Below are 110,978 nucleotides of genomic sequence, written 5' to 3'. Positions count from 1 at the left end.
TCGACGCATCATACGATATACACAACAATTCTTCGCAGTATTGTTTCCAAAATACAGGCGGATAGAGCCGTAAAGGCGGCGGTGCTGTGTCGCTCGTTTGGCAATCGCCGTTTAGCGGGATGCCCGTTGCGCCATCTTGCGAATGTTACGTTTCGCATCCCGCACGTCGCTGTCGGGCAGCCCACTGCGATTCAGGGCGAGAAAGACGCTGTCGATCCCCATATCGGGCTGCACGTTCTCGGGCGGCAAAACAATCAGGGCGTCCCGATCCAGCCGACCGCAGTCGAGCAAATCCAGAAGCGGTGTAAGAGGGCCGTGTGACAGGCCGGCGCAGTCTTCGAGCCTGTGCGAGGACACGCAGGCAGGCGCGACATCCTGCGCGATTTCGGCCAGAATATCGCCAAGCGAACAGGCTTCGGCGAATTGATCCTTGTATTGATCCAGATCCCGCGTCAGGCGGGTGCTGCGCAGGTTTTGCCACCATGTGCTGCGCATCCATCTGTCACGCTCGCGGACGGAGAAATAGAACGTCAGGTCCGGAGCATCGAACCGGGCGCGTGCCGCATCTGCGATGGATTTCATGATGAGACTGGCGCTGTCGTAGCATTCGAGGCCGTGCCGACCGGGCATGTGACCCGAAAGATCCTCCGAACACATCAGCACCGGCCGGGGATCATCGATATTTAGAGTATTGAAGAACGCCGAAGCCGCGGTGCCGACCTGCATCAAGGTCTTTTCGTTTGGCGAGATGGAAAATGCCCGCGCCCGCGTTGTCAGCTTGGAAAAGGCGCTTTTGAGGAAAACGCGCACATGCGGGGAAAGCGCCTCGGCGTTTTTGCGAAGCATCGACTGGACGCTGGTCGTTCCGGTCTTGTGAAATCCTGCGTGAATGACGATCCGCGTCGTCACGAAAAGAGCCCCTCCGGCGGATCCGCGACGATTTTCTTCTGTGCCAGATCGACGGTCGGAACGGCCGATTTCGTGAAGGGCAGAAGCACTGATTGCTTCTGCCCCGGCGCGCTGATTTCAAGAAGATCGTCAGCGCCGTTGTTGAGCACCGCCAGAACCTTGCCCAATGGCGTGCCGCCGGTATCCGTGACCTCCAGGCCGATCAGGTCGGCGTGATAGAATTCGTCATCCGGCAGGGAAGGCAGCCTGTCGCGCGGCACGAAAAGCTGCGTTCCGCGCAGCGCGTCGGCTTCTTCCTTGGATGTGATACCGGACAGGCGCGCCGCGAGGCCGTTATTGATCTGGCGAGTGATCTTCACATCGAACCGGCGCGCACCGTCCGAGGTTTCGAGCGGCGCATAGCTGGCGATTTCCTTGGGATCGGCGGTGAAACTCTTGAGGCGCACTTCACCGCGCACCCCGAAGGCTCCCGCGATGGCTCCGACGCAGATTTTCTCGCTCACCGCTACATGCTCCCGGTCGTTTCATCCGACTGGATAAACCACCCGCCCGGCCAAGGGCAATCGGAAGCGTCAGCCTCCGATGCTGAACACGCGGGTAAGACCGATGCGCGCACCCCACTGTTCGTCGGAACCCTGCTCGACGATCGGGCTATCCAGCGCGTCGTTCTGGAAAGCATCCCATGTCACCGCGCCTTCGACGCCCCAGACATCGTTGATCTGGTAGCGCGCGCCGAATTCGACACCTGCGGAGACGAGACCGCCATCGGGGTCATAGGCCGCGAGCGCCGCGCTCGATTCGGACGGCGTTACGCCGAAATAGGTGTCGGAATATTCGTCATCCCCGAAGAGCAGCCGCGGGCCGACGGAGAGTCGCCAGCGATCCGACGGGCGTGCGATGACATCCGCGCCAATCTCGCCGACCCATCCCTCATGTCCGCCAAAGCCGCGGCGGACCGTGCCGAAGGCAGCGAAATTCTCCAGACCGTAGCGGACGGACACACCAAGTTCGACCGTCGCATCGATATCGTCGAGACCGGCGAGCTCATCGAAATCGCTGGTGTCGCGCTCCTGGATGTAGCGCAGCGAGCCGCCGAAGCTGAGCCCCTGGCTATCGGCCCAGGGATCGGGGTTGCCGAAGCTCAGCCCGTTGCGGAGCGACAGATGGTTCAGCCGGAACCCGAGATCCGCGCCGGCCTTGTAATCGTCCGACCCGAAATATTCCGGCCGTGCCAAAACGCCGCCGCGCAGGGTAAAGACGAGCCAGGGCGCAGGGGCCGCCGGGGCCGGTGCCGCGATGGCGACAGGTTCGGGCGCCTGAGAGGGATCGGCGGCAATCGCGGCCGTGCCGAAGCCTGCGGCGGCGAGGGATGCGAAGAGGATACGGGCGAACATCGGAGGCGAATCCTTCATGAGGGCAAGAGGTGTTCGCCGTCAGATGTAGCGCTTTGGACATTGCGTCAAGCGCGCAGAGGCCCGCACGACCGGTATCGGCGCCGTTTTTGCTAGGGCAGCGATCTTCGCGACACGGAAAACGCAGGTCTCGTCGCCGAATGGGTGCGGATGGCCCGGTGGGCAGGCCATCCGCATGAGGCATGCGGTTATTCCGCGGACGCCTCATCGCCAGAGTTTTCGGACGCTTCGGCGGACTTGGCGGCTTTCGCCTCGGCGCGTTCCTGGGCGGCCTTGCCGGGGACGGCTTTCTTGGGGTTGCTGCGGGTTTTCTTGTCGACGATGCCGGCGGCTTCGAGGAAGCGCGACACGCGGTCGGTGGTCTGTGCGCCCTGGCTCATCCAGTATTGGATGCGCTCGACATTCATCTTCACGCGGTCCTCGCTGTCCTTCGGCAGAAGCGGGTTGTAGGTGCCCAGCTTCTCGATGAACCGGCCGTCGCGCGGCATGCGGCTGTCGGCGGCGACGATGCTGTAATGCGGGCGCTTCTTGGAACCGCCACGGGCGAGACGAATTTTGATGGCCATTGGGTTTCTCCTTGTAAATGGCGTTTGACGGCGATGCCGTCAGGATTGGTGTTGCTTGTGGTGTCGGATGACTTCCTGAATGACGAAATTCAGGAATTTCTTGGCGAACGCAGGGTCGAGATCGGCCTGCGCCGCAAGCTCTTCGAGCCGCGCGATCTGGCTGGCTTCGCGCGCGGGGTCCGAGGGCGGAAGGTCGTGCTGCGCCTTGAGCGCGCCCACGGCCTGGGTGTGCTTGAACCGTTCGGCAAGGGTGAACACCAAAATGGCATCCAGCCGGTCGATGCTGTCGCGATGCGTCTTGAGCAGCTCGGCGGCGCGCGCCGCAGCGGTGGCGGTCGTTTCAGTCAATGGCCCAGCCTTTCGGTTTGAACAGGGGGTCGCGGTAATGGGCGATTTCCATGTCGATGCCATGCGCGAGCTGCGTGCCGCGCAACGCGTCCGGCGCGGGGTGGCGGTAGACCACATCGCTGCCATCGACGGTGAGCGCCTGGTGATCCTTCCGGCATCCAAGCCGTTCGGCCAGGCGGATACTGTCGAGGTTTTTCGGGTCGAGATAGCTCACCGCGGTTTCCCAGCCCTTCTCCTCGTAGAAATATCGGCGCACGCGGTGGGTGGCCTCCAGCGCATAGCCCTGACCGGCCTTGTCCGGCCAGATGATCCAGGCGATCTCGCGTTCGGGCCATTTCGCGGGCGCCCAGCCGCCGGCCATGCCGACGGTTTCATCGCTCTCGCGCAGGTGGATCATCCACATGCCGAATCCGCGGATTTCCCAATGTCCGATCTCGGCGGCGTAGAGCATCCATGTCTCGTATGCGTTGAGTGGCCCGCCCATGAAGCGCGATCGATAGGAGGCGAAGGTGGCCTTGAAATCGGGGTAATCCTCCGGCTCCGGCGCACGAAGCCGGAGCCGTGCGGTTTCGAGAACGGGAATGTCGCGATGTCCCATCAGAGCGCCTCCGGGCCGGGATGACGATAGAGCATGTCCTCGCCCATGGTCGGATTGCGATAGGTGCGCTCAAAGCGCGCGCCCATGCGTTCGGCGAGCCGGACGGACCGCGTATTGCCCGGAACGATGTTCGAGGTGAGCGTCGTGAACCCCAGATCGTCATAAGCCCATCGCCGCGCCCGAAGCGCCGCCTCGTAGGCGATGCCCTTGCCCTCGAACCCGTTAAACACCACCCAGCCGATTTCAGGCTCCGGCCAGCCTTCGGGGTTCCAGATACCGCTGATCCCCGCCGGTGCGCCGCTCGCCTTGTCCTGAATGGTGAAATAGCCATAGCCGTGCCAATGCCAGTGACCGACATTGAGCGCGAACCAGCGCCAGGCATCCGGGCGGGCCGTGTATCCCCCGAATCCTTTCGAGCGTTCGGGATCCATGAGGAACGCGATCATCGGCTCCGCATCGGCCTTTTCGGGGCCGCGCAGGATGAGCCGTTCGGTTTCCAGCCGGGGCGCGTCAGTCAGGGTCATGGGCAAGCCTTTTCGAAAAGGCTTGCAAGCGCCTTCGACGGCGCTTGGAGCGTTGCGCGGAAGGTCATGCATAAGCCTCCGGGCTGCCATCGGTATCGGGGCTGTGCCGGTAGACGCACGTTTCGCTTGCAGTCTCTCCCTCCGGGCGTTCGGCTCGCGGATCATGCACCGCACCCAGACGCTCGGCAAGCGCGATCGAGCGCGCGTTGCCGGGGTGGATATAGCTCACGAGGGTTTCGAAGCCGTTTTCCCACGCCCAGCCGAGCGCGGCAGAGGCGGCTTCGAACGCGTAGCCGTGGCCCTCGGCTTCGGGCAGAAGCGTCCAGCCGATCTCGACTTCCCTGAAATGCGGCGGCTTGAGCAGCCCGATCTGACCGAGAAACGCGCCGTCCGCCCCTTCGATGCCCCAGGCGCCGTGGCCCATCAGCTCCCACATCGCGACTTCGGACGCGAGAAGGCGCCACGCCTCTTTGCGGCCCAAAGGCCCGCCGATGAAGCGCGCGTGCTCGGTTGCGAACAGATCGCACAGCGTGTCGAGGTCGCTGGCGATATGCGGCCGCAGCGTCAGTCGGGACGTGTTTATGATGGGGGCATCGGCCATTCGGTCGGGCGTTCAGTCCAGGTTGCCGGCGCGGGAGCCGGTGGCAGGTGCTGCGTTCGAGTATTTTTGAAGAAGAGAGACCATCATTTCTTCTTCCCGAAACCGGACAATCCGGGCGGCAACGCGCCGCCGCCAAGGCCGGGAAGGCCGCCCTTTGCGCCCATCGCCTTGGCCGCCTGTTCCAGCGCTTTCGGGTCCATCTGGTTCATCATGTCTTCGGGGCTGCCGCCCTTGCCGAACATCCCCTTCATGGCCTGTTTGAGCATGCCGCCCTTGCCCATCTTGCCCATCTTTTTCATCACGTCGGACATCTGGCGCTGCATCTTGAGCAGCTTGTTGAGGTCGCTGACCTCCATTCCGGCACCCTTCGCGATGCGTTTCTTGCGACTGGCCTGCAACAGCGCGGGATTGGCGCGCTCGCGTTTGGTCATCGACTGGATCAGGGCGATCTGCTGGCGGATCATCTTGTCGTCGATGCCGGCGCCGTCCATCTGTTTCTGCATCTTGGCCGCGCCGGGCATCATCGCCATCATGCCTTCCATGCCGCCCATCTTCATCATCTGTTCGAGCTGCATCTTGAGGTCGTTCATGTTGAACTGACCCTTCTGGAAGCGCTTCATCATGCGCTCGGCCTGTTCGACCTCAAGCGTCTGCTGCGCCTTTTCCACCAGCGCGACGATGTCGCCCATGCCGAGGATGCGGCCGGCGATGCGGTCAGGCTCGAAGGTTTCGAGCGCGTCCATCTTTTCGCCGAGACCGACGAAGCGGATCGGTTTGCCCGTGACCGCGCGCATGGAAAGGGCCGCGCCGCCGCGCCCGTCGCCGTCCATACGGGTGAGGACGACGCCGGTGATGCCGATGCGGTCGTCGAAGTTCTCCGCTGTGAGCACGGCGTCTTGGCCGGTCAGACCATCGACCACCAGAAGCGTCTCGCGCGGGTTTGCCACGTCGCGCACCGCTTCGACCTGCGCCATCAACTCCTCGTCGATGGAGAGCCGGCCGGCGGTGTCGAGCATGTAGACATCGTAGCCGCCAAGGCTCGCCTGCGTCTTGGCGCGCTTGGCGATGGCCACCGGGTCTTCGCCCTTGACGATGGGCAGGGTATCGACACCGATCTGCGTGCCGAGGATCGCAAGCTGCTCCATCGCGGCGGGGCGGTTGACGTCCAAGGATGCCATCAGCACCTTCTTGCCCTCGCGCTCTTTCAGGCGCTTGGCGATCTTGGCCGTGGTGGTCGTCTTGCCGCCGCCCTGCAGGCCGACCATGAGGATCGGCGCAGGCGGGTTGTCGATCTTGAGCTTGCCGGGGTCCTCGTCGCCGGTCAGGACGTGTTTCAACTCATCATGCACGATCTTGACGACCTGCTGGCCCGGCGTGACGGATTTGGTAACGGCCTGACCGGTGGCCTTGGCCTGCACCGCCTTGACGAAATCACGCGCGACGGGGAGCGACACGTCGGCTTCGAGAAGTGCGACGCGCACCTCCCGCAGTGCCGTTTTCACATCGTCTTCGGAGAGGGCGCCCTGTTTCGTCAGCCGGTCGAAGACGCTGCCTAGACGGTCGGATAGATTTTCGAACATGGGCTTTCGCCTCCTTTGCCGCGGAACTGGCCCTGATGTAAGGACCGGCGGCAGATATGCCAAACGTCAACTGCCCCAATGGGCGCGGCCAAGCAGGTAGCGCCCCCACGGGCGCAACGCGCTGGTGGAGGGCGATCCCGGCGCAAAGGCCAAGGGACCGGAAAGCGACACTTTCCGGGGTTGCGGCGAGGTTTAGAAGCAAAGCGTGCGCGGAGTCAAGGCGCGCCTGTCACCCGTCAAGCGGTTTCGGATCGCCGCGTCTTGAGGTTTTGCGGGAAATAGGCGTGACTGCGGATCGGTTGTCAGATGGCGCGCGGAGGCGAGATGGAACATTGGGACGAGGTTCGCACCGCATATCAGGTGGCGCGATTGGGAACTGTCAGTGGCGCGGCAGAGGTACTGGGCGTGCATCATGCCACCGTGATCCGGCATATCGACGCGTTGGAGACACGGCTCGGTGTCAAGCTGTTTCAACGGCACCCGCGCGGATACACGCCGACCGAATCCGGGCAGGATCTGGCACGCGTCGCGCAGGCTACCGAGGATCAGCTTCAGCAGTTGGCGGGGCGAATCAAAGGGCGCGGTGCGGATGTCAGCGGGGATCTGCTCGTTACCTCGATTGTCGAGCTTTCGGATTTCGTTGTTCCTGTTCTGGTGGATTTCCAGACGCGCCATGCCGGATTGACGGTGCGCTATCTCACGGATCAGCGGCTTTTCCGGCTGGAATACGGCGAAGCGCATGTCGCGATCCGCGCCGGGGCCGCGCCGCAGGAGCCGGACAATATCGTTCAGCCGCTGATGAAGCTGGACATCGGGCTATACGCATCGAATGGCTATATCGCGCGCCACGGTCTGCCCGGGAGCCTGTCGGACTTCGCGGATCATTTTTTCGTCGGAAGCGCGAACGATGCGCCGCGTGCGCCGTTCCAGCAATGGCTTAGGCGCAATGTGCCTTTGGATCGCATCGTGTTTCGCACGACTGAAACCGGCAGCATGCTGCATGCGGTGCGCGAAGGCGCGGGGATCGGTTTCGTCGCGCGGCATCGGGGCAAGGCGGATTCGACCCTGACGGAGGTCATCCCGGCGCTTGAGGAGTGGTCGCCGCAGCTCTGGATCGTCACGCATGTCGATCTGCACCGCACCGCCAAGGTGCAGGCCTTCGTTGCGCATCTCAAGGACGCGGCGCAGCGCGCGGGCGGAAGGGGCGACTGACATGACCGAGGCGGGGCGCGGGCATCTGGCGATGCTGACATTCTCGGCTCTTGTAGCCGGATCGTTCTCGCTCGGGTCGATGGCGGCGCCGCATATCGCGCCCGAAGCGCTCAACGCTGTGCGTTTCGTGATTGCGGCCACGCTGATGTTCGCCTTGGTGATGGCGACCGGGGGCATGACCCCGGCGGCCTTCCGGGCGCCCTGGCGATACCTGCTGCTGGCGCTGTTCTTCTGCGCGTATTTCGTGCTGATGTTCGAGGGGCTCAAGACCGGTGCGCCGGTGTCGATGTCGGCGGTCTTCACGCTGACGCCGCTCATGGCGGCGGGGTTCGGTTGGCTGTTGCTGAGGCAGGTTCTCACGCGGCGCATGGCGCTTGCGCTTTGCATCGGGGCGCTTGGCGCGCTTTGGGTGATCTTTCGCGCCGATCTCGCGGCGCTGCGTGCCTTCGAGATCGGGCGCGGGGAGGCGATCTTTTTCGTCGGCTGTTTCGGCCATGCGATCTACACGCCATTGGTTGCCCGGTTGAACCGGGGCGAGCGTCCGGCGGTGTTCACCTTCGGCACGCTTGTTGCCGGTTCGGTGCTGTTGTTGCTGGCGGGCGGTCCGGCGCTTGTGGCAACCGATTGGGCGGCGCTGCCGGGGGTCGTCTGGGTCGCCATAGCCTACACAGCGGTTTTCGCCAGTGCGGCGACCTTTCTGCTGCTGCAATATGCCAGTCTGCGGATCCCGGCGGCGAAAGTGATGGCCTATACCTATCTCACGCCCAGCTGGGTCATCCTCTGGGAGGCGGCGCTGGGCCGGCCATTGCCGCCCGCGCTGAGCCTGATCGGGGTCGGTATGACCATCGTGGCGCTGGGGCTCCTTCTCAAGCAGGACAGCGCGGTTCGCGGGCGAGAACATGCGCGTTCGGCATCAGAAGGGTAGGCGTTCGAGCGTGAACCCTTCGGCTTCCAGCAGGGCTAGAACGCCGGTTTCGCCGGGCAGATGCGCGGCACCGAAGGCCGCCACGACGGTATCGTGACGGTCTGCCGCTTCGGTCAGGACGGGAATCCATGCGCGGTTGCGATCGATCAGGAGTTCCTGTTCAAGCGTGGCGAATATCGCGCGCGCGAGGTCCGGCTCGATCGGGCTGTAGCGTTCGGCCAGAACGGCGGAAACGGCCCAGCCTTCGGCGGGGCGCTCGTCGAAATAGCTGGCGAGCAGGGTGGCGAAGAGATCCTCGCTGACCTGTGGTTCGACAAGCGCCGAGAGCATCATCTCCACTTGCATCTCGCGTGGCTGATCGGCGAAAGCGGCAAAGATCGTCTCGGCGTCTTCGAGAGCGGCACGCGGAACGCCCGCGTCTTGCGCGATGTCCTCGATCCGGGCGTCCAACCCGCCCTCGGCAAGATCGGGGGATGCGGCGCAGGGTGGGATCGCCAGCAAGACCGATACATACCACGGCTGGAACCGCGATCCCATAAAGGGTGGAACGCCGCGCGCCGATAGCGCATCCGACATTTGCGCCCACTGATCCTCGTCCAGCAATTCGGGAAGGCTGGTGTCCTGCATGAGCAAAAGGCCCGGTTCGCTCGACAGTCGCTCTTGCAGCGCGTCCTCGTCTTTCTGCGGCATTTCGAGAAGGAGCAGATCGGCGCTTTCGATCACCGGGCGCAACCGCTCGAGCGGGTCAGAGAGGCGCGGATCGGCAAGATGCATCGTTCCAATGAGGTGAAGGACCGCATCATCACGGGTGGCGCGCCAATGATTGCCGGAGGCGTAAGGAGCTTCGGCGACAGCATCATCGATCCTTTCCTGCTCATCCGCGCTCAAGGTGGTGCGCAGATCCGTGCCGCTGCAGGCGGCGATGGCCGTTTGCCCGAAGGCGAGGCTCAGCACGAGCGCGAGAAGGCGGAGCGGCATTGTCGGTTTCCTTCAGATGGTCGGTATCATCAAGCTAGGCGCTGCGCTTGCCAGCGGCAACCGGCTCGCGCATTGATAGGCGATGAAGCGCGAAACCGATCTCTATCCTCCGTTAAAAGCCTTTCTCGAAGCGCAAGGCTATACCGTCAAGGGAGAGGTCGGTGCCGCCGATCTGGTTGCGCGGCGGGGGAAGGAAGATCCCCTGATCGTAGAGATGAAACTGCGGCTGAGCCTGTCGCTCTACCATCAGGCCGTCGCGCGGATGGCGGTGAGCGATCTGGTCTATATCGCGGTGCCCAAGCCCACGGGCCGGACCGGCCGGCGCGCACTTCGGGAGAATGTCGCGCTGTGCCGTCGTTTGTCGCTGGGATTCCTCACCGTGCGCTCCGATGGCGCGGTCGAGGCGCAATGCGATCCGGGGCCATATGCGCCCCGTCGCAATGTCCAAAGGCGCGCCAAGCTTTTGCGCGAGTTCGACCGCCTTGAGGGCGATCCCAACGATGGCGGCGCGACGCGGCACGGCATCGTCACCGCCTATCGTCAGGACGCGCTGCGCTGCGCGCGTCATCTGGCCGTTGCCGGCGCGCAGAAAGGCGCCGATGTCGCGCGGGCGACCGGGGTCGCCAAGGCCACCACGCTGATGCGCGATAACCACTATGGATGGTTCGACAAGGTAAAAACCGGTGTCTACGCGCTATCCGAAAAAGGTCGTCGCGGGCTTGCAGATTGGGGCGATGCGCTCGGCTGACACGGTGTGTCGAACTGAGCCTAAAAATCTTGATCGGCGGTGTTGACTCGTTTCGACAGCGTCCCTAGCTATGCGCCGTTAGCACTCTGATCGATGGAGTGATAACAGCCCTTTGAAGAGCGAGGGGCTCTGATGGAAACTTTGAGTAAGGAGACTCGAAGATGGCATTCAAACCGCTTCATGACCGCGTGCTGGTCCGTCGCGTTGAAAGCGACGAAAAAACTGCTGGTGGCCTGATCATTCCCGATAGCGCCAAGGAAAAGCCGGCAGAAGGCGTGGTTGTCGCGTGTGGCGCAGGCGCTCGTGACGAAGACGGCGATCGGATCAAGATGGATGTCGCGGAAGGCGACAAGATCCTCTTCGGCAAGTGGTCGGGCACGGAAGTGACGATCGATGGCGAGGAACTCCTCATCATGAAGGAGTCGGACATCCTTGGCATCATCACCGATGGCGCAGCGGCGAAAGCCGCCTGAACGCCTCGCGTGATCGCGAACACCAACTCTGGTTAATCAACGGAGATTTCTGAGATGTCTGCAAAAGACGTAAAATTCGATACAGATGCCCGCAATCGTATGCTCAAGGGCGTCAACGTCCTGGCCGATGCGGTCAAGGTGACGCTCGGCCCCAAGGGCCGCAACGTCGTACTCGACAAATCCTTCGGCGCACCGCGCATCACCAAGGACGGTGTGTCCGTGGCCAAGGAAATCGAACTCGAGGACAAGTTCGAGAACATGGGCGCGCAGATGGTGAAGGAAGTCGCTTCCCGCACCAATGACGAGGCCGGCGACGGCACCACCACCGCCACCGTTCTGGCACAATCCATCGTGCGCGAAGGCCTCAAGTCGGTTGCCGCCGGCATGAACCCGATGGACCTCAAGCGCGGCATCGATTTGGCGACCTCCAAGGTCGTCGAGGCGATCAAGGCCGCCGCACGTCCTGTCGAGGATAGCGACGAGGTTGCGCAGGTCGGCACCATTTCCGCCAATGGCGAAGCCGAGATCGGCCGCCAGATCGCGGATGCGATGCAGAAGGTCGGCAACGAGGGTGTCATCACCGTCGAGGAAAACAAGGGTCTGGAGACCGAAACCGACGTCGTCGAAGGCATGCAGTTCGACCGCGGCTATCTCAGCCCCTATTTCGTGACCAATTCCGACAAGATGGTCGCGGAGCTCGATGATTGCATCATCCTGCTGCACGAGAAGAAGCTGTCGAGCCTCCAGCCGATGGTTCCGCTGCTCGAGCAGGTGATCCAGTCGCAAAAGCCGCTGCTCATCATCGCCGAAGATGTCGAAGGCGAAGCGCTGGCGACCCTCGTGGTCAACAAGCTGCGCGGCGGTCTGAAGATCGCGGCGGTCAAGGCACCGGGCTTCGGCGATCGCCGCAAGGCCATGCTGCAGGACATCGCGATCCTCACCGGCGGTCAGGTCATCTCCGAAGACCTCGGCATGAAGCTCGAAAACGTCACGATGGACATGCTGGGTTCGGCCAAGAAAGTGTCGATCACCAAGGATGAGACCACCATCGTCGATGGCGCTGGCGAGAAGTCCGAGATCGAGGCGCGCGTTGCCCAGATCCGCAACCAGATCGAAGAGACGACCTCCGACTATGACCGCGAGAAGCTGCAGGAGCGTGTTGCGAAACTCGCGGGCGGCGTTGCCGTCATCCGCGTTGGCGGCATGACCGAGGTCGAAGTCAAGGAACGCAAGGACCGCGTCGATGATGCGCTGAACGCAACCCGCGCGGCCGTTCAGGAAGGGATCGTCGTCGGTGGCGGTGTCGCTCTGGTTCAGGCAGCCAAGAAGCTTGCCGATCTTCAGGGCGAGAACAGCGATCAGAACGCCGGTATCGCCATCGTGCGCAAGGCGCTGGAAGCACCGCTGCGCCAGATCGCGGAGAACGCGGGCGTCGACGGTTCCGTCGTTGCGGGCAAGATCCGCGAAAGCGAAGACCTCAAGTTCGGCTACAACGCGCAGACCGATGAATATGGCGACATGTTCAAGTTCGGCGTGATCGATCCGGCCAAAGTGGTCCGCACCGCGCTGGAGGATGCAGCCTCCATCGCCGGCCTGCTGATCACGACCGAAGCCATGGTTGCCGACAAGCCGCAGAAAGAAGGCGCAGGCGCCGGTGGCGGCATGCCCGACATGGGCGGCATGGGCGGCATGATGTAATCACGCCTCTGCCACGCAGAAGCAAACTTCGCACAAAGGCGCCCACGGGCGCCTTTGTCATGTCCGCGGCCCTTTCCTATCGCCGGCGGAGCACGTATCTCAGCCGCATGATCCGGGTCTTTACCAGTTTGCTATGCGCCCTATTCCTGACGGCCGCTGCTTCGGCGGCGCGGGCGGAATGTGTCATCCTGCTGCATGGGCTGGCGCGCACCGAAGCGTCCTTCGCGGTGATGCAATCCGTGCTGGAAGCCAAGGGATATCGCGTTTTCGCGCCCGGCTATCCTTCGACCACCGCACGCATCCAGACGCTGACCGAGCGCACCTTGCCCAGCGCTATCGCGCAATGCGGGGGGGATCGCGTGCATTTCGTCACCCATTCCATGGGCGGCATCCTGCTGCGCTACTGGCTCAAGGACCACCGTCCCGGCAATCTGGGGCGTGTGGTGATGCTCGCTCCGCCGAACCAGGGCAGCGAGCTTGTGGACGAGCTTGGCGGGCTGGAGCTTTTCGAATGGCTGAACGGGCCTGCCGGTTTGCAACTCGGCACCTCGAAGGAGAGCTTGCCGCGCTCGCTGCCCCCGGTGGATTTCGAACTGGGCGTGATCGCGGGCTCGCAATCGCTCAACCCGTTCTTTTCCAATCTCATTCCCGGCGAGGATGACGGCAAGGTTTCGGTCAAATCGACCTATGTCAAAGGCATGAAAGCGCATCTGACGGTACCGGTGACGCATACATTCATCATGCAATCCCCCACCGTGATCGCCCAGACCGTCGAATTTCTGAAACACGGCAGGTTCGTTCCGGGACTCGACTGGACGAAATCGATCAACACGGACGAGCTTCTCTGCGTCTTCGGTGTTTGCCCTGAGCCATCCGATGCCGAATGATTGCCGCCTGGCGCGGGCGCGCGTATTGCGACCGGAAGGCTGGAGCGACGCGCCGCTCGCGATGGCGGGCGGTGTGCTTTGCGACGATGGCTTCGGACGCGAGATCGATCTGTCGGGATACGATATCCTGCCGGGCATCGTCGATGCGCATGGCGACGGGTTCGAGCGGCATATGGCACCCCGGCGGGGTGCGCTGCGTGAAGCCGAACGCGGCGTTATCGCGGCGGCGGCGGAGCTTGCCGCGAACGGTATCACAACGGCTGTTCTGGCGCAGTTCTACAGCTGGGAAGGCGGGATGCGCGGACCCGATTTCGCCGAGCATGTGTTCGAAAGCGTCTGTTCGGTCAAGGAGAGCCTTCCTGTCGATTTGCGTCTGCAGCTGAGGCTTGAAACGCATCTTCTGGACGATTTCGCCCGTGCGCTGGCGGCGATTGACCGGTTCGGGATCGGGTTTGTCGTCTTCAATGACCATCTGCCGCACCAGCGCCTCTCCGAGGGGCGTAAACCGGCCAGACTCGTCGGGCAGGCGCTCAAGAGCGGACGCAATCCGGAGGCGCATCTGGCCTTGATGCAGGGTTTGCACGACCGCTCCGCGGAGGTGCCTGCGGCGCTCGATGCGCTCTGCACGGAACTCCACGCGCGCGGCGTGGTGATCGGGAGTCACGATGACCGGACGGCTGCGGATCGCGCGATCTGGGATCGGCGGGGCGCACAGGTGAGCGAGTTTCCCGAAACGCGCGAGGCGGCGGAGGCGGCCCGCGCGGCGGGCGCGCATATCGTGCTCGGCGCGCCCAATATCGTGCGCGGGGCAAGCCACGCCGGCAATATCGCCGCTGCCGAATTGGCCCATGCGGGGCTCTGCGACGCCCTGGCGTCGGATTACCATTACCCGTCGCCCCTGCGCGCGGCCTTCCGGCTCGAAGAGCTGGGCATCGCGCCGCTTCCGCAGGCCTGGGGCATGGTGTCGAGCGGTCCGGCGCGGCTCCTGGGGCTCAATGACCGCGGCGCGCTGCGCGAAGGACTGCGCGCCGATATGGTCATTCTCGACCGGGCGTCGGGGCGGGTTGCCGCGACGATCGTGGCGGGCGAGATCGCCTATATGTCCGGCGTGATCGCGCAGCGGTTTTTCGGGTGATCGAGTATTTGGGACGAGAAGAAGATCAGGACCGCTTGATGAAGTTGACGTGGCCCATCTTGCGACCGGGTTTGACTTCGGACTTGCCGTAAAGATGCAATGCGCAATCGGCGGATCGGGCCAGTTCGGGGACGCGGTTCATGTCATCCCCGATGAGGTTTTCCATGGTGACGTCGACATGGCGTTGCCCGTCCCCGAGCGGCCATCCGGCAATGGCACGGATATGCTGTTCGAATTGATCGACAGCGCAGCCGTTCTGCGTCCAGTGTCCCGAATTATGCACGCGCGGCGCGAATTCGTTCACGATGAGCGCATCGGGGGTCACGAAAAGCTCGACCCCGAGAACCCCGACATAGTTGAGCGCATTGGCGATTTTCGCGGCGATCAGGACCGCATCGGTGCGCTGCGCCTGTGACATGCGGGCCGGGACGGTCGTGGTTCTCAAAATGCCGTGCTTGTGCAGGTTCTCTCCCGGATCGAATGCCGCGATGGCGCCATCGGCGCCGCGCGCTGCGATGACGGAAACCTCGTGCGAGAAATCGACGAACCCTTCGAGGATCGCGGGCGCGCCTTCGAGGGCGTCCAGCGCGGCGCTTGCTGCATCGGGGCTGTCGATCCGGGCCTGGCCCTTGCCGTCATAGCCGAAGCGGCGCGTCTTGAGGATCGAGGGCGTGCCGATCTCGGCCAGCGCGGCCTTTAGGCTTCGGGCATCCGTGATATCGGCAAAGGGCGCGGTTCGCAGGCCGAGATCGCGCAGGAATGTCTTTTCGGTCAAGCGATCCTGGCTGGTCCGCAGCGCCTCGCGGCCCGGGTGGATCGGGGCGAATTCCTGCAGGATATCCAGCGCTTCGGTCGGTATGTTCTCGAACTCGTAGGTGATGACGTCCACAGCGTTGCCAAAAGCGCGCAGCGCCGCTTCGTCGTCATAGGACGCGGTCGTGACCTGATGGGCCACATGCCCTGCGGGTGGGGCGGCGCCGGGTTCGAAAATGTGACAGGTAAAGCCGAGCTGGCTGGCCGCGACCGAAAGCATCCGGCCCAGCTGGCCGCCGCCGATGATGCCGATGATCGAACCTTGGGAGAGCGGAGAGGTCATGGGTTATGCGTCTTCGGACGGGATTTCGGGGATCGAGGCGGACAGATCGGCGCGCCATCTGTCGAGCCGGGCGGCGAGATCGGGATCCTGCAGCGCTAGGATGCCGGCTGCCATGAGGGCGGCATTGGCCGCGCCCGGCGCGCCGATCGCCATTGTCGCGACGGGATAGCCCCGCGGCATCTGGAGGATCGAATAGAGGCTGTCCACGCCTGAAAGCGCCTGTGTGCGGATCGGAACGCCGATGACGGGCAGGCGGGTTTTCGAGGCCATCATGCCCGGCAGATGCGCCGCGCCGCCGGCGCCGGCGATGATGACCTGAAGGCCGCGCTCCACGGCGGTGCGGCCGTACTCCCAAAGCCGGTCGGGCGTGCGATGTGCCGAGACGATGCGTGCTTCATAGGACAGGCCCAGATCGTCCAGGATGGCGGCGCCTTCCTTCATGGTTGGCCAGTCCGATTGGCTGCCCATGATGATGCCGATCTTCGGGGTTTGAGTCATCGCGCGCCACCATTGCCGTTGGAGCGCGCACTATACAAGGATCGCAGCCGGGGGCAATCAGGCAATGATATCAGGCAATAGTCGGTCTTCGATCTGCGCGATCCTGTCCTTGAGGATCAGCTTCTTCTTCTTGAGACGCTGCAAGGTCAACTGGTCGGCGGTGCCGGTCTGCTGCATCGCGCGAATCGCGTCATCGAGATCGCGATGCTCACGGCGGAACACTTCCAGTTCGACCCGGAGCACTTCGTCGGTTTTCATCGAAAGGTCAGTGGGGGCGTTCATGCCGTGCAAAGCCTTGGTAATTGCAGGAAATCCAACAATAACCGTTAAGAACGATTCCGCAAAGCCCTTGCTTTGCCGCAGGCGGCTCCCCATATTTCCAGACGAGGCGGCTGCCGATAACGGGGCCGCGGAACACACAGTCGCTTTGAGTGAAGGACGTGTCGATGACGAAATTGACCTTGGGATCCTATCCCCATCTGCTTGGGTTCGAGCAGCTTGAACGCCTGCTGGAACGCACCGCGAAATCCGGCAATGATGGCTACCCTCCGTTCAATATCGAACAGACCTCCGATGCCTCTTACCGCATCACGCTCGCGGTCGCGGGGTTTCGGGAACAAGATCTGTCCATAACCGTTGAGGATAGACAGCTTGTCATCCGTGGTCGCCAGAGTGACGACAGCGACGACCGGATATTCCTGCATCGCGGGATTGCCGCACGGCAGTTCCAGCGCAGCTTCGTCCTCGCCGACGGAGTCGAGGTCGGAGAGGCCGTCATGGAAAACGGGTTGTTGCACGTCGATCTGACGTTGTCTCGTCCAGAGACTGTGGTTCAGACGATCCAGATCAGGAAGGGGTAGACCATGAACACACCATATGACTTCAAGGATGCGGATCAGTCCAACGTTGTCTACGTGCGTCCGGTCGATGTGGCCGAACTGCCCGAGGATGTGCAGGACGAGATCGGCAATCAGAAAGTGATTTACGCCGTGCACCGCGCGGATGGCGAGCGGCTGGCGCTGGTGAAGGATCGAAATCTGGCCTTCATGCTCGCGCGGCAGAATGATCTTGCGCCGGTGACGGTGCACTGATCGCCCGCAAAGCTTGTTCGGAAGGCGCGCCCGTGATGACAGGCGCGCCTTTTTCGTATCAGATGACGCCCAAGGCCCGCATCGCGGCGGCGACGCGGATGAAGCCGCCGATATTGGCACCGGCGACGTAGTTGCCCGGCATGCCGTAATCTTCCGCTGTTTCGGCGCAGCGATCATGGATCTTGTACATGATGCTTTCAAGCCGCGCCTCGGTCTGTTCGAAAGTCCAGCTGTCGCGCGAGGCGTTCTGCTGCATTTCCAGCGCGCTGGTGGCCACACCGCCGGCATTGCTGGCCTTGCCGGGTGCATAGAGCGCGTCGGCTTCGCGGAACACACGCTGTGCATCGGGCGTGCAGGGCATGTTGGCGCCTTCGGCCAATGCGATCATTCCGTTCTTCATCAACGTGCGGGCCGCTTTGCCGTCCAGCTCATTCTGCGTGGCGCAGGGAAGAGCAATGTCGCAAGGCACGTCCCAGATGCTGCCGCCCTTGACGAAGCGGGCCGTGCCGCCCCGCTTGTCGGCATAGGTCGAGATACGGTCGCGGCGGACTTCCTTGATGTCCTTGACAAGATCGAGATCGATGCCGTCATCGTCGACGACATAGCCATCGGAATCCGAGCAGGCCACGACGGTCACGCCCATCTCCCGCAACTTCTCGATCGCGTAGACCGCGACATTGCCCGAGCCGGACACGACCGCGCGGCGGCCTTCTATCGCTTTGCCTGCGGCTTCCATCATCCGCTTGAGGAAGAAGACTGTGCCATAGCCCGTGGCTTCGGTGCGCACGCGGCTGCCGCCCCAACGCAAACCCTTGCCTGTCAGAACGCCGGACTCGTAGCGGTTGGTGATGCGCTTGTATTGGCCGAACATAAAGCCGATCTCGCGCTGGCCGACGCCGATATCGCCGGCCGGAACATCGGTATATTCACCGATATGGCGGTAAAGCTCGGTCATGAAGGATTGACAGAAGCGCATGATCTCGCCTTCGGAGCGCCCGCGTGGGTCGAAATCGGAACCGCCCTTGCCGCCGCCGATGGGAAGGCCGGTGAGCGCGTTCTTGAAGATCTGCTCGAAGCCCAGGAACTTGACGATGCTGATATTGACGCTGGGGTGAAACCGCAGGCCGCCCTTATACGGGCCGAGGGCCGAGTTGAACTCGACGCGAAAGCCGCGGTTCATGCGGACCTTGCCGGTGTCATCGACCCAAGGCACGCGGAAGATGATCTGCCGCTCGGGCTCGCAGATGCGTTCGAGCAGCGAATCCTTCGCGTAATCGGGGTTTCTCGCGATGACGGGGCCGAGGCTTTCCAGAACTTCGCGTGCGGCTTGGTGAAATTCCATTTCGCCGGCATTTCGGCGTTCGATCTCGGCCAGAACAGGCTCTAGCTTTTCGTCCACAGATGGACCTCTCTTGTTATTTTCTGTCAGAAACGCGGCCTTTTAAGATGGGATACCGATGCTCGGCAAGGGTTTGCCGACAGTTGTGCGAAAAGACCGCGCCTTGCTGGGGCGCGCGGTCTTCCTGTGTGTTTGGCGCAGAGCTTACTGTGCGGCGATCAGGCCGAGCGATTCCAGCTTGAGAATGACCTGATGCGCACAATTGTCGACCTCGACATTCTCGGTCTCGACCCGCAGTTCGGGGTTTGGCGGCTCATCATAGGGGTCTGAAATCCCGGTAAATTCCTTGATCTTGCCCTCGCGCGCCAGCTTGTAGAGCCCTTTGCGGTCACGCCGCTCGCACTCTTCGAGCGACGTGGCGACATGCACTTCGATGAACGCCCCGAATTGCTCTATCTCCTCGCGCACGGCACGCCGGGTTGTCGCGTAGGGTGCGATGGGGGCGCATATGGCAATGCCCCCATTCTTTGTGATCTCGGACGCGACATAGCCGATGCGGCGAATGTTCAGATCGCGATGTTCCTTGCTGAACCCAAGCTCGGAACTGAGGTTCTTTCGCACGATATCGCCATCGAGCAGCGTCACCGGGCGCCCGCCCATCTCCATCAGCTTGACCATGAGCGCATTGGCGATCGTCGACTTTCCCGAACCTGACAGGCCGGTGAAGAACACGGTAAATCCCTGCTGCGAGCGTGGCGGTCGGGTCTTGCGCAGTTCCGCGACAACTTCGGGGAAAGAGAACCAATCCGGTATATCGAGACCTTCGGACAGGCGACGCCGCAATTCGGTGCCCGAGATGTTGAGGATCGTCACGTCGTCCTTGTCGGCGATCTCGTCCATCGGCTCGTATTGTGCGCGCTCCTGCACAAAGACCATGTGTTTGAAATCGACCATTTCGATGCCGATCTCGTCCTGATGCTCGCGGAACAGATCCTGCGCATCATACGGCCCGTAGAAATCCTCGCCTGCGCTGTTCTTGCCCGGCCCGGCATGGTCGCGCCCGACGATAAAATGGGTGCAGCCGTGGTTCTTGCGGATCAACCCGTGCCAGACCGCTTCGCGCGGGCCGCCCATGCGCATGGCGAGGTTCAGCAAACTCATCGTAGTGGTGGATTGCGGGTATTTGTCGAGCACCGCCTCATAGCAGCGCACGCGGGTGAAATGATCCACATCGCCGGGCTTGGTCATGCCGACGACCGGGTGAATGAGCAGGTTCGCCTGCGCTTCCTTGGCGGCGCGGAAGGTCAGTTCCTGATGCGCGCGGTGCAGCGGATTCCGCGTCTGGAAAGCCACGACCTTGCGCCAGCCCAGCTTGCGAAAATAGGCGCGCAACTCGTTCGGCGTATCGCGCCGCGCGCGGAAATCGTAGTGCACCGGCTGCTGGATACCCGTTACTGGCCCGCCCAGATAGACCTTGCCGGCGGTGTTGTGCAGGTAGTTCACCGCCGGATGCGCGCTGTCATCGGCTCCGAACACCTTTTCCGCCTCGCGCGCCTTGTCAGGCGTCCAGCGGTCGGTCACCGTCATCGTGCCGAGGATGACGCCTTCCTGGTCGCGCAGGGCGATGTCCTGTCCGATCTCGATGCTGCCGGCAAAGGCTTCCGACACATCCAGCGTGATCGGCATCGGCCATAGCGTGCCATCGGCCAGACGCATGTTCTCGACGACGCTGTCGTAATCCTCTTCGCTCAGGAAGCCCTTGAGAGGGTTGAACCCGCCATTCATCAGCAGTTCGAGATCGCAGATCTGCCGGGGGGTCAGATCGTGGCTGACCAGATCGGCCGCTTCCTGCTTCAGCTTCAGGGCGCTGTCGTAGGAGACGTAGAGTTCGGGGATCGGAGCGAGATTTTGCGGATACATTGGAGCGGCCTTCAATGGCGGGACTGACATGCTTTGGCGAGGTCCTACGCCCTGGGCGTCCAAAATGTCCAGCAAAGCCGCAGACGCCGCGCATAAGAAGACTGACGTTGCGCCATTTGCGTATCTGGAAAGCCACGGGTTTTCAAAAGCGCCGAATGGGCTGAACTTCATCCCGCATCGTCAATAATGTTGATCGAAATCAACGCGATCATCTCATAAATTCTATAAAATGAATATGTATGCTAAACTAATCTTAACAGGAGGCATTATGACCCGTTCCCTCAAATCACCATTACTAGCCGCATCGATCATCGCCATCGGCGGCACCGCGATGGCATCGACGGATTTGCGCGAGGAAGCGAAGGAAATATTTTCCCCGGTGCCTTCGACTGTCCCTGCGGTAAAAGACAACCCGATCACACCCGAAAAGGTGGATCTCGGAAAGGCGTTGTTCTTCGATCCGCGCATGTCCGCGTCGGGCGTGTTCTCCTGTAACTCCTGTCACAACCTTGCCACGGGCGGCGATGACAACATGCCGACATCCATTGGACATGGCTGGCAGAAAGGCCCGCGCAACTCTCCCACCGTGCTGAACTCCGTGTTCAACGACGCCCAATTCTGGGACGGGCGCGCCGCCGATCTTGCCGAACAGGCAAAAGGCCCGGTTCAGGCAGGCGTCGAGATGGCGAACACGCCCGACAATGTGCTGGCGACGCTGAACTCCATGCCGCAATATGTCGAGTGGTTCCGCGAGTCCTTCCCGGAGGAGGAAGACCCCGTCACCTTCGATAATTTCGCCAAGGCGATCGAAGCCTATGAGGCAACCCTCATCACGCCTGCGCCCTTCGATGCGTGGCTGAATGGCGACGACGCGGCCTTGAGCGATCAGGAGAAGCGCGGGCTTGAGCTTTTCGTGGATGCGGGCTGCGCAAGTTGCCACGGTGGTGTGAACCTTGGCGGTGAGGGCTATTATCCGTTCGGGCTTGTGGAAAGGCCCGGCGCAGATGTGCTGCCCGAAGGCGACAAGGGCCGTTTCGTCGTGACGGAAACCGCCGATGACGAATACGTCTTCCGGGCCGCCCCGCTGCGCAATATCGCGCTGACCGCGCCCTATTTCCACTCTGGCGCGGTCTGGGATCTGCGCACGGCGGTTGCGATCATGGCGGAATCGCAGCTCGGTGCGGAGCTGAGCGAAAGCGAGATCGACGACATCACCGCCTTTCTCGGGTCCCTGACCGGAGAGATGCCGGAGGTGATCTATCCGGTGCTGCCGGCTGAAACCGCCGCCACCCCGCAGCCGACGGGCGAAGTCGTTCAGTGATCGAAAACACAGGTCGGGCAAACTTGCCCGACCTTTCTCGTAAGATCAGACGCTTTCCTTGACTTCGGCGCCATAGCCGAGCGGCTCGGACACGTCCTTGCCGGCATCGTCGCCGACTTCCGCCAGGAACCGCTCCGCCTCGAGCGCGGCCATGCAGCCCATCCCGGCGCTGGTCACCGCCTGCCGATACTTGTGATCGGTCAGATCGCCCGCCGCAAACACGCCGGGGATCGAGGTTTCCGTGCTGTCCGGCTTGGTCACGACATAGCCGCCCATATGGGTTTCAAGCTTGTCCTTCACCAGCTCATTGGCCGGCGCGTGACCGATAGCGATGAAAACACCCTTGCAGGGAATATCGGTGATCTCGCCCGTCTTGACGTTCCGGACCTTCACTCCCTCGACGCCCTTGGGCATGTCGGAGCCATAAACCTCATCGAGCTGGTGGAACCAGAGGGGTTCGATCTTCGGGTTCTTGAACAGCCGGTCCTGCAGGATTTTCTCGGCTCGCAACTCGTCGCGCCGATGGATCAGCGTTACCTTCGAGGCGAAATTGGTCAGGAACAGCGCCTCTTCGACAGCGGTATTCCCGCCGCCGATCACGACGATTTCCTGACCGCGATAGAAGAAGCCGTCGCATGTGGCGCAGGCTGAAACGCCGAAGCCCTTGAACGCTTCTTCGGAGGGCAGGCCAAGCCATTTGGCGCGCGCGCCCGTCGCGAGGATCACCGCATCGGCGGTATAGACCGTGCCGCTGTCGGATTGCGCCGTGAACGGGCGCTTGTCGAGATCGAGCGATGTGATGATATCGCTGACGATCTCGCAACCGACCGAGCGGGCATGGGCTTCCATCCGCACCATCAGATCCGGCCCCTGGACCTCGGTATCGCCGGGCCAGTTCTCGACCTCGGTCGTGGTCGTAAGCTGTCCGCCCGGCTCCATCCCCTGGACGAGGATCGGCTCCAGCATGGCGCGGCTGGCATAGACACCAGCGGTATAGCCAGCGGGGCCGGACCCGATGATCAGGACCTTGGTGTGACGTGTGTTGGACATGGCGCAGCCTCGCAGCATATTCGAATTGAAAGTGGTTCCCGATGCATATATGCGCGGCATCTCTGCATAGCAAACGCTTGCTGCGGCTTCCGATTCACGCGGTTTTCCTTCGCAAATATTAACAATATTGCGCATTGTTGAAACTTTATTGCGTGTGTTGGAGCGGGTGCTATAAGAATGGCAAATCAGCAAGGATGCTTCGGAATGGCGTCACATCGACTGGATCCAATCGACCGTAAAATTCTCGCAGAGCTTCAGGCAGATGGTCGCATGACCAATGTCGAGCTCGCGCGCCGCGTCGGAATTTCCGCGCCCCCCTGTCTGCGCCGCGTACGCACGCTTGAGGAGCAGGGCTTCATCCGGGGCTATCACGCGGAGGTCGATGCGCGCTCGCTGGGTTTCGAGGTGCAGGTTTTCGTCATGGTCGGTCTGCAGAGCCAGGCCGAAGCTGATCTGCGCGCTTTCGAGGAGCTTTGCAACGGCTGGCCGCTCGTTCGCGAATGTCACATGCTGAACGGCGAGGTGGATTTCATCCTGAAATGCGTGGCGCCCGATCTCAGCACCTTCCAGAGTTTCCTGACCGGGGAACTTCTGACATCCGCGAATGTCGAGAGCGTGAAGACCTCGCTCGTGATCCGCAATGCCAAGGTCGAACCGGGCGTGCCGTTCGACATCCTGGAAAATCGGCTGTCGGATCCCGCCTAAGTTAGTCTGAGCGCGTCGATCGCTTCGCGCGAGGAGCGCGGGAAGGCCAGGTCCCCGAACCCATCGAGATCGCTCAGATGCGGGAACATCTCCTGCAGCAGCATGCGGTGCGCCGAGCCGAGGTCAGACTCGCGGAGGCGGCCGGGGTGATAGCTTTCAAGCTCATGCCCATTCGCCCGCAGAATTCCGTGCCGGCGCAACGCGATATGATACAGTTGTACCGCGCCGGGCGGCGTGACACGCAAGATGCGATCCCCATCGACGTAGTCGCCCGCCGGCGCCAAAACAGCGGCGCAGTTGAGAATTTCGGTGAACCTGTCCTGCCGAACTACCAGTCGTGCGGCGGGGCCGAGAACGAGATCCCCGCGCTCCAGACCTTCGGCCGGCAGGCGGAGCAGATGCGTCAGGCTGGTCGCCTCAGCCGCGAAATGAGGGAGGTAGGACGTGCTGCCTTTCCACACGATCGGCTCCGGCCCGCGATGCGTTTCGACAAGATCGCCGGGCCGCAGATCCTCTATCGCGACCGGCCCCATCACGGTGGAGATCAGCGTGCCCCGCGCAAAGGCGCTCGCGCAGGCTTCGAAAACGGGGCTCGCAGGGACGTTGACGGTCAGATCAAGAACCGAATGATCGTCCAGAAGTGCGGCAGCCTCGATGGTGCGCGTGAGAGCTACGTCGCGTCGAGGCTGCCCGTCGAACGTGGCAATGCGGTCCTTCGAGACCGCGTAGGCGTTGAAATCGTCCTTGGACGGGAACGGTGAGGGTTGAACCATGTGATCACCTTTCGGCTGGTCACATCCGCGTTGGCCCCCACCAACAACACCAGAAGGACGATGCAGACTGAATACCTATTGAATGCAGGGTATTCGCGCGATTCGTCAAAACGAAACGAAAATTGGCCGCGAGGGGCGGCCAATCGGAATAAAGCACAGTCACTGTTCACGCGTTTTCGATAAGCGTGCCACATTTGCACGATTTTACGCGCGCTTGCGCTCGGGCGTTTGGGCCTTGTTCCGGGCGAACATCGCCTTGCGCGCGGCGCCGCGTTGGAAGGGCAGGGCCGGGATGTCTTCCTTGGATGCGGCGACGACGGATGCGATGAATTTGGACTTGCGCGACATTGGACTGCTCCGAAGATTGGTTGTTGCTCTGTTAAACTTAATCAACCGTTTCAATGGGGCGGGTTTGTGACCATACGTGGACAATACAGGTGTAATCCTGTGATTGATTTTGGGCAGTGCGCTAGATCCGGATCGCGGCGATCAGCCGCCCGTAATCCGCCTCGCGCGCATGGGTCGCGCGGCGGTAGGAATAGAACCGGGTGCTATCCGAATAGGTACAGTGCCGAGTCCACTCGGCCTTAATCCCGGCGGATCGCAGCCTGTGGAGCCCGAAGCCCGGCAGGTCGAAGTGGTATCGCCCTTCGTTTCCAGTGACGAAAAAGCGGGCATATTGCGGGTCTTCGGCGAGGAACGTTTCAAGGAACTCCTCACCGACCTCATAGGCGCGCTGGCTGATGCTCGGTCCGATGACGGCGGCAATACCCTCGCGTCGCGCGCCCATGGCAATCATCGCATCGACCGTCGCTTCCAGCACACCATCGAGCGCGCCGCGCCAGCCGGCATGTGCGGCCCCGATCACCTGCGCCTCGGTATCGGCGAAAAGGACGGGTTGGCAATCGGCGGTCAGCACGCCAAGCGCGATGCCGGGCGTATGCGTCACCATCGCGTCGGCTTTCGGGCGCGGCTCATCGAGCGGGCCGGTGACGTCCCGCACAGCGGCCGAATGAACCTGATGGACCGAGACAAGGCGTTCAATCGGCACCTCCATCGCGTCCGCCACGCGAGAACGGTTGATGGACACGATCTCGCGCTGGTCGGAGGAGCCGGTTCCGCAGTTCAGCCCCGCGAACACGCCGGATGATGCGCCCCCTCTCCGGGTGAAAAACCCGTGGCGCATCGGGGCAAGGCTGTCGGAGGTGATGATCTCCAATGTCATGTCTCGAATCCAGGTGGCGGTGGGGCGTCGGCTGCATGGACGGCCAATACCTTGAACAGGGAACCCATTTCTTCGGGGTGGGTCAACCGCCGATGCGCCGCGATGTGACTGTCCAGTGACGACCCTTCAAGCGTACGGGCGAGCGTCTGCGCCCGCGCCGTGATGCCCAGATTCTCCAGAAACGCTCCCTGGGTCTGCAGCTTGGACACGGCGCAGCCGGCATGTTGTGCCGCAGTGGCGAGCGCCTCGAAGTCGACATGCGCTGTCAGATCGGCGCAACCCGGCGCGGCGAGGGGATCGACAGGACGATGCGCTTGCACCGCCTGGAACGTATCGCCGCGCGAACGCCAATCGCCGTAATCGATCACCAGCGCCGCGCCGCCATGCGCCGCGATCCGGCTGGCGAGCGTGTCCATGACAACGCCGCCCTGCGCACAGGTTTCGACCATCGCGCCGATTTCGGTATCCTCAAGCCGGTGATCGAGCGACGCGATTGGCGCGGCATCGCTTAACCCCATCTGCAATCCGCCATCTGCTCCAAGCCCGATCATCACTTCACGCCAGCCCGCCTTGTCGCGTTGGAACTGCCGAATGGGGAGCGCGTCGAAGAATTCGTTGGACACCGCGAAGAGCGGCAGGTTTTCCGGCAGGCGATCCGGCGTGTCGTGCCATTGCGGATCGACGCCGCGCAGCGCTCGGGCCTGGATCTCGCGCATCCTCGGCGATGCTTCGACCAGATGAAGGCGCATCGCGGCGTGAAACCCCGGCACCTGCCGCGTCGCGCGCAGCATATCGGCCATAAGCGTGCCGCGCCCCGGTCCGAGCTCGGCAAGCGCAAATACGGGTGGCGCGCCCTGATCGAGCCAGCTTTGCGCAAGGCACAGACCGACAAGCTCTCCGAACATCTGGCTAATTTCCGGCGCGGTGGTGAAATCGCCCTGCACGCCCAGGGGCTCGCGCGTCGTGTAATAGCCGTGTTCGGGGTGCAGCAGACAGGCCGTCATGTATTGCGCCACCGTCATCGGGCCGGTTGTCTTGATCTGCGCACGCAGGATATCGGCGAGAGCGGTCATTGGCGCCGTGCCGTGATCCAGAGATAGGCGCCGAGCGCGATCATCGGCAGCGACAGGATCTGCCCCATCGTCAGGCCGTAGCCGTCCATATGCCATGCCAGACCGAGCGGATTGCCCGGCTCGATGAATTGCGCGTCGGGCTGGCGCACGAATTCGACCAGAAAGCGCGCAGTTCCATAGCCCGCGATGAATATCCCGGCGACGCGCCCCGGTGCCTTGAGCGCTCCGCGCCGGAAGGCAAGCCACAGCAGAACCGCACCGAGCAGCGCGCCTTCGAGCAGCGCTTCGTAGAGTTGCGAGGGATGCCGGGCGCATACCATTCCACTCGCCTGACCGCAGTCCTGCGCTGCCTCGCCGGGAAAGATCACGCCCCAGGGAAGATCGGTCGGCCGGCCCCAAAGCTCTGCATTGATGAAATTCGCGATCCGCCCCAGGAACAGTCCCGGAGGCGTAGCAAGTGCCATCATGTCGAGGGCGGGTCGCAGCGGGATACTGGCGCGTGCGCAGTAGATCACGCCGGCAACGATCACGCCGATCAGCCCGCCATGAAAGGACATGCCGCCCTGCCAGATGGCAAGGATCTGCCCTGGATTGGCGAAATAGTATTCCGGTTGATAGAAAAGAACGAAGCCGAGCCGCCCGCCAAGGATGATGCCCAGAATGACCCAGGTGAGCAACTCCTCGACCTGTTCGGGCCGCATCGGCGGTTTTTCATCGCGCCACAGACCGTTGCGCCGGACCGCAGCGACGGCAATGCGCCAGCCGATCAGGATGCCCGCGATATAGGCAAGCGCATACCAGCGCAGCGCGAATTCGATCCCGAAGAGCGAGATCGAGAACAGCTCCGGTGATATGTCGGGGAAGGGAAGGCCGGTGTTCATGCGCGCTACCTGTCCTTCGTTTCGCGGTGAAGTCAACCTTGTGCGCCGACGTTCCGGCACCCATATAGGGGCGTAACTGTAACGGGAGAATTCAATGCAGACCCGCAACAAGGTTTTCGAAGATATCTCGCAGCTGATGACGAATGCGATGGGTGTGGCTCAAGGCGCGAAAGAAGAAGCCGAGACAGCCATGAAATCGATGCTCGACCGGTGGCTCGCCGACCGCGATTTCGTGACGCGCGAGGAATTCGACGCGGTGCGCGCGTTGGCGCAAAAGGCGCGCGAGGAAAACGAGGCGCTAAAAGCGCGGCTCGACAAGCTCGAGGATGGTGGCAAGGGCTGACGGCTGGCCGGTATTTTCGCTATCGCCATTCTCGGGGTTGACGCGAAGCTCTCTGGATATTGAGGTCGCTTGGTCAAGCGCTGCGATGACGCGGGGGTGATCCTTCGTTGTCTTCGTGTCTGACGCGAGGATCTTCCGACAGAAACGCTCACTCAACGAAAAGCGCGACAAACGCCATAAGCTGTGCTACCATTCGCGCTCGCCACATTTTGTGGACTTCTCCACAACTTATTGTGTTTGTCCCCCAGTTTACGCTTTACGCAGAGGCTCTGTGAAGGCACCCTATCTGGTATGGGGCCAATGAAACAACGCAGCCCCTAGAGCAGGCACCGAGCGCTTGGGGCATTCTCGCTCCACAGCTACAGGCACAAGGAGGCGGCGTCATGGCCCTATCCGAACATTATCTCGAAGACGATATTCATCCCATCGATATCGTCGAACATATCGCGGCGCATCACGATTGGGAATTCGACCGGATCGGTGACGACCAGATCGCGATGGCGGTCGAAGGGCAGTGGCGCACCTATTCGATCACGTTGGCATGGTCACAGGCAGATGAAACACTTCGGCTGATCTGCACCTTCGACATGGATCCGCCCGCCGACAAATTGCCGGCGCTCCATGAATGTCTGAACGCGGTCAACGACCAATGCTGGGCCGGGGCGTTCACCTATTGGGCGGAGGCCAAGCTGATGGTCTATCGCTACGGGCTTGTCCTCGCCGGCGGCAATGTTGCCAGCGCCGATCAGATCGACACGATGATCGCTTGCGCCGTCACCGGGGCGGAACGGTATTATCCGGCGTTCCAGCTTGTCGTCTGGGGCAACCGCACCGCGAAAGAAGCGCTTCAGGTCGCCATTGCAGAGGCTTACGGCCACGCGTAACACTTGCCCCTGACTTGAAGGAGGGGGCAAGATGAAGAATTCCGAGATCGCGCGCCGCGGGCTGGTGCTCCTTGGATGCGGCAAGATGGGGTCGGCCATGCTCGAAGGCTGGCTTGCCGGAGGATTGCCATCAGGTTCCGTCTGGATCAGCGATCCGAACCCGTCGGATTGGGTGCAGGCGCAGGGCGTTAAGGTGAACGTCGATCTGCCGAGTAATCCGGCCATTGTCCTCGTCGCCGTCAAACCGCAAGTCATGCACGACGCGCTGCCGTCCCTGTCGAAGCTGGGGAATGGCAATACGCTGTTTCTGTCAGTTGCCGCCGGGATCACGCTTTCATGGTTCGAAGATATGCTCGGTGAGCAGACTCCGATTATCCGGTCCATCCCGAACACACCGGCAGCGATCAAGCAGGGCATCACTGCGATCATCGGCAATGCGCATGTAACCGAGCCGCAGATGCGGGAGGCCGAAACGCTGCTCTCGGCGATCGGCGAGACCGTGAGGCTCGAAACCGAGGACCAGATGGACGCGGTGACGGGGCTGAGCGGTTCCGGGCCGGCCTATGTCTTTCACATGATCGAATGTCTGGCCAAGGCCGGCGAGGCGCAGGGTTTGCCGTCCGAGCTTTCCATGACACTCGCCAAGGCGACGGTTGCAGGAGCCGGCGCGCTGGCGATGCAGTCGGCCGAGCCGCCGAGCCAATTGCGAAAGAACGTGACCAGCCCCAACGGCACCACGCAAGCGGGGCTGGAAGTGCTGATGAACGAGGAAACTGGTTTGCCGCCTCTCATGGCGCGCACTGTCGATGCCGCTGCAAGGCGGTCGAAGGAGCTTGCCAATGGATGAGATCACGTTCGACGATTTCATGAAGGTCGATATCCGCGTCGGCACGGTCACACGCGCCGAGACCTTTCCGGAAGCGCGCAAGCCAGCGCTGAAACTTTGGGTCGATTACGGCGGGGAGATCGGGATACGCAAATCTTCCGCCCAGATTACTGTTCACTACGATCCGGATACGCTGATCGGGCGCAAGGTCTTGGGGGTTGTCAACTTCCCGCCGCGCCAGATCGGGCCGTTCATGTCAGAGGCGCTTGTGCTCGGCTTTCCCGATGCCAATGGCGATATCGTCCTCGCCGTGCCGGATCATCCCACGCCGAACGGAGCGCGCCTATGCTGAAACTGCTGATCACCCGCCCCTTGCCCGACCGCGTCATCGCCAAGGCACGCGAGCATTTCGATCTGACCCTGCGTGAGGAAACGCGCCCGCTGTCGCGCGATGAGCTCATTGCCAGCCTGCAAAGTTACGATATCGTCCTGCCCACGCTTGGAGATGCCTACAGCGCCGAAATCTTCGCCGCCGTTCCCGAACCGCGCGCCAAGGTGCTCGCCAATTTCGGCGTTGGATACAATCATATCGACGTGAAGGCCGCCAATGCCGCCGGGATCGCCGTCAGCAACACGCCGGGTGCCGTGACCGATGCGACCGCCGATACCGCGCTGACGCTCATGCTGATGACCTGCCGCCGGGCGGGCGAAGGCGAGCGCATGGTGCGTGCCGGAGCATGGAAAGGCTGGCATCCGACACAACTTCTTGGTCTGCATATGTCAGGCAAGACACTCGGCATCGTGGGCATGGGCCGGATCGGTCAGGCCATCGCGCGCCGCGCGCATTTCGGCTTCGGTATGACGATCAAGTATTTCAACCGCTCGAAGAAGGACGTGGATCTGCCGGCCGAACAGGTGGACGGTCTGAGCGCGCTTGCCGGACAGGTCGATATCCTCGTCGTCGCTGTCCCCGGCGGCGCGGAGACGCATCACCTGATCGATGCCGATGTGCTGCGCGCAATGAAGCCGCATGCGATCCTCGTCAATATCGCGCGGGGCGATGTGGTCAGCCAGTCCGCACTCATCGACGCGCTTGGGTCCGGGCAGATCGCCGGGGCGGGGCTCGATGTCTACGAGTTCGAACCGCAAGTTCCACAGGCGCTGATCGACATGGAAAACGTCACGCTGTTGCCGCATCTCGGAACCGCTGCGCTGGAGGTGCGCGAAGATATGGGGTTCATGGCGCTCGACAACGCGATCTCGGCCGCTGAAGGGCGGGGCTTGCCCAATCAGGTTTGACGGTCATCGGTGTTCCGGTCTTTCTGCGTTTCCCTCGGCAGTGGGCCGGTTTCCGTCAGATCGCTATGGGGCGACCATTCCGGGCTGCGTTCCTTGATCCGGCGCGCCACGATCAACGCGCTCGGCCAAGCCATCAGCCAGCCGACAATCGCGACCGCAACGAGAACCCAACCGTGATAGCCAAGGGAATACGCTGCAACGACCAGCGCGCCGGAAATCAGCGCACCGCTTAGAAGGGTAAGAATGACCGACAATCGGTTCATGGTGGCGTCCTTTCCCTGATTTAACGTCGAGGCAGCTTGGCCGGTTCCGATTTGCCGGCCGGGGCGCCCTTGACGCGGGCGGGTGCATCGCCTTTTGTCGGACGACCGATGACACATCCGAGGAGCCGCAGAATGATCCAGCCCGCCATCACCGGAAGCGGAGTCTTCACACCGGAAGAGGTCATCACCAATGCGGAACTGGTGCGTGCGTTCAATGCCTATGCCGACAAGGTGAATGCCCGAAACGCGGATGCCATCGCGGCCGGAGAGGCGCAGCCGATCGCTCACTCCAGCGAAGATTTCATCGTCAATGCATCAGGGATCGAGCAGCGGCATGTGATCGACAAATCTGGAATCCTCGATCCGGATCGCATGTATCCCGACATTGCTCCGCGCCCCGACGATGCGCCGTCCTTGATGGCGGAAATGGCGCAGAAGGCGATCGTGCAGGCGCTCGATCAGGCAGACCGCGAGGCGAGCGAAATCGATCTGGTGATCTGCGCGGCGTCCAATCTCGAACGGGCCTACCCCGCTGTCGCGGTGGAGATACAGGATTTGCTGGGGGCGGGCGGCTTTGCGTTCGACATGAATGTCGCCTGTTCCTCGGCGACCTTCGGCATACAGGCGGCCGCCGACATGATCCGCGCGGGCTCTGCCCGCTGCGCCGTCGTGGTGAGCCCCGAGATCTGCTCGGCGCATCTCGAATGGCGCGACCGCGATTGTCATTTCATCTTCGGCGATGTGGCCACCGCCGTGATCGTCGAGCCCGCTGAAGAGGCGACAGCGGAGCACTTCATCATCCAAAGCACGCGCTGCGAGACGAAGTTCTCCAACAATATCCGCAACAATAACGGCTTCCTGCGCCGCGCGCATGACCAGATGGAGGATCGGCGCGACATGCAGTTCATGCAGAACGGTCGCAAGGTCTTTAAGGAGGTGCTGCCGATGGTGTCCGCACATATCCTCGATCATCTGGAGGCGGAAGGCTGGCAGCCGGACGATTTAAGGCGGCTCTGGTTGCACCAGGCGAACAAGACGATGAACGACTTCATCGGCAAGAAGGTGTTGGGCCGCACGCCCGGCGCGGGCGAGCAGCCCAACATCCTTCAGGACTACGCCAACACATCCTCCGCCGGATCGATCATCGCCTTTTCGCTCCACTCCGGCGATCTGAAACCCGGCGCCAAGGGTGTGATCTGTTCCTTCGGCGCGGGCTATTCCGTCGGCTCGGTTCTGGTCGAGCGAGCATAAAAAAGAGGGCCGTAAAGGCCCTCTTTTCCGTGACTATCCAGTTGGATCAATCCCAGAAGCCCTCATCGACTTCAGGAAGTTCCTCAAGCTGCTCTTCGCTGAGCGGCGTGACGAACGCATATGTCTTGTCGTCAACCGGCACGAGGCTGACATCCTCGACTGCGATCATGACATGCTTGTCGGCAATATCGAGAAAGCCGCCGACTTCACCCACGATGCCGATCATCTGTCCGTCGCGCGACAGGATGATGTCCTCGATCTCGCCGATCTCGTTCCAGTTGGTGCCGACAGCGTCATATCGCATGTCCGGGTCCCAGCCTTCGTCATCGGCTTCGTTCATCGTGTAGATATTGCCGCCGGTGATGTCGCGCGTGCGGATCAGATCGCCGCGCATTTCGGACATCGCCATGCTTCTTTCGCCGATTTCCATCGCCATCGTGTCCTGGGCCCACGCTCCGGTGCTGGCAACGGTGAGGGCGAGTGCGCTAGCAAACAACTTGGTCATTTCTGTCTCCTTCGTTGGTCTTGTATACCCTCACAACGAAGATCCTGACGCGCTGTTCCCGAGAGGTGCAAATTTCTACTCGGCGCGGGTGGCTTGCCTCCAATGCCGCCGGCACAGGCTGACATAGGTTTCATTGCCGCCGATCTGCACCTGCGCGCCTTCGGTCAGCACGCGGCCCTCATCGTCCTGCCGCACCACCATCGTCGCCTTTCGCCCGCAATGGCAGATCGTGCGCACCTCGCGCAGGCTGTCGGCGAGCGCGAGCAGTGTGGCCGAGCCGGGAAAGAGCTGCCCTTGGAAGTCGACGCGCAGCCCGTAGGCCATGACCGGAACGCCCAGATCATCGGCCACGCGCGCGAGTTGCCACACTTGCGCCGGGGTCAGGAACTGGGCCTCATCGATGAAAATGCAGGCCAGTGGCTCTTGCTCCAAGTGGGTGGCGATACGCGCAAAAAGGTCGTCGGAGGGCGAAAACACATCCGCATCGCGTGCAAATCCGATGCGCGAGCCGATGCGGCCGGTCCCTGAACGGTTGTCGAAGGCCGCAGTCATCCGGTAGACGGACATGCCGCGTTCCTCGTAATTATGCGCGGCCTGCAGAAGCAGGGTCGATTTGCCCGCGTTCATGGTGGAATAATGGAAATAAAGCTTGGCCATGCCGCCATGTGCCGCAAGGCGGAAAGGCTCGCAAGCCCGCAGCGACGGAACTTGCGAAATTCATTCCGCGTCGTTTCTGGCGGTTGCGCGGGAAGGGAAGAGCGGCGTGAAGCGCTTTGAAGGGGTGATTTCCGATCGCGGCTCGAAATACGCGGTCAGCGGCGGACCGGCCCGCGACCGGGCTGAGGTGCAGGCGTTTCTGAAGGATCTGAAGCGCGTGAAGAAATACGCCAAGGCGACGCACAACACCTGGGCGGTGGTCTTCTCCGAGGGCGGTCCGGTCAAGAATGACGATGGCGAAGGCGGCGCAGGCCAGTTGATCCTTCAGATGCTGGAACGCGCGGGTCTCTGCGATCATGTCGTCGTGGTGACGCGGTGGTATGGCGGCAAGCACCTGGGCGGCGACCGGTTCCGCCACGTTCAGGATTGCGTCAGGCACTACCTAGAGCACCGGTAGGTCTTTCCGTTACGGAAAGACCACGATGCTCTGGCGCATCGTGGTTCTAGAGCCTGCCCCAGAGATCGTATTCACCGGCCTCGTCCACCTCGACCGTGACGATCTCCCCGACATTCAGCGCGTCGGTGCCCTCGTCGATAAAGAGGTTGCCGTCGATTTCCGGCGCGTCGGCTTTCGTACGGCAGGTGGCGATCCCGTCTTCGTCGATCTCGTCCACGATCACTTCGAGCCGCTGACCGAGCTTCGCGGCCAGCTTCGCCTCGGAAATCGCTTGCGCCGTTTCCATGAAGCGGTTCCAGCGATCCTGTTTGACCTCATCAGGCACATGACCCGGAAGCGCGGCGGATCGCGCACCGGCGACGTTTTCGTATTGGAAGCACCCGACCCGGTCGAGCTGCGCTTCCTCCAGCCAATCGAGAAGCGTCTGGAACTCTTCTTCGGTTTCGCCCGGATAGCCGACGATGAAGGTGGAGCGCAGCGTGATGTCCGGGCAAATTTCGCGCCAGGCGGCGATCTCGTCCAGCGTGCGGGCCGAAGCGGCGGGGCGCGCCATGCGGCGGAGCGTGTCCGGGTGCGCGTGCTGAAACGGAATGTCGAGATACGGCAGGATCAGCCCATCGGCCATGAGCGGCACCAGATCGCGCACATGAGGATAGGGGTAGACGTAATGCATCCGCACCCAAGCGCCGAGCCTGCCCAGATCGCGGGCGAGCGGCAGGATGGGAAACTTGTCCTCCCGGTCCTTCCAATCCGTGCCATAGGCCGAGGTGTCCTGAGAGATGACCAGAAGCTCCTTCACCCCGCTCTCGACCAGCTTTTCCGCCTCGCGCAGCACGGCACGGGACGGGCGCGAGGTGAGCTTGCCGCGCATGTCGGGGATGATGCAGAACTTGCAAGCGTGATTGCAGCCTTCGGAGATCTTCAGATAGCTGTAATGCCGGGGTGTCAGGCTGACGCCGGAGGCGGGAAGCAGATCGACGAACGGGTCGGGCGAGGGCGGGACCGCCTTATGCACCGCGTCCAGCACCTGTTCGTATTGGTGCGGGCCGGTCACGGCAAGAACCTTTGGATGCGCGCCTGTGATGTAGTCCGGCTCGGCTCCAAGGCAGCCGGTGACGATCACCTTGCCGTTTTCATTCAGCGCCTCGCCGATCGCGTCGAGGCTTTCGGCCTTGGCGGAATCCAGAAAGCCGCAGGTGTTCACGATCACCGCATCGGCGCCCGAATAGTCGGGGCTGATCCCGTATCCTTCGGCGCGCAGCCGCGTCAGGATACGTTCGGAATCGACAAGCGCTTTCGGGCAGCCGAGCGAGACCATGCCGATAAGCGGCTGACCGGAACGGGGCGTTTCCGCGATGCGGGCCATGGGGGCCAGATCGGGGCGCAGGGAAGGCGGGTTTTGAGACATGGGCGGCGTATAAGGCCCGCCGGGGCGATGGGGAAGAGCGAAACGCGTTTGTGAAGGTCAGGTGGGCCTGGGGATCGGCGGATCGCGCCCGAGACCCCCGAAACCGAACCGCGACCCTAGCGCCGACGATCCCGGCGCGAGCTCATGGGTTGGAACGCGACGCCGACATGCGCCTCGCAATAGGGTTTGCCCTGCTGCACCGGCAGGCCGCAGAACCAGAAATTCGGCGTTGCCGGATCGCCGACGGGCCATTTGCAGGTGCGCTCCGTCAGTTCCATCAGCGATAGTTTCTTGGCCTTCTTCTCGACCGCGTTGACCTTGGCCAGCGCTTCCGGGCTGATCTCGTTGGCCGAAGGCTGTGGCGGCAGTGGTTGGCCGGCCGGGATGATCTGCTTGCGCGGGGAAGCTTGAGGCGTGGCCGATTGCGTTTCCATCACCGTTTCGGGCGCCGCCGGTTTGGCCGGGGCAGCCTTCGGCGCGGGCTTGGCCTTGGCTTCGGGCTTTGCCGGCTTCGGTTCGGGCTTGGCCGGGGTCGGACCGGCCGCGCCGGCGCGATTGGACAGGCCGAGCCGGTGCACCTTGCCGATCACGGCATTGCGCGTCACACCGCCCAGTTCCTTGGCGATCTGGCTGGCAGACTGCCCCTCGCCCCACATCTTCTTGAGCAGTTCAACACGTTCATCGGTCCAGGACATCCGCGCCCTCCATCAAAAAGAGCGGCCCGTTTGCGTTGGCCGCCCATACGATCTAAGTCGATCCTTATTCTAATCATGCGCGGCGAAGTTACAACCCGCGCAGAGGTGCAAAGAGGCTTGGTGATGCAGGGCAGCGGGCAACAGGTAACGCAGGAACGCCGCTTCGGGCGGATCAACTGGATGGGGCTCTACACGCTGGCGGAGCGCGAGATCCTCCGCTTCATCAAGGTGTGGACGCAGACGCTTCTGGCACCGCTGGTGACGGCCGGGCTGTTCGTGGTGATCTTCACCATCGCCATCGGCCCGCGCCGGGGCGATGTGATGGGCGTGGATTTCACCACCTTCATCGGGCCGGGTATACTGATGATGACGGTGATCCAGAACGCCTTTGCCAATACGTCTTCTTCCATCGTCGTGTCGAAAGTGCAGGGCAATATCGTCGATACGCTGATGCCGCCGCTGTCGGCCGGCGAGCTGGTGCTTGGCTATCTGGCCGGCGGCATCGCGCGCGGACTCATCGTGGCTCTGGCTATCGCCGCGGCTCTCTGGCTCTTTGTCGGGATCGTGCCGCAGCATCCGTTCGTTGCGCTGTTCTTCGTCATCATCGGCGCGGCTCTGCTTTCGGCCATCGGAATGGTCGCCGGGATCTATGCCGAGAAGTTCGATCAAATGGCCGCGATCACCAATTTCATCGTCACGCCGCTCGCCTTCCTGTCCGGCACGTTCTATTCCGTCGATGCGCTGCCGCCGGTGCTCAACCAGATCACGCATCTCAACCCGATCTTCTATCTGATCGACGGGGCGCGCTGGGGGCTTCTCGATGTCTCCGACAGCAGCCCTGTTCTGGGCGCGGCGGTGTCCGTCGTCACGACCGTCGCGGTGTGCCTCGTCGCGTGGTGGCTCTTCCGCAAAGGCTATCGGCTCAAGGCGTAAGCGCTCAGCCCCGCCGCTCGGGCACGATCTGCTGCACGATGCCCACGAGGATGAGATAGACCGACGTGGCCACCAGCCCCCAATGCGCCCAGCTTTCGGGGTGGAAATCGACCCACGCGGCCCAACCGGCGAAAAACGTCCAGCCCAGGGCGATCGGCAGGGACAGCGCGCGCCAACGCTCCGTGCGCACGGGATGGATGAACTTGAGCGGCAGGAACATGGCCACCGCGAGAAGCGCGACCAGAACCAGCGAGACCCAGAAATTCGGCTCTATCGCGAAGAGGACGAGCACCAGCATGTTCCACGCGCCCGGAAATCCGTTGAAGGAATTGTCCGCCGTCTTCATCCGGCTGTCCGCGAAATAGAGCGCGGATGCGAAAGTGATGACGATGATCGCGAACCATCCGGTCCAGCCGGGCAGGAGCCCCGACTGAAAGAGCGCGAAGGCCGGGATGAACACATAGGTCAGATAGTCGATGATCAGATCGAGCAATTCGCCGTCGAACCGCGGCGCGTTCGTCTTGACGTTGTATTTTCGCGCCAAAGGGCCGTCGATCCCGTCTACGGCGAAGGCCACGACCAGCCACAGGAACATGATCGACCATTCCTCCTGCGCGGCGGCGAGCAGGGCGAGCATGGCGAACACGGCGCCAGTGGCGGTGAAAAGATGAACGAGCAGGGCGCGGGTGTGTAAAGTCATTCGGTCGTTTTGACCGAAATGCCGCGGCCGTGCAATGCACCTGCGGCGGTTTCGGGGCCACGATGCGTCGACGCATCGCGCGTTTCCGACCTTCGGAAACGCCCCGCGCCGGGGTCAGGCTTTCAGGCGCTGACCGTCATGTCCCGAAATCGTCGTCGCCACGATCTGCCCGACCGGCTGCGGAGTGGCGAAGCGGACTTCGGCGAATTGCTCGGTCCGGCCCATATCCGGCGCTTCCATCAGGACGCGATGCGCGCAGCCATGTTGCGCGATCAGGTGCCGCGTGACAGCCGCAGCGCCCGCCGCCCGAAGCCGCGCGGCGCGCTCCTTGATCGCGCGGCCGCCCACCTGCGGCATCCGCGCGGCAGGCGTGCCCTGCCGCGGCGAATAGGGAAAGACATGCAGCCACGTCAGATGACATTCCTCGACCAATTTCAGCGAATTGTCGAAATGCGCCTCGGTCTCTGTCGGAAAGCCGGCGATGATATCGGCGCCGAAGGTCATGTCTGGGCGCAGCGCGCGTGCGTCTTCCGCGAAACGGATTGCATCATCGCGCAGGTGTCGCCGTTTCATGCGTTTCAGGATCAGGTCGTCGCCATGTTGCAGGCTCAGGTGCAGATGGGGCATCAGGCGCGGCTCGGTGGCGATGGCCTGCATCAGGTTCTCGTCCACCTCGATCGAATCGATCGAACTGATCCGCAGGCGCGGCAGGTCCGGCACCAGCTTGAGGATGCGCATGACCAGATCGCCCAGCTTGGGCTGTGCGGGCAAGTCGGCACCCCAGCTCGTAAGATCCACGCCGGTCAGCACGACCTCGTTGAAGCCCTTGTCCACCAGCCGCTTGATCTGGTCCACGATCACGCCCGCAGGCACCGACCGCGAGTTGCCGCGGCCATAGGGGATGATGCAGAAGGTGCAGCGATGATCGCAGCCGTTCTGAACCTGCACATAGGCGCGGCTGCGGGTGCCGAACCCGTCGATGAGATGCTGTGCGGTTTCCGTGACGGACATGATGTCGTTGACCTGCACAGTCTCTGTGTCGCCGATAAAATCCGCGGCGAGGCCATTCCAGGTGCCCGGCGTCATCTTCTCGGTATTGCCGATCACGGCATCCACTTCGGCCATCGCGCTGAAGGTCTCGGGCTCCGTCTGCGCGGCACAGCCGGTGACGATGAGCTTCGCGTCCGGGTTCTCGCGCCGCAGTTTGCGGATTTCCTGCCGCGCCTTGCGCACCGCTTCGGACGTGACCGCGCAGGTGTTCACGATCACCGCATCGCGGACGCCCGCCTGTGCGGCAAGATCCTTCATCGCCTCGGTCTCGTATGCGTTGAGCCGGCAGCCCAGGGTGGTGAATTTCGGCGCGCTCATGAATGTGCCTCCAGCCATTCGGGCATGAGCCGGCCGGTAAACACATGCGTGGTCGGCCCTGTCATCCAGACACCGTCATCGCGCCAATCGATTTCGATCCGCCCGCCATCGAGGTCGATCGTCACCCGCCGTCCGGTCAACCCGCGCCGCGCGGCGGCAACCGCCGTCGCGCAGGAGGATGAGCCGGAGGCAAGCGTCACGCCGACACCGCGTTCCCAGACGCGCATCCGAAGATGATCCCGGCCGACGAGGCTGGCGAATTGCACATTCGTGCGCTCGGGGAAAAGCGGATGATGCTCGATCTCGGCCCCCCGCGTTTCAAGATCGACACCCTCGGCATCCTCCACGAAGAACGTGCAATGCGGGTTTCCCATGCCGGTCGCGACCGGCGTGCCTTCAATGGGAAGCTCCAGCGTGTCCAAGGCCGAGGCCAAGGGCACATCGCGCCAATCGAGCTGCGGCTGTCCCATGTTCACAGACGTCAATCCGTTCCCGGCATCGCGCGCGAAAAGCTGTCCGCGCTCTGTCGTCAGGATCGCTTCCGCAGCGCCCGATTCGTCCATCAGATGCCGGGCAATGCATCGTGTGGCGTTCCCGCAGGCTGCCGAGGTCGAACCATCCGCGTTATAGAACACCAGCCGCGCCGTCGCGCCATCGCCGCTGCGCGACAGAATGGCCAATTGGTCGAATCCGACGCCGCAATGCCGATCCCCGATGGCGCGCGCCAGACCGGGCGTCATCTGCCTGTCCGAGTCGCGCAGATCCAGCACGACAAAATCATTGCCGAGCCCGTGCATTTTCATGAAAGAAAGGCCGTTCGCCATCTGGTCCACCATCCGCGCGGATATACGCGCCCCGAGGGTATCTTTCCAGCCTGCGGAAGGGCGGAAAATTCATCTCCATGAAGGAATGTCGTTTTTTTGGGGTTGACCGCCAACCGCCCTCTTTCTAGACACCGCGCCAGTGGGCCGTTAGCTCAGTTGGTAGAGCAACTGACTTTTAATCAGTGGGTCGCAGGTTCGAATCCTGCACGGCTCACCACTGTATCCTCAAGATTCGCGATGTATCCGCAGCTTGCCGAGCGTGTGGCGCTGTGCATGTGAAAGTCTTCCCTATGTTAAACCGAACTTTCCAGTTGCGAGTCGTTCGCAAAATCATATGTTGTTGCGAGTGATTTGCATGTGCAGATCGAACCTGTCATACCGCTGCAAGGAGGATCGTCCATGACACCCCGCTCAACCGCCATCATCATCGCCGCAACGTTCGGCCTTTGCACTGGTGCGGCTTCGGCCGAAGACAGGATGAAGGTGGTCACAACCTTCACCGTGCTTGCCGACATGGCCGCGAATGTCGCTGGCGACGCGGCCGAGGTGGTCTCCATCACCAAACCCGGAGCGGAAATCCATGGCTACGAGCCGACGCCGCAGGATATAGTGCGCGCCTATGATGCCGACCTCATCCTGTGGAACGGGATGAACCTGGAGCTTTGGTTCGAACAATTCGTCTCGAATCTCGGTGATATTCCGTCCGTGACACTGACTGACGGGATCGATCCAATTTCCATCGCGTCGGGCAGCTATGAGGGGAAACCGAACCCGCACGCCTGGATGGGGCTGGATAATGCGCTGATCTATATCGACAACATCGCCAAAGCCTTTTCCGAGCACGATCCGGGCAATGCCGAGATCTATGCGGCAAACGCCGAGCGCTACAAGGACGAGCTGCGCGCGACGATCAAGCCGCTGCGCGACGCGATTGCAACCATCCCCGAGGACCAGCGTTGGCTTGTCACATGCGAAGGCGCGTTCAGCTATCTGGCGCGGGATTTCGGGATGAAGGAGCTGTATCTCTGGCCGATGAACGCCGATCAGGTCGGCACGCCGCAGGAGGTGCGGGGCGTCATCGACGGGGTCCGCGAGAACGACATCCCGGTGGTGTTCTGCGAAAGCACCGTCAACACCGCCCCGGCGCAGCAGGTCGCCCGCGAGACCGGCGCGCGCTATGGCGGAGAGCTCTACGTCGATTCGCTCAGCATGGCCGATGGGCCGGTGCCGACCTATCTGGACCTGCTGACGGTCACATCGCGCACCGTTGTCGATGGGCTGACAGACGGGCAATGAGGCACATGACAAAGGATTTCGCCATGCTCGATGAGCAGAGCCAGAATTCGAGCGCCGCCGCCGGTCATTCTGGCGGCGCTGGGCTTTCGCTGCAGGACGTGACCGTGACCTATCGCAACGGTCATACCGCGCTCTGGAATGCGAGTTTCGAGATCCCGCGCGGCACCGTGACTGCGCTTGTCGGCGTAAACGGGGCCGGGAAATCCACGATCTTCAAGGCGATCATGGGGTTCGTGCCGGCGGCAAGCGGTGAGATCCGGATCCTCGGCATGCCGGTGCGCGAGGCTGTGGCGCGGAATTTCGTCGCCTATGTGCCGCAATCCGAAGAGGTGGATTGGGCCTTTCCCGTTCTCGTGGAGGATGTGGTGATGATGGGCCGCTATGGCCATATGGGCTTCCTGCGGCGCCCGAAACAGGCCGATCACGATGCGGTCGATCAGGCGCTGCAGCGCGTGAACATGCAGGACTTCCGGCATCGCCAGATCGGCGAGCTTTCCGGCGGGCAGCGCAAACGCGTCTTCCTCGCCCGCGCGCTGGCGCAGGACGGGCAGGTGATCTTGCTCGATGAGCCGTTCACCGGGGTCGACGTCAGGACGGAGGAGCAGATCATCGCCCTGCTGCGCGAACTGCGCGACGAGGGGCGGGTGATGCTCGTGTCCACCCACAACCTCGGCTCCGTGCCGGAATTCTGTGACCGAACCGTTCTGGTGAAGGGAACCGTGCTGGGCTACGGGCCGACCGATACCACCTTCACCCGTGCCAATCTCGAAGAGGCGTTCGGTGGCGTTTTGCGGCATTTCACGCTCGGCGGCGAAGTGCTGCACGATGACGAGGACGCGCGCGAGGTGACGATCTTCACCGATGATGAACGCCCCTTCGTCCAATATGGCGACAAGACCCAGCGCACGGATGCGAAGACATGATCGGCGTGTTGCTGGAACCCTTCGCCTATAACTACATGGCGAACGCGATGTGGGTCTCCGCCCTTCTGGGCGGTGTCTGCGCGTTCCTCTCCTCCTATCTGATGCTCAAGGGCTGGTCGCTGATCGGCGACGCGCTGTCTCATTCGGTCGTTCCGGGCGTGGCGGGCGCGTATATCCTCGGCCTGCCATTCGCACTTGGCGCGTTCATCGCGGGCGGGCTGGCTGCCGGGGCAATGCTCTTCCTGTCGGAACGCTCTGGGCTCAAGGTCGATGTGATCATCGGCCTGATCTTCACGTCCTTCTTCGGGCTCGGCCTCTTCATCGTGTCGATCAATCCGATGTCGGTGTCGATCCAGACGATCACCATGGGCAATATCCTTGCCATTACGCCCGAGGACACGTTGCAACTCGCGCTGATCGGGTTCGTCACGCTCGCCATCCTGCTGGCGAAGTGGAAAGACCTGATGGTCACTTTCTTCGATGAAAACCATGCCCGCACGATCGGGCTGCACCCGCAACGGCTCAAGGCGGTGTTCTTCGTGCTGCTCTCGGCCTCTGTCGTCGCGGCGATGCAGACCGTGGGCGCGTTCCTCGTGATCGCGATGGTCGTCACGCCGGGCGCGACGGCCTATCTGATATGCGACCGGTTCCCGCGGCTGATCCTGACATCGGTGGCCATCGGCGTTTTGACGAGCTTTGCCGGAGCCTATGCCAGCTATTTCCTGAACGGCGCAACGGGCGGGATCATCGTCACGTTGCAAACGCTGGTCTTCCTTGCCGCCTTCGTCTTCGCCCCGCAGCACGGGCTTCTTGCGGCACGGCGCAAGGCGCGGGAAGCGCTGCGTCGCGGTCCGTCCTCGGACAGTCTCGTCTCGGACAGTCTCGCAAAGGAGAGCGCGTGATGGATATCGAAACGCTGCTTCTGCCGTTCCGCTTCGCGTTCATGCAGAACGCGTTCTACATTTCGATGATCGTTGCCATTCCGACGGCGCTGTTGTCGTGCTTTCTGGTGCTGAAGGGATGGGCCTTGATGGGTGACGCGGTCAGCCACGCTGTGCTGCCCGGCATCGTTCTGGCCTATATTTTCGGTATTCCGCTGCTCGTTGGTGCCTTCGCCGCCGGCATGACCTGTGCCGTTGCGACAGGATATCTGGCGTCCAACAGCCGGGTCAAACAGGATACCGTCATGGGCGTCGTGTTTTCGGGAATGTTCGCGGTCGGTATCGTGCTCTATGTCTCGATCGAAACGAACGCCCATCTCGATCATATCCTTTTCGGCAACATGCTCGGGGTGGAGGCTTACGAGCTTTGGACCGCCGGCGTCATCTCCGCGTTGGTTTCCAGTGTGCTGGTGCTCAAGTGGAAAGACCTTCTGCTGCATAGCTTCGATCCAGCGCAGGCACAGGCATCAGGGTTGAGCGTGAGCCTTCTGCATTACGGACTTCTCGCCACGCTGTCGCTCGCCATTGTCGCGACGCTCTCCGCCGCAGGTTTGATCCTCGCCATCGGTTTGCTGATCGCGCCCGGCGCGATCGCGTTCCTGCTGGTGCGCAAGTTCTCGACGATGCTCTGGCTTTCGGTCATCATCAACATGGGGGCGATGTTGCTGGGCACCTATCTGAGCTTCTATCTCGACAGCGCGCCGGCGCCGACCATCATCCTCATTCTTACCATGCTCTTCCTGATCGCCTTTATCCGGCGGCAGGCCATCACCCGCCGCGCCTCGCGATTGCGCGTTCGGCACGGATAGGGCGCAAGGTCTTTCGAAAGACCTTCGCGCGGTTTCGAAACCGCGTGGCCAGCGCGCCCGGACGCGCCAAGCCTCAGGTCGTCACATCGGGCGCGCTGCGTCCGGTGCGCTCGGCCAGCTCGCTGATCTCGGCGACGGCTTGGGCAATTCCCTTGAGCGCGGCTTGTGGGTCCGTGTTCAGATCGCCTGCCGGCGGCTCGTAGCGTTCCAGGTAGATGCGCAGCGTCGCGCCATCGGTCCCGGTGCCAGAAAGGCGCAAGACCGCGCGGCCGCCGCCGTCGAAATGGATTCGCACACCCTGGTTATGGCTCATGCTGCCATCCACCGGGTCGTGATAGGAGAATCGATCCGCCTTGGTCACGGTTTCGCCGGCAAAGCTGCGCCCCGCCAGATTGTCGAGTTCTAGTGTCAGGTCGGACAGCAAATCGTTGGCGGCGGCGGCGTCCAGCCCTTCGTAATCGTGCCGCGAATAATAATTGCGCCCATAGGTCGTCCAGTGATCCTCCATAATCTCGCGCACCGACAGACCGCGCACAGCGAGGATGTTCAGCCACAACAGAACGGCCCAAAGCCCGTCTTTCTCGCGGACATGATCGCTTCCCGTTCCGGCGCTTTCCTCGCCGCATAGCGTAACGCGCCCCGCGTCGAGCAGGTTGCCGAAGAATTTCCAGCCGGTCGGCGTTTCAAAGCACTCCACGCCGAGCGCCTCTGCCACACGGTCAGCCGCCGCGCTGGTGGGCATGGAGCGGGCTATCCCGGCGATCCCCTGTGCGTAGCCGGGCGCAAGATGCGCACTGGCAGCAAGCACGGCGAGGCTGTCCGAAGGAGTGACGTAAACCCTACGCCCGAGGATCATGTTGCGGTCCCCGTCGCCATCCGAGGCGGCGGCGAAGTCCGGCGCATCCGCTTGCATCATCAGATCGACAAGCGACTTCGCCCAGATCGGGTTGGGATCGGGATGGCCGTTGCCGAAATCGGGCGACGGGGTGCCGTTCAGCACCGTGCCATCGGGCGCGCCGAGCCGGTCCTGAAGGATCGCCTTGGCATAGGGGCCGGTCACCGCGTGCATCGCATCGAAGCGCATGGTGAAATCGCTCTCCAGCAGCCGCGCGATGGCGTCGAAATCGAAAATCCCCTCCATGAGCGCGGCATAATCAGCCACGGGATCGACGATCTCGACCGTCATGTCGCCAAGCCGCGTTTCGCCCTTCGCGCTCAGCTCGATATTCTCCGCGCGCAGCGTCTTGTATTCGCGAATTCGCTGGGTTTCCGCATAGATCGCATCCGTCACGGTTTCCAGTGCCGGGCCGCCATTCGGCGTGTTGAACTTCATTCCGAAATCCGCGTCGATCCCGCCGGGATTGTGGCTGGCCGACAGGATGATCCCGCCATCCGCGCCGCGTTTGCGGATCAGGTTCGATGCAGCGGGCGTGGACAGCAAGCCGTCCTGACCGACAATCGCCCGCGCCGCGCCGTTCGCGGCGGCCATGCGCAGCAGCGTCTGGATCGCATCGGTGTTGAAAAAGCGCCCGTCGCCGCCGATCACGAAGGTTTTGCCTTCCGCGCCGCCGATGGCGTTGAAGATCGATTGCACGAAACATTCGACATAGCCCGGCTGCATGAACACGCGGGTTTTCTTGCGAAGCCCGGACGTGCCGGGCTTCTGGTCGTCGAATGGGGTGCAGGGCTGTGTCACGATCGTCATTCGGAAACCTCCGTACGGGAACTGCATCCGCGTTGTACGGTCATTCCCGTCCGGGTGCCACAGCCCCCGCGTGCGTCAGCCGAATTCCCGCCCGAGCGCTTCATCGACCGAGGCGACGATCTGGTCAATATCGTCTTTCCCGGCGATCAGGGCCGGGCTGAAGCACAAAGTGTTGTTGTAGCCGGGAAGCGACCGGTTGGTCGCGCCGATCACCACACCCTGATCCATGCAATCGGCCACGATCTTCTGAACGCGCTTTTCGGCCATGGGCTTGCGGCTCTCGCGATCCTCCACAAGCTCCGCGCCGAGGAAGAGACCCTTGCCGCGCACCTCTCCGATGACGGGATGCTTGTCCGCCAGCGCGCGCAGCGCGTCCAGCATGTAGTCGCCCATCCGAACGGTGTTATCGAGCAGGTCCTCATCCTCGATGATGCGCATGTTCTCCAGCGCCGCGGCGGGGCCGGCGGTGCAACCGCCGAAGGTCGAGATGTCGCGGAAATAGTTCATCGGATCGCTGTGATCGTCCTTGAACATCGAGAACACGTCCTCGGTGGTGACGAGACAGGCAATCGCGGCGTAGCCCGAGGCCACGCCCTTCGCCATCGTCACCATGTCGGGTTTCACGCCATAATGCTGATAGCCGAACCATTTGCCGGTCCGGCCGACGCCGCAGACAACCTCGTCGATATGCAGCAGGATGTCATACTTGCGGCAAATCTCCTGCACGCGCTCCCAATAACCCTGCGGTGGGGTGATGACGCCGCCGCCTGCCGTCACCGGTTCGAGGCAAAGCGCGCCAACGGTGTCGGCGCCTTCGCGCAAGATCACCTCCTCGATCTGGTTCGCGGCCCATTCGCCGTAATTCTCGCTCGGCGCGCCCTGATCGCCCGCGCGGTATTCCAGGCAATGGGGCACGCGCACGAAACCGGGGGTGAAGGGGCCGTATTGCGCGCCGCGCTCGTCCTGCCCGCCGGCGCTGAGCGTGGCAATGGTGGTGCCGTGATAATCGCGGTCGCGAAAGAGGATCTTGTTCTTCTTGCCGCCATAACGCTTATGCGCGATCTGGCGGACCATCTTGAAGGCCTTTTCATTCGCCTCCGACCCGGAGTTGCAATAATAAGTCCGCGTCATTCCCGGCATCTTCTCGATCAGCCGTTCGGAGAAGAGCGCGCCGGGAATGGAACCGGCGGTTCCCGCAAAGTAGTTCAGCTTCACAAGCTGGTCATAGACCGCCTTGGCGATGCTTTCCCGCCCATAGCCCACATTGACCGTCCAGACACCACCCGACACGGCATCGAGATGCTCTTTCCCCTTCTGATCCCAGACGCGCATCCCCTTGCCTTCGACGATGATCCGGGGATCGTTCGTCTCGAACGGTTTGTGCTGGATGAGATGGTGCCAGACATGAGCGCGGTCGGCTTCGACCACATGGCTTAGATCGTTCTGGGACAGGGTGCCGTCCATGGCGGTAGCCTCCAATGCAAGATATTCGAAATTCCGCCGAGCGTGGCGCGGCTGGACGCCATTTTGCGGCGGCGGACGCCCTAGCGTCAAGGGCGCGCGGCGTCGTGCGGCGATTTGGGGCTTATCCCTCGGCCGCACCGCCGACCATCGCAACCAATTGCGCGACCTGGCGGTCGAGCCAAAGCCGGGCCTGATCGACGAATTCGACATAGCCATTGAGCCCGCCGGAGATCTGCGGAATGGCCGCGCCAAGCTGCGCCGCGAAAACGTATAGTGCGGTGCCTGCGGCGAAAAGCAGGAAGACGAGGACGAAGCCGCGCCGGAAGCTGCCCTCATCGTCATCGTCGTCATAATCGAGATTGGCCTGCACACTGCGCACCTCGCGCCGCTCGTTCGACGCACGCAGGGATTGGTTGATCTCGTCGATATCGGGCAGCATGTCGCCGCGCGATTGCGGCCGATCGGCGATCGCGGACGCCGCCGCCGCGCTGTAGGCGGCCGCCGGATCCTCGCCGCGCAGGCGTCGCATGCGATCCTGCGCCTGCCGGGCGCGTTTGGCGGCTTCGTCCTCGGGCTCCTGCAGTCCGAGATCGGGCTGCTCTTCAAGCGATTCTGCCTGTTTGGCGCGCACGCGGGATTCGCGCTCGGCTTCCTCGCGCAGAATGTCCGCGACGGCGGGATCGAGTTCGCGCCGTTTGGGGGCGGGCCCCGGCGCGGGCGGCTCGGCCGGCCCCGGCGATGGGTTGACGTTCGGACCTACGGTCGGTGCATCCTCCACCTCGGGGTGCCAGACCGCATCTTTCGGCGCGGCATCGGCGGCCGCGAGCGCCTCGGGTGACTGTTCGGCATCGGGCCGCTGAAACCAGGTATTGCCGCAGTTGGAGCACTGCACATCCCGCCCGTCCTCGGGAATGACATCGGAGGGAACCTCGTATTCGGCTCCGCAGCTTGGACATGTCAGCCGCATTCACACTTGCCCTTCTTGGACGCGCCCCTTTTAGTGGAACATCGTCGTTTCCAGCCCTCGGCGCAGCATAGGGGCGGCAGGTTGCTTGTAAAACCCCATTGTGATGAGCCGCACGGATTGAAACCGGCACGATGCTCAGGCACAACAGCGCCAATTGAGGCAGGGGCGGAACGGCCGTGATCGAGTTGGAAAATGTGGCCTACAGCTATGGCGGTGGCGAATTGCTGACCGACCTGTCGCTGACCGTGCCGCCGGGATCCTTTCATTTCCTGACCGGCCCGTCCGGATCGGGAAAGACGACCTTTCTCAAGCTCTGTTACGGCGCGCTGCAAGCGACCGCCGGACATGTGCGGCTCTTCGATCGCGACGTGCGCAGCCTCGGGCGGGACGATATCGCGCTTTTACGCCGCAGGGTCGGAGTCGTGCATCAGGATTGCCAGTTTCTCGATCATTTGCCGGTGACGGAAAATGTCGCGCTGCCGCTTGCCGTTTCGGGCCAGGACAGCGGCGGCACCGATGCGAACCTCAAGGAATTGCTGGCCTGGGTCGGTCTGACCGCGCGAGCGGACGCGTTGCCGCCGGAACTGTCGGGCGGGGAACGCCAACGCGCGGCGCTGGCCCGCGCGGTCATCATGTCGCCCGATGTGATCCTGGCCGACGAGCCGACGGGAAACATCGATTGGGAGATGTCGCAGCGCTTGCTCAAGCTGCTTGTCGAGTTGAACCGCATGGGCAAGACGGTTCTCGTGGCGACGCATGACCTGAGCCTCATCCGCGCCGCCAAGGCGCAGGTTCAGACGCGGGTTCTGCGGATCTCGAACCGGCGGCTGCAAACCGCAGGAGCGGATCTGTGAAGCTGGGCCTTGGCGCAGGGGCGCAGATGCTCCGGTTCGACGAAAAGGCCGACCGGGTCGTGCCGCCAACCGGATTCACGGCGCGGCTTACACTGTTCAGCGCCTTCGCGATGGCCTTCCTTGCGGTGTTCGCGCTGGCGCTATCGCTCGCGGCGGGCCGCGTCGCCGAACGATGGGGCGACGAACTCGCGCAATCCTCGACCGTGCGCATCTCTGCGCCAGCGGGCGAAGTTGCGCGCCAGACCGAAGCGGCGCTGCGGGTGCTGCGCACGACGCCGGGGATCGTGGATGCCCGCGCGCTCACCGATGAAGAGCAGCGCGCCTTGCTGACACCGTGGTTCGGCGCCGATCTTCCGGTCGAAGATTTGCCGCTGCCGCAGCTCATCGATATCGAGGAAACGCCGGAGGGCTATGACGCCGCGGGCCTGCGCCTGCGTCTTGCGGCCGAAGCGCCCGCCGCGGTGCTCGACGATCACGCGCGCTGGCGCAAGCCGCTGACGCGCGCCGCGTCGCGGATGCGATGGCTCGGATGGGCGGCGATCCTGCTCATCGGCGCAGCGACCGCATCGATGGTGACGCTGGCCGCCAATGCCTCTCTGGCGGCGAATGCGCAGGTGATCGCCGTTCTGCGGCTCGTCGGTGCGACCGATGCCTATATCGCGAGCGCCTTCGTCCGCCGTTTTGCCTTGCGCGCGCTGGGCGGGGCCGCTGGAGGAACGCTGATCGGGGTTGGCGCGCTCTTTCTCGTTCCCTCCGGTGGTGATGACACCGGGTTTCTGACCGATCTGTCGATCCAGGGTTGGGGATGGCTCTGGGTGCTGCTGATCCCGCCGGTTTTCGGGCTCGTTGCGTTCTTCGCCACGCGCTTTGCCGCCAAGCGTGTTCTGGAGGAGTTGGCCTGATGGCTTACGCGATCCAATGGCTGCGCTCGCTCGTTTACATGACGTCGATCTATCTCGCCATCGCGGTGGTCGGGTTGGCTTTGTTTCCGTGGGCCGTGTTTTCACGGCGCGGGGCGCGCGCGGGGTGCATGACCGTCTGCCGCTATGTTCGCTGGGCGGGGCCGTGGATGGTCGGGCTCAAAACCGAGGTGCGCGGCGCGCCGCCCGATTACGAGTGTATCGTCGCCGCCAAGCATCAGAGCTTTCTCGACGTTTTCATGGTGTTCTCCGCCCTGCCGGCGGGAAAATTCATCATGAAACGCATCCTGATGTATGCGCCCGTTGTCGGGCAATACGGGCTGCGCATCGGCTGTATCCCGGTGGATCGCGGCAAGCGCGGCAAGGCGATCAAGCAGATGGTCGAGGCGGTCGCGCGGGGCGAGGCGACGCCGGGGCAGCTCATCATCTATCCGCAAGGAACCCGCACCCCGCCCGGTGTGAAGGCACCTTACAAGATCGGCCCCGCGGTGCTTTACGAACAGCTCGGGCAACCTTGTGTGCCGGTTGCTGCCAATGTCGGGCTTTTCTGGCCCAAGCGCGGGGTTTACCGCAAGCCGGGAACCGCCGTTGTCGAGTTTCTGGAGCCGATCCCGCCGGGGCTGCCGCGCCGCGAGTTTCTGGCGGTTCTGGAAGAGCGGATCGAAACGGCGTCGGATCGGCTGAATGCCGAGGCGGGATTTCACCGCGCGCCGTGACGCAGCCTGGTTGCGCTATCCCGAGCCGATGGAACGGGTATAGCGCCCAGGTTTACATATGGATCGGTCCGTCGCCGCAAGCCAGCGCCGCCTCGCGCACCGCTTCGGAATAGGTCGGGTGAGCGTGGCAGGTGAGCGCCAGATCCTCGGCCGCAGCACCGAACTCCATGGCGACGCAAATCTCGTGAATGAGATCGCCAGCCATCGGACCGATGATATGCGCGCCAAGGATACGATCGGTTTCCTTGTCGGCAAGGATCTTCACGAACCCGTCTGCGGCGAAATTGGCCTTGGCGCGGCCGTTGCCCATGAAGGAGAATTTGCCGGTCTTGTAGGCGCGGCCCTCTTCCTTCAGCTGCTCTTCGGTCTGCCCGACCGACGCGACCTCGGGATGGGTGTAGATCACCGCCGGGATGACGCCGTAATTCACATGGCCATGCTTGCCCGCGATCACCTCGGCGGCGGCCATGCCTTCGTCCTCGGCCTTATGCGCCAACATCGGGCCGTCGATGCAATCGCCGATCGCGTAGATGCCCTTGACGCTGGTCTGCCACTCCGCGTCGGTCTTGATCTGCCCGCGCTGGGTCATCTCGATGCCAAGCGCGTTGAGGCCCAGACCGTCGGTATAGGGGCGGCGGCCGGTGGCGACGAGCACGATATCGGCCTCTGCGGTCTGTTCGCTATCATCCTTGCGCAGCTTGTAAGTGACGGTCGCCTTGTTGCCCGATGCCTTCACCGATTGCACGGCGGCGCCCATAGTGAATTTCAGCCCCTGTTTCTTGAGCAGTTTCTGGAACGCCTTTTGCACCTCCCCATCCATACCGGGGGTGATCGCGTCGAGATATTCGATCACCTGCACATCGGTCCCGAGCCGGCTGTAGACTGAACCGAGCTCCAGCCCGATGACGCCCGCGCCGATTACGATCATGGATTTCGGAATCTTCGGCAGTTCCAGCGCGCCGGTCGAGCTGACCACGGTTTTCTCGTCCACCGTCACATCAGCGCCCGGCACGGGCGAGACCTCGGAGCCGGAGGCGATGATGATGTTCTTCGCATCATGCACCTCGTCCCCGACCTTGACCTTTCCGGCCTCGGGGATCGATCCCCAGCCCTTGAGCCAGTCGATCTTGTTCTTTTTGAACAGGAACTCGATGCCCTTGGTGTTGACCTCGATCGTCTCGTTCTTGTAGGTCAGCATCTGCTTCCAGTCGACCGAAGGGCTTTTGCCCTTCAGGCCCATCTTGGCGAAGTTATGTTCGGCCTCGTGCAGTTGGTGGGAGGCATGGAGCAGCGCCTTCGAGGGGATGCAGCCCACGTTCAGGCAGGTGCCGCCGAGCGTCTCGCGGCCCTCCACGCACGCGGTTTTCAGGCCGAGCTGCGCGCAGCGGATCGCGGCCACGTAGCCGCCGGGGCCGGAGCCGATGACGATGACGTCGTATTGTGCCATTTGCGGTGTCCTTTGTTGTGGGCGGGGGAGGGGGCGCTGCCCCCGCGCGCCATGCGCGCCCCCCGGGATATTTGGAGCAAGAAGAAATCACATGAGCGCCGCGAGGAGCATCAGCGCGGTGGCGACGAAACCCGCGATCCAGATGACCGAGCGCCACGGTGTCCAACCGAAGTAATAGGCGGGAACATAGAGGATACGCGCGATCAGATAGGCGGCGGCGCAGAGGGCCGTGAAAAGCGTGCCTTGATCGGAAAAGGAGATCACCGTGCAGGCGATGCCGAAGAGGATCAGCCCCTCGAAATGGTTGTTCATCGCGCGTTGCAGGCGCGCCGTCTTGTCCGACAGGCTGCGCGATGGCGGGCGGTCGCGGGGCGACATTGTGTAACCCGGCCCGAGTTCGCGATTGGCTGGCACGGCGAAGAGCACGAATTGCAAGACCTGCAGCAGAGCGGCGAGGGTAAGGGCGGTGAGTTCGGGGGTCATGTGGCGTGCCTCGCTTTGCATTGCGCCGGCTGATGTTGAGGGCGGCGTGCGGGTGCGCCGGGCAGATCGCCCGGCGGTCCGTCAGAGATCCATCAACAACCGGCGCGGGTCTTCCAGCGCCTCTTTCACGCGGACGAGGAACGTCACCGCGCCCTTGCCGTCGACGATGCGGTGATCGTAGCTGAGCGCCAGATACATCATCGGGCGGATCTTGATCTCGCCGCCGATCACCATCGGGCGGTCCTGGATCTTGTGCATGCCGAGGATGCCCGATTGCGGCGGGTTGAGGATCGGGGAGGACATGAGCGAGCCGTAGACGCCGCCATTGGAGATGGTGAAGGTGCCGCCCTGCATCTCGGCCATGGAAAGCTTGCCGTCGCGGGCGCGGCGGCCCTTCTCGGCGATGGCCTTCTCGATCTCGGCGAAGCTCATTGCGTCGGCGTCACGGATGACCGGCACCACGAGACCCTGCGGCGTGCCTGCGGCGACGCCCATGTGGACGAAGTTCTTGTAGACGATTTCGGTGCCGTCGATCTCGGCGTTGACCTCGGGCACCTCTTTCAGCGCGTGGCAGCAGGCCTTGGTGAAGAAGGACATGAAGCCGAGGCGGACGCCGTGTTTCTTCTCGAAGAGATCCTTGTATTCGTTGCGCAGGGCCATGACCTCGGTCATGTCCACCTCGTTATAGGTGGTCAGGATCGCGGCGGTGTTCTGGGCGTCCTTGAGGCGGCGGGCGATCGTCTGGCGCAGGCGGGTCATCTTGACCCGTTCCTCGCGCGAGGCGTCATCGGCGGACACCGGCGCGCGCGGGGCGCTGGCGGGGGCGCTGCCCTGTTGCGGGGCGCTGGAGGCGGCGGCTACAGCTTTTGCCACGTCTTCCTTCATCACGCGCCCATCCTTGCCGGAGCCGTCGACCTGGTCGCGGCTGATGCCGGCTTCGGCCATTGCTTTCTTGGCAGAAGGCGCATCCTCGACATCCGCACCGCCGGTGCTGGCGGGCTGGCTGCCAGGGGCGGGTTTGGTTTCCTGCGCCTTGGCGGACGCCGCGGCACCGGCGCTGCCGCCGATCACACCGAGCTTGCCGCCGGCCTGAACGGTCGCGCCTTCTTCGGCGGTGATCTCGCTGAGCGTACCGGCGGCGGGGGCGGGCACTTCGACGGAAACCTTGTCGGTCTCGAGTTCGCACAGCATCTCGTCTTGCGCGACCGTATCACCGACCTTCTTGAACCATGTCGAAACGGTGGCTTCGCTCACGGATTCGCCGAGAGTCGGGACCATGATATCGGTGGAGCCGCCGCTTTCGCCTTGGCCGCTATCGGCCTCGGGCGCGTCGGGCGCAGCGGCCTTGGCCGGCCGTTCCTCGATCGTGGCGGAACCGGCGTCTCTGGCCTCGGCGATGGTGGCAAGCAGCGCATCGACGCCGACGGTTTCCCCCTCGGCGGCGACGATGTCGGCCAGTTTGCCGGAGGCAGGCGCAGGCACTTCGACGGTGACCTTGTCGGTCTCCAGTTCGCACAGCATCTCGTCCTGCGCGATGGTGTCGCCGGGTTTCTTGAACCAGGTGGCGACAGTCGCTTCGGTGACCGATTCTCCCAGGGTGGGCACGCGCACTTCGGTGGTCATTATTTCTTCCCTTCGATCGTCAGCGCCTCGTCAACGAGCGCCTCTTGCTGTGCTTTGTGTTGGCTGGCCAGGCCCGTGGCCGGAGAGGCCGATGTGGCACGGCCGACATAGGTCGGGCGACGGGTCTTGGCTTTGATCCGCCCGAGAACCCATTCGAGATTCGGCTCCATGAAGGTCCATGCGCCCTGGTTCTTGGGCTCTTCCTGGCACCAGATCATTTCTGCCTGCGGGAAGCGTTCCAGCTCTTTCACCGCCGAGATGGCGGGGAAGGGATAGAACTGCTCGAACCGCAGGATGTAGACATCGTCGATTCCGCGGGCATCGCGTTCTTCGAGCAGGTCGTAATAGACCTTTCCCGAACACATCACGACGCGTTTGATCTTGTCGTCCGGCGCCAGCTTCGTATCCGACTGGCCCTTTTCTGCATCGTCCCAAAGCACGCGGTGAAAGCTCGACCCATCCGTGAAATCCTCGGCGGTGGAGGTCGCGAGCTTGTGGCGGAGGAGCGATTTGGGCGTCATCAGGATGAGCGGCTTGCGGAAGCTGCGATGCAGCTGCCGGCGCAGGATGTGGAAGTAATTGGCCGGGGTCGTGCAATTCGCGACGATCCAGTTGTCCTGCCCGCACATTTGCAGGAAGCGCTCCAGCCGGGCGGAGGAATGTTCGGGCCCCTGGCCCTCGAAGCCGTGCGGCAGCAGGCAGACGAGGCCCGACATGCGAAGCCATTTGCTCTCGCCCGACGAAATGAACTGGTCGAACATGATCTGCGCGCCATTGGCGAAATCGCCGAACTGCGCTTCCCAAAGGGTGAGCGCATTCGGTTCGGCAAGGCTGTAGCCATATTCGAAGCCGAGCACGGCGTATTCGGAAAGGGCGCTGTCGATCACCTCGTAACGGCTTTGCCCCTCGCGGATGTGGTTGAGCGGGTAGTAGCGCTCTTCGGTTTCCTGATCGACCAGACCGGAGTGGCGCTGACTGAACGTGCCCCGGGTGCTGTCCTGCCCCGCCAGCCGGACAGGGTAGCCTTCGGTGAGCAGCGAGCCGAAGGACAGCGCCTCTGCCGTGGCCCAGTCAAAGCCCTTGCCGGTTTCGAACATTTCCTTTCGGGCGTCGAGAAAGCGGCTGATCGTGCGATGAAGCGGGAAACCGTCCGGGACGGTCGTCAGGGCCTTGCCGATCTCGGCGAGGGTCCCGGGCTTGATCGAGGTCTTGCCCCGCTGATATTTGCCCTGTTTCTGGCGATCGAGATGCGACCAGCGGCCATCGAGCCAATCGGCCTTGTTCGGCTTGTAGTTCTTGCCGGCCTCGAACTCCTCGTTCAGATGCGACTGAAACGCCGCTTTCATATCCTCGACTTCGCCTTCGGGGATCAATCCATCTTTCACCAGACGTTCAGTATAAAGCGACAGGGTGGTCTTCTGCTGCTTGATCTTCTTGTACATGAGGGGATTGGTGAACATCGGTTCATCCCCCTCGTTGTGGCCGAAGCGGCGATAGCAGAACATGTCGATCACCACGTCTTTGCCGAATTTCTGGCGGAACTCGGTGGCGACCTTGGCGGCGTGAACCACCGCTTCCGGGTCATCGCCATTGACGTGGAAGATCGGCGCTTCGACCACCAGCGCGTTGTCCGTGGGATAAGGGGAGGACCGGCTGAAATGCGGCGCCGTGGTGAAGCCGATCTGGTTGTTCACCACGATATGGATCGTGCCGCCGGTGCGGTGGCCGCGCAGGCCCGAAAGCGCGAAACATTCCGCCACCACCCCTTGCCCGGCAAAGGCCGCGTCACCGTGCAGCAAAAGTGGGATGACCTGTTTGCGCTCGGTATCGCCCAGCTGATCCTGCTTGGCCCGCACCTTGCCCAGAACGACAGGGTTAACGGCTTCGAGATGCGACGGGTTCGCCGTCAGCGACAGGTGGACGGTGTTGCCGTCGAATTCACGGTCGGAGGATGCGCCGAGATGGTATTTCACGTCGCCGGACCCGTCGACCTCGTCGGGCTTGAAACTGCCGCCCTGAAATTCGTTGAAGATCGCGCGGTAGGGTTTTTGCATCACATTGGCGAGCACGGACAGACGGCCGCGATGCGGCATGCCGATGGTGATCTCCTTCACCCCGAGATTGCCGCCGCGCTTGATGATCTGCTCCATTGCGGGGATCAGGCTTTCGCCGCCGTCGAGGCCGAAGCGCTTGGTGCCCATGTATTTGACATGGAGAAACTTCTCGAAACCCTCGGCCTCGACCATCTTGTTCAGAATGGCTTTGCGACCCTCGCGCGTGAACTTGACTTCCTTGCCGTAGCCTTCGATCCGCTCCTTCAGCCAGGCGGATTGTTCGGGGTCGGAAATATGCATGTATTGCAGCGCGAATGTGCCGCAATAGGTGCTTTTCACGATATCCACAATCTGCCGCATCGACGCGATCTGAAGACCCAGCACATTGTCGATGAAGATCGGGCGATCCATGTCCGCTTCGGTGAAGCCGTAGGATTTCGGATCGAGTTCGGGATGCGGGGTTTCGTCCCGCATGCCCAAAGGATCGAGATCGGCGGCAAGATGGCCGCGGATGCGATAGGCGCGGATCAGCATGAGCGCGCGGATCGAATCCAGCACGGCGCGTTGAATGGCATCGTCAGTGACCTCAACGCCTTTCTCGGCCGCTTTCGCCTTGATCTTGTCGCCTGCCGCCTTCGTCTCGATCGAGGCGGGCCATTGCCCGTCAAGCGCCGCTGTCAGATCGTCACCGGGCATCGGGGGCCAATCGGCGCGCGCCCAGCTTGGGCCGCTGGCCTCTTTCTGCACGCTCGTTCCATCATCGCCGAGCTGTCTGAAGAACGCTTGCCAAGCCTCATCGACCGCATTCGGATCGGACGCGTAGCGGGCATACATCTGTTCGAGATATTCCGCGTTATGGCCCTGCATGAAGCTGGACGCGTGGAACAATGCGTTGGGGCTTTGATCTGTCATCTTTGGCCTCCCGACCGGGTTGGATCAAGCAGCAGGAAAGCGGATCAACGGATCCGCTATCGCGCGGCTTGCTGGCAGGGTGGGGAATTTGCCCACCCTGCGCAAGTGGGGGCGTTCACCCCTTGATCGCCTCAAGCACCGCCTCACCCAGCGACGCGGGGCTTTCCGCCACCACGATGCCAGCCGATTTCATCGCCTCGATCTTGTCCTCGGCACCGCCCTTGCCGCCGGCGACGATGGCGCCTGCATGACCCATGCGCCGGCCCGGAGGAGCTGTGCGGCCCGCGATGAAGCCGGCGGTGGGCTTCCAGCGGCCCTTCTTCTTCTCATCCGCGAGAAACTGCGCGGCCTCTTCCTCTGCGCTGCCGCCGATTTCGCCGATCATGATGATGCTCTCGGTTTCGTCATCGGCAAGGAACCATTCCAGCACATCGATATGCTCGGTCCCCTTGATCGGATCGCCGCCGATGCCGACGCAGGTGGACTGGCCAAGGCCGACATCGGTGGTCTGCTTGACCGCCTCATAGGTCAGCGTGCCGGAACGGGAGACAACGCCCACCGTGCCACGCTTGTGGATATGGCCGGGCATGATGCCGATCTTGCAGGCGTCGGGTGTGATGACGCCGGGGCAGTTCGGGCCGATCAGCGTCGATTTCGAGGTCTCCAGTGCGCGCTTCACCTTCATCATGTCGAGCACAGGGATGCCCTCGGTGATGCAGACGATCACGTCCATCTCGGCGTCGATCGCCTCAAGGATCGAATCCGCCGCGAAGGGGGGCGGCACGTAGATCACCGAGGCGTTGGCACCCGTGACATGCTTGGCCTCGTGCACCGAGTTGAAGACCGGCAGGTCGAGATGCGTCTGCCCGCCCTTGCCCGGCGTCACGCCGCCGACCATCTTGGTGCCATAGGCGATGGCCTGTTCGGTGTGGAATGTGCCTTGGCTGCCGGTCAGACCCTGACAGATGACTTTGGTGTTTTCGTCGATGAGGACGGCCATGACATTGGCTCCTTCTATATGAATCTCTTCAACCGCTTGGCGGCTATTCGGTTTCAATGACGGCAAGGCGGTAATTGGCCCCGCTCGGAATGGATGCATCGCGACTGGTAAAGATGACCCGCGTGGGACTTGTCTCGACCCAGACCTGTTCGGCCCCCGCAACCAGGGACGGATTGGCGGGACGGGCGTTCGGGAAGAGTTGTGGAATGGCGTTGCGCACGCGCTGCGTCTGTCCGGTGCGCGCGACGGCAATCACCCCGCAACCCCGGCTTGCCCTGCGCTCCTGAACCAGAACGGCGGGGCGACGATCATCCACGACAAAGGTGCGGAAACCGCGCCTGTCCCGTTTGCCGGTCGGGACATAGCTGGCATTTCGAAGCGTTGTCTCGAACGGCTGCTTTGCAACCAGAGGCTTCACGCACAGTCTGTCAAATGTCTTGACGAAAGCCGTCGGGCTGCTTCTCGGGATCACGTTCCATGGACGTATGTTGGAAAGTTCTACAGCGTCGGGCGACGTATCGAGACACCCCGTCAGCGCAAGCGTCATGAGCATTGCTCCTCCACACGAAACAGCGCGCGGCCAACCGGGTCTCACCCCTTGACCGCCTTGACGATCTTCTGCGCGCCATCCTTGAGGTCGTCGGCGGCGATCACGTCGAGGCCGGAGTTCTGGATGATCTCTTTCCCCTTGTCGACATTCGTGCCTTCCAGACGGACCACCAGCGGCACCTTGAGGCCGACCTCTTTCACAGCCGCAATCACGCCTTCGGCGATCACATCGCAGCGCATGATGCCGCCGAAGATGTTGACGAGGATGCCTTTGACCTGCGGGTCGGAGGTGATGATCTTGAACGCCTCGGTGACCTTTTCCTTGGTCGCGCCGCCGCCCACGTCGAGGAAGTTGGCAGGCTCCGCGCCGTAGAGCTTGATGATGTCCATCGTCGCCATGGCAAGGCCCGCGCCGTTGACCATGCAGCCGATCTCGCCGTCCAGAGCGATGTAGTTCAGATCGTATTTCGAGGCTTCGAGTTCTTTCGGGTCTTCCTCGGTCGTGTCGCGCAATTCGGCAATATCGGGGTGGCGGTAAATCGCGTTCCCGTCAAAGCCCATCTTGGCATCGAGACATTTCAGATCGCCGCCGTCAGTGACGATCAACGGGTTGATCTCAAGCATCTCCATGTCTTTCTCGACAAAGAGCTTGTAGAGCGTTCCCATCAGCGCGACGCACTGTTTCACCTGCTTGCCGGTCAGGCCAAGGTTGAAGGCGATGCGGCGACCGTGGAACGGTTGATACCCTGTCGCGGGATCGACGCTGAATGACAGGATCTTCTCGGGGGTCTTCTCGGCAACCTCCTCGATATCCATGCCGCCCTCGGTAGAGGCGACGAAGGACACTCGGGAGGTCTGGCGATCCACGAGGAGCGCGAGATACATCTCGGTCTCGATGCCCGATCCGTCCTCGATATAGATGCGGTTGACCTGCTTGCCGGCCTCGCCGGTCTGCTTGGTCACGAGCGTGCGGCCAAGCATTTTCTTGGCTTCCTCGGCCGCTTCCTCCACCGATTTGGCAAGGCGCACACCGCCGGCGTCGCCTGCGCTATCTTCCTTGAAGGTGCCCTTGCCGCGCCCTCCGGCATGGATCTGCGCCTTGACCACCCAGAGCGGCCCGTCCATCTCACCTGCCTTGGTCTTGGCCTCTTCGGCCTTGAGGACCACGCGGCCATCGGACACCGGAGCGCCGTAGCTGCGCAGCAGGGCTTTCGCCTGATACTCGTGGATGTTCATCGGTCAACCGTCCCGTTTGTTGCTGCGATCCGGGCTGATATACGATGGTATACAGGCAAGGTTTAAGGCCTTTTTGACGCAGAGGCAGAAACCAGCCGAAAAAAGCGGTGTTTGTGATCACAGCCAATTTGGCCGTGATCACATAGGGTTTGCCGTCGCGGATGCCGCTACGTGAAACGTCAGATTCGCGTCGGGTTTCCGGCTATAACTTTACCGGACCGATCCCTTCGCCGCATATCTCACCCCGATCTGCCAAATGCAGCATCAATTGGATGATCTGCACGTCGCTTCGTTCGAAAAACGAGCGCCCCAGCAAGCGCAAGGAACGTCAGGACGTCACCGCCTGAACGGTATCCTGCCGCCCCCGAAGCCCCATGCTCCAGAATGCGGCCTCCAGCCGGGTGGCGGTGGCGAAGCGCTTTTGAAGTTCCGGCCAGCGCGGGCAGGTTTCCGGCGAGCTGCCCAGCCGCCGGGCAATGGCGCGGTCGATCATTTGGCCGAGTTCGATCATCGCACCTTGATATTCACTGCCTGCATAGGTGTCGATCCACGCGCGATAGGGCGTGTCGGACCTAGCGACGACGGAGAGCCGCGTGCCGATCTCCGCATAGCCGAAACAGCAGGGCGCGAGCGCGGCCAGAAGATCGAGGAAATCGCCCTGCAGCCCGGCATCCATCACATAGCGCGTATAGGCAAGGTTCTCGAATTCCTCGGTCGCGTTGAACAGGGTTTCCTCGTCGATCTCTTCGGCCGCGCAGGTGCGGATATGCAGGTTCATCTCGTAATTGACGAACCCGTTGACCGAACGGGCACAGGTCTTCATCTCCTCCAATGTTTCGGACTTGATGACGCCCATCGACCAGGCGCGCGAGAAGTGGATCAGAAAGACGTAATCCTGAACGAGGTAATGCAGAAACGCGGCGCGGGGCAGTGTTCCGTCCGACAACCCCTCGACAAAGGCATGGCGAGTATAGGCGGCCCATTCCGCTTCGCACCCTGCGCGCCACAATGCGACGGTGCGGCCGTAGTCATGTTCGGTGGAGTCAGGCAAGGGCGTCGTCATGGGGTCACTCCTGTTATTTCGGCAAAATGATGTGTAGGACCATGGCCCGATCCGACGGTGAGTTCATCGGCATGCGCGATCGCGCGTGCGACATAGGCCTTCGCCAACGCAGCCGCGTCGGGCAGGGCGTGCCCTTGCGCGATCCGGGCAGCGAGCGCGGCTGACAGGGTGCAGCCCGTGCCGTGCGTGTTGCGCGTCGTTGTGCGCTGCGCGTCGAACCAGGTCGTGCCACCAGGCGTGATCAGGCAGTCGGGGCTGTCCGCACCGTCGAGATGGCCGCCTTTCATGAGAATGGCACGCGGCCCGAGCGCCATCAGCGCGCGCCCCTGCCGTTCCATTTCCGCGCGCGTCTGCGCCGTTTCGACACCCAGCAACTGCGCGGCCTCCGGCAGGTTGGGGGTCAGCACGGCGGCCATCGGCAACAGCCGCTCGCGCAGCGCCGCCGCCGCATCGGGTTGCAAAAGCGGCGCGCCGCCCTTGGCGATCATCACCGGATCGAGCACGATCGGTGCGGCGCAGCCTTCCAGTGCGTCCGCGACAGCACTGGCGATTTCGGCATTCGCGATCATCCCGATCTTGACCGCATCGATGCGAATGTCGTCCCGAACGGCCTCGATCTGCTTTCGCACGAAGTCGGACGGGACTGTGTGAATCCCGCTCACGCCTTGCGTGTTCTGCGCGGTCAGCGCGGTGATTGCCGCCATCGCATAGGCGCCATTGGCCGAGATGGCCTTGAGATCGGCCTGGATGCCCGCGCCGCCGGACGGATCGGACCCGGCGATGCTCAGAACATTTGCGATCATTGGTTTGTCCCTCCTGTTCCAAAAGCCCGCGCGGCGGCGGTCACATCCGGCTGGCCGCAAATGGCCGAAACGACCGCCACACCATCGGCGCCCGCGTCGCGGGCCGCTTGCCTATGATCGGCCTTCAACCCGCCGATGGCGACCGAGGGCAGCGGCGTGAGCGCCACGAGGTGCCCAAGACCCTCCCAGCCGATGGGCGCCACGTGATCGGGTTTCGTCGCGGTGCCGAAAACCGGGCCGAGCCCGAGGTAATCCACGACCGCGGGATCAGCCGCGCGCACCGCGTCGGCAGTTTCGCAGGACAGGCCGAGAATCCTGTCCGGCCCCAGCTGCGCGCGGGCCTCCGCCGGGGTCATGTCGCCTTGCCCGATATGCGCGCCGTCCACATCCGCAGCCACGGCCGCAGCCACATCATCATTGATGACGACAGGCACGCCGCGTCCCGCCAGCGCCAGTTTCACCTCTCGCGCCACTGCGATCCTTTCTCGTGTCGTCGCGGTCTTGTCGCGCAGTTGAACCATGCTCACCCCGCCAACAACCGCGCGGCGCACCGTTTCGATGATGCCAAGCGGCGCGCAGAGCTTCGGATCGGTGACGAGGTAGAGGCGCAGTTTGCGGCGCAGATCGCTCATGACCGCACCGTCGCGCGCACATTGCCGGGCTGAACGGCGGCCAGCGCATCGAGGAAATGAACCTGGAAACTGCCCGGCCCCTGCGCCTTCTGTGCCGCGACGTTGCCGGCGGCCTTGAAATGCGCTAGCGCAGCAAGCGCCGCGTCGAACGCCGGCCCGATCGCAGCATAGGCGCCCATGAGCGCGGTTTGCGAACATCCGAGCGCGGTGATCTTGGGCATCAGCGCGGAGCCTCCCGCAACTCGCGCAGACCGCGCGGCATCGGTCACGAAATCCACCGGCCCTGTCACTGCGACGACCGCGCCGGTCTGGCGCGCCAAAGCTTGTGCGGCATCTTCGGCCGCCTCCACACTGTCGCCGCTATCGGCGCCTTTTCCCGATCCGCCTTCGCCGGCGAGTGCCAGGATTTCAGACGCGTTTCCGCGAAGGATGGCGGGGCGCAGGGAGAGGAGCTTCTGCGCGACATCTCTGCGATACCCGCTGACGAAATGCGCCACCGGGTCGAGCACCCAGGGAATGTCATGCGCGCCAGCCGTTTTCGCCGCCGCAACCATGCCGTCCACCCAAGGTGCGGAAAGCGTGCCGATGTTGATCGTCAACGCACCGCAGACAGGGGTGAAATCCTCGATCTCTTCAGTCGCATGGAGCATTGCGGGCGAGGCACCGGCTGCGAGGACCACATTCGCGGCGATATTCATCGCAACGTAATTCGTGATGCAATGAACGAGCGGATTGCTGTCGCGCAAGGCGGTAAGAAGGTCGTCGTCACCCATCTTGGTCTTCCTCGTTGGGGCGAGGAAGAGCACAGGCCGGTCTATCCAAAGCGACTGTGACCTCCCTCCGCCAGCATTATCTGGTTCAGGTTCAAAGGGTACGTCTCAGCTTTGCAGCGCCCCCGGCGAAGGTGTCGTTACGTCAGGCTCAAGCGGGTGTCAAGGCGATGATACCCAGCCGGTTCGGATGGGCCGCTGTCGGAACCTGCGGTTCGGGGGCGGCGTTTTCTTGCTTTCAAGGCCGGGCGCGCCAGTTGAGTGCGTTGCCTTTGCATCCAGCCGGATCACGCTCGACCGGTCGTTCGAAGAGTAGGGATTATGCGCGTATACCTTGTCAGTCCATTCAAATTACCGATCCTGTGTATCTTCGCGAGTGTCATGGCGAACACGGCGCTTGCGGCGGATGCTGTCGAGACGCTGGCCGCGGATGGCAGGTTCGACACGCTGTCGCGATCGATCGACGCGGCCGGTTTCGGCGATGCGCTCGGGGACGGACCGCTTACCTTCTTCGCGCCCACGGACGAGGCGTTCGAGCGCTTGCCCGAGGCGATCGCCCAGGGTTTCGAGAACCCCGAACACGCCGATGCGCTTCGCGAATTGCTGTCGTTGCATCTCGTTCCTGCAGGCCCGCATGAGGCCGATGACATTCCCGTCGAGATGCGGACACGCTCCGGGGATCGCATGGTCGTGACCTATACGCGTGGAGAGTTGACCGTACAGATCGCACCGCCTGACGGTACGGATGCGATTGAACCGCTGCTGCAGGCCCGCGCTGCCAACGAGGCGCGGATCGTGTTCGGTAATATCGCCGCCGGGCCAGGGATTCTGATCCACGGCATCGACCGCGTTCTTTTGCCGCCCGATTTCGTAGAGCGCGCCGATAGCCTCCAGCCGCAGGATCGCGAAGTCGCGGATACGGGCGGCACGCCGGACAATACCTACGTGGACGACATCGCGGCCTCCGATGACGGCGCGACCGTCCCGCTTCCAGGCGACACGAACGCAATGGAGGCATCGCCCGAAAAGAGCGCGAATGACCCCGATGCACCTGTTACCGTCACCGTCTACGATCCGAAGAGCGATCAACCGAAAGGCGACAAGGAAGGCACGCGCGAGGACACGGAGCCGAGCATCACGACCCTTCCCGCAGAGCCGGCGCGGGAGGCGGCAAACAAGTCGGAACCAGAAGCGGCCGACATGGAAGCGGAACCTATGGCGGACGAGCGATCAGCCGATTCCAGAGATGCGATAGAGTTGACGAATGATCTGGTGTCCGTGACAACCCTGATCGGCAAGCCAGTGCGCCGCAGTGACGGCACCGAGATGGGGCAGGTCGGCGATCTGGTGATTTCGCTTTCGGGTGCGCGCATCAATGCTTTGGTGGTCGAGCTGGATGGCGGGTTGTTCGAGTTCGGCGAGCCGGAAACGCGGCGGGTCGATATCCGCTCCGTGTCCATCGACCCGCTCGATGGGGGCGTTATCCTGGATGATGGCGCGGCGGAGGCGCAGGAATGATCGGCGCGGCGCGATGAAGGCCGATGAGGAACGGGAAGGCCCGCCGGAGCCGCAAGGCCCGCCCGAATTGCACCGCCCCGAACCCGGCGCGCCCGACGGCGAGAATGACGAGCCATCGCAAAAAAAGCGCGGATGGCTCTGGCTTCTGGCCGGGCTGGCGGTTCTCGCGCTCGGCGCGGCGGTGTTCTGGTTCCTGTCCCGCCCCGAGGACCGGGAGGCCAAGCCGCCCCCTCAGCCGCCGCTCGTGCGCAGCGCGCTTGCCGAGCGGGCGGACCGCCTGACCATTCGTCAGACCGGCTTCGTGCGCGCCGATGAAAGCGTGGAGGTCGCCGCCGAAATCGGCGGTCGCATCGTAGAGGTCGGCGATACGTTTCGCACGGGTGCCTTCGTGCAGGACGGCGCGCTGCTGATCCGGCTCGATACCGGGCGGATCGAGGCCGATATCGCCAGCGCCGAAGCAGGGGTCGAACAGGCAGAGGCCGCCTTGGCCGAGGCGCGTATCGCGCGTGAACGCCAGGAACAGCTCGAAGAGCGCGAGTTCGCCTCTGAAGCGCGGTTGCAACAGGCGATCGTCAAGGTCGCCATCGCCGAGGCGGATCTGACAGCCGCCGAAGCCGCGCTGACACAGGCGCGCGACCGCCGCGATCAGGCCATCGTCACGGCACCTTTCGATGCGTTCGTGACCGAACAATCCGCCGCGCCCGGCGCGCTCGTGCAGCCGGGCGTGCCGGTCGGAACACTCGTATCGGCAGGCGGAGCGGAGATCGAGATGGGCCTGACGCCGCCCGATCTCGACGTGCTTGGGCAGGCCGAGCGTGCCATCGGGGGCCAAGTGATCCTGCGCGCGCCGGATGCGCCGGACGGGGTGCTGGCCTATGGCGAGGTCACAGCCGTCGATCCCGATATCGCGCCGCAGACAAGAACGGTCGGGCTGATCGTGACCGTCCGCGATCCGTTTTCGCGCGACCGGGCCGGCTCCCGTCCGCTCCGCGTGGGCGAGTTGGTGGCACTTGAACTGCCGGTCAGTCTTGAAAACCGCAATATCGTGTCCGTGCCGCCCGAAGCGGTCAAGGGGCGCGGAACGATCTGGGTGATCGAAGACGGCGTTCTGGACCGGCGCGATGTCCGGCCCCTGCAGCGCGGCGAGACGAGGGTTCTCATCGCGGCAGAGGCGCTGCCAGCGGGCGCGCGGGTCATGCTCAGCGATCTGCCCGACGCGGTTGCCGGTCAACGGGTCCGGCTCGAAACCGTGCAGAATGAGGGCAAGCCGGAGCCGGTGCGCTGATGGCCGGGCTCATCAAATGGTTCCTCGGTAATCGCGTGGCGGCCAATTTGCTGATGCTGTCGCTTATCGCGGCGGGGGTGGCGGCGCTTTTAAACGTGACGGTGCGCACCTTTCCCGAGATCGCGACCGGCACCGTCACCGTGACCACGGTGTATCCCGGTGCCAGCCCGTCCGAAGTGGCCGACGCGGTCCTGACCCCGATCGAACAGCAGCTTCAGGGGCTTGAAGGGGTGCGCAAGCTCACCTCGACCGCCTCGCGCGGGCTCGGCACGGTGAGCGCCGAACTGACGCGCGGGGCGAATGTCGATGATGTCGAGAACGACATCGAAACCGAAATCGCGCGGATCGGAACCTTGCCCGAAGGCGCCGAAGCGCCGCGTATCGCCAAGGTCGAGCCGACGGAACTGGCGGTGCAGATCGCCCTGCACGGGCCGGTGCCACGCGCCTCGCTCAAGGCGCTTGCCGAACGGGTGCGGGATGAGTTGACCGATTTGGCCGGGATCAGCCAGGTCACGATCTCGGGCGTGCCCGAAGATCAGATCGACATCGAAATCACCCGCGAGACGCTGGAATCCTACGGCATCGGGCTTGTCGAGCTTGGCCGCCTCGTGTCTGCGCAATCGCTGGACCTGACCGGCGGGCAGATCGATACCGGCCGGACGGATTTGCAGATCCGCACCGAGGCGGAAGCTGAAGCCGCCGGCCAATACCGCGATATCGTGATCTTCACCGACGACACCGGCGCGACCGTATCGCTGGGCGACATCACCCGCGTTTCCGATGATCTGTCCGAAAGCGCCATCCGTTCGACGCTGGGCGGCGATCCGGCGGTCTATGTATCGATCAACCGGGCGGCCTCTGAACAGGTGCCGGCGATCACGGACACGGTGCTGGACTATGTCGAAACCGATCTGCGTCCCTCCCTGCCGAGCGATATCCAAGCGACGATCTGGCGCAATCAGGGCGATATCCTGCAAGGCCGGATCGACCTGCTGGTCAAGAACGGGCTCATCGGCGCGGCGCTGATCCTGCTGCTGCTGACGCTCTTTCTCGACCTGCGCATCGCGGCCTGGGTCGCCGTCGGGGTGGGCGTTGCCTTCATCGGAGCCTTCGCGCCCATGCTGATCCTGGGGCCGACCATCAACCAGCTTTCGCTTTTCGGCTTCATCCTCGCGCTCGGGATCGTTGTCGATGACGCGATCGTAGTGGGTGAGAATGTCTTTTCCCGGCTGGAGGAAAGCGGCGACGGAGCCGAGGCGGCGCGCGAAGGCACGTTGCGCGTCTGGCGTCCGATCCTCTTTTCCGTCACCACGACGATTTTCGCCTTCGTGCCGCTGCTCTTTTTGCCGGGGTCGTCGGGGTCTTTCATCTCGCCCGTGGCCGCTGTCGTGATCTACGTTCTGACCGTGTCGCTGATCGAGAGCTTCCTGATCCTGCCAACGCATCTCAGTCATATCTCGATGACCGATCCGCGCCGGTTTTCGCCACGGCGCCTGACGGAAGCGGCGCGGCGTTTCGTGGACCGGCGCTTTCGGCGTTTCCGCGAAGGGCCGCTCCGCCGCGTTGTCACGGGGGCCGTGCGGCATCCGCTGTTTACCTTCGCGACCTGCCTTTCGCTCGCCATTGCAGGTGCGGGGCTGATCGCGGGAGGTGTCGTCAAGTTCACATTCTTTCCGCAGATCGAGGGCAATTTCGTCACCGCCGAGCTGCGCTTTCCCGAAGGCACAAGCCAAGATGAGACGCTCGCGCGCGCGGATCGCTTCGTTGCCGCCGCCCGCCGGGCTGCGGAGGAGCTTGGAGCGCCCGATATCGTGCAGGCCACGGCGATCACGGTCGGGTTCTCCAATTCGGCGGGCGGGCCGGGTGGTGCCAGTGCCACCGCCACGGGCGCAACCGCGAAGATCGAGGTCAAGCTGGCCGATGCGAACGAACGGGATCTGTCGGCGGAGCGGTTCCGGCAAGCCTGGCGCGAAGCGGTGGGCGGGGTGCCCGGCGCGCGGGAGGTTCTGTTTTCCTCCTCGGTGATCGGGGTCGGTGCGCCGATCCTGCTCGAAGTGACGGCGGAGGACGAAGCCACGCGCGATGCGGCGGTGCGCCGGATGCGCGAGGCGCTGGCCGGGCGCGACGGGGTTCTGGACATCCGCGACGACCGGTTCAGCGCCGCACGCGAGATCGCCATCGATCCGCGCCCCGCCGCGCAGGCCTTCGGCGTCAGCGCGTCCGATATCGCGACCACCGTGCGCGCGGCGTTTTTTGGCACGCTGATCGACCAGTTCGCCCGTGACCGCGAGGAGGTGGATGTGCGCCTGCGCCTTGTGCCCGATCAACGCGATTCCATCGCCGATCTCCTGGCGCTGAAAATCCCCGTGGCGGGATCGGACGCGATGCTGCCGATCACGGTTCTGGCCGATCTGGCCTTCGACCGCGCGCCATTGACGATCACACGCGTTGACGGGCGCACCATCACCACCCTGTCGGCGGATGTGGACACGGCGATCACCACCGGCGGCGCCGAAACGGCATGGCTCATGCAGACCATCGTGCCGCAGCTCAAGGAGGATTATCCGGCGCTCGACGTATCGGCGGGCGGCGAGCAGGAGGAGGCGGGGCGTTTCTCGGGCGCGCTTGCGTTCAATTTCCTGCTCGCGCTTTTTGCGATCTACGCCATTCTGGCGCTCGCCTTCGGCAGCTATGGCCGGCCCGCCATCGTGCTGCTGGTCATTCCCTTCGGCGCGCTTGGTGCGGTGATCGGCCATGCGATCCTCGGGCTCGATCTGACGCTGCTGTCGATGTTCGGGATCGTCGGGCTGGCCGGGGTGATCGTCAATGACAGCTTGCTTATCGTCGATTTCATTCAGGAAGCCGAAGCAGGCGGCACGCCGCCGCAGGAGGCGATCGTGGAAGCGACGCTCAGCCGCTTCCGACCGGTCATGCTGACCACGTTGACGACTTTTCTCGGGATCACTCCGCTGGTGCTGGAAACCTCGGTGCAGGCGCAGTTCCTGATCCCCACTGCCGTCAGCCTCGGGGCAGGGGTGCTGTTCGTCTCAGTCCTGCAAATGGTGCTGGTCCCGGCCTATGCGGCGCTCTATGCGGGCGTGCGCCGCCGGATCACCGGGAGACGCGGCGCGTCCGATCCGGCCTGAGCCTTACAGCCGTTCGGCCACCAACCCGACGAAATCGCCCATCTTCACCAGCCCCGGCACATGGCGCGCGGCCAGGATGCCATCACGCCGGGCGAGGCACGGGACGGGCGCCGCGCCGGTGCGGTCGCTGCGCCAGATGCGGGCGATGGGTTGTCCCTCGCGCACTTCGTCGCCCAGGTCGGCCTGATACTCGATCAGCCCCGGCTCGAGCGCGAATTGGAAGCATCGCTCGTCGGGCATGTCGAGCTGCACCGTTTCCTCGATCTGCGGCGCGCCCGACAGGATCCCCGCATGGCGCAGCAGGTTGCGCGCTCCCTTGCGGGCAATCGCGACGCTGCGCGCCGTGGCGGTGCCCGCGCCGCCAAGCTCGGTCGTGACGAACACCTTGCCCTGCCCTTCGACCTCGGTGTCGAACATGCCGACAAGGTCGATCTCCAGCATCCGCACCGAATAGGGCGCGTTGAACGCCTGCATCGCGGCCATGCAGGCGTCTTCCTGCGTCTTGTTGTCGAGCACATGCGCCGCCGCATAGGGCAGGAAATCGAGCGTCTGCCCGCCGGAGTGGAAATCGAGAACGATATCGGCGGGCGGCACCAGCCGTGTCGCGATGTAATGCGCGATCTTTTCCGTCACGCTGCCATCGGCGCGGCCCGGGAAACAGCGGTTCATGTTCACGCCATCAATGGGCGAGCAGCGTTTCCCGGCAGCGAAGGCGGGGGTGTTCATCATCGGCAGGATGATGATCCGGCCCGTCACCTCCGAAGGTTTGAGGCTGCAGGCGAGATCCTGAAGCGCGATCGGGCCTTCGTATTCATCGCCATGATTGCCCCCGGTCAAAAGCGCCGTCGGACCCTCTCCATTGGCGATGACGGTGATCGGCACCATGACCGACCCCCAGGCGCTGTCGTCGCGGCTGAAGGGCAGTTTCAGAAACCCGTGATGCACGCCCTGCGCATCGAGCGGAATGGTCGGCGTGATCGCGCTGTCGCTCATGACTTCACCCAGAGTTTGCGTTCGGTGGTGCAAAAGCACTCATGCCCCGTGTCGGTGATGAAGATCGGCTCGGTGATCTCCAGCCCGCCATCGTCAAGCCAGAGCGCCGGCATGAAGTGGAAGGTCATCCCCGGTTCCAGAACCGTCATGTCGCCGCGCCGGAACGAGATGGTGCGCTCGCCCCAATCGGGCGGGTAGCTGATCCCGATGGCATAGCCGCAACGGCTGTCCTTTTCGAACCCGGCCTTGTTGAGCGTCGCGTTGAACGCGTTGGCGATATCCTCGGCCCGGTTGCCGGGGCGCGCCTGTTCGAGCCCCGCCTCGATGGCATCCAGCACCGCCTTGGTCGCTTCGAGATATTTCGTCGGCACTTCGCCCAGGAAAAGCGTGCGCGATTGCGGGCATTGATAGCGCCGATGCGCGCCCGCGATTTCGAAGAAGGTCGCCTCTCCGATTTCCAGCGGCCGGTCGTCCCATGTCAGATGGGGTGCGGTTGCGTCCAGCCCCGAGGGCGCCATCGGCACGATGGCCGGGTAATCGCCCCAATAGCCATCGGCACCGCGAATCCCCGTGGCGTAGATTTCCGCGATCAGGTCGTTCTTGCGCATCCCCGGCTCGGCGATCTCCACGATATGCTCGTGCATCTTTTCGACGATCCGCGCGGCGCGCTGCATGTATTCGATCTCGCGCTCCGACTTGACGGCCCGTTGCCAGTTCACCAGCCCGGTGCAATCGGCCAGGCTCGCCTTGGGCAGCGCCTGGTTCAATACGACATGCGCGGTGGCGGAATAATAGTAATTGTCCATCTCCACTCCGATCCGGGCCTTTTCCAGCCCCAGCTCGGCCAGAAGCTGCGCCATGTCGGTCATGGGATGTTTTTCGGGGTTCTGGACATAGGTGTCGTCATAGCCACGAATTTTATCGTCATCGTCCATGAACACCGTGCGCCGTGCGCCGAGCGCATCCATCGCGCGGCCCCACCAGATCGGATCGCCCTCATGCGTCAGGATGACGGCCTGAAAGACATAGAAGGACCAGCCGTCATAGCCCGAGAGCCACGACATGTTCGATGGATCGCAAACGACGATCGCGTCGAGCCCCTTCACGGACATGGCCGCGCGGGTCTTGTCGATCCGGCGCTGGTATTCCTCGGTGGTGAAGTTCTTTTCATATGTCGTCACTGCGCCCGCCCCCCTTTCGTCATCCGCGCCACGGCATGCGTGGCGATGGCCGTGTCCTGAACGCCGGTGCCCGTGAGATCGGCGATGGTGATGTCGGTGTCACGTTGCCGCCCCGTCGCAGCGCCGGTCAGCACCTCGCCGAGTTCGGCAAAGCCGCGCTCCGGCTCCATTGCGCCCGCGTCGATTGCGGCGCGCAGCTCGCCCATGATCCGGGTCTGCGACAGCCGGTCGGGGACATAGAGATCGGCGCGCGTCAGGCACGCCGGATCGAGCTCGCATTTGCCGGGCTGGTCCGATCCCATCGCGGTCACATGCTGACCGGGGCGCAGCCAGTTGGCTTGAAGGATGGGCGTGCTCGCCGGGGTCGTGGTGACGATGATATCGGCCTCCCGCGCCGCCTCGGCGCCATCGGGCACGGCGGTGACGGGAATGCCCAGAGTCTCCGCACAATCACGCGCCGCTTGCTCCGCAGCATCAATGTTGCGCGCCCAGATCACGGCGCTTTCGATGGGCCGGACAAGGGTGAGCGCCTGCAATTGCATCCGGGCCTGCGTGCCGGCTCCGAAAATCGCCGCGCGTCGGCTATCCACTCGCGACAAAACCCGCGCGGCGACGGCACCGGCGGCGGCGGTGCGCAAATCGGTCAGATAGCCATTGTCGAGCAGCACCGCCTGCACGCGGCCCGTCTCGGCGGATAAGAGCACCATCAGGCCGGAGGTCGAGGGCAAACCGCGCGCGGGATTGTCGAAGAAGCCGGGGGAGACCTTGACGGCGAAGCCCGAAAATCCCGGCAGGAACGCCGTCTTGATATCGACCTCGCCATTGACCATCGGCAAGTGCATCGACAGCACCGACGGCATGACCACGCCGTCGCCCGCCAAGGCGACAAAGGCCTGTTCCACGCAATCCACCGCCGCAAGATCGAGCGGGACAGCCGTCCGCAGGTCTGCTTCCTCCAGAACGAGGATATCGCTCATGGCGCGCCTCCGCATACAAGGGTTCGGTGATCGGTCATGTCGATGTTGCCACCGCTCAGAATCACCGCAATAGGGCCGTTCGACCGCACCTTGTTGGCCAAAAGCGCCGCGACACCGACCGAACCCGACCCTTCGACGATCTGGCCTTCGCGGTAGTAACAATGGCAGATCCCGGCGGCGATCTCCTCCTCGCTCAGCAGGATCACATCATCGACCAGCGCGCGCGTCATGGCGAAGGTGAAGCGGTTATCGAGCCCGATCCCGCCTCCGAGCGAATCCGCGAGCGTTGGTAGTTCCTCGACTTCGACGGGCTTTCCGGCGCGCAGAGAGGCGTGCATCGCCGCGCCCCGTTCCATCGTGATGCCGATGATGCGCATATCGGGCCGATGCGCCTTGATCGCGGCGGCAACGCCCGAGATCAGCCCGCCGCCGGACAGTTGCACCAGCACCGTATCGACATCCGGCACGTCATCGAGAAGTTCGAGGCCGAGCGTGCCTTGCCCGGCGATCACCTCGGGATGATCGAAGGGCGGAATGGTCGTCATGCCGTCCTCGGCGATGAGCCGGTCCACCTCGCGCTGCGCCTCGTCCTGCGAATGGCCGATGATGCGGATCTCGGCCCCGAGCGCGGCGATCCCGTCGATCTTGGCCTGCGGCACGAGGTTGGACATGCAGATCACCGCGCGCGCTCCGGCCTGCCGTGCGGCATGGGCCAGCGCGCGCCCGTGATTGCCGGTGGACACGGCCACGATCCCGCGCGCCCGCGCTGCATCGTCAAGCGCCAGAACCGCGTTCGTCGCGCCGCGCAGTTTGAAGCTGCCGGTGATCTGCTGATGTTCGAGTTTGAGCCAGACTGGCTGGCCCATCCTGTTCGACAGGCTCGGCGACAGGTCGGTAAAGGTTCGCCGGACGTGACCGTCGATCCGCTTTCGCGCGACTTCGATCTGGCCCAGGCCGAAGAAAGGCGCGGTCACGGGATGATGCCCCAGTCCGGCACGGGGCATTGGAACAGGCGGCCCACCGCATCCGCGCGCGGCGGCAGCCCGGCGATCCCGCGCATCGCCCAGAAGGTCGCCTGATTGGAGCAGAGCGCCGGTTTGTCGAGCCGCGCCTCGATCTCGTCGATCACGTCGAGCGCGGGCATCGCTGTGCAGGACAGGAAGACCGCATCGACATCGGCGCTGCCGAGCGAGACCGCTGCATCGATGATGGTTTCGGGATCGAGCCGCGCCATGTCGGTGTCATCGGCGAGGCCGAAGCAGCCGGCGCGCTTAACCTCGATATCGTTCGCTTCGAAGTAATTGACGATGGGGCCTGTCGTTTCGCGAAGGTAAGGCGTGAGGATCGCGATGCGCCGCGCGCTCAGTGCCTTGAGACCGGCCAATGCGGCAGAGGATGGCGTGACGACGGGGACGCCGGAACGCTCCTGCGCAATCGCGCCGCTGACGAAATCGTTGTGGATTGTTACCGAGGCTGACGTGCAGGCGAATGCCACCGCCGCAAGCTCCGCCCCCGGAACCAGAAGCGCCGCAGCGGCGGCAATATTCGGCCCCATCGCGCGCAGGTTCTCGGGAGTGGTCGGGTTCTCGAACGGGATACGCGCCACATGCACCACCGCTTCGTCGCGCTCGACCAGCCGGGGCGCGTCGCGCTCGATGGTCAGGTCCGTCGCCAGCGCGATGATGCCGAGACGCGGCAGGTCCGTATCCGCAGGAAGGCAGCGGGGCGCGAGCGTCTCGATCCTTGCCGGGGCGCGGGAGGCCACGGCGGGCGCTCAGACGACCATGACCGGGATCGACGAGAGCCCGGTGACCTTGTGCGACACGCTGCCGAGGAAGTAGCCGTCAACCGATCCCGCGCCGCGCGATCCCAGCACGATCAAGTCCGCCTCGTGCTTCTTGGCGAACTCGACCACGGCGCGGGCCGGCTGGCCAGACCGCACGAAGGCGCGCACATTCGTCAGCCCCGCTTCGAGCGCGATCTTGCGCGCGGCGTCCGCAATCTCCCGCGCGCTTTCCTGAAGCGCCTGATCCGGCGAGAGATGCTTCGGCCCCTGTACCATCGAAAGCGACGCCTCCCGCATCGAATGATGGCGGTAGACCGTCAAAATCAGCAATTTGGCATCGCTGAGCTTGGCGAGATCGACAGCCATCTTCACGGCGGTTTCGGATTGCGCGGAGCCGTCACAGGCGGCGAGGATCGTATTGAACATGGAAAACCTAGTTGAACGCGAGGTCACGCAGGAAAAGGGCGATCTGCGGGAAGAAGATGAGTGCGACGGAAACCGATAGCAGGATCGCGATGAACGGCGGCGTGCCGCGCACCACCTCGGCATAGGGGCGTTTGAACACTGCGATGGCGGTGAAGATATCGCAGCCGAATGGCGGTGTGGCCGACCCGATGGCGACCTGCAACGTGATGATGATGCCGACATGCACCGGATCGAGCCCGACCGACTGCACCACCGGCGCGAAGATCGGCACCAGCACGAGGATCACGACGATCGGATCGACGAACATGCAGCCGATGAAGAACGCGATGGAGATCACGAAAAGCACGCCAACCTGTCCCATGCTGTCGATCCCGACGGCACCAAGAACCGCCTGCGGAATTTGCGCAAAGGAGATCACCCAGGAAAACGCGGCCCCGGCTCCGACGAGGATAAAGACAACGGCCGTGATGAGCCCTGTGGATTTCGCGGTCTCGTAAACGCCGCGCAGGTCCAGTTCGCGGAAGATGATGACTTCGAGGATCAGCGCATAGAGCACGCAGGCCGCCGCCGCTTCGGTCGGAGAAAAGATGCCGCCGTAAATGCCGCCGATGATGATGGCCGGAAAGCCCATTGGCCAGAGCGCCTTCTGCACCGCCTTGAAGCGCGCGGACCACGGCGCCTTGGGTTCGGTCGGCACGTCATGGCGCACCGCGTAGATCACCGAGAAGATCGAAAAGCACAGCAGGATGAGCAGCCCCGGCCCGATCCCGGCGATGAAAAGCTCCGCGATCGAGGTGTTCGACACGACGCCGTAGATGATCATCCCGATGGAGGGCGGGATGAGAAAGGCGATATCGCTCGAATTGACGATGAGCGCGAGCACGAAACTGTCCTTGTAGCCCGCCTTCAGCATCCGGGGGCGCAGCGGAGAGCCGACCGCCACCACCGTCGCCTGCGTGGAGCCCGACACAGCGCCGAACATCGTGCAGGCCGTCGCGGTGGAGACCGCAAGCCCGCCCTTGAGATGGCCCACGAAGCTCATCACCATGTCGATGAGCCGCCCCGCCGATTGTCCGCGCGTCATGATGTCGGCTGCGAAGATGAACATCGGCACGGCGATAAGCGATGCCGGACGGATCCCCGCGATCATCTGTTGAACGGCCGTCTCGATCTGTCCGAAATCGCCGAAGATGAGCAGGAACCCGGTGAGCGTGCCCGCCAGGAGCGGGATCATCATCGGAAAGCCCAGCAGCAGAAGGACGATCATCACGCTGAATACGGTCCATGCCATCGCTCAGATCTCCCGCTCGTCATTGTCGTAACCTTCGAGCACATTGGTCGAAAGGTAGATATCCGGCTCGATCATATTCTTGATCGCCGTCAGCACATATTGCAGCCCCGTCAACAGAAAGCCGAGCGGCACCCAGCAGAGCGTGATCCAGACCGGGATCTGCAGCGCCGGCAAGACCCGCCCGCGCCCCATCGTCGTCAGCAGGAATTGCAGCGAATACCAGGCCAGACCCAGCATGAAGACCGCGGTGACGAGCGCGATCAGGATCGTCAGCGCCTTGCGCGGCTTGGGTGGCAATGTGTCATAGATCGCCGACATGCGGATATGCCGCCCGTGCCGCGCCGCGTAGCTGATCCCGGCAAAGGTGATCAGGATGATGAGGATCCGGTTCAGTTCCTCGGAAAAATACAGGCTTTCGAAGAAGACCCGCCCGATGACATTGGCAACCGTGTTGAGCGCCATGAGCAGCACCCCGACCGCCAGCATGATCGCTTCGAGCTTGGCGATTGCCAGATCCAGCGTTCCGAGCAGCCCCGGAAGGGCGGATGTATCATCGGTCAGCGTTTCGAGATCCGGATCCCCGGTGGGCTGCTGCATCGCGCCCGTCTTGTCGGTGTCTTCTGTCATCAGGGTGATCTTTATCCGAGCGCAATTGTGTCTACGGCCCGCCGCGTCGGGGCGGCGGGCCGTGCGAGCTTACTGGTCGGCCGATTTGGCCTCTTCGAGATCCGCTTTCATCTGATCGAGAATCTCCTTGCCGGTGTCGCCGGTCATCTCGATATAGGCGTCCTCGACGGGGCCGGATGTGGCCATGAAGGGCGCGCGCTCCTCCTCCGACAGGATGTTGATGGTGATGTCGGGCTTGGCCGCCTTGATGTTGTCGAAGCTCTCCTTGCCGAGCTCTTCCTGATAGCCGAGGATATATTCGAACGCCGCGTCGGTGGCGTTCTGGATCAGTTGCTGATCCTCCTCGCCCAGCCCGTCATAGAATTGCTTGTTCGCCATCAGGGCCGTGGTGAAGTTGTTGTGCCCGATACAGGTGATGTAATCGGTCACCTCATACATCTTCGTCGAATCGAGGAAGAACCGGGGGTTTTCCTGGCCCTGGATGATGCCGGTCTGCATCGCGCCATAAACCTCGCCCCAGGGCAGAGGGGTCGGGGTCGCGCCGAAGGCGTTGTAGCTTTCGACCAGCAGCGGGTTGGTCATGACGCGGAATTTCACGCCTTCGAGATCCTCGGGCGATCTGACCTCTTCCTTGGTGGTCATGCAGACCTCGCCCTCGGGATACATGGTCAGAAGCTCAAGGCCCTGTTCCGCGTAAAGCGGCGGGAAAAGCTCGTTGATGGCCTTGGAGTTGCGGAAGAAGTTCTGCAACTGCGTCTCGTCCTGCGGCAACAGGTAGGGCACGAAGAACACCTGCGCCTCTGGAATCAGCGCGCCGGTGAAGCCGGGCGACTGGTTGACGAATTGCAGGATGCCGGCCTGCGCCTGCTCCATGATATCGGCGCTCTCGCCCAGCGTGCCGAAGGGGAACAGCTGGACGGTGTGATCGGAATTGGCCTCGATCTCTTCCTTGAACTTCTGGGCGAAGACCCCCTGAACTTCGGTCGCCGCTTCCTCGTGTGCGTAGCGCCAGGTATCCGCGCCCGCACCGGTTGCCAGCGCCAGAAGCGCCGCGCTTGTCATGAGGGTCGTCATGCGATTGATCATCAAAACCTCCTTGTTTTTTCAGTGGTTGCGTAACGTAAGTGACGCTGTCCCCTTGGCTGGAAGGATGAAATCTCAGCCTCTGAGAGTCAACGCTTGTGAAAAAAACCTCTTTTCCGGCGGGTTTCGGGCCGTCGGCAACGGGCGCGCCGGCGCCCATTCGATTGACAAGCCGGCGGCTTGCATCGACATGATGGCGCGATGAAAACGCACCGTCTCGACCGGCTCGATCTCGAACTGCTTTCGATCCTCGCCCGCAACGGCCGCATCGCCAAGAGCGAACTTGCGCGCAAGGTCGGGCTCGGTCCGACAAGCTGTTGGGAACGCTTGCAAAGGCTCGAAGAAATCGGCGCGATCTCGGGGTATCGGGCCGACGTGTCCCTGCGCGCGCTCGGCCCGTCCGTGACGGTTTTCGTCACCGTCGAACTGGGCGAGCATCGCAGCAGCAGCTTCGACCGGTTCGAACGCGAGATTGCCCGCCATGACGAGATCATCGGATGCTGGGCGCTGGGCGGGGGCTTCGATTACCTCGTTCAGGTCGTCACCCGCGATATCGACAGCTATCAGGCCTTGATGGACACGGTTCTCGAACAGCGCGCCGGGGTCGCGCGGTATTTCAGCTATATCGTGACCAAGCCCGTCAAGGCCACGCCGCCGCCTTTGGACATCCTGTTTCAAGAGTAGCTGCCTGCGCCGAAGAATTTTCGGCCCGCCCCCGCGATTTCGCGAAAACCTCTCGGCGCGTTCTGTTTTAGCTCTGTGCCAACTCCCCCGAATCCGATGAGGTTGCCGTGAACGAAATGCTGACCCATGCCCGCCCGATCCTTGACGATATCACCGATTCAACGTTGCTTTCCGGCAAAGCGTTCCTTGACGGCGCCTGGACCGAGGCCAGCGATGGCGCATCGCGCGGGGTTTCGAACCCGGCTGACGATAGCGAACTGGGGCAGGTGGCGTGCCTGACAGCCGATGATGCTGCCCGCGCGGCCAAGGCGGCCCAAGCGGCATGGCCCGCCTGGGCGCATACCCTGCCGCAAGAGCGCACCGCGATCCTGCGCCGCTGGTTCGAGCTGATGCTGGAAAACCGCGAGGATCTCGCCCGGATCATGACCGCGGAGCAGGGCAAGCCGATCTCGGAATCGCGCGGAGAGATCGATTATGCCGCCGCGTTTCTGGAGTTCTATGCCGAGGAGGCCCGTCGCCCGAATATCGAGGGCGTTACCTCGCATCTGCCCGATGCCGAGGTCGAGATCTGGCGCGAGCCGGTCGGCGTGGCCGCGCTGATCACGCCCTGGAATTTCCCTTCTGCAATGCTGACCCGCAAGGCTGCCGCCGCGCTGGCGGCTGGCTGCACCGTGGTTGCGCATCCTTCCATCGAAACGCCCTATTCCGCGCTCGCCCTCGCCGAACTGGCTCGCCGCGCCGGGATGCCGGACGGCGTGTTCAACGTCATCACCGGCGATGCGCCCACCATCGTCGGAGCCTGGATGAACGATCCGCGCATCCGCGCCGTGTCCTTCACCGGCTCGACCGAGGTGGGCCGGCTTCTTTACCGGCAGGGCGCCGATACGATTAAGCGGCTGGTGCTTGAGCTTGGCGGCCATGCGCCGTTCGTCGTCTTCGCCGATGCCGATATGGACCGCGCCGTCGATGAGGCGATCAAGGCGAAATTCGCCACCTCCGGGCAGGACTGCCTCGGCGCCAACCGCTTCCTGATCGAACGATCGGTCTATGACGCCTTCTGCGGCGCCTTCACCGACCGCACCCGCGCGCTGAGCGTCGGTGCTGGTATCGACGATCCCGATATAGGCCCGCTGATGAACGAAAAGGCGCTGGCAAAGCAGCAGGCGCATGTCGACGACGCGCTGGAGCGCGGCGCGAAACTGCTCTGCGGCGGGGGGCGGCATGACGCGGGCGATCTTTTCTTCCAGCCGACCGTTCTGGCCGATGTGCCAGCGGACGCGAAGATCATGCACGAGGAAACCTTCGGCCCCGTGGCCGCCATCGCGCCCTTCGACAGCGAGGACGAGGCGATCCGCCGCGCCAATGACACCGAATTCGGCCTTGTCGCCTATCTGCACACGCAGGATCCGCGCCGCATCTACCGCGCCAGCCGCGCGATGCGCTTCGGCATGGTGGCGGTGAACCGCACCAAGGTCACGGGAGCGCCGATCCCCTTCGGCGGCATGAAACAATCCGGCCTTGGCCGCGAGGGCTCGCGCCTCGGGCTCGAAGCCTTTACCGAAGTCAAATATGTATGCCGCGACTGGGCCTGAGCCCTCGCCCAAGACAAGAAGGACAGAACGATGAACAAGCACTTCACCAACGACCAGTTGACCCAATGGGATCACGATCACTTCTTCCATCCCTCGACGCATCTTGGCCAGTTCGCGCGCCGCGAGATGGGAAACCGGATCATCACCGGCGCCAGCGGCGTTCACATCACCGACCGCGAGGGGCGCACATCGCTCGATGCGTTCGCGGGGCTTTATTGCGTGAATGTGGGCTATGGCCGCTCAGAAATCGCGGACGCCATCGCGGCGCAGGCGCATGAGCTGGCCTATTACCATTCCTATGTCGGCCACGGCACCGAAGCGTCGATCACCCTGTCCAAGATGATCGCCGACCGCGCGCCGGAGGGGATGAACCACGTCTATTACGGTCTGTCCGGCTCGGACGCAAACGAGACCAACATCAAGCTGGTCTGGTATTACAACAACATTCTCGGCCGCCCGGAGAAAAAGAAGATCATATCGCGCTGGCGCGGCTATCACGGCTCGGGGCTGGTGACAGGATCGCTCACCGGGCTGGAGCTTTTCCACAAGAAATTCGATCTGCCGCTAAGCCAGGTAATCCATACCGAAGCGCCGTATTACTTCCGCCGCGACGATCTGGACCAGAGCGAGGAGCAATTCACCGCGCATTGCGTCGCGGAACTGGAGGCGCTGATCGACCGCGAAGGCGCGGACACCATCGCCGCTTTCATCGGCGAGCCGGTTCTCGGCACCGGCGGTATCGTTCCCCCGCCCGCCGGCTATTGGGGCGCGATCCAGGCCGTGCTGCAAAAGCACGACATCCTGCTCATCGCAGACGAGGTCGTCACCGGGTTCGGACGGCTCGGCTCGATGATGGGCTTCGATCACTATGGGTTGAAGCCCGATCTCATCACCATCGCCAAGGGGCTGACCTCGGCCTACGCGCCGCTCTCGGGCTCCATCGTCTCGGACCGGATGTGGGAGGTGCTGGAACGCGGCACCGACGAAAACGGCCCCATTGGGCACGGCTGGACCTATTCGGCCCACCCCATCGGTGCGGCGGCGGGCGTCGCCAATCTCAAGCTGCTGGACGAGCTGAACCTTGTCAGCAACGCAGGAGAGGTCGGCGCCTACCTCAACAGCGCGATGCGCGATGCGCTGGGCGATCACGCCCATATCGGCGAAGTGCGCGGCGAGGGGATGCTCTGCGCGGTCGAACTGGTCAAGGATTGCGGGGATCGTGTGTTCTTCGACGCGGGCGAGAAGATCGCCGCGCAAGTCGTCGGCAAGATGCTCGACCGCGGCGTCATCGCGCGGGCTATGCCGCAAGGCGACATCATCGGCTTCGCGCCGCCTTTCTCGCTGACGCGAGAGGAGGCGGATACGGTCGTCGATGTGACCAAAGCGGCGGTCGCCGACATTCTGGGCTGACCGCGCGCCGGCGCCGCGTCACTTCTGCGCGGCGCCGGCCTGCAACTCCAGATCGCCCTCGAGCGAGGACCATGTATCGTCGCGCGGTGGCGGTGGGGGCGTGGTGCAATCGCGGCGGTGCAGATGCACCTTGGCGATGAAATTGGCCGAAATCGGCGCGGTCACGAACAAGAACGCCATGATCAGCGTCTCGTGAAACGACCCGTCCGCGAGCGAAAAGGAATGAAGCATCGAGCCGAGGAGCAGCATCCCGATCCCCATCGTGCCCACCTTCGTCGGCGCATGGAGCCGTGTCATGGAATCGTTGAACTTGAGAAGCCCGATCACCCCGACAAGCACGAAGCCCGCGCCGATGAGAAGGCAGATGCCGGTTGCGTATATCCCGATGATCTGAAGCGTCATTCGATGATATCCCCCCGCAGGATGAACCGCGCCAGCGCGACGGTCGACACGAAGCCGAGCATCGCCACCAGAAGCGACACCTCGAAATAGATGCGCACGCCTTCATAGATGCCCAGCACCACGATCAAGCCGAGCGCGTTGATGACCATCGTGTCGAGCGCGAGGATCCGGTCGCCCGATGTCGGCCCGATGACCAGACGGACCATCGACAGGATTTGCCCGAGCGCCAGCGACGCGAGCGCAATCATCAGCGTGATATTCATGAAGTCGAGTGCGGCGGTCATGAGAAGATCTCCGTCAGGCGCTTTTCATAGCGCTGCTTGATATCGTCGCGCACGCTGTCCGGATCCTCCGTATGGAGCACGTGCACCAGTAGGCTATGCCCCTCGTTCGACAGATCCGCCGAAACGGTTCCGGGCGTCAGCGTGATCGTGCCCGCCAGCACCGTGATCGCCTCGGGCTGTCGCAAGTCGAGCGGCACGACGATCCAGGCCGGTTTCAGCTTGGCGTTGGGAACCGTGAGAACGATCCAGGCGACCTGCAGGTTTGCGACCACGATGTCCCAAAGCACGATGAGGATATAGGGCACCATGCGGCTGACCCTGAATCCCTTGGGTGTGTCGGGCCACCAGACCGATGTGCTCCAGGGGATGATGATACCGAGGATCAGGCCGAACACAAACATGCCCGCGCTGATTTCGTTCTGCAGGATGATCCAGACCAGCGCGAGAAGCAGCGTCAGGTAGGGATGCGGCAACAGCCATTGCAAGGCGCGGGACATCTCAGCGATCCTCCTTCGGCGGGCTCAGCTTGCCCGGCGTGTCGATCACCGTGGTGATATAGGGCGCGGGCGCGAAAAGCTGCGCGGCTATGGTCGTTGTATAGCGATGCACCTGCCCGGCAAAGACCGTATGGGCGATAAGCAGCGCAATCAGCCCGCCGACTGCGACATAGGACAACGCGGCGGGGCGCGCGACGGGCGGCATCTTTTCCGGTGGGGTCACGCTATGGGACTTCCAGAAAAGCACGCTGCCGGCGCGCGAGAAGCCGACGAGGCTGATGAGGCTCGCGATCAGCACGACGGCCCAGATCCAGACACCCAGATCGGCCTCATAGGCGGCATCCAGCAGCAACAGCTTGCCAAGAAAACCCGACAGCGGCGGCAATCCCACCATCGCGATGGCACCGACGAAGAAGACCCCCGCCGTCAGCGACGTTCCCAGCATCGGCGCCTGCGCCCTCAGATCGAGGTTCGGCCGCCCCGTCCGCACCAGATCGCAGACGAGAAACAGGACCGCGCCCGCAAGCGTCGAATGGATGATGTAGTAAAGCGCGGCCGCGATGCCTTCGGGCGTGAACAGCGCGATGGCCACCATCACCATCCCCATCGAGCCGATGATGGAGAACGCGATCAGCCGGTCGAACCGCTTGGCCGCCAGAACCCCGATCATGCCGAGCGCGAGAGAGACGAGCGCCGCCGGCATGAGCCAGAAATCATGCAAGCCGCCCATGACGTCGAGATCGGGCGGGAAGACCATCGTATAGACACGGATGATCGCGTAAGCGCCCACTTTCGTCATGATCGCGAACAGCGCGGCGACAGGCGCGGGCGCTTCGGCGTAGCTCGACGGGAGCCAGAAATGCAGCGGCACCAGCGCCGCCTTGATCGCAAAGACGAGCAGCAGCAGTACGGCGGCGACGCGGATGCCGACGGTCTCCTCCGGCCCGATCAGCATGACGCGCGCGGCCAGATCGGCCATGTTGAGCGTGCCCGCCTCGGCATAGATGGAACCGAGCGCGAAAAGGAACAGCGTCGAGCCGATCAGGTTGTAAAGGACGTATTGCACCCCGGCGCGCAGCCGATCATTGCCGCCCTCGTGGATCATCAGCCCGTAGGACGCGATCAGCAGCACTTCGAAAAAGACGAAAAGGTTGAACAGATCGCCCGTCAGGAACGCGCCCATGATCCCCATGAGCTGAAACTGGTAGAGCGCGTGAAAATGCCAGCCGCGCCGATCCCATCCCGAGCCGATGGCATAGAGCAGCACGAAAAGCGCGAGCACCGCCGTCAGCAACACCATCATGGTCGACAGCCTGTCCCCGACGAGCACGATCCCGAAGGGCGCGGCCCAATCGCCAAGCTGGTAGAGCAGGATGCTGCCGTCCGACACGCTGAGCGCAAGCCCGGCGGCGATCAGGATGAGCGCGGCGACCCCAGCTACCGAAACGGCGCGCTGGATGCCGATGTGAAACCGCGCCGCCAGCACGATGAACGGGGCGAGCAGGGCAGGCAGGACGACGGGAGCGATGATCCAGTGGCTCATCCCGCATCCTCCGGCCGGTGCAGATCGCCGGCGGGCTGATCGTCGACATGATCGTCATCCGAGCCGAGATAGGCGCCAAGGCCGATCATCACCACAACCGCTGTCATCCCGAAGGAAATCACGATGGCCGTCAGCACCAGCGCCTGCGGCAGCGGATCGGTATAGGTGCTGACACCGTCCCGCAGGATCGGCGGTGCGCCGACGGTGAGCCGGCCGGACGCGAAGAGGAACACGTTGACCGCATAGGTCAGAAGCGAAATGCCGAGGATCACCGGAAAGGTCCGCAAGCGCAGCACGAGGTAGAGCCCACCGGCGGTCAGGATGCCGATGGCCGAGGCGACGAGAAGCTCCATGTCAGACGCCCCCCTTCGCCGGTGTCGTTGCGCCTTCGGGCGGATCGTCTCTTGAGGGGTCTATATCCATCGGGTGTTTGTCATCATCCACATGAGCGCGCCGTGCAAGGCGCGAAAAACTTTCGAGCGACAGCATCACCGCGCCGACAACGGCGAGAAACACGCCGAGATCGAAAAGCGCCGCGGTGGCCAATTCGAACTTGTCGAAGGGCGGGATGCGGACATAGGTGAAGGCCGAGGTCAGGAACGGCTTGCCCACGAACCACGATCCGATCCCGGTCAGCCCGGCGATGAGAACGCCCGCGCCGATCACGCCGTGATAGGGATATTTCAGCCGTTGCGACGCCCAGCTGAACCCGCTTGCCATATATTGCATCACCACGGCGATCGACACGATCAGCCCGGCGATGAACCCGCCGCCGGGCTCGTTATGGCCGCGCAGGAAGATGTAGAAGCCGACCAGCATGACCACCGGCATGATGACCCGCGTCAGCACGACCATCATCATCGGATGCTTGTCGCCGGAACGCGGCTGGTCCGGCTTGCGATTGAGCAGCCGCGCCCGCACCGGCCCATCGAGCAGCGTTTCCGTCAGCGCAAAGATGAGCAGCGCGGCGATGCCCAGAACGATGATCTCGCCATAGGTGTCGAAGCCCCGGAAATCCACGAGGATCACGTTGACGACATTCGTGCCGCCGCCGCCCTTGTAGGAATTGGCGAGGTGGAACTCGGAGATCGGCAGCGCCGCCGCGTCGCGCAGCAGGTAGTGATAGGCCAACCCGAACGTCGCCAGCCCGCCGGCGATGGCCACCGCGCCATCGCGCACGCGGCGCAGCACGCTGCTCTCTATCGGTGTGCGGTTGGGCAGGAAGTTGAGCGCCAGCAGCAACAGGATGATCGTCACCACCTCGACGGTGAACTGCGTCATCGCCAGATCCGGCGCGCTGAAATAGACGAAGGCGACCGAGACCATGAGCCCGACAATGCCGATCAGGATGAGCGACAGGAAGCGGTTGCGGTGCAAAAACACCAGACCTCCGGTTGCCGCAACGAGCATGATCCAGCCGGCGATGGGCACCGGGCTTGCCGGTTGCATCGCGCGGCTCGGCGCGCCGACGGTGCCGGTGAACCATGCGTGGAAGCCCGCAGCGAGGATTGCGACGGCCGCGATGGCCGCATAGCGGGAAAACGCGCCGTTATGCAGCGGCAGGATCAATCGCTCGGCCAGCCGTGCCGCCGCGTTGACCACCGCGTCGAAGATCGCCTTGGCCTCGGGGCGCGGCGCGGCGTCCCAGAGCCGCAGGGCAGGGCGGAACAGCGCCAGCAGGATCAAGCCGCCGACGACCGCGATGATCGACATGTAGAGCGCCGGCACCAGCCCGTGCCAGATCGCGAAATACGCTTTCGGCACCTCGCCCGCGCCGCCCAGAACCGACGCGGTGACAAGCTTGACGAAAGGCTCGGCGAGAAACGGCGCGAGCCCGATGATCAGCACCAGAACGACGAGGATCGCTGGCGGCAGCCACATGCCGGGGTTCGGATCGTGCGGCTTGGCCGGGTAATCATCGCGCACCTTGCCGAGGAACGTGTGGCCGATCAGCCGGAAGGAATAGGCCGCCGAGAAAAGCGAGCCCACCACCGCCAGCGCGGGCACCAACCAGACGTTTCCGAAAAGCTCGGTGCGATAGGCTTCCTCCAGCATCATTTCCTTCGACAGGAAGCCGTTGAGCGCCGGTATCCCCGCCATAGACAGCGCGGCGATGGTGGCGATCACGAAGGTCACCGGCATCAGGTGCCGCAGCCCGCCAAGGCGCCGGATATCGCGCGTGTGAGCCTCGTGGTCGATGATCCCCGCCGACATGAAGAGCGCGGCCTTGAAGGTCGCGTGGTTGAGGATATGGAACACCGCCGCCATCGCCCCGAAGGCCGTGCCGGTGCCCAGAAGCATCGTGATCAGTCCCAGATGGCTGACTGTGGAAAACGCCAGCAGCGCTTTCAGGTCGTGCTTGAAAAGCGCGATCACCGCGCCGATGACCATGGTCAGCAGACCGGCCGTGGTGACGATCACGAACCATTCCGGCGTTCCCGACAGCACCGGCCACATGCGCGCCATCAGGAAGATGCCCGCCTTCACCATCGTGGCCGAGTGGAGGTAGGCCGAAACCGGCGTCGGCGCGGCCATGGCATGCGGCAACCAGAAATGGAACGGGAACTGCGCCGATTTGGTGAAGCAACCCAGCAGGATCAGGATCAGCGCCGTCAGGTAAAGCGGATCGGCCTGGATCAGATCGCGGTTCTGAAGGATCACCGAAAGATCGTAACTGCCGGCGATCTGCCCCAGAATGAGCATCCCGGCGATCATCGCCAGCCCGCCCATGCCGGTCACGGTCAGCGCCATCCGCGCGCCTTGCCGCCCTTCGGGCAGGTGCTTCCAATAGCCGATGAGCAGGAAGGAGGACAGCGAGGTCAGTTCCCAGAACACCAGCAAGAGCAGGATGTTGTCGCTCAGAACGATCCCCACCATCGCGCCCTGGAAGAGCAGCAGATAGGTGAAGAACTCGCCCATATTGTCCTCGCGGCTTAGATAGTGCCGTCCATAGGCGATGATGAGCAGCCCGATCCCGAGGATGAGCAGCGCGAAGAAGAAGCCCAGACCGTCGAGCATCAGCGTGAAGTTGAGCCCGAGCGCCGGCATCCAGTCGACCCGAGCCATCACCACCTCGCCGGCCAGCACCGAAGGCAGATTCGTCAGCAGGCCGATGAAGGCCGCAAGAGAGACCGTGAACGTGACCCCGGCACAGGCCGCCCGGCCCGCTGCGTTCATCAAACCCGGCAACAAGGCGCCGAGGAACGGCAAGGCGACGATAAAGAAGAGGGACACGCGAACTCCTGATCTGGCCGGGCTGTAGCTTGCCCGAAACTGCATCCGGGGCGCAAGATCGCAAGCGCAATCGACATTTTCGATCAAGATTTCGGCAAAAAATATGCGTTCATGGCGCGAAGCCGTCGCGTTTCGCAAGGTGTGGCCGTATGTAATAAGTCTCGCTCGATTGTCGGTCTGCCTGAAAACAAGGGTTTAGGCCTCTGCGAAACGCCGTTGCGCCGCGTTCTTGGCGTGGCTGATTTGCAAGATATTCGCCGCCGATGGGAGGCGGTTTCTCAGTCCTAGTGCCATAACCTTGCCGATCCGGGCGAATCGAACCGGGCGGAAATTTCCCGGCTTTTCCTTGCTGCGCCGCGGCGTTAGCCTGCCGCGCATGAAGGTGGCTTACGATCATAGTTTCGGATACTGCCCTGCTGGACAGGCGGCGCGGTAATGCGGGAAACCGATCAACTCGAGATCGATCAGGCGGGCGGTACGCTGCACCTCTCGGGCGCATTGACGGTGCGCACCGTCACGGCGGCGTGCAAGGCGTTCGCCGATCTTCCCTCCGATCTGCGAAAGATCGACCTTGCGGAAATCGACCGCCTCGATACCGCCGGGGCATGGGCGCTGATCGGTCTGCAGGACCGGATGGACGCTCTTGAAATCACCGGTGCGCGCAACGAGGCGGAGAGCCTCATGCAAACCGTGCGGCAGGCGATGCCCGATCCCGAAAGCCGCCCTGAAACGCGCGCCTCCTTGGTGCAACTCGTGGAGGCACTGGGCCGCCGCGTGATATCGGGTGTCGGCTTCTTCCTGCAACTTGCGGGCTATCTCGGCATTTTTCTCAGCCGCCTCGCGCGGATGATCCGCCATCCAAGCGAATTCAAGCTCACTTCGCTCGTTCATCACTGCGAGGAGGTGGGCTTCAAGGCGGTGCCGATCGTGGCGTTGATGTCGTTCTTGATCGGCGTGGTGCTGGCCTTTCAAGGGTCGGTGCAGCTGCAGCAATTCGGCGCGGAGGTGTTCGTTGTCGATCTCATCGCCATCTCCATCCTGCGCGAGCTCGGCATCCTGCTGACCTCGATCATCGTGGCGGGGCGGACGGCCTCGGCATTCACGGCTGCCATCGGTTCGATGAAGATGCGCGAGGAGATCGACGCGATGCGCACGCTCGGGCTCGATCCGGCGATGAACCTTTTCGTGCCGCGCATCCTTGCGCTGCTGCTCATGCTGCCCATCCTCGGCCTGATCGCCAATATCGCCGGGCTGTTCGGCGGGGCGCTGATGGCGTGGCTCGATCTGGGCATCTCGCCGGCCATGTTCCGCACGCGGCTCGTCGAAGGGACATCGGTCTGGCACGTATTCGTCGGCCTTATCAAGGCGCCCTTCTTCGCGATGATCATCGGAGTGGTCGGCTGTCATGCCGGGATGCAGGTGCAAAGCAACGCGGAGTCTCTGGGCCGACAAACCTCGAACGCGGTCGTCACCGCGATCTTCGCGGTGATCGTCGCCGATGCGGTCTTCTCGATCTTCTTCGCGCGGGTGGGCATATGAGCGAAGACGCCGTCATAAAGGTGCGCGACGTGCGCAATCAGTTCGGCAGCCATGTCGTGCACGAGAACCTCGATCTCGACGTCTACCGCGGCGAAATCCTCGGCGTGGTCGGCGGCTCAGGCACCGGCAAATCGGTGCTTCTGCGCACGATCACCGGGTTGCAGCGGCCGCGGGAGGGCTCGGTCGAGGTGCTGGGAACCGATGTTCTGAACGCAGACGAGGACACCCGCCAGGCGCTGGAGAAACGCTGGGGCGTGATGTTCCAGGACGGCGCGCTCTTTTCCTCGCTCACCGTGCGCGAGAATGTCGAGGTGCCGATGCGCGCGGTTGAAGGGCTCGATCCCGATATCCGCGCGCAACTGGCCGATCTCAAGATCTCGATGGTCGGGCTCGAATATTCGGCCGGCGACAAATATCCCTCCGAGCTGTCCGGCGGCATGCGCAAACGCGCCGGGCTCGCGCGCGCGCTGGCGCTCGACCCCGATATCGTCTTTCTCGATGAGCCGACCGCGGGGCTCGACCCTATAGGGGCGTCGGCCTTCGATGAATTGATCCAGGAACTGAGCCATTCGCTGGGGCTGACGGTGTTTCTGGTGACACATGATCTGGACACCCTGCATGCAACATGCGACCGCATTGCGGTGCTTGCCGAACGCAAGGTGCTGGTGGCCGGCACGATGAAGGATATGCTCGCGGTCGAACACCCCTGGGTGCACGAGTATTTTCACGGACCACGCGCCCGCGCTGCGGCGCCCGAGTTGCAGCAGAACGGCGCGGAAAGGTGAGTTGAGTTGGAAACCAAGGCGAATTTCATTCTCATCGGCGTGTTCACGCTTGCGGGGATACTCGGCATCCTCGGCTTCTTTGTCTGGTTCGCGCAGGTCGAGTTCGACCGCCAGTTCGATTACTACGACATCCGGTTTTCCTCGGTCGCGGGGCTCAGCAACGCCTCGGATGTGCGCTTCGCCGGCCTTCCCGTCGGTCAGGTCGTCGATGTGCGCCTCGCGCCCGATCGGGATGGCACCGTGGTCGTGCGGATCGAGGTGGAGGACGACACGCCCGTGCGCACCGACAGCGTGGCGACCATCGACGTTCAGGGCGTCACCGGCGTGTCCTTCGTCAGCATCGATGCCGGCTCTCCCTCCTCGCCCTTGCTGGAGCGCGAGAGTATGGATGCCCCGGTGCCCGAGATAGAAGCCGGGCGCTCGACCCTGCAAAGCCTGAGCGAGGATGCGCCGCGCCTGCTGGAGGAATCGCTGCGCGTCGTCGAGGAGTTGGGCGATCTTCTTGGGGCGGAAAACCGGCGTCAGATCGACAACATCCTGAGTAATATCGAAACCGCGTCCGAAGGTTTTGCCGACGCGCTGGAGGATTTCACCTCCGTCACGACGACCGTGTCGGATTTCGCTGAACAGATGGATGCGTTCAACGATACGCTGACAGCTATGACAGGCGATCTTTCCGGCGTTCTGCAAACCGCCGATGGCACGCTCGTGTCGATCCGGGAACTGTCCGAACAGGGCAAGGGGGTGCTTGCCGCCGGATCGCAGACGCTGGAGCAGACGCAATCGGCCATTTCCTCGGCCGAGACGTTCATCACGGACGATCTGGGCCAGACGGCGGAGGAATTGCGCCTCGCCGCGGCCGATATACGCGCGCAGATCGCCACTCTGAGCGAGGATGCCAGCGCGCTCATGGCCACGCTGAACACCACCGGCGAGACGGCGACTGCCCGCCTGCGCGAGGCGCGCGAGACATTGACCGGGGCGAACGAATTGATCGCGCGGCTCGATGGTGCTGCGGCACGCGTCGGTAGCGCGGCTGGGCGCATCGATACGCTGATCGAAACCGACGGCGCACCGCTGATTGCCGAAACCCGCGCAATGGTGGCCGAGGCCGACCGTGCCATCGCCTCAGTCGCAGCGGTCGCGAACGAGGATTTGCCGACCATCGTCGCCGACATTCGCAGCGCCGCCAGCACGTTCCGAACCGTGACCGAAAACGTGGGCCAGAACCTCACCGCATCGAGCGAGACCGCCGAGGAGGTGCTGACCACTGCGCGAAACACGCTGGAGGATGCCAGCGAGAGCTTCGCAAATGCCAATACGACGCTCGCGGCGATCAACGACGCGCTGGACACTGGCGAACGCGCCCTCGGCGCAGCGGAGCGGGCGTTCTCGGGGGCGGACCGCGTCATCAATGAGGATCTCGACGGCATCATCACGGGACTGGAAACCACGCTGGACAGCCTGAACGGCGCCATCGCGCAAGTCTCGGACGATATCCCCGGCATCACCGGCGATCTGCGCGAGGCGGGCCAGGCCGCCGCTGCCGCCTTCTCCGAATTGCGCGGGGTCACACGGGACTCCGCGCCTTCGGTGCGCGAGTTCACCACCACCGCGTTGCCGCTCTTCACGAAGCTGGCGCAGGAAACCCGAACGCTGGTATCCAACCTTGACCGGCTGACGAACCAGATCCAGCGCGATCCCGCGCGCTTCTTCCTCGACCGTGAGACACCGGAGTTCAGACGATGACCGATCCTTTCCCTCTTCGCCTCCGCCGCGCCCTGATGCTTCTTGTCGCTTTCTCAGCGCTGTCCGGATGCGCCGCGCTCTCGGCCGTGAGCGACGCGGCGACGCCGCTCGATGTCTACGAAATTCCGGCGCCTTCCGGGATCGAGCCGCGCGCCCGCACCGCGCCGCGCGATGTGATCGTCGAAACGCCGACCACCAGCGGCGCTCTTGAAACCGACCGGATCATGATCCGCCCCAACCCGCTTCAGGCACAATACCTGCCCGGCGCACGTTGGGGCGAGGAAACCCCGGTCATGCTGCAAACGCTCATGCTGCGCGCCATCGAGGCAACCGGAGCGGTGCGCTATGTCGGGCGAAGGCCGCTCGGCCCGAGCGGGGATTATGCGATCATCACCGAACTCACCGATTTCCAGGCCGAGCAGGTGGGCGAGGGCGCGCGCGTCGATATCGCGTTCCTGTCGCGCATCGTGCGCGAACGCGATGCCGCCATCATCGCCTCGCGAACCTTCCGCGGGCAGGCGGTCACCCCGTCCACCGACACGCTGCCTGTCGTGCAGGCCTTCGAAGCCGCGTCGGATCAGGCGCTGACGAATTTCGCGCTGTGGGTGCGCGATATCGTATCCTGAGATAATCGGGCTGGCCGGGCGTTATCCGGTGACACATGAATTTATTTGCGATAATTTTCGAAATGACGCGATAACAGTGTCAATCAAGAACAGCGGCGCAGCCGCGAATCCCCGGGAGGAAAATCATGAAGCTCGATATCAAACTGCTCCTGAGCGCGTCGGCCATTGCGCTCTTGTCGCTCGGCACTGCCGCATCCGCGCAGGACTGCGAACGCGGCGATCTCGATGAGCGGTTCTGCGACACCGACGGCGATCTGCTGGCCGACACGCCCACCGATCCGGCCGAACAGATCGATCCCGACACGCTCATCTTCGCCTATACGCCCGTCGAGGATCCGGCGGTCTACAAGGAAGCCTGGGCCGATTTTCTGACCCATCTGTCCGAGGAGACCGGCAAGGAGGTCGTGTTCTTCCCCGTCCAGAACAACGCCGCCCAGATCGAGGCGATGCGCTCGGGGCGTCTGCATATCGCGGGCTTCAACACCGGATCGAACCCGCTTGCCGTCAATTGCGCGGGATTCAAGCCCTTCACGATCATGGCGGCCGAGGACGGATCTTTCGGCTATGAGATGGAAATCATCACCTATCCCGGCTCCGGCATTGAAAACATCGAGGATATCAAGGGCCAGAAACTCGCCTTCACCGCGCCCACGTCCAACTCCGGCTTCAAGGCGCCGAGCGCGATCCTGAAAGCCGATTACGACATGCTGCCCGATCGCGATTTCGAGCCGGTCTTCTCAGGCAAGCACGACAATTCGGTTCTCGGCGTAGCCAATCAGGATTACCCGGCCGCCGCCGTCGCCAATTCGGTAATGGGCCGGATGTTCGAGCGCGATGTTGTGGATCGCGACCAGATCGTCTCGATCTATAAATCGCAAACCTTCCCGACCACCGCCTATGGCGTGGCATATAATCTCAAACCCGAATTGCAGGACAAGATCCGCGGCGCGTTCGAGAATTTCGAATGGGAAGGCACCTCTCTCAAGGAGGAGTTCGAGAAGAACGGCGAGGGTCAGTTCATCCCGATCACCTACAAGGAATTCTGGGAAGTGATCCGCAAGATCGACGCGGCAAACGGCGTCAGCTACGCCTGCGAGTGATGCAGGGATCGGGCGGGGGTTCGGCCTCCGCCCGTCCAACAAGAGCGACGAGGGGACGGTTCATGCTGCGGCTTGAGAAATTGGTCAAGACCTACAAGACGGGCGATCAGGCGCTCAAGGCCGTGGATCTGGAGATCCCCGAAGGGCAGGTTCTCGCCCTGATCGGACCGTCCGGTGCGGGCAAATCCACGCTCATCCGCTGCATCAACCGTCTGGTGGAGCCGACATCGGGCAAGGTCTATCTCGGAGACACGGAACTGACGCACCTGTCCACCGGTGCGCTGCGCCGCGAGAGGCGGCGGATGGGCATGATCTTTCAGGAATACGCGCTGGTCGAACGGCTGACCGTGATGGAGAACGTGCTGTCCGGGCGGCTCGGCTATGTCGGGTTCTGGCGCAGTTTCCTGCGTAAATATCCGCAAAAGGACGTCGACGAGGCGTTCCGCCTTCTGGACCGCGTCGGCCTCGTTCACATGGCCGACAAGCGCGCCGACGAATTGTCGGGCGGGCAGCGCCAGCGCGTTGGCATCTGCCGCGCGCTGATCCAGAATCCCGATGTGCTGCTGGTGGATGAGCCGACCGCTTCGCTCGACCCCAAAACCTCGCGCCAGATCATGCGCCTCATTTGCGAGCTGTGCCGCGAACGCGGGCTGGCGGCGATCATCAACATCCACGACGTCGCGCTGGCGCAGATGTTCGTGCAACGCGTCATCGGCCTGCGCGCCGGTGCGATCGAATTCGACGGACCGCCAGACGCGCTCACCCCTGATGTGCTGACCACGATCTACGGCGAGGAGGATTGGGAAGCGACCATTGAAAAAGTCGAGGACGAAGACGAGATCGAGGCCGCCGAATGAGCACCCATCGCGAACTCGACGATGTGCTGGGCAAGGGCTGGCGCAAACCCCATTTCATCAAGCGTGCCTGGCTGCGTTACACGCTGATCCTCGGCTTTTTCGCCTATCTCGTTGCGGCCTTCCTGACCATCGAGGTCAACTGGTCGCGCGTTTATGAAGGGCTGGAGCGCGGCAAGCAATTCATCCTCGCATTCACCAGCCCCGATTTCGCCACCCGCTCGGGCGATATCTGGACCGGCATGATGGAGAGCATCGTGATGACCGTCGCCGCCTCGGTCGTCGGTATCGCCATCTCGATCCCCATCGCGCTGGGCGCGGCGCGCAATGTCGCGCCTCTGCCGGTCTACATGATCTGCCGCGCCATCATCGCCGTCAGCCGCGCGCTTCAGGAAATCATCGTCGCGATCCTTCTGGTGGCGATCTTCGGCTTCGGCCCGCTGGCCGGTTTCCTGACGCTCAGCTTCGCCACCATCGGCTTCCTGTCGAAACTGCTGGCCGAGGACATCGAAAGCATGGACCGCGTGCAGGCCGAGGCGATCCGCGCGTCGGGGGCCAGATGGATGCAATGGATCAATTACGGCGTTCAGCCGCAGGTCATGCCGCGCCTCATTGGCCTGTCGATGTATCGCATCGACATCAATTTTCGCGAAAGCGCCATTCTGGGCCTAGTCGGCGCGGGCGGTATCGGGGCCACGCTCAACACATCGTTCGACCGCTATGAATACGACACGGCGGCGGCGATCCTGCTGCTGATCATCGGTATCGTGATGGCGCTCGAATACCTGTCGGGCATCATCCGGGCGAGGGTGCAGTAATGCCGGTGGCAGACGCGAACGGCCAGAAGATCTGGCAGCGCCGGTCGGGGCGGGAAAGCCTTGCGCATTGGCTGATGTGGCTGATCGGCGTGGCGGTCTTTGCCTATTGCTGGCAGCAGATTTCCGAAGCGACGACATGGTTCTTCGTTCAGGACGCGCCGCGCATCGCCGGTGACATCTGGTCCCGCGCCACGCCGCCGAAATGGGAATACATCACGCAGCTCGGCAAGCCGATCTGGGACACGCTCAACATCGCCACGCTGGGCACGCTGATCGCGCTGGTCCTCGCCGTGCCGGTGGCGTTTCTGGCCGCGCGCAATACCACGCCATCTCGGTTTCTCATCCGGCCCATCGCGCTTCTCATCATCGTGTCCACCCGCTCGATCAACTCGTTGATCTGGGCGCTGCTCCTGATCGCGATCATCGGGCCGGGCGTCTTTGCCGGGGTGATCGCCATCGCCATCCGCTCCATCGGGTTCTGCGCCAAGCTGCTTTACGAGGCCATCGAGGAAATCGACGAGGGCCAAGTCGAGGCGATCACCGCCACCGGCGCTTCGCGCTGGCAGGTCATGGCCTATGGCATCGTGCCGCAAATCCTGCCCGCCTTCGCCGGGATCGCGGTGTTCCGCTGGGACATCAATATCCGCGAATCCACGGTTCTTGGCCTGGTGGGTGCCGGCGGCATCGGGTTGCAGCTTTCGTCCTCGCTCAACGTGCTGGCTTGGCCGCAGGTCAGCCTGATCCTGATCGTGATCCTTGTCGCCGTCGTCATCAGCGAATGGGTTTCCGCCAAGGTGCGGGGCGCGATCATCTGATGAGTCTGACAGCCGAAACGGCCTTTCTGGCCTATGAAGCCGTGCGCGCGCGCTTGCCTTCGCCTGGCCCCGTGCCGCAGCCGCAGCGCGCGGCGACGCTGGCCGAGATCTCGGAGGATTACGACGCCTTTCTGCTCGATGCATTCGGCGTGCTCAATATCGGCGAGACCGCCATTCCCGGCACGGCCGAGCGCATCGCCGATCTGCGCGCGGCTGGCAAACGGGTGATCGTCGTGTCCAACGCGGCAAGCGTTCCGGTGCGTGACCTGGCGATGAAATACCAGCGGCTCGGATTCGATTTCGACATTAGCGATATCGTGTCCAGCCGCCTCGCGATGCTCACCGAACTGGCCCGTCGCGCGCCGCGCCGCTGGGGCGTCATGGCGGGCCATATGCCGGAATTTTCCGATCTGCCCGATCTCGACCTGACATTGCTGGCCGAGGCGCAAGACGCCTATGACGATGCCGAGGGCTTCCTTCTAATCGGCAGCGCAGGCTGGACGGAGGACCGGCAGGCGCGGCTCGAAGCGTCATTGCAGGCCCGCGCCCGCCCGGTTCTGGTCGCCAATCCCGATATCGTCGCCCCGCGCGAGACAGGCTTCTCGCTCGAACCGGGGCATTTCGCGCACCGCTTGGCAGATCGCTGCAAGATTTCGCCTGAGTTTTTCGGCAAACCTTTCGCCAATGTCTACGATCTTGCCTTCGAGAAGCTTCCGGGCGTTGCCAGATCGCGCATTCTCATGGTCGGCGACAGCCTGCATACCGATATCCTCGGTGCACAAGCCGTCGGGATCGCGTCCGCGCTCGTCACAGAGTGGGGGTTCTTCGCCGGGCATGACCCGGACGCGGCCATCGTCCGCTCGGGTATCGCGCCGACCTACATGATCGAGCGTCCCTGAGAGGCGGGTCAGGAACCGCACCGCACCGCGCAGAGTTTGTCTTGGGAAACCATACGAGAAAAGGTGCGACATGACCGATAAACACGACCGCTTTTGGGAAATCCTCGACGACATGCGCGTCTGCATGATCACAACCGAAGATGATGGCCTGCTGCGCTCGCGTCCGATGGCGCCGCATATCGACAAGGACGCGCGGACGATCTCCTTCATCACTGACCGCGACAGCGCCAAGGTGCATGAACTCCGTTCGGATCGTGAATTGAACCTGAGCTTTGCCGATAACAAGGATATGGTTTTCGCATCCGTTTCGGGCAAAGGCTTCGTCAACTACGACAAGGAAAAGCTGCGCGAGATGTGGGGCCCCTATGCCGAAGCCTTCTTCGGCGACGATCCAGACAAGGCCGATGCCGCGATCATCACCGTGCAGCCAAGCCAAGCCGAATACTGGGACAGCGACAAGGGCAAGATCGCCTCTGCGATCGAGTTGACAAAGTCCTATTTCGGCGACGAAAAGCCCGATCTGGGCGAGAACAAGAAACTGAATCTTTGATCGAGATATCGCCAAGGCCCGCCGATCCCCGGCGGGCCTCTTTCAGAGCCGCTTGCCGGGCGAAAGGCAAGACGGGTCTGCGGGAACGTGGATCACACTGACGCCCTTGCGCATGCGTGCGTCATTCAGCGCCTCTGCAAACCCGTCCAGATCCTCCGCGCGGCTGGCATGTGCCCCGAATGATCGCGCGAAATCGCAAAAATCTGGGTTGGTGAGGCCCGTGCTCGACACACGGCCCGGATACTCCCGCTCCTGATGCGCGCGGATCGTGCCGTAGCGCGCGTTGTCGATAATGATGACGGTCAGGTTCAGATCGTGATGCACCGCCGTGGCGAGTTCCTGACAGGTCATCATGAAACATCCGTCCCCCGCCACGGCTACGACCTCGCGCTCGGGTTCCGCAATCGCCGCCGCGATGGCGGCGGGCAATCCGTAGCCCATCGAGCCGGAAGTGGGGGCCAATTGCGATTTGGGGGCGCGATAGCGATAGAAGCGGTGGAGCCACGCTGCATAATTTCCGGCGCCATTGCAGACGATCGCATCGGCGGGCAGCGTTTCGGCCAGATGCGCGAAGATCGGTGCCAGAGGATCGCCGGGAACCGACGCGGGATCGCGAAAGCTCTCGTACGTTTCGCGCAGGCGGGCCGTACGGTCTGAACGGGCCACACGCTCCCAATCGGCGACGGTTTCGCAAAAGCTCTGCATGTCGGAAACCAGCGCAATTTCGGGCTGATAGACGCGGCCGATTTCCTCGGGTTGCGGGAAGACATGGACGAGGGACTGCTCCGGCACAGGTGGCACTAGCAGCGAATAGCCATTCGTCGTCATCTCGCCCAGACGCGGGCCGATGGCGATCAGAAGGTCGGTCTCCCGCATCGCATCGGCCAGATAGGGCGGGGTGCCGACGCCGAAATGGCCGATATAGTTGGGATGATCGTTGTCGAACAGCGCCTGACACCGCAGCGACACGCCCACCGGCAGTCCTTGCACCTCCGCAAAGCGCTGAAGCGCCGCGATCCCGCGTTCGGTCCACCCGCCGCCGCCCGCCAGAACCAGCGGAGTCTTGGCGCTTTTCAGGCGATCCTTGAGCGCTTCGAGCGCCGCCGGATCGGCACCGAAACGCGGCACATCGAAGCGCGCCGGCGCAGGGGGCGGCGCAATCTCGTCGTAAAGCATGTCCTCAGGCAGGGCGAGCACCACTGGCCCCGGACGGCCCGAAACCGCGGTGCGCATCGCGCGCGAGACATATTCCTGGATGCGCGACGCATCGTCGATCTGCGCCACCCATTTCGCCATCTGCCCGAACATGCGCCGATAATCGATTTCCTGAAACGCCTCGCGGTCGATCATGCCCCGCGCGACCTGCCCAATGAAAAGGATCATCGGCGTCGAATCCTGATAGGCGACATGCACCCCCGCGCTGGCATTGGTGGCGCCGGGGCCGCGCGTGACAAAGCAGATGCCGGGGCGGCCGGTGAGCTTGCCATAGGCGTCGGCCGCCATCGCCGCGCCGCCTTCCTGCCGGCAGGTAATGAAACGGATCTCGTCTTCGCGGTTATGGAACGCATCGAGCACCGGCAGATAGCTTTCTCCCGGCACCCCGAAGACCGCGCGGATGCCTTGTGCCACGAGTTGATCGACCAGATGATCGGCGGCGCGCCGCAATTTGGATGTCATGAAGAGCCCCCCGCAAGATCGGTGTTCGCGCGAACGCTAGTCCGCTTCGGAGCGAAGGGCAAATCCCGACGAGCCAGACGGCGAAGCCGGGGTCGATTTCATCAAGGCGGGCAAGGGTTTGGCAATGCGTGATTTTCTTTTTTGTGCGCTTGCATTCCTTTTTTCCGCATGTATCGTTTGACCATCACGAACCGTTGCGGACATGGGCCGCTTCAGAAACGGCACCCTGAAGGTGCCTGGGAGGACATCATGAAAAGACTTCTGCTTGGAACCATCGCCGCCGGAACCACGGCACTGACGCCGATCGTCGCCAGTGCGCAGACCGAGATCCAGTTCTGGCACGCCTTCACCGGCCGCCTGGGCGAGCTTGTCGCCGCGCAGGTCGAGGACTTCAACGAAAAGCAGGACGATTACGAGGTCGTCGCGAGCCACAAAGGCAACTATTCCGAAACGCTGAACGCCGGCATCGCTGCGTTCCGCGCCGGAGAGCAGCCGCATATCTTGATGGTGTTCGAGGTCGGCACCGCCACCATGATGGGTGCGCAGGGCGCGATCAAGCCGGTTTACGAGGTGATGGAGGAAAGCGGCGCGGAGTTCGATCCCGATGCCTATATCGGGTCGGTCAAGGGCTATTATACCACCACCGACGGGCAGATGCTGTCGCTTCCGTTCAACTCCTCGACGCCGGTTCTCTGGGTGAACCGCGACGCGTTCGAGGCGGCGGGGGTCGATCCGGATACGGATCTGTCGACATGGCAGAAGGTCGATGAGGTGCTGACCCAGCTCAAGGAGGGCGGCGAGGATTGCCCGCTCGTCACTGCGTGGCAAAGCTGGATTCACCTCGAAAACCTGTCCGCTTATCATGACGTGCCGTTTGCCACGCAGGATAACGGTTTTGCGGGCACCGATACGGAGCTGGCGCTGAACGGTCCCGTGCAGGTCAAGCATATCGAGAAGATGGGCGAATGGGCCGAGGATGGGAAGTTCATCTATACCGGTCGCCGTAACGAAGGCGGTGCGAATTTCCGCTCCGGTGAATGTGCGCTCTTTACCGAGAGCTCTGCCGGCTATGCCGGGATCAAGGCCGAAGCCGAGTTCGATTTCGACGTGCGCCCGCTGCCCTATTGGGAAGGTGAGGGCAATGCACCGCAGAACACGATCATCGGCGGCGCGTCGCTCTGGGTGATGGAGGGGCATGAGCCCGAGGATTACAAGGGCGTCGGCGAATTCCTGTCCTACCTGTCCTCCACCCCGGTGCAGGCGCAGTGGCATCAGGATACCGGCTATCTGCCGATCACCTCCGCCGCCGGAGAGGCGACGCGCGAGGCGGGTTTCTACGAAGAGAACCCCGGAACCGACACGGCGGTGACGCAGATGACGGCGAAGGAGCCGACCGCCAATTCCAAGGGCATTCGCCTTGGTTCTTTCGACCAGATCCGCGGGATCATCGACGAAGAGTTGGAAGGCGTCTGGGCCGGTGACAAATCCGCTCAGGAAGCGCTGGACAGCGCGAAGGAGCGCGGCGACCAGTTGCTGCGCCGTTTCGAGCAAGCCAACCGCTAAACACTGATCCATCAGCAGGGCGGCCCTTAAGGGCCGTCCTTTTCTTTCCGAAAGGCCACCGATGGAAAAGCGCGTCACGTTCAAGGGCTGGCTTCTGCCGTTCATCCTGATTGCGCCGCAGGTCTTCATTTCGGCGGTGTTCTTTTTCTACCCGGCGGGGCAGGCGATCTGGCAATCGCTGTTCATCCCCGACCCGTTCGGCCTGTCTTCGCAATTCGTCGGGCTGGGCAATTTCGAGTATCTGCTGAATGACCGGTTTTACCGCGCCTCGTTTCTGACGACCGCGATCTTCTCGATCCTCGTGACGCTGGTGTCGATGGTGCCGGCGCTGTTTCTGGCCGTGATCGCCGACCGTCTGGTCAAGGGTGCGGGCGTCTATCGCACGCTGCTCATCTGGCCCTATGCCGTCGCGCCTGCCGTGGCCGGGGTGCTGTGGCTTTTCATGTTCAACACCCGCGTCGGCGTCGTGTCTTGGTATCTCGGGCAGCTTGGCTACGACTGGAACCATGTTCTCAACGGCAATGAGGCGATGGGGCTGGTCGTTGTCGCGTCGGCCTGGGGGCGGATCAGCTATAACTTCCTGTTCTTCTTTGCCGCGCTGCAAGCGGTGCCGAAATCGGTGATCGAAGCGGCGGCGATCGACGGCGCGCGGTTCTGGCGGCGGTTCTTCACCATCGTCCTGCCTCTGCTGTCGCCGACCACATTCTTTTTGCTGGTCGTCAATATCGTCTATTCCTTCTTCGAGACCTTCGGCGTGATCCACACAATTACCGCCGGCGGGCCGCAACAGGCGACGACGATCCTTGTCTACAAGGTGTTCTCCGACGGTTTCGTGGGGCAGGATCTCGGCTCCTCCTCGGCGCAATCGGTAATCCTTTTGATCGTGGTCGGCCTGCTCACGGTGCTTCAGTTCAAATTCATCGAAAAACGGGTGCATTACTGATGGCGAACGCAGATCCCCTTGCCGCCGCAGTCCCGCCCAAGACGCGCAAGCCGCAGCCCGATGGCATGGTCGAGAAGCGCGGTGCGGGGCTTTGGCTGACGCATGTGCTGATGATCCTGGGTATCCTGGTTATCTTCTTTCCGATCTGGCTGGCCTTCGTCGCCTCCACGGTCACGCAGCAGGACATCATCCGCCCGCCAATGCCGATCTGGCCGGGCGACCAGTTCTTCACAAACTACAAGAACGCGCTTTTTTCCGGGGTGAACGTGCCGGTGGCGACGATGCTGTTCAATTCGCTGGTGATGGCGGTGGGCATCGCGGTGGGCAAGATCGTGATTTCGCTCCTGTCGGCCTTTGCCATCGTCTATTTCCGCTTCCCGGCGCGTACGCTGTTCTTCTGGTTGATTTTCCTGACGCTGATGCTGCCGGTCGAGGTGCGGATCGTGCCGACTTACGAGGTGGTCGCGGGGTTCGGGATGCTCAACTCCTATTCGGGGCTGATCTTCCCGCTCATCGCCTCGGCGACGGCGACGTTCCTGTTCCGACAGTTCTTCATGACGATCCCCGACGAGCTGGCCGAAGCGGCGCGCGTCGATGGGGCGCGGCCCATGCGGTTCTTCATCGACATCGTCGTTCCCATGAGCCGCACCAATATCGCTGCGCTTTTCGTGATCCTGTTCATCTACGGGTGGAACCAGTATCTCTGGCCGCTGCTCATCACCACCGATCCCGAAATGAACACCATCGTCATGGGACTGAAGCAGATGTTCCCCTCGGGCGACGATTTTGCCCATTGGCCGACCATTCTGGCCACCTCGATCCTGGCGATGATCCCGCCGGTGATCGTCGTCGTGAGCATGCAGAAGCTGTTCATCCGCGGCCTTGTAGACAGCGAGAAATAAGACATGGCGACAGTCACCCTCAAAAACGTCAAGAAAAGCTTTGGCCCGGTGGACGTGATCCACGGTATCGACGCGCAGATCGAGGATGGTGAGTTCATCGTCATCGTCGGCCCGTCCGGCTGCGGCAAGTCCACCCTGTTGCGCATGGTCGCAGGGCTGGAGACAGTGACGGATGGCGAGGTTCTGATCGGCGGTCAGCGCGCGAACGAGAAGGAGCCGATGGACCGCGATATCGCGATGGTGTTCCAGAACTACGCGCTTTATCCGCACATGTCGGTTCGCCAGAACATGGGCTACGGGCTGAAGATCGCGAAGCTGCCGAAGGCCGAGATCGAACGGAAGGTTGTCGAGGCGGCCAAGCTGCTGCAGCTGGAGCCGCTGCTTGATCGCAAGCCCAAGCAATTGTCCGGCGGCCAGCGCCAGCGCGTTGCCATGGGACGCGCCATCGTGCGCGAACCTGCGGTGTTCCTCTTCGATGAGCCTTTGTCGAACCTCGATGCGAAACTGCGGGTGCAGATGCGTCTGGAAATCCGCGAATTGCAATCCAAGCTCGGCATCACCGCGCTTTATGTCACGCACGATCAGGTCGAGGCGATGACCATGGCGGACCGGATGATCGTGATGAACGCCGGCGTCGCGGAACAGATCGGAACCCCGCTCGACGTTTACGAAAAACCCCGAACGCTTTTCGCCGCGCAATTCATCGGCAGCCCGGCCATGAATATCCTCGATGCCGAGTTGCACGCCGGCAAGGTCATGCTGGGCGATGTGGCGGTCGCCGATGGGGCGGGGCCGGACGGGCCGGTCAAGCTCGGCGTGCGGCCGGAGCATCTGGATGCAGACGAGAACGGACCGCTGCGCGTGGCCGTCCAGATGACGGAACCGCTTGGGGCGAACACGCTGTTTCACGGTCGCCTCGAAAGCACCGGCGACAGTTTCACCGCGAGCCTGCAAGGCGTGCATCCGATGTCGGAGACCGGCAGGCATATGCGCTTTGCGATCCAGCCGGGGCAGGCGCATGTGTTCGATGCCGATACCGGGCTGCGGCGCGAGGATTGAATTTTCGGCGAGGCGAAACCGGCAGGCGCTTGACCCCGCTGCATGAGTGTCATACCTCAGTCCTGCCCGAGCGGGCGTTGTGTAATGGTAAGACCTCAGCCTTCCAAGCTGATGATACGGGTTCGATTCCCGTCGCCCGCTCCAAAACGCCCCTGATATCGCGCCTGAGGCCTGACATCGCGTCATAGCGGAAAATCTGTGTTTTCGTGCCGCGTTGGCTTGACCCCCTCCGGCGCTCCAAGGTTTAAGCGGGCAGCACAGAAAGCGGGTTTTGCAATGGCGGATGCGACGATCAAACCGGTCAAGAACGAAGAGCGCGAGAAATCGCGCAAGCTGGGATCGCTCAAGGCGCTGTGGCCGTTTCTCAAACCGTATAAGTTCCTGATGACGGCCGCGCTGATCGCGCTGACCGCAACGGCGACGATCTCGTTGATCCTGCCGCTGGCCGTGCGGCGGGTGGTGGACAATTTCAACACTTCCGACGGCGCGTTGCTCGACCGGTATTTCGCCGCCGCCCTGGGCATCGCGGCGCTGCTCGCGATTGGCACGGCGCTGCGCTATGCGCTCGTCACGCGGCTGGGGGAACGCGTGGTCGCCGATATCCGCAAGGCAGTGTTCGACCGGGTCGTCACGTTGAGCCCGTCCTTCTACGAAAAGATCATGACAGGCGAGGTTCTGAGCCGGATCACCACGGATACGACGCTGATCCTGAGCGTGATCGGCTCCTCCATCTCCATCGCGCTGCGCAATGCGCTGATCTTTGTCGGTGGTCTGGTGCTGATGCTCTTCACCTCCGCGAAACTGACGGCGATGGTGCTTCTGATCGTTCCGCTGGTGATCGTTCCGATCCTCGTTCTGGGTCGAAAGATGCGCAAGCTGAGCCGCGAGAACCAGGACTGGATCGCCGCATCCTCCGGAAACGCGTCCGAAGTGCTGCTTGCCGTGCAAACGGTTCAAGCATTCACGCATGAGAAAATCTCTCAGGCCGCTTTTGCCGACGTGACCGAAAAGAGCTTCGATGCTGCACGGCGCCGCATCTGGACGCGCGCGCAGATGACGGCAATCGTGATCTTTCTGGTGTTCACGGGCATTGTCGGGGTGCTCTGGATCGGCGCGACCGATGTGCGCAATGGCGCGATGAGCGCCGGCGCGCTGGTGCAGTTCGTGATCTATTCGGTCATGGTGGCCGGCGGCGTTGCCGCGCTGTCGGAGATCTTCGGCGAATTGCAACGCGCGGCCGGGGCGACGGAACGACTTGTCGAGTTGCTGCATGTCGAGGATACCGTCAACGATCCGGCGCGGCCCAAAGCGTTGCCCGAGCCGGTCCGGGGGGAGATCGCGTTTCGGGACGTTCACTTCGCTTATCCCAGCCGACCCGACATCGCGGCGCTTGACGGTGTGAGCCTGCATATCGAACCGGGCGAAACGGTCGCGGTTGTCGGCCCCAGCGGCGCGGGAAAGACGACGATCATTCAGTTGATCCAGCGGTTTTACGATCCCGACCGGGGCGAGGTCTGTATCGATGGGGTGCCGCTTGACAGTCTGAGCCGCGATGCGTTCCGCAAACATCTGGCGCTCGTGCCGCAAGATCCGGTGATCTTCGCAGCCTCCGCGCGAGATAACATCCGTTTCGGGCGGCCCGATGCGAGCGATGCCGAAGTCGAGGCCGCCGCACGCGCCGCGGCTGCGCATGAGTTCATCACCGCGTTGCCCGATGGCTATGACAGCTGGCTCGGCGAACGGGGCGTGATGCTTTCGGGCGGGCAAAAACAGCGCATCGCCATCGCCCGCGCCATCCTGCGCGATGCGCCGGTGCTGCTCCTGGACGAGGCGACCAGTGCGCTCGATGCGGAGAGCGAACGCGCGGTGCAGCGGGCTGTGGACGAGCTTTCCGAAGGGCGCACCACGATCATTGTCGCGCATCGTCTGGCAACGGTGAAAAAGGCGGATCGGATCATCGTGATGGATCAGGGGCGCATCGTGGCTACCGGCGCGCATGATACGCTGGTGGCGCAAGACGGACTTTATGCACGGCTCGCGCGGCTTCAGTTCACCGACGGGATCGCCGCCGAATAAGCGGAGAATTCGACGTATTTCCTGCCTCGCAGACGCTGGTAAGACACTCGCCTTTGCGTGGGCGATCATGTATCGCCCGAAAGAAAGACGGGGATTTGCATGACTGACGACGTTGTCGCCGTGATCGATCCGACCGGGCCGCGCAGGTATATCGCGATCGGGATGCTTCTGATGCTTGGCGGTTTGCTGCTTTATGTGGCGCTGACCCCGCCGGCCGTCGGGCCGATCTGGCAGATCGTTCTGACGCTGCTGGCGGCGCTGGCGGCCTGGTCCGCGCAACGGTTGCATCAGGCAACGTCGCGCAAGCTCTTCCTCACGGAAAAGGCCTTGACCGACAGCGACGGCACCGTTCTGGCAGCTGTGACGAATATCGCAGCCGTCAACCGGGGCGTCTTCGCGATCAAGCCTTCCAACGGGTTCATGCTGACATTGAAAGACCCGGCGCCATTCGCATGGCAGCCGGGTCTTTGGTGGCGCGTCGGGCGCCGGCTGGCGGTGGGCGGTGTCACTCCGGGAGGTCAAACCCGCCCAATGGCCGACATCATCTCGGTGATGATCGCCAGATCGCCCTAGGTCGGCGTGCCGTCCTCTTCGGGTTCATCCTCCGCACCGGTGGTGCCGTCCGCGCCCGTTCCGTCGTTCACGCCTTCGAAGATGACCTGCGATGCGAAACGCGGGCGGGTGAACGAATAGGTCTCGATATCGAACGGTCCGATACCCGAGACATTGAATGTTGGCACATAGGCATCGCGCGTTTCGACGAGGATCAACTGATCGGAATCGGCCATTTGCGGAATGAGCGGCCGCATTTCAACGAGATCCGTCGTATTCAAGGCATCCCAATCTCCACGATTTTCGCCCCAGACAATTCGATGTGAATCAGATCTCTCATCGAACTGGATGACCGTCACGCGCAAATCGACGTCGTCACCATGCGCTTTGGTCAAATGAAACAGCATGCGACGTGCGTTGTCGATATAGGCGTCATCCAGCTTCTCGGTTTCCCGCGAGATGATATCGCCGATCGTGTAATTGGCCTTCTGGCTGATGCTCTGCTGTCGCATCACATCGAAATAGACCCATGAAGCGGCGAAAATCATGGCGAGGGCCGGGAAGAGGATCATCGCCTCCATGCTGACATTCCCGTCGGTCTTGCGCGCAAAGCGCAACAGGCGGTTTCTCATGGTCGTAATCATGACGAAGGCTCCTGAACAAAGGCCGAGAAGGACACCAGCTTGGTATACCCGTCCTCATCGGCGAACACTGTCTTGGCCAAAAGGCCCGTGGGGGCGATCGGCTCGTACTTGTAGCAAGCGCGTAGATACATCAGCTCGTTATCGGTGCCGGCATCGAACTGGCGAAGGGGATTGACCTCCTTTGCCGTATCCACGCAGTCAACAGACACCGGGGGCTCGCTCCAGTTGCGCAGATCGAGCGGGATCATTTCGAGCTGAAGCGTGTCTTCGCAATGCTTGAGCAAGGTCGTGTTCTCGCAAATCTGGGTCTTGAGCGCGGCGTGGGTCATCTCTTCGCCCGTTCCGAGCCGGACCGTGCGGACGGTGTAATCGAGCGCCCGTTCCAGTTGGGTATGACGAAGGGTCATTGCACCCAGTTCAATCGTCGCGATGATCAATATCAGGAATAGCGGCACCCATAGCACGAATTCGATCGTATTGGCGGCGCCATTCTCGTCGCGCAGGAACTTGCGCATAGGCTTGTTGATGAAACGGGTCATTGGGTCAGCCTCAACTGGTTGATGGTCCGCGCGATCTGGCGGAACGCGTCACTGATTTCGAGCCCTTCGACGGCGAAGTAGTGTGCCGGGGAGGAGGCGCAATCACGCATCGCGGCCTGACCCTCCGCAGGAGCTTCGAAACCGATTGCGAAGATCGTGATATCCTTGTCGCGCGCTTTTTCGCACACATCCGACAAACGACGATCCGCGCTGCTGCCGCCGACGATTCCCTTGTAGCCGTAGTAGGCGTCGCGATAGGTGTTGTAGCTCACCCAGTCGTCGTAATACGGCTTGCGGTAGAACTTCTTGGCAAAGCCCCTGGTGCCCCAGCGCGCATAGACCTCGGCATTGGTCATCCGGCGGGCATCATCATCGCCATCGGGCTCGTCGCGATAGCGGCTGTTCCAGTTGCTTCCTTCGTAACGCTCCCAGAACCAAATATCGTTATCCGTCCCGCTCCAGTCGCGGACGCGAAGCGAGAAACGGTCGTTGTTGGGATTGTTGTCGCCCCGGTCGTCGATCCAGAGATCGGACATGCCGTATTTATACTGGTTCTTAAGATCGTATTGCGTCGTGTTCTTGCCGTCGGTCATGAGAACGACAATCTTGATCGCATCTTCCGCAGTATATTCGGCAGGACGCCCCGCCGCACCGGACACAACGAGACCATCCGAAATCATGTCGGTCACAACTGGCCGGGCGGATGGATCGAGCAGGGCAACGCCCCACTTCATCCCAAGATCGATTGCGGTATTCCCCTTGGCACCCAGCGAAGCGATATGGGTCTTGAGCGCCGCTTCATCCGAGCTATGGACCATGATCGCGCCGTAATCGTCATCGGGGCACCAGTAGTCCAGATTGGGCGTGCTGCTCTCGCTTTGCGAGCGCAGATCGAAATGCGCCAACCGGGTGAGTTCCGCGTTCGGGTCGATCGAGACGCTGTGGAACGCGGAGTTGGGGAAGATGACGCAGTTCGAATAGTCATGTGCATTATCGAGCGTATAGTAGGACGCAACGGTCGATCCCAGGTTCACCACCGCGTTATACGGCACCATGTTGATCGTCGTCAGACCGGAATCGTCGTCCTTGATGACAGTCTCGACGAACTCGGTCGCCGCGGTGCGCAGGTTGCCGATCTTGTTGTTGCGGCCCATCGAGCCGGAAATGTCGAGCACCATCGAGATCTCGACATTCGAGATCCGCTCCTCCGCAGTGGCCGATCCGCCGGAATGCATGCTGTCGACGCCGAGCAGCTTGAGGAAGTTCGCGTCATACTCGCGTGAGGCTTGTGCGCTCACGATCCGGTGGCTGAGCCCTTCATCGACCGAAACGCTCGACAGCGCGTCCGACATGTTCATCGCGCGGAAATATTCGCGGACCACGAGATCGGGGTCGAGTTCCTGATCGAGGTTCGCCGCCGCGAGAACCGCCCGGTCGAGCGTATTCTGAAGTTTCGTCCGCTGCACTTCGGAATAGATCATGTCGATCCCGACGCCGCCGAAAACGAGCATCATCATCGACCCGCTCAATGCGAGAATAGACATATTGCCGTCGGTTTCACGGGCAAAGCGGGTCAGTGTCCCGGCCACACTCGACCGCAACACGGACTTCTTCCGTTTCCCGACCGGCAGCCTTGGCAGAAGGTTGCTTAATCCGATCATTTGTTACCTCTTTCCCGCCTTTTGGAGACGGACTGACACCCCACTTAGATTTTTGAAGAAGTGAAGGCGAAACACGGCGAGAATAAGGCCAAAAATATGGAAATTTTTAGGAGTGTATTGAATTTAATGGATAAATCGTCTTCGCTGGCAGGATTGAGGCCTGAGGTGAAACAGTGAGGCGCCGGATCGATCGGAAAGGCATGGTAAATTCCCTGCAGACCTGTTCAGGTTAACCCGGTTTTCATGGCTGGCCTGTCACGACAGGGCGCACCGCTATCCAAGGAGAGACTGATGAACATTACCCCCGGAAACGAACCGACATTCCGCCAATCGGTTGACCTGATGTTCAATCGCGCGGTCGCGCTGATGGACCTGCGGCCGGGCCTGGAGGAGAAAATCCGCGTCTGCAACGCCACGTATACTGTCCGGTTCGGCGTGCGCCTGCGCGGACATATCCAGACCTTCACCGGCTATCGCTCGGTTCATTCCGAACACATGGAGCCGGTCAAGGGCGGTATCCGTTACGCGCCTTCGGTCAACCAGGACGAGGTGGAGGCGCTGGCTGCGCTGATGACCTATAAATGCGCTCTGGTGGAGGCGCCCTTCGGTGGCTCCAAGGGCGGGCTCTGCATCGATCCGCGCGAATATGACGAGCATGAACTCGAATTGATCACCCGCCGCTTTGCCTATGAGCTGGCCAAGCGCGACCTGATCAATCCCGCGCAGAACGTGCCGGCGCCCGACATGGGCACCAGCGAGCGCGAGATGGCCTGGATCGCCGACCAATACGCGCGCATGAACACGACGGATATCAACGCGCGGGCCTGCGTGACGGGCAAGCCGCTCAATGCGGGCGGCATCTCGGGCCGGGTGGAGGCGACGGGGCGCGGCGTTCAATACGCGCTGCGAGAGTTTTTCCGGCACCCGGAGGATGTGAAGGCGGCGGGCCTGTCCGGCACGCTCGATGGCAAACGCGTCATTGTCCAGGGGCTGGGCAATGTCGGCTATCACGCGGCGAAGTTCCTGGAGGAGGAGGACGGCGCGAAGATCGTCGGGATCATCGAACGTGACGGAGCGCTTTATAACCAAGCCGGGCTCGATGTCGAAGCGGTGCGCAACTGGATGGTCAAACATGGCGGCGTTGCGTCCTATCCCGATGCCTCCCACACTGCGGAGGGCGCCGCCGTTCTGGAGGCCGAGTGCGACATTCTCATCCCGGCGGCCCTTGAGGGCGTGATCAACCTCAAGAACGCGCATGAGATAAAGGCACCGCTGATCATCGAAGCGGCGAATGGCCCGATCACCGCAGGGGCGGACGACATCCTGCGCGAGAGAGGCACCGTGATCATCCCGGATATGTATGCCAACGCGGGCGGCGTGACGGTGTCCTATTTCGAATGGGTGAAGAACCTCAGTCATATCCGCTTCGGCCGGATGCAGCGCCGCCAAGAGGAGGCGCGGCACGAATTGATCGTTCGCGAGTTGGAGCGGTTGAGCGAACATCTGGGTGACAAGTGGTCGATGACGCCGAACTTCAAATCGAAATATCTTCGTGGTGCGGACGAGCTGGAACTGGTGCGCTCGGGGCTCGATGACACGATGCGCATCGCCTATCAGTCCATGCGCGAAATCTGGCATGGCCGCGAGGATGTCAGCGATCTTCGCACCGCGGCCTATATCGCATCGATCGAGAAAGTCGCCGCGAGCTATCGCGCAAAGGGTCTCTGACAGGTGACATTCGTTGCGGGCCGGACTAGATACCGCGAAATTCGATCCGGCCCGCGCCGATTCCAATTCCGGAGGTTTCCCATGATCCGCACCGTTCTGATCGCCGCCACGATGTTCGGCTTTTCCAACGCGGCTCTTGCTCAAGGCAAGGAAGCCGAATGTCGTAAGCAGGGCCAGATCGCGACCGACATCATGAGCCAGCGCAAAGCCGGTGCAAATGCGAAGCGGGCGACCGCTCAGGTGATCGGAAAACTCCCCGAGGATGCCAGAAATTACGAGTCCGCCATCCCGGCGCTGGTCGAATGGATCTACAGCCTGCCGGAGGAACAGATGACCCCCGAGGTCAGCAACGCGCTCTATCAGGTCTGTCTGTCGCAATAGCCGCGCTGCTGCCCACTGGACTCAGCGCGCCGCAGCGCCGATATTCCTGACATGAGCCTTCCACCTGGATTTCTGGACGAGTTGCGCAGCCGCACCAGCCTTGGCCAAGTGGCGGGGCGCAAGGTGCTGTGGGACCAGCGCAAATCCAATCAGGCCAAGGGCGATATGTGGGCGCCATGCCCCTTCCATCAGGAAAAATCGCCCAGCTTCCACGTCGATGATCGCAAGGGATTTTACTACTGCTTCGGCTGTCATGCCAAGGGCGACGCCATTTCCTTCGTCTGCGAGACGGAAAACGTATCCTTCATGGAAGCCGTTGAAATCCTCGCCTCCGAAGCCGGAATGACCATGCCCGCGCGCGATCCAAAGGCGCAGGAGAAAGCGGATCGACGGACGTTGCTGATCGACGTGGT

114 protein-coding genes, 2 tRNA genes and 1 riboswitch (1 of these 117 only partly in view) are annotated in these 110,978 nt (G+C 62.9%); of the genes, 54 read left to right on the top strand and 62 right to left on the bottom strand.

Annotation, left to right across the window (positions count from 1 at the left end):
• Positions 1–111: 111 nt before the first annotated feature.
• The 9 genes from M3465_RS03170 to ffh form a co-directional block, all read right to left on the bottom strand.
• A complete protein-coding gene (locus M3465_RS03170) occupies positions 112–909 on the bottom strand; it encodes a hypothetical protein (protein WP_249500244.1) in 798 nt (265 codons plus the stop codon).
• Positions 906–1,412 carry a ribosome maturation factor RimM gene (rimM, locus tag M3465_RS03165; RefSeq protein ID WP_249500243.1) on the bottom strand — a complete coding sequence of 169 codons (507 nt, stop codon included), beginning with the start codon at positions 1,410–1,412 and terminating at the stop codon, positions 906–908. The genes M3465_RS03170 and rimM overlap by 4 nt, the downstream gene beginning before the upstream one ends.
• A 69-nt stretch (positions 1,413–1,481) precedes the next feature.
• Positions 1,482–2,303 carry a MipA/OmpV family protein gene (locus M3465_RS03160; RefSeq protein ID WP_249500242.1) on the bottom strand — a complete coding sequence of 274 codons (822 nt, stop codon included), beginning with the start codon at positions 2,301–2,303 and terminating at the stop codon, positions 1,482–1,484.
• A 206-nt stretch (positions 2,304–2,509) separates the two neighbouring features.
• The gene (rpsP, locus tag M3465_RS03155) at positions 2,510–2,887 is read right to left on the bottom strand and encodes a 30S ribosomal protein S16 (protein ID WP_249500241.1); all 378 of its coding nucleotides are present in this window, start codon (positions 2,885–2,887) and stop codon (positions 2,510–2,512) included.
• A 39-nt stretch (positions 2,888–2,926) separates the two neighbouring features.
• The gene (locus tag M3465_RS03150; RefSeq protein WP_249500240.1) at positions 2,927–3,235 is read right to left on the bottom strand and encodes a chorismate mutase; all 309 of its coding nucleotides are present in this window, start codon (positions 3,233–3,235) and stop codon (positions 2,927–2,929) included.
• Positions 3,228–3,833: a GNAT family N-acetyltransferase gene (locus tag M3465_RS03145; RefSeq protein ID WP_249500239.1), complete on the bottom strand. Its 606-nt coding sequence runs from the start codon at positions 3,831–3,833 to the stop codon at positions 3,228–3,230. Before M3465_RS03145 ends, M3465_RS03150 begins: the two co-directional genes overlap by 8 nt.
• The gene (locus tag M3465_RS03140; RefSeq protein ID WP_249500238.1) at positions 3,833–4,357 is read right to left on the bottom strand and encodes a GNAT family N-acetyltransferase; all 525 of its coding nucleotides are present in this window, start codon (positions 4,355–4,357) and stop codon (positions 3,833–3,835) included. Before M3465_RS03140 ends, M3465_RS03145 begins: the two co-directional genes overlap by 1 nt.
• A gap of 64 nt (positions 4,358–4,421) precedes the next feature.
• Positions 4,422–4,958: a GNAT family N-acetyltransferase gene (locus M3465_RS03135; protein WP_249500237.1), complete on the bottom strand. Its 537-nt coding sequence runs from the start codon at positions 4,956–4,958 to the stop codon at positions 4,422–4,424.
• A gap of 83 nt (positions 4,959–5,041) precedes the next feature.
• Positions 5,042–6,538 (bottom strand): signal recognition particle protein, encoded by a 1,497-nt coding sequence (ffh, locus tag M3465_RS03130; RefSeq protein WP_249500236.1) that lies wholly within the window; start codon positions 6,536–6,538, stop codon positions 5,042–5,044.
• 324 nt (positions 6,539–6,862) lie between these two features.
• On the opposite strand from ffh, the gene M3465_RS03125 reads away from it, so the two are divergent.
• Complete coding sequence (locus tag M3465_RS03125; RefSeq protein ID WP_249500235.1) at positions 6,863–7,750, top strand: LysR family transcriptional regulator; 888 nt, start codon at positions 6,863–6,865, stop codon at positions 7,748–7,750.
• 1 nt (position 7,751) lies between these two features.
• Positions 7,752–8,675 carry a DMT family transporter gene (locus M3465_RS03120; protein WP_249500234.1) on the top strand — a complete coding sequence of 308 codons (924 nt, stop codon included), beginning with the start codon at positions 7,752–7,754 and terminating at the stop codon, positions 8,673–8,675.
• On the opposite strand, the gene M3465_RS03115 is transcribed toward M3465_RS03120, so the two are convergent.
• Complete coding sequence (locus tag M3465_RS03115) at positions 8,664–9,653, bottom strand: TraB/GumN family protein (RefSeq protein ID WP_249500233.1); 990 nt, start codon at positions 9,651–9,653, stop codon at positions 8,664–8,666. The two genes, M3465_RS03120 and M3465_RS03115, sit on opposite strands and share 12 nt — an antisense overlap.
• A gap of 82 nt (positions 9,654–9,735) precedes the next feature.
• On the opposite strand from M3465_RS03115, the gene M3465_RS03110 reads away from it, so the two are divergent.
• From M3465_RS03110 to M3465_RS03090, 5 genes are all read left to right on the top strand, one after another.
• A complete protein-coding gene (locus M3465_RS03110; protein ID WP_249500232.1) occupies positions 9,736–10,401 on the top strand; it encodes a DUF2161 domain-containing phosphodiesterase in 666 nt (221 codons plus the stop codon).
• Between the two features lie 161 nt (positions 10,402–10,562).
• A complete protein-coding gene (locus M3465_RS03105; protein WP_249500231.1) occupies positions 10,563–10,874 on the top strand; it encodes a co-chaperone GroES in 312 nt (103 codons plus the stop codon).
• 54 nt (positions 10,875–10,928) lie between these two features.
• Complete coding sequence (gene groL / locus M3465_RS03100; RefSeq protein ID WP_249500230.1) at positions 10,929–12,572, top strand: chaperonin GroEL; 1,644 nt, start codon at positions 10,929–10,931, stop codon at positions 12,570–12,572.
• A 107-nt stretch (positions 12,573–12,679) separates the two neighbouring features.
• The gene (locus M3465_RS03095; RefSeq protein ID WP_249500855.1) at positions 12,680–13,459 is read left to right on the top strand and encodes an esterase/lipase family protein; all 780 of its coding nucleotides are present in this window, start codon (positions 12,680–12,682) and stop codon (positions 13,457–13,459) included.
• Positions 13,449–14,594: an alpha-D-ribose 1-methylphosphonate 5-triphosphate diphosphatase gene (locus tag M3465_RS03090; RefSeq protein ID WP_249500229.1), complete on the top strand. Its 1,146-nt coding sequence runs from the start codon at positions 13,449–13,451 to the stop codon at positions 14,592–14,594. The genes M3465_RS03095 and M3465_RS03090 overlap by 11 nt, the downstream gene beginning before the upstream one ends.
• A gap of 25 nt (positions 14,595–14,619) precedes the next feature.
• Here M3465_RS03090 and M3465_RS03085 read toward each other — a convergent pair whose 3' ends face one another.
• Genes M3465_RS03085 through M3465_RS03075 form a run of 3 tightly spaced genes read right to left on the bottom strand, consistent with a single transcriptional unit; the run spans position 14,620 to position 16,470 of the window.
• On the bottom strand, positions 14,620–15,690 hold the full coding sequence (locus M3465_RS03085) for a 5-(carboxyamino)imidazole ribonucleotide synthase (protein ID WP_249500228.1): 1,071 nt from the start codon (positions 15,688–15,690) through the stop codon (positions 14,620–14,622).
• Positions 15,691–15,693: 3 nt separating this feature from the next.
• Positions 15,694–16,188, bottom strand: a complete 495-nt coding sequence (gene purE / locus M3465_RS03080) for a 5-(carboxyamino)imidazole ribonucleotide mutase (protein WP_249500227.1) — start codon at positions 16,186–16,188, stop codon at positions 15,694–15,696.
• A gap of 57 nt (positions 16,189–16,245) precedes the next feature.
• Positions 16,246–16,470 carry a YdcH family protein gene (locus M3465_RS03075; protein ID WP_249500226.1) on the bottom strand — a complete coding sequence of 75 codons (225 nt, stop codon included), beginning with the start codon at positions 16,468–16,470 and terminating at the stop codon, positions 16,246–16,248.
• A 164-nt stretch (positions 16,471–16,634) separates the two neighbouring features.
• On the opposite strand from M3465_RS03075, the gene M3465_RS03070 reads away from it, so the two are divergent.
• Together M3465_RS03070 and M3465_RS03065 are read left to right on the top strand one after the other, a co-directional pair.
• Entirely contained in the window at positions 16,635–17,048 is a 414-nt protein-coding gene (locus M3465_RS03070) for an Hsp20 family protein (protein WP_249500225.1), read from the top strand.
• A gap of 3 nt (positions 17,049–17,051) precedes the next feature.
• Positions 17,052–17,279, top strand: a complete 228-nt coding sequence (locus M3465_RS03065) for a DUF1150 family protein (RefSeq protein WP_249500224.1) — start codon at positions 17,052–17,054, stop codon at positions 17,277–17,279.
• 58 nt (positions 17,280–17,337) lie between these two features.
• On the opposite strand, the gene gdhA is transcribed toward M3465_RS03065, so the two are convergent.
• Together gdhA and M3465_RS03055 are read right to left on the bottom strand one after the other, a co-directional pair.
• Complete coding sequence (gene gdhA / locus M3465_RS03060; protein ID WP_349305019.1) at positions 17,338–18,678, bottom strand: NADP-specific glutamate dehydrogenase; 1,341 nt, start codon at positions 18,676–18,678, stop codon at positions 17,338–17,340.
• 144 nt (positions 18,679–18,822) lie between these two features.
• Positions 18,823–20,538, bottom strand: coding sequence for a bifunctional sulfate adenylyltransferase/adenylylsulfate kinase (locus M3465_RS03055; RefSeq protein ID WP_249500223.1), 1,716 nt, complete (start codon positions 20,536–20,538; stop codon positions 18,823–18,825).
• Between the two features lie 268 nt (positions 20,539–20,806).
• Here M3465_RS03055 and M3465_RS03050 point away from each other — a divergent pair, with 268 nt between their 5' ends.
• Positions 20,807–21,859, top strand: coding sequence for a cytochrome-c peroxidase (locus M3465_RS03050; protein WP_249500222.1), 1,053 nt, complete (start codon positions 20,807–20,809; stop codon positions 21,857–21,859).
• A gap of 45 nt (positions 21,860–21,904) precedes the next feature.
• Here M3465_RS03050 and trxB read toward each other — a convergent pair whose 3' ends face one another.
• Positions 21,905–22,909, bottom strand: coding sequence for a thioredoxin-disulfide reductase (gene trxB / locus M3465_RS03045; protein ID WP_249500221.1), 1,005 nt, complete (start codon positions 22,907–22,909; stop codon positions 21,905–21,907).
• Positions 22,910–23,113: 204 nt separating this feature from the next.
• On the opposite strand from trxB, the gene M3465_RS03040 reads away from it, so the two are divergent.
• The gene (locus M3465_RS03040) at positions 23,114–23,614 is read left to right on the top strand and encodes an Lrp/AsnC family transcriptional regulator (protein ID WP_249500220.1); all 501 of its coding nucleotides are present in this window, start codon (positions 23,114–23,116) and stop codon (positions 23,612–23,614) included.
• On the opposite strand, the gene M3465_RS03035 is transcribed toward M3465_RS03040, so the two are convergent.
• From M3465_RS03035 to lgt, 5 genes are all read right to left on the bottom strand, one after another.
• On the bottom strand, positions 23,611–24,387 hold the full coding sequence (locus tag M3465_RS03035; protein ID WP_249500219.1) for a Hint domain-containing protein: 777 nt from the start codon (positions 24,385–24,387) through the stop codon (positions 23,611–23,613). The two genes, M3465_RS03040 and M3465_RS03035, sit on opposite strands and share 4 nt — an antisense overlap.
• Before the next feature lie 204 nt (positions 24,388–24,591).
• Entirely contained in the window at positions 24,592–24,735 is a 144-nt protein-coding gene (locus M3465_RS03030) for a hypothetical protein (protein ID WP_249500218.1), read from the bottom strand.
• A gap of 121 nt (positions 24,736–24,856) precedes the next feature.
• Complete coding sequence (gene pgeF, locus M3465_RS03025; RefSeq protein WP_249500217.1) at positions 24,857–25,612, bottom strand: peptidoglycan editing factor PgeF; 756 nt, start codon at positions 25,610–25,612, stop codon at positions 24,857–24,859.
• On the bottom strand, positions 25,609–26,685 hold the full coding sequence (locus M3465_RS03020) for a class I SAM-dependent methyltransferase (protein ID WP_249500216.1): 1,077 nt from the start codon (positions 26,683–26,685) through the stop codon (positions 25,609–25,611). The genes pgeF and M3465_RS03020 overlap by 4 nt, the downstream gene beginning before the upstream one ends.
• Positions 26,682–27,566 (bottom strand): prolipoprotein diacylglyceryl transferase, encoded by an 885-nt coding sequence (lgt, locus tag M3465_RS03015; protein ID WP_249500215.1) that lies wholly within the window; start codon positions 27,564–27,566, stop codon positions 26,682–26,684. The genes M3465_RS03020 and lgt overlap by 4 nt, the downstream gene beginning before the upstream one ends.
• Before the next feature lie 94 nt (positions 27,567–27,660).
• Between lgt and M3465_RS03010 the strand changes: the two genes are divergently transcribed.
• From M3465_RS03010 to M3465_RS02990, 5 genes are all read left to right on the top strand, one after another.
• Positions 27,661–27,909, top strand: coding sequence for an accessory factor UbiK family protein (locus tag M3465_RS03010; protein WP_249500214.1), 249 nt, complete (start codon positions 27,661–27,663; stop codon positions 27,907–27,909).
• Positions 27,910–28,292: 383 nt separating this feature from the next.
• Complete coding sequence (locus M3465_RS03005) at positions 28,293–28,793, top strand: type III secretion system chaperone family protein (protein ID WP_249500213.1); 501 nt, start codon at positions 28,293–28,295, stop codon at positions 28,791–28,793.
• A 31-nt stretch (positions 28,794–28,824) separates the two neighbouring features.
• Complete coding sequence (gene proC, locus M3465_RS03000) at positions 28,825–29,640, top strand: pyrroline-5-carboxylate reductase (RefSeq protein WP_249500212.1); 816 nt, start codon at positions 28,825–28,827, stop codon at positions 29,638–29,640.
• On the top strand, positions 29,633–29,971 hold the full coding sequence (locus M3465_RS02995) for a tRNA-binding protein (protein WP_249500211.1): 339 nt from the start codon (positions 29,633–29,635) through the stop codon (positions 29,969–29,971). Before proC ends, M3465_RS02995 begins: the two co-directional genes overlap by 8 nt.
• A complete protein-coding gene (locus M3465_RS02990; RefSeq protein ID WP_249500853.1) occupies positions 29,968–30,918 on the top strand; it encodes a 2-hydroxyacid dehydrogenase in 951 nt (316 codons plus the stop codon). Before M3465_RS02995 ends, M3465_RS02990 begins: the two co-directional genes overlap by 4 nt.
• Here M3465_RS02990 and M3465_RS02985 read toward each other — a convergent pair.
• Positions 30,909–31,181 carry a hypothetical protein gene (locus tag M3465_RS02985; protein ID WP_249500210.1) on the bottom strand — a complete coding sequence of 91 codons (273 nt, stop codon included), beginning with the start codon at positions 31,179–31,181 and terminating at the stop codon, positions 30,909–30,911. The genes M3465_RS02990 and M3465_RS02985 overlap by 10 nt on opposite strands.
• Positions 31,182–31,313: 132 nt before the next feature.
• Here M3465_RS02985 and M3465_RS02980 point away from each other — a divergent pair, with 132 nt between their 5' ends.
• Positions 31,314–32,432 (top strand): beta-ketoacyl-ACP synthase III, encoded by a 1,119-nt coding sequence (locus M3465_RS02980; RefSeq protein ID WP_249500209.1) that lies wholly within the window; start codon positions 31,314–31,316, stop codon positions 32,430–32,432.
• A gap of 46 nt (positions 32,433–32,478) precedes the next feature.
• Here M3465_RS02980 and M3465_RS02975 read toward each other — a convergent pair whose 3' ends face one another.
• Together M3465_RS02975 and M3465_RS02970 are read right to left on the bottom strand one after the other, a co-directional pair.
• The gene (locus M3465_RS02975) at positions 32,479–32,937 is read right to left on the bottom strand and encodes a PRC-barrel domain-containing protein (protein WP_249500208.1); all 459 of its coding nucleotides are present in this window, start codon (positions 32,935–32,937) and stop codon (positions 32,479–32,481) included.
• 75 nt (positions 32,938–33,012) lie between these two features.
• Positions 33,013–33,594 (bottom strand): thymidine kinase, encoded by a 582-nt coding sequence (locus M3465_RS02970; protein WP_249500207.1) that lies wholly within the window; start codon positions 33,592–33,594, stop codon positions 33,013–33,015.
• A 106-nt stretch (positions 33,595–33,700) separates the two neighbouring features.
• On the opposite strand from M3465_RS02970, the gene M3465_RS02965 reads away from it, so the two are divergent.
• Positions 33,701–34,051 carry a YigZ family protein gene (locus M3465_RS02965; RefSeq protein ID WP_249500206.1) on the top strand — a complete coding sequence of 117 codons (351 nt, stop codon included), beginning with the start codon at positions 33,701–33,703 and terminating at the stop codon, positions 34,049–34,051.
• Positions 34,052–34,097: 46 nt separating this feature from the next.
• On the opposite strand, the gene rimO is transcribed toward M3465_RS02965, so the two are convergent.
• Both rimO and M3465_RS02955 read right to left on the bottom strand, forming a co-directional pair.
• A complete protein-coding gene (gene rimO / locus M3465_RS02960; RefSeq protein WP_249500205.1) occupies positions 34,098–35,459 on the bottom strand; it encodes a 30S ribosomal protein S12 methylthiotransferase RimO in 1,362 nt (453 codons plus the stop codon).
• 116 nt (positions 35,460–35,575) lie between these two features.
• The gene (locus M3465_RS02955; protein WP_249500204.1) at positions 35,576–36,154 is read right to left on the bottom strand and encodes a GcrA family cell cycle regulator; all 579 of its coding nucleotides are present in this window, start codon (positions 36,152–36,154) and stop codon (positions 35,576–35,578) included.
• Between the two features lie 123 nt (positions 36,155–36,277).
• On the opposite strand from M3465_RS02955, the gene M3465_RS02950 reads away from it, so the two are divergent.
• A complete protein-coding gene (locus M3465_RS02950; RefSeq protein ID WP_249500203.1) occupies positions 36,278–37,087 on the top strand; it encodes an ABC transporter permease in 810 nt (269 codons plus the stop codon).
• Between the two features lie 4 nt (positions 37,088–37,091).
• Here M3465_RS02950 and M3465_RS02945 read toward each other — a convergent pair whose 3' ends face one another.
• The 3 genes from M3465_RS02945 to dapF all read right to left on the bottom strand — a co-directional run bounded on the left by M3465_RS02945 (position 37,092) and on the right by dapF (position 39,979).
• Entirely contained in the window at positions 37,092–37,787 is a 696-nt protein-coding gene (locus M3465_RS02945) for a CDP-alcohol phosphatidyltransferase family protein (RefSeq protein WP_249500202.1), read from the bottom strand.
• Positions 37,788–37,901: 114 nt separating this feature from the next.
• On the bottom strand, positions 37,902–39,155 hold the full coding sequence (gene mtaB / locus M3465_RS02940) for a tRNA (N(6)-L-threonylcarbamoyladenosine(37)-C(2))-methylthiotransferase MtaB (protein ID WP_249500201.1): 1,254 nt from the start codon (positions 39,153–39,155) through the stop codon (positions 37,902–37,904).
• The gene (gene dapF / locus M3465_RS02935) at positions 39,152–39,979 is read right to left on the bottom strand and encodes a diaminopimelate epimerase (RefSeq protein WP_249500200.1); all 828 of its coding nucleotides are present in this window, start codon (positions 39,977–39,979) and stop codon (positions 39,152–39,154) included. The genes mtaB and dapF overlap by 4 nt, the downstream gene beginning before the upstream one ends.
• A 141-nt stretch (positions 39,980–40,120) precedes the next feature.
• Here dapF and M3465_RS02930 point away from each other — a divergent pair.
• The 5 genes from M3465_RS02930 to M3465_RS02910 all read left to right on the top strand — a co-directional run bounded on the left by M3465_RS02930 (position 40,121) and on the right by M3465_RS02910 (position 43,948).
• A tRNA-Lys gene (locus M3465_RS02930) sits at positions 40,121–40,196 on the top strand.
• Positions 40,197–40,378: 182 nt separating this feature from the next.
• Positions 40,379–41,275 (top strand): metal ABC transporter substrate-binding protein, encoded by an 897-nt coding sequence (locus M3465_RS02925; protein WP_249500199.1) that lies wholly within the window; start codon positions 40,379–40,381, stop codon positions 41,273–41,275.
• A gap of 23 nt (positions 41,276–41,298) precedes the next feature.
• Positions 41,299–42,198, top strand: a complete 900-nt coding sequence (locus M3465_RS02920; RefSeq protein WP_249500852.1) for a manganese/iron ABC transporter ATP-binding protein — start codon at positions 41,299–41,301, stop codon at positions 42,196–42,198.
• Positions 42,195–43,100 (top strand): metal ABC transporter permease, encoded by a 906-nt coding sequence (locus tag M3465_RS02915; protein ID WP_249500198.1) that lies wholly within the window; start codon positions 42,195–42,197, stop codon positions 43,098–43,100. Before M3465_RS02920 ends, M3465_RS02915 begins: the two co-directional genes overlap by 4 nt.
• A complete protein-coding gene (locus M3465_RS02910; protein ID WP_249500197.1) occupies positions 43,100–43,948 on the top strand; it encodes a metal ABC transporter permease in 849 nt (282 codons plus the stop codon). Before M3465_RS02915 ends, M3465_RS02910 begins: the two co-directional genes overlap by 1 nt.
• A 73-nt stretch (positions 43,949–44,021) precedes the next feature.
• Here M3465_RS02910 and M3465_RS02905 read toward each other — a convergent pair whose 3' ends face one another.
• From M3465_RS02905 to M3465_RS02895, 3 genes are all read right to left on the bottom strand, one after another.
• Positions 44,022–45,653 (bottom strand): alpha-D-glucose phosphate-specific phosphoglucomutase, encoded by a 1,632-nt coding sequence (locus tag M3465_RS02905; protein WP_249500196.1) that lies wholly within the window; start codon positions 45,651–45,653, stop codon positions 44,022–44,024.
• A gap of 75 nt (positions 45,654–45,728) precedes the next feature.
• A complete protein-coding gene (locus tag M3465_RS02900) occupies positions 45,729–47,117 on the bottom strand; it encodes an aminotransferase family protein (protein ID WP_249500195.1) in 1,389 nt (462 codons plus the stop codon).
• Between the two features lie 121 nt (positions 47,118–47,238).
• Positions 47,239–48,084, bottom strand: coding sequence for a zinc-ribbon domain-containing protein (locus tag M3465_RS02895; RefSeq protein WP_249500194.1), 846 nt, complete (start codon positions 48,082–48,084; stop codon positions 47,239–47,241).
• A gap of 176 nt (positions 48,085–48,260) precedes the next feature.
• On the opposite strand from M3465_RS02895, the gene M3465_RS02890 reads away from it, so the two are divergent.
• Genes M3465_RS02890 through M3465_RS02880 form a run of 3 tightly spaced genes read left to right on the top strand, consistent with a single transcriptional unit; the run spans position 48,261 to position 50,574 of the window.
• Complete coding sequence (locus M3465_RS02890) at positions 48,261–48,938, top strand: cell division ATP-binding protein FtsE (protein WP_249500193.1); 678 nt, start codon at positions 48,261–48,263, stop codon at positions 48,936–48,938.
• A 26-nt stretch (positions 48,939–48,964) separates the two neighbouring features.
• A complete protein-coding gene (locus M3465_RS02885) occupies positions 48,965–49,840 on the top strand; it encodes a cell division protein FtsX (RefSeq protein WP_249500851.1) in 876 nt (291 codons plus the stop codon).
• On the top strand, positions 49,840–50,574 hold the full coding sequence (locus M3465_RS02880) for a lysophospholipid acyltransferase family protein (protein WP_249500192.1): 735 nt from the start codon (positions 49,840–49,842) through the stop codon (positions 50,572–50,574). The genes M3465_RS02885 and M3465_RS02880 overlap by 1 nt, the downstream gene beginning before the upstream one ends.
• Before the next feature lie 52 nt (positions 50,575–50,626).
• Here M3465_RS02880 and lpdA read toward each other — a convergent pair whose 3' ends face one another.
• From lpdA to thiM, 11 genes are all read right to left on the bottom strand, one after another.
• A complete protein-coding gene (lpdA, locus tag M3465_RS02875) occupies positions 50,627–52,021 on the bottom strand; it encodes a dihydrolipoyl dehydrogenase (RefSeq protein WP_249500191.1) in 1,395 nt (464 codons plus the stop codon).
• Between the two features lie 87 nt (positions 52,022–52,108).
• Positions 52,109–52,504: an MAPEG family protein gene (locus M3465_RS02870; protein WP_249500190.1), complete on the bottom strand. Its 396-nt coding sequence runs from the start codon at positions 52,502–52,504 to the stop codon at positions 52,109–52,111.
• 81 nt (positions 52,505–52,585) lie between these two features.
• Positions 52,586–54,127, bottom strand: a complete 1,542-nt coding sequence (gene odhB, locus M3465_RS02865; RefSeq protein WP_249500189.1) for a 2-oxoglutarate dehydrogenase complex dihydrolipoyllysine-residue succinyltransferase — start codon at positions 54,125–54,127, stop codon at positions 52,586–52,588.
• Positions 54,127–57,093, bottom strand: coding sequence for a 2-oxoglutarate dehydrogenase E1 component (locus M3465_RS02860; protein WP_249500188.1), 2,967 nt, complete (start codon positions 57,091–57,093; stop codon positions 54,127–54,129). The genes odhB and M3465_RS02860 overlap by 1 nt, the downstream gene beginning before the upstream one ends.
• Positions 57,094–57,208: 115 nt before the next feature.
• Entirely contained in the window at positions 57,209–58,093 is an 885-nt protein-coding gene (gene sucD, locus M3465_RS02855; RefSeq protein WP_249500187.1) for a succinate--CoA ligase subunit alpha, read from the bottom strand.
• A gap of 43 nt (positions 58,094–58,136) precedes the next feature.
• Positions 58,137–58,640 (bottom strand): hypothetical protein, encoded by a 504-nt coding sequence (locus M3465_RS02850; RefSeq protein ID WP_249500186.1) that lies wholly within the window; start codon positions 58,638–58,640, stop codon positions 58,137–58,139.
• 44 nt (positions 58,641–58,684) lie between these two features.
• Entirely contained in the window at positions 58,685–59,878 is a 1,194-nt protein-coding gene (gene sucC / locus M3465_RS02845) for an ADP-forming succinate--CoA ligase subunit beta (protein WP_249500185.1), read from the bottom strand.
• Between the two features lie 328 nt (positions 59,879–60,206).
• Entirely contained in the window at positions 60,207–60,941 is a 735-nt protein-coding gene (tenA, locus tag M3465_RS02840) for a thiaminase II (RefSeq protein ID WP_249500184.1), read from the bottom strand.
• Complete coding sequence (thiD, locus tag M3465_RS02835; RefSeq protein WP_249500183.1) at positions 60,938–61,744, bottom strand: bifunctional hydroxymethylpyrimidine kinase/phosphomethylpyrimidine kinase; 807 nt, start codon at positions 61,742–61,744, stop codon at positions 60,938–60,940. Before thiD ends, tenA begins: the two co-directional genes overlap by 4 nt.
• On the bottom strand, positions 61,741–62,376 hold the full coding sequence (thiE, locus tag M3465_RS02830; protein ID WP_249500182.1) for a thiamine phosphate synthase: 636 nt from the start codon (positions 62,374–62,376) through the stop codon (positions 61,741–61,743). The genes thiD and thiE overlap by 4 nt, the downstream gene beginning before the upstream one ends.
• Positions 62,373–63,149, bottom strand: coding sequence for a hydroxyethylthiazole kinase (gene thiM / locus M3465_RS02825; RefSeq protein WP_249500181.1), 777 nt, complete (start codon positions 63,147–63,149; stop codon positions 62,373–62,375). Before thiM ends, thiE begins: the two co-directional genes overlap by 4 nt.
• Positions 63,150–63,194: 45 nt before the next feature.
• A riboswitch (TPP riboswitch) is annotated at positions 63,195–63,283 on the bottom strand.
• A 184-nt stretch (positions 63,284–63,467) separates the two neighbouring features.
• Here thiM and M3465_RS02820 point away from each other — a divergent pair.
• The 3 genes from M3465_RS02820 to M3465_RS02810 are packed head-to-tail and all read left to right on the top strand — an operon-like array spanning position 63,468 to position 69,095.
• Positions 63,468–64,664 (top strand): fasciclin domain-containing protein, encoded by a 1,197-nt coding sequence (locus M3465_RS02820; RefSeq protein WP_249500180.1) that lies wholly within the window; start codon positions 63,468–63,470, stop codon positions 64,662–64,664.
• Between the two features lie 13 nt (positions 64,665–64,677).
• Positions 64,678–65,949 (top strand): efflux RND transporter periplasmic adaptor subunit, encoded by a 1,272-nt coding sequence (locus M3465_RS02815; RefSeq protein ID WP_249500179.1) that lies wholly within the window; start codon positions 64,678–64,680, stop codon positions 65,947–65,949.
• Entirely contained in the window at positions 65,949–69,095 is a 3,147-nt protein-coding gene (locus M3465_RS02810) for an efflux RND transporter permease subunit (protein WP_249500178.1), read from the top strand. Before M3465_RS02815 ends, M3465_RS02810 begins: the two co-directional genes overlap by 1 nt.
• Before the next feature lie 3 nt (positions 69,096–69,098).
• Here M3465_RS02810 and doeB read toward each other — a convergent pair whose 3' ends face one another.
• From doeB to M3465_RS02765, 9 genes are all read right to left on the bottom strand, one after another.
• The gene (gene doeB, locus M3465_RS02805; RefSeq protein ID WP_249500177.1) at positions 69,099–70,088 is read right to left on the bottom strand and encodes a N(2)-acetyl-L-2,4-diaminobutanoate deacetylase DoeB; all 990 of its coding nucleotides are present in this window, start codon (positions 70,086–70,088) and stop codon (positions 69,099–69,101) included.
• Positions 70,085–71,269 carry an ectoine hydrolase DoeA gene (gene doeA, locus M3465_RS02800; RefSeq protein ID WP_249500176.1) on the bottom strand — a complete coding sequence of 395 codons (1,185 nt, stop codon included), beginning with the start codon at positions 71,267–71,269 and terminating at the stop codon, positions 70,085–70,087. Before doeA ends, doeB begins: the two co-directional genes overlap by 4 nt.
• Positions 71,266–72,246 (bottom strand): ectoine utilization protein EutC, encoded by a 981-nt coding sequence (gene eutC / locus M3465_RS02795; RefSeq protein ID WP_249500175.1) that lies wholly within the window; start codon positions 72,244–72,246, stop codon positions 71,266–71,268. Before eutC ends, doeA begins: the two co-directional genes overlap by 4 nt.
• Positions 72,243–73,250 (bottom strand): hydroxyectoine utilization dehydratase EutB, encoded by a 1,008-nt coding sequence (gene eutB / locus M3465_RS02790; protein WP_502846094.1) that lies wholly within the window; start codon positions 73,248–73,250, stop codon positions 72,243–72,245. Before eutB ends, eutC begins: the two co-directional genes overlap by 4 nt.
• A complete protein-coding gene (locus M3465_RS02785; protein ID WP_249500173.1) occupies positions 73,217–74,011 on the bottom strand; it encodes a maleate cis-trans isomerase family protein in 795 nt (264 codons plus the stop codon). The genes eutB and M3465_RS02785 overlap by 34 nt, the downstream gene beginning before the upstream one ends.
• 9 nt (positions 74,012–74,020) lie before the next feature.
• Positions 74,021–74,458: a universal stress protein gene (locus tag M3465_RS02780; protein WP_249500172.1), complete on the bottom strand. Its 438-nt coding sequence runs from the start codon at positions 74,456–74,458 to the stop codon at positions 74,021–74,023.
• 7 nt (positions 74,459–74,465) lie between these two features.
• On the bottom strand, positions 74,466–75,749 hold the full coding sequence (locus M3465_RS02775; protein WP_249500171.1) for a TRAP transporter large permease: 1,284 nt from the start codon (positions 75,747–75,749) through the stop codon (positions 74,466–74,468).
• Between the two features lie 3 nt (positions 75,750–75,752).
• The gene (locus M3465_RS02770; protein WP_249500850.1) at positions 75,753–76,346 is read right to left on the bottom strand and encodes a TRAP transporter small permease; all 594 of its coding nucleotides are present in this window, start codon (positions 76,344–76,346) and stop codon (positions 75,753–75,755) included.
• A gap of 99 nt (positions 76,347–76,445) precedes the next feature.
• Positions 76,446–77,462: a TRAP transporter substrate-binding protein gene (locus M3465_RS02765; protein WP_249500170.1), complete on the bottom strand. Its 1,017-nt coding sequence runs from the start codon at positions 77,460–77,462 to the stop codon at positions 76,446–76,448.
• Between M3465_RS02765 and M3465_RS02760 the strand changes: the two genes are divergently transcribed.
• From M3465_RS02760 to M3465_RS02745, 4 genes are all read left to right on the top strand, one after another.
• On the top strand, positions 77,449–77,664 hold the full coding sequence (locus tag M3465_RS02760) for a hypothetical protein (protein ID WP_249500169.1): 216 nt from the start codon (positions 77,449–77,451) through the stop codon (positions 77,662–77,664). The two genes, M3465_RS02765 and M3465_RS02760, sit on opposite strands and share 14 nt — an antisense overlap.
• Positions 77,661–78,143, top strand: coding sequence for an Lrp/AsnC family transcriptional regulator (locus M3465_RS02755; protein ID WP_249500168.1), 483 nt, complete (start codon positions 77,661–77,663; stop codon positions 78,141–78,143). Before M3465_RS02760 ends, M3465_RS02755 begins: the two co-directional genes overlap by 4 nt.
• Positions 78,144–78,259: 116 nt before the next feature.
• Entirely contained in the window at positions 78,260–79,735 is a 1,476-nt protein-coding gene (locus M3465_RS02750; RefSeq protein WP_249500849.1) for an NAD-dependent succinate-semialdehyde dehydrogenase, read from the top strand.
• 30 nt (positions 79,736–79,765) lie between these two features.
• Positions 79,766–81,145 carry an aspartate aminotransferase family protein gene (locus M3465_RS02745; RefSeq protein ID WP_249500167.1) on the top strand — a complete coding sequence of 460 codons (1,380 nt, stop codon included), beginning with the start codon at positions 79,766–79,768 and terminating at the stop codon, positions 81,143–81,145.
• An 18-nt stretch (positions 81,146–81,163) separates the two neighbouring features.
• Here the strand turns inward: M3465_RS02745 and mnhG are convergent, their stop codons facing one another.
• The 6 genes from mnhG to M3465_RS02715 are packed head-to-tail and all read right to left on the bottom strand — an operon-like array spanning position 81,164 to position 87,105.
• On the bottom strand, positions 81,164–81,547 hold the full coding sequence (mnhG, locus tag M3465_RS02740) for a monovalent cation/H(+) antiporter subunit G (RefSeq protein ID WP_249500166.1): 384 nt from the start codon (positions 81,545–81,547) through the stop codon (positions 81,164–81,166).
• Entirely contained in the window at positions 81,544–81,831 is a 288-nt protein-coding gene (locus tag M3465_RS02735; RefSeq protein ID WP_283254896.1) for a K+/H+ antiporter subunit F, read from the bottom strand. The genes mnhG and M3465_RS02735 overlap by 4 nt, the downstream gene beginning before the upstream one ends.
• Positions 81,828–82,328: a Na+/H+ antiporter subunit E gene (locus M3465_RS02730; RefSeq protein WP_249500165.1), complete on the bottom strand. Its 501-nt coding sequence runs from the start codon at positions 82,326–82,328 to the stop codon at positions 81,828–81,830. The genes M3465_RS02735 and M3465_RS02730 overlap by 4 nt, the downstream gene beginning before the upstream one ends.
• Position 82,329: 1 nt before the next feature.
• A complete protein-coding gene (locus tag M3465_RS02725; RefSeq protein WP_249500164.1) occupies positions 82,330–83,871 on the bottom strand; it encodes a monovalent cation/H+ antiporter subunit D in 1,542 nt (513 codons plus the stop codon).
• Entirely contained in the window at positions 83,868–84,224 is a 357-nt protein-coding gene (locus M3465_RS02720) for a Na+/H+ antiporter subunit C (RefSeq protein WP_249500163.1), read from the bottom strand. Before M3465_RS02720 ends, M3465_RS02725 begins: the two co-directional genes overlap by 4 nt.
• Before the next feature lies 1 nt (position 84,225).
• Positions 84,226–87,105: a monovalent cation/H+ antiporter subunit A gene (locus M3465_RS02715; protein ID WP_249500162.1), complete on the bottom strand. Its 2,880-nt coding sequence runs from the start codon at positions 87,103–87,105 to the stop codon at positions 84,226–84,228.
• 435 nt (positions 87,106–87,540) lie between these two features.
• Between M3465_RS02715 and M3465_RS02710 the strand changes: the two genes are divergently transcribed.
• The 10 genes from M3465_RS02710 to M3465_RS02665 all read left to right on the top strand — a co-directional run bounded on the left by M3465_RS02710 (position 87,541) and on the right by M3465_RS02665 (position 96,840).
• The gene (locus M3465_RS02710) at positions 87,541–88,644 is read left to right on the top strand and encodes an ABC transporter permease (protein ID WP_249500161.1); all 1,104 of its coding nucleotides are present in this window, start codon (positions 87,541–87,543) and stop codon (positions 88,642–88,644) included.
• On the top strand, positions 88,641–89,429 hold the full coding sequence (locus M3465_RS02705; RefSeq protein WP_249500160.1) for an ABC transporter ATP-binding protein: 789 nt from the start codon (positions 88,641–88,643) through the stop codon (positions 89,427–89,429). Before M3465_RS02710 ends, M3465_RS02705 begins: the two co-directional genes overlap by 4 nt.
• 6 nt (positions 89,430–89,435) lie before the next feature.
• Complete coding sequence (locus M3465_RS02700) at positions 89,436–91,178, top strand: MlaD family protein (protein WP_249500159.1); 1,743 nt, start codon at positions 89,436–89,438, stop codon at positions 91,176–91,178.
• Positions 91,175–91,804, top strand: a complete 630-nt coding sequence (locus M3465_RS02695; protein WP_249500158.1) for an ABC-type transport auxiliary lipoprotein family protein — start codon at positions 91,175–91,177, stop codon at positions 91,802–91,804. The genes M3465_RS02700 and M3465_RS02695 overlap by 4 nt, the downstream gene beginning before the upstream one ends.
• A gap of 125 nt (positions 91,805–91,929) precedes the next feature.
• A complete protein-coding gene (phnD, locus tag M3465_RS02690; protein ID WP_249500157.1) occupies positions 91,930–92,904 on the top strand; it encodes a phosphate/phosphite/phosphonate ABC transporter substrate-binding protein in 975 nt (324 codons plus the stop codon).
• A 62-nt stretch (positions 92,905–92,966) separates the two neighbouring features.
• Positions 92,967–93,761 (top strand): phosphonate ABC transporter ATP-binding protein, encoded by a 795-nt coding sequence (phnC, locus tag M3465_RS02685; protein ID WP_249500156.1) that lies wholly within the window; start codon positions 92,967–92,969, stop codon positions 93,759–93,761.
• The gene (phnE, locus tag M3465_RS02680) at positions 93,758–94,576 is read left to right on the top strand and encodes a phosphonate ABC transporter, permease protein PhnE (protein ID WP_249500155.1); all 819 of its coding nucleotides are present in this window, start codon (positions 93,758–93,760) and stop codon (positions 94,574–94,576) included. The genes phnC and phnE (M3465_RS02680) overlap by 4 nt, the downstream gene beginning before the upstream one ends.
• Positions 94,576–95,391: a phosphonate ABC transporter, permease protein PhnE gene (phnE, locus tag M3465_RS02675; RefSeq protein WP_249500154.1), complete on the top strand. Its 816-nt coding sequence runs from the start codon at positions 94,576–94,578 to the stop codon at positions 95,389–95,391. The genes phnE (M3465_RS02680) and phnE (M3465_RS02675) overlap by 1 nt, the downstream gene beginning before the upstream one ends.
• Positions 95,391–96,290, top strand: coding sequence for a TIGR01459 family HAD-type hydrolase (locus tag M3465_RS02670; protein ID WP_249500153.1), 900 nt, complete (start codon positions 95,391–95,393; stop codon positions 96,288–96,290). The genes phnE (M3465_RS02675) and M3465_RS02670 overlap by 1 nt, the downstream gene beginning before the upstream one ends.
• Positions 96,291–96,360: 70 nt before the next feature.
• Positions 96,361–96,840: a pyridoxamine 5'-phosphate oxidase family protein gene (locus M3465_RS02665; RefSeq protein WP_249500152.1), complete on the top strand. Its 480-nt coding sequence runs from the start codon at positions 96,361–96,363 to the stop codon at positions 96,838–96,840.
• 42 nt (positions 96,841–96,882) lie between these two features.
• Here the strand turns inward: M3465_RS02665 and M3465_RS02660 are convergent, their stop codons facing one another.
• A complete protein-coding gene (locus M3465_RS02660; protein ID WP_249500151.1) occupies positions 96,883–98,517 on the bottom strand; it encodes a thiamine pyrophosphate-binding protein in 1,635 nt (544 codons plus the stop codon).
• A 249-nt stretch (positions 98,518–98,766) separates the two neighbouring features.
• Between M3465_RS02660 and ugpB the strand changes: the two genes are divergently transcribed.
• The 7 genes from ugpB to M3465_RS02625 all read left to right on the top strand — a co-directional run bounded on the left by ugpB (position 98,767) and on the right by M3465_RS02625 (position 105,633).
• Positions 98,767–100,080 carry a sn-glycerol-3-phosphate ABC transporter substrate-binding protein UgpB gene (gene ugpB / locus M3465_RS02655; RefSeq protein ID WP_249500150.1) on the top strand — a complete coding sequence of 438 codons (1,314 nt, stop codon included), beginning with the start codon at positions 98,767–98,769 and terminating at the stop codon, positions 100,078–100,080.
• 61 nt (positions 100,081–100,141) lie between these two features.
• Positions 100,142–101,023 (top strand): sn-glycerol-3-phosphate ABC transporter permease UgpA, encoded by an 882-nt coding sequence (gene ugpA, locus M3465_RS02650; protein ID WP_249500149.1) that lies wholly within the window; start codon positions 100,142–100,144, stop codon positions 101,021–101,023.
• A gap of 65 nt (positions 101,024–101,088) precedes the next feature.
• Positions 101,089–101,925 carry a sn-glycerol-3-phosphate ABC transporter permease UgpE gene (gene ugpE / locus M3465_RS02645; protein WP_249500847.1) on the top strand — a complete coding sequence of 279 codons (837 nt, stop codon included), beginning with the start codon at positions 101,089–101,091 and terminating at the stop codon, positions 101,923–101,925.
• Positions 101,926–101,928: 3 nt separating this feature from the next.
• Positions 101,929–102,984 carry an ABC transporter ATP-binding protein gene (locus M3465_RS02640; RefSeq protein WP_249500148.1) on the top strand — a complete coding sequence of 352 codons (1,056 nt, stop codon included), beginning with the start codon at positions 101,929–101,931 and terminating at the stop codon, positions 102,982–102,984.
• A 70-nt stretch (positions 102,985–103,054) separates the two neighbouring features.
• A tRNA-Gly gene (locus M3465_RS02635) sits at positions 103,055–103,128 on the top strand.
• 132 nt (positions 103,129–103,260) lie between these two features.
• The gene (locus tag M3465_RS02630; protein WP_249500147.1) at positions 103,261–105,060 is read left to right on the top strand and encodes an ABC transporter transmembrane domain-containing protein; all 1,800 of its coding nucleotides are present in this window, start codon (positions 103,261–103,263) and stop codon (positions 105,058–105,060) included.
• 99 nt (positions 105,061–105,159) lie between these two features.
• Positions 105,160–105,633 carry a hypothetical protein gene (locus M3465_RS02625; protein WP_249500146.1) on the top strand — a complete coding sequence of 158 codons (474 nt, stop codon included), beginning with the start codon at positions 105,160–105,162 and terminating at the stop codon, positions 105,631–105,633.
• Here M3465_RS02625 and M3465_RS02620 read toward each other — a convergent pair.
• Genes M3465_RS02620 through M3465_RS02610 form a run of 3 tightly spaced genes read right to left on the bottom strand, consistent with a single transcriptional unit; the run spans position 105,630 to position 108,399 of the window.
• Positions 105,630–106,256 (bottom strand): TadE/TadG family type IV pilus assembly protein, encoded by a 627-nt coding sequence (locus M3465_RS02620; protein ID WP_249500145.1) that lies wholly within the window; start codon positions 106,254–106,256, stop codon positions 105,630–105,632. The genes M3465_RS02625 and M3465_RS02620 overlap by 4 nt on opposite strands.
• The gene (locus tag M3465_RS02615; RefSeq protein WP_249500144.1) at positions 106,253–106,795 is read right to left on the bottom strand and encodes a TadE/TadG family type IV pilus assembly protein; all 543 of its coding nucleotides are present in this window, start codon (positions 106,793–106,795) and stop codon (positions 106,253–106,255) included. Before M3465_RS02615 ends, M3465_RS02620 begins: the two co-directional genes overlap by 4 nt.
• The gene (locus tag M3465_RS02610; RefSeq protein WP_249500143.1) at positions 106,792–108,399 is read right to left on the bottom strand and encodes a pilus assembly protein TadG-related protein; all 1,608 of its coding nucleotides are present in this window, start codon (positions 108,397–108,399) and stop codon (positions 106,792–106,794) included. The genes M3465_RS02615 and M3465_RS02610 overlap by 4 nt, the downstream gene beginning before the upstream one ends.
• A 348-nt stretch (positions 108,400–108,747) precedes the next feature.
• On the opposite strand from M3465_RS02610, the gene M3465_RS02605 reads away from it, so the two are divergent.
• From M3465_RS02605 to dnaG, 3 genes are all read left to right on the top strand, one after another.
• The gene (locus M3465_RS02605; RefSeq protein WP_283254895.1) at positions 108,748–110,184 is read left to right on the top strand and encodes a Glu/Leu/Phe/Val family dehydrogenase; all 1,437 of its coding nucleotides are present in this window, start codon (positions 108,748–108,750) and stop codon (positions 110,182–110,184) included.
• Positions 110,185–110,265: 81 nt separating this feature from the next.
• On the top strand, positions 110,266–110,565 hold the full coding sequence (locus M3465_RS02600) for a hypothetical protein (protein WP_249500142.1): 300 nt from the start codon (positions 110,266–110,268) through the stop codon (positions 110,563–110,565).
• Between the two features lie 51 nt (positions 110,566–110,616).
• A protein-coding gene (gene dnaG / locus M3465_RS02595) for a DNA primase (protein WP_249500141.1) crosses the window boundary here: on the top strand, positions 110,617–110,978 show its start. Its footprint extends 1,585 nt past the window's final position; the window shows 362 of its 1,947 coding nt (coding positions 1–362); it begins with the start codon at positions 110,617–110,619; its stop codon lies off the right edge, out of view.

The organism is Marivita sp. GX14005 (assembly GCF_023370775.1).
GTDB lineage: Bacteria > Pseudomonadota > Alphaproteobacteria > Rhodobacterales > Rhodobacteraceae > Marivita.
The sequence above is the reverse complement of the archived record's forward strand: the minus strand, read 5'-3'. Positions and strand labels throughout refer to the sequence as shown.

What these genes read in the sequence shown, in the direction of transcription:
- M3465_RS03160 (WP_249500242.1), bottom strand. Translation starts at nt 2,303, where the DNA reads ATGTTCGCCCGTATCCTCTTCGCATCCCTCGCCGCCGCAGGCTTCGGC.
- rpsP (WP_249500241.1), bottom strand. Translation starts at nt 2,887, where the DNA reads ATGGCCATCAAAATTCGTCTCGCCCGTGGCGGTTCCAAGAAGCGCCCG.
- M3465_RS03145 (WP_249500239.1), bottom strand. Translation starts at nt 3,833, where the DNA reads ATGGGACATCGCGACATTCCCGTTCTCGAAACCGCACGGCTCCGGCTT.
- M3465_RS03140 (WP_249500238.1), bottom strand. Translation starts at nt 4,357, where the DNA reads ATGACCCTGACTGACGCGCCCCGGCTGGAAACCGAACGGCTCATCCTG.
- M3465_RS03135 (WP_249500237.1), bottom strand. Translation starts at nt 4,958, where the DNA reads ATGGCCGATGCCCCCATCATAAACACGTCCCGACTGACGCTGCGGCCG.
- ffh (WP_249500236.1), bottom strand. Translation starts at nt 6,538, where the DNA reads ATGTTCGAAAATCTATCCGACCGTCTAGGCAGCGTCTTCGACCGGCTG.
- M3465_RS03125 (WP_249500235.1), top strand. Translation starts at nt 6,863, where the DNA reads ATGGAACATTGGGACGAGGTTCGCACCGCATATCAGGTGGCGCGATTG.
- M3465_RS03120 (WP_249500234.1), top strand. Translation starts at nt 7,752, where the DNA reads ATGACCGAGGCGGGGCGCGGGCATCTGGCGATGCTGACATTCTCGGCT.
- M3465_RS03115 (WP_249500233.1), bottom strand. Translation starts at nt 9,653, where the DNA reads ATGCCGCTCCGCCTTCTCGCGCTCGTGCTGAGCCTCGCCTTCGGGCAA.
- M3465_RS03110 (WP_249500232.1), top strand. Translation starts at nt 9,736, where the DNA reads ATGAAGCGCGAAACCGATCTCTATCCTCCGTTAAAAGCCTTTCTCGAA.
- M3465_RS03105 (WP_249500231.1), top strand. Translation starts at nt 10,563, where the DNA reads ATGGCATTCAAACCGCTTCATGACCGCGTGCTGGTCCGTCGCGTTGAA.
- groL (WP_249500230.1), top strand. Translation starts at nt 10,929, where the DNA reads ATGTCTGCAAAAGACGTAAAATTCGATACAGATGCCCGCAATCGTATG.
- M3465_RS03095 (WP_249500855.1), top strand. Translation starts at nt 12,680, where the DNA reads ATGATCCGGGTCTTTACCAGTTTGCTATGCGCCCTATTCCTGACGGCC.
- M3465_RS03090 (WP_249500229.1), top strand. Translation starts at nt 13,449, where the DNA reads ATGCCGAATGATTGCCGCCTGGCGCGGGCGCGCGTATTGCGACCGGAA.
- M3465_RS03085 (WP_249500228.1), bottom strand. Translation starts at nt 15,690, where the DNA reads ATGACCTCTCCGCTCTCCCAAGGTTCGATCATCGGCATCATCGGCGGC.
- purE (WP_249500227.1), bottom strand. Translation starts at nt 16,188, where the DNA reads ATGACTCAAACCCCGAAGATCGGCATCATCATGGGCAGCCAATCGGAC.
- M3465_RS03075 (WP_249500226.1), bottom strand. Translation starts at nt 16,470, where the DNA reads ATGAACGCCCCCACTGACCTTTCGATGAAAACCGACGAAGTGCTCCGG.
- M3465_RS03070 (WP_249500225.1), top strand. Translation starts at nt 16,635, where the DNA reads ATGACGAAATTGACCTTGGGATCCTATCCCCATCTGCTTGGGTTCGAG.
- M3465_RS03065 (WP_249500224.1), top strand. Translation starts at nt 17,052, where the DNA reads ATGAACACACCATATGACTTCAAGGATGCGGATCAGTCCAACGTTGTC.
- M3465_RS03055 (WP_249500223.1), bottom strand. Translation starts at nt 20,538, where the DNA reads ATGTATCCGCAAAATCTCGCTCCGATCCCCGAACTCTACGTCTCCTAC.
- M3465_RS03050 (WP_249500222.1), top strand. Translation starts at nt 20,807, where the DNA reads ATGACCCGTTCCCTCAAATCACCATTACTAGCCGCATCGATCATCGCC.
- trxB (WP_249500221.1), bottom strand. Translation starts at nt 22,909, where the DNA reads ATGTCCAACACACGTCACACCAAGGTCCTGATCATCGGGTCCGGCCCC.
- M3465_RS03040 (WP_249500220.1), top strand. Translation starts at nt 23,114, where the DNA reads ATGGCGTCACATCGACTGGATCCAATCGACCGTAAAATTCTCGCAGAG.
- M3465_RS03035 (WP_249500219.1), bottom strand. Translation starts at nt 24,387, where the DNA reads ATGGTTCAACCCTCACCGTTCCCGTCCAAGGACGATTTCAACGCCTAC.
- M3465_RS03030 (WP_249500218.1), bottom strand. Translation starts at nt 24,735, where the DNA reads ATGTCGCGCAAGTCCAAATTCATCGCATCCGTCGTCGCCGCATCCAAG.
- pgeF (WP_249500217.1), bottom strand. Translation starts at nt 25,612, where the DNA reads ATGACATTGGAGATCATCACCTCCGACAGCCTTGCCCCGATGCGCCAC.
- M3465_RS03020 (WP_249500216.1), bottom strand. Translation starts at nt 26,685, where the DNA reads ATGACCGCTCTCGCCGATATCCTGCGTGCGCAGATCAAGACAACCGGC.
- lgt (WP_249500215.1), bottom strand. Translation starts at nt 27,566, where the DNA reads ATGAACACCGGCCTTCCCTTCCCCGACATATCACCGGAGCTGTTCTCG.
- M3465_RS03010 (WP_249500214.1), top strand. Translation starts at nt 27,661, where the DNA reads ATGCAGACCCGCAACAAGGTTTTCGAAGATATCTCGCAGCTGATGACG.
- M3465_RS03005 (WP_249500213.1), top strand. Translation starts at nt 28,293, where the DNA reads ATGGCCCTATCCGAACATTATCTCGAAGACGATATTCATCCCATCGAT.
- proC (WP_249500212.1), top strand. Translation starts at nt 28,825, where the DNA reads ATGAAGAATTCCGAGATCGCGCGCCGCGGGCTGGTGCTCCTTGGATGC.
- M3465_RS02995 (WP_249500211.1), top strand. Translation starts at nt 29,633, where the DNA reads ATGGATGAGATCACGTTCGACGATTTCATGAAGGTCGATATCCGCGTC.
- M3465_RS02985 (WP_249500210.1), bottom strand. Translation starts at nt 31,181, where the DNA reads ATGAACCGATTGTCGGTCATTCTTACCCTTCTAAGCGGTGCGCTGATT.
- M3465_RS02980 (WP_249500209.1), top strand. Translation starts at nt 31,314, where the DNA reads ATGATCCAGCCCGCCATCACCGGAAGCGGAGTCTTCACACCGGAAGAG.
- M3465_RS02975 (WP_249500208.1), bottom strand. Translation starts at nt 32,937, where the DNA reads ATGACCAAGTTGTTTGCTAGCGCACTCGCCCTCACCGTTGCCAGCACC.
- M3465_RS02970 (WP_249500207.1), bottom strand. Translation starts at nt 33,594, where the DNA reads ATGGCCAAGCTTTATTTCCATTATTCCACCATGAACGCGGGCAAATCG.
- rimO (WP_249500205.1), bottom strand. Translation starts at nt 35,459, where the DNA reads ATGTCTCAAAACCCGCCTTCCCTGCGCCCCGATCTGGCCCCCATGGCC.
- M3465_RS02955 (WP_249500204.1), bottom strand. Translation starts at nt 36,154, where the DNA reads ATGTCCTGGACCGATGAACGTGTTGAACTGCTCAAGAAGATGTGGGGC.
- M3465_RS02950 (WP_249500203.1), top strand. Translation starts at nt 36,278, where the DNA reads ATGCAGGGCAGCGGGCAACAGGTAACGCAGGAACGCCGCTTCGGGCGG.
- M3465_RS02945 (WP_249500202.1), bottom strand. Translation starts at nt 37,787, where the DNA reads ATGACTTTACACACCCGCGCCCTGCTCGTTCATCTTTTCACCGCCACT.
- mtaB (WP_249500201.1), bottom strand. Translation starts at nt 39,155, where the DNA reads ATGAGCGCGCCGAAATTCACCACCCTGGGCTGCCGGCTCAACGCATAC.
- dapF (WP_249500200.1), bottom strand. Translation starts at nt 39,979, where the DNA reads ATGGCGAACGGCCTTTCTTTCATGAAAATGCACGGGCTCGGCAATGAT.
- M3465_RS02925 (WP_249500199.1), top strand. Translation starts at nt 40,379, where the DNA reads ATGACACCCCGCTCAACCGCCATCATCATCGCCGCAACGTTCGGCCTT.
- M3465_RS02920 (WP_249500852.1), top strand. Translation starts at nt 41,299, where the DNA reads ATGCTCGATGAGCAGAGCCAGAATTCGAGCGCCGCCGCCGGTCATTCT.
- M3465_RS02915 (WP_249500198.1), top strand. Translation starts at nt 42,195, where the DNA reads ATGATCGGCGTGTTGCTGGAACCCTTCGCCTATAACTACATGGCGAAC.
- M3465_RS02910 (WP_249500197.1), top strand. Translation starts at nt 43,100, where the DNA reads ATGGATATCGAAACGCTGCTTCTGCCGTTCCGCTTCGCGTTCATGCAG.
- M3465_RS02905 (WP_249500196.1), bottom strand. Translation starts at nt 45,653, where the DNA reads ATGACGATCGTGACACAGCCCTGCACCCCATTCGACGACCAGAAGCCC.
- M3465_RS02900 (WP_249500195.1), bottom strand. Translation starts at nt 47,117, where the DNA reads ATGGACGGCACCCTGTCCCAGAACGATCTAAGCCATGTGGTCGAAGCC.
- M3465_RS02895 (WP_249500194.1), bottom strand. Translation starts at nt 48,084, where the DNA reads ATGCGGCTGACATGTCCAAGCTGCGGAGCCGAATACGAGGTTCCCTCC.
- M3465_RS02885 (WP_249500851.1), top strand. Translation starts at nt 48,965, where the DNA reads ATGCTCCGGTTCGACGAAAAGGCCGACCGGGTCGTGCCGCCAACCGGA.
- M3465_RS02880 (WP_249500192.1), top strand. Translation starts at nt 49,840, where the DNA reads ATGGCTTACGCGATCCAATGGCTGCGCTCGCTCGTTTACATGACGTCG.
- lpdA (WP_249500191.1), bottom strand. Translation starts at nt 52,021, where the DNA reads ATGGCACAATACGACGTCATCGTCATCGGCTCCGGCCCCGGCGGCTAC.
- M3465_RS02870 (WP_249500190.1), bottom strand. Translation starts at nt 52,504, where the DNA reads ATGACCCCCGAACTCACCGCCCTTACCCTCGCCGCTCTGCTGCAGGTC.
- odhB (WP_249500189.1), bottom strand. Translation starts at nt 54,127, where the DNA reads ATGACCACCGAAGTGCGCGTGCCCACCCTGGGAGAATCGGTCACCGAA.
- M3465_RS02860 (WP_249500188.1), bottom strand. Translation starts at nt 57,093, where the DNA reads ATGACAGATCAAAGCCCCAACGCATTGTTCCACGCGTCCAGCTTCATG.
- sucD (WP_249500187.1), bottom strand. Translation starts at nt 58,093, where the DNA reads ATGGCCGTCCTCATCGACGAAAACACCAAAGTCATCTGTCAGGGTCTG.
- M3465_RS02850 (WP_249500186.1), bottom strand. Translation starts at nt 58,640, where the DNA reads ATGACGCTTGCGCTGACGGGGTGTCTCGATACGTCGCCCGACGCTGTA.
- sucC (WP_249500185.1), bottom strand. Translation starts at nt 59,878, where the DNA reads ATGAACATCCACGAGTATCAGGCGAAAGCCCTGCTGCGCAGCTACGGC.
- tenA (WP_249500184.1), bottom strand. Translation starts at nt 60,941, where the DNA reads ATGACGACGCCCTTGCCTGACTCCACCGAACATGACTACGGCCGCACC.
- thiD (WP_249500183.1), bottom strand. Translation starts at nt 61,744, where the DNA reads ATGATCGCAAATGTTCTGAGCATCGCCGGGTCCGATCCGTCCGGCGGC.
- thiE (WP_249500182.1), bottom strand. Translation starts at nt 62,376, where the DNA reads ATGAGCGATCTGCGCCGCAAACTGCGCCTCTACCTCGTCACCGATCCG.
- thiM (WP_249500181.1), bottom strand. Translation starts at nt 63,149, where the DNA reads ATGGGTGACGACGACCTTCTTACCGCCTTGCGCGACAGCAATCCGCTC.
- M3465_RS02820 (WP_249500180.1), top strand. Translation starts at nt 63,468, where the DNA reads ATGCGCGTATACCTTGTCAGTCCATTCAAATTACCGATCCTGTGTATC.
- M3465_RS02815 (WP_249500179.1), top strand. Translation starts at nt 64,678, where the DNA reads ATGAAGGCCGATGAGGAACGGGAAGGCCCGCCGGAGCCGCAAGGCCCG.
- M3465_RS02810 (WP_249500178.1), top strand. Translation starts at nt 65,949, where the DNA reads ATGGCCGGGCTCATCAAATGGTTCCTCGGTAATCGCGTGGCGGCCAAT.
- doeB (WP_249500177.1), bottom strand. Translation starts at nt 70,088, where the DNA reads ATGAGCGACAGCGCGATCACGCCGACCATTCCGCTCGATGCGCAGGGC.
- eutC (WP_249500175.1), bottom strand. Translation starts at nt 72,246, where the DNA reads ATGAGCGATATCCTCGTTCTGGAGGAAGCAGACCTGCGGACGGCTGTC.
- eutB (WP_502846094.1), bottom strand. Translation starts at nt 73,250, where the DNA reads ATGCCCCGTGCCGGACTGGGGCATCATCCCGTGACCGCGCCTTTCTTC.
- M3465_RS02780 (WP_249500172.1), bottom strand. Translation starts at nt 74,458, where the DNA reads ATGTTCAATACGATCCTCGCCGCCTGTGACGGCTCCGCGCAATCCGAA.
- M3465_RS02775 (WP_249500171.1), bottom strand. Translation starts at nt 75,749, where the DNA reads ATGGCATGGACCGTATTCAGCGTGATGATCGTCCTTCTGCTGCTGGGC.
- M3465_RS02770 (WP_249500850.1), bottom strand. Translation starts at nt 76,346, where the DNA reads ATGCAGCAGCCCACCGGGGATCCGGATCTCGAAACGCTGACCGATGAT.
- M3465_RS02760 (WP_249500169.1), top strand. Translation starts at nt 77,449, where the DNA reads ATGCGATTGATCATCAAAACCTCCTTGTTTTTTCAGTGGTTGCGTAAC.
- M3465_RS02765 (WP_249500170.1), bottom strand. Translation starts at nt 77,462, where the DNA reads ATGATCAATCGCATGACGACCCTCATGACAAGCGCGGCGCTTCTGGCG.
- M3465_RS02755 (WP_249500168.1), top strand. Translation starts at nt 77,661, where the DNA reads ATGAAAACGCACCGTCTCGACCGGCTCGATCTCGAACTGCTTTCGATC.
- M3465_RS02750 (WP_249500849.1), top strand. Translation starts at nt 78,260, where the DNA reads ATGCTGACCCATGCCCGCCCGATCCTTGACGATATCACCGATTCAACG.
- M3465_RS02745 (WP_249500167.1), top strand. Translation starts at nt 79,766, where the DNA reads ATGAACAAGCACTTCACCAACGACCAGTTGACCCAATGGGATCACGAT.
- mnhG (WP_249500166.1), bottom strand. Translation starts at nt 81,547, where the DNA reads ATGACGCTTCAGATCATCGGGATATACGCAACCGGCATCTGCCTTCTC.
- M3465_RS02735 (WP_283254896.1), bottom strand. Translation starts at nt 81,831, where the DNA reads ATGACCGCCGCACTCGACTTCATGAATATCACGCTGATGATTGCGCTC.
- M3465_RS02730 (WP_249500165.1), bottom strand. Translation starts at nt 82,328, where the DNA reads ATGTCCCGCGCCTTGCAATGGCTGTTGCCGCATCCCTACCTGACGCTG.
- M3465_RS02725 (WP_249500164.1), bottom strand. Translation starts at nt 83,871, where the DNA reads ATGAGCCACTGGATCATCGCTCCCGTCGTCCTGCCTGCCCTGCTCGCC.
- M3465_RS02720 (WP_249500163.1), bottom strand. Translation starts at nt 84,224, where the DNA reads ATGGAGCTTCTCGTCGCCTCGGCCATCGGCATCCTGACCGCCGGTGGG.
- M3465_RS02710 (WP_249500161.1), top strand. Translation starts at nt 87,541, where the DNA reads ATGCGGGAAACCGATCAACTCGAGATCGATCAGGCGGGCGGTACGCTG.
- M3465_RS02705 (WP_249500160.1), top strand. Translation starts at nt 88,641, where the DNA reads ATGAGCGAAGACGCCGTCATAAAGGTGCGCGACGTGCGCAATCAGTTC.
- M3465_RS02695 (WP_249500158.1), top strand. Translation starts at nt 91,175, where the DNA reads ATGACCGATCCTTTCCCTCTTCGCCTCCGCCGCGCCCTGATGCTTCTT.
- phnD (WP_249500157.1), top strand. Translation starts at nt 91,930, where the DNA reads ATGAAGCTCGATATCAAACTGCTCCTGAGCGCGTCGGCCATTGCGCTC.
- phnC (WP_249500156.1), top strand. Translation starts at nt 92,967, where the DNA reads ATGCTGCGGCTTGAGAAATTGGTCAAGACCTACAAGACGGGCGATCAG.
- phnE (WP_249500155.1), top strand. Translation starts at nt 93,758, where the DNA reads ATGAGCACCCATCGCGAACTCGACGATGTGCTGGGCAAGGGCTGGCGC.
- phnE (WP_249500154.1), top strand. Translation starts at nt 94,576, where the DNA reads ATGCCGGTGGCAGACGCGAACGGCCAGAAGATCTGGCAGCGCCGGTCG.
- M3465_RS02670 (WP_249500153.1), top strand. Translation starts at nt 95,391, where the DNA reads ATGAGTCTGACAGCCGAAACGGCCTTTCTGGCCTATGAAGCCGTGCGC.
- M3465_RS02665 (WP_249500152.1), top strand. Translation starts at nt 96,361, where the DNA reads ATGACCGATAAACACGACCGCTTTTGGGAAATCCTCGACGACATGCGC.
- M3465_RS02660 (WP_249500151.1), bottom strand. Translation starts at nt 98,517, where the DNA reads ATGACATCCAAATTGCGGCGCGCCGCCGATCATCTGGTCGATCAACTC.
- ugpB (WP_249500150.1), top strand. Translation starts at nt 98,767, where the DNA reads ATGAAAAGACTTCTGCTTGGAACCATCGCCGCCGGAACCACGGCACTG.
- ugpA (WP_249500149.1), top strand. Translation starts at nt 100,142, where the DNA reads ATGGAAAAGCGCGTCACGTTCAAGGGCTGGCTTCTGCCGTTCATCCTG.
- ugpE (WP_249500847.1), top strand. Translation starts at nt 101,089, where the DNA reads ATGGTCGAGAAGCGCGGTGCGGGGCTTTGGCTGACGCATGTGCTGATG.
- M3465_RS02640 (WP_249500148.1), top strand. Translation starts at nt 101,929, where the DNA reads ATGGCGACAGTCACCCTCAAAAACGTCAAGAAAAGCTTTGGCCCGGTG.
- M3465_RS02630 (WP_249500147.1), top strand. Translation starts at nt 103,261, where the DNA reads ATGGCGGATGCGACGATCAAACCGGTCAAGAACGAAGAGCGCGAGAAA.
- M3465_RS02625 (WP_249500146.1), top strand. Translation starts at nt 105,160, where the DNA reads ATGACTGACGACGTTGTCGCCGTGATCGATCCGACCGGGCCGCGCAGG.
- M3465_RS02620 (WP_249500145.1), bottom strand. Translation starts at nt 106,256, where the DNA reads ATGATTACGACCATGAGAAACCGCCTGTTGCGCTTTGCGCGCAAGACC.
- M3465_RS02615 (WP_249500144.1), bottom strand. Translation starts at nt 106,795, where the DNA reads ATGACCCGTTTCATCAACAAGCCTATGCGCAAGTTCCTGCGCGACGAG.
- M3465_RS02605 (WP_283254895.1), top strand. Translation starts at nt 108,748, where the DNA reads ATGAACATTACCCCCGGAAACGAACCGACATTCCGCCAATCGGTTGAC.
- M3465_RS02600 (WP_249500142.1), top strand. Translation starts at nt 110,266, where the DNA reads ATGATCCGCACCGTTCTGATCGCCGCCACGATGTTCGGCTTTTCCAAC.